110 protein-coding genes, 1 tRNA gene and 2 pseudogenes (2 of these 113 running past the window's edge) are annotated in these 115,343 nt (G+C 48.7%); 50 read left to right on the forward strand and 63 right to left on the reverse strand.

Annotated elements, in window-relative coordinates; translation table 11 throughout:
* From rsxD to gstA, 7 genes are all read left to right on the forward strand, one after another.
* Positions 1–386: the 3' end of an electron transport complex subunit RsxD gene (gene rsxD / locus ACX9GV_RS08760; RefSeq protein ID WP_473197767.1), read on the forward strand. 697 nt of this gene lie to the left of the window's left edge; the window shows 386 of its 1,083 coding nt (coding positions 698–1,083); its start codon lies off the left edge, out of view; the stop codon is at positions 384–386.
* A 9-nt stretch (positions 387–395) separates the two neighbouring features.
* Positions 396–1,025, forward strand: a complete 630-nt coding sequence (rsxG, locus tag ACX9GV_RS08765; RefSeq protein ID WP_473197768.1) for an electron transport complex subunit RsxG — start codon at positions 396–398, stop codon at positions 1,023–1,025.
* Complete coding sequence (locus ACX9GV_RS08770) at positions 1,022–1,681, forward strand: electron transport complex subunit E (protein WP_023490189.1); 660 nt, start codon at positions 1,022–1,024, stop codon at positions 1,679–1,681. The genes rsxG and ACX9GV_RS08770 overlap by 4 nt, the downstream gene beginning before the upstream one ends.
* Positions 1,678–2,319 carry an endonuclease III gene (nth, locus tag ACX9GV_RS08775; protein WP_473197769.1) on the forward strand — a complete coding sequence of 214 codons (642 nt, stop codon included), beginning with the start codon at positions 1,678–1,680 and terminating at the stop codon, positions 2,317–2,319. The genes ACX9GV_RS08770 and nth overlap by 4 nt, the downstream gene beginning before the upstream one ends.
* Positions 2,320–3,014: 695 nt before the next feature.
* Entirely contained in the window at positions 3,015–4,526 is a 1,512-nt protein-coding gene (gene dtpA, locus ACX9GV_RS08780) for a dipeptide/tripeptide permease DtpA (protein WP_473197770.1), read from the forward strand.
* Between the two features lie 234 nt (positions 4,527–4,760).
* On the forward strand, positions 4,761–5,024 hold the full coding sequence (locus ACX9GV_RS08785) for a YjbD family protein (RefSeq protein ID WP_037386039.1): 264 nt from the start codon (positions 4,761–4,763) through the stop codon (positions 5,022–5,024).
* A 156-nt stretch (positions 5,025–5,180) separates the two neighbouring features.
* Complete coding sequence (gene gstA, locus ACX9GV_RS08790; protein WP_023490184.1) at positions 5,181–5,786, forward strand: glutathione transferase GstA; 606 nt, start codon at positions 5,181–5,183, stop codon at positions 5,784–5,786.
* 37 nt (positions 5,787–5,823) lie between these two features.
* On the opposite strand, the gene pdxY is transcribed toward gstA, so the two are convergent.
* The 4 genes and pseudogenes from pdxY to ACX9GV_RS08810 form a co-directional block, all read right to left on the reverse strand.
* The gene (pdxY, locus tag ACX9GV_RS08795) at positions 5,824–6,684 is read right to left on the reverse strand and encodes a pyridoxal kinase PdxY (RefSeq protein ID WP_473197771.1); all 861 of its coding nucleotides are present in this window, start codon (positions 6,682–6,684) and stop codon (positions 5,824–5,826) included.
* A 92-nt stretch (positions 6,685–6,776) separates the two neighbouring features.
* Complete coding sequence (tyrS, locus tag ACX9GV_RS08800; RefSeq protein ID WP_473197772.1) at positions 6,777–8,051, reverse strand: tyrosine--tRNA ligase; 1,275 nt, start codon at positions 8,049–8,051, stop codon at positions 6,777–6,779.
* 140 nt (positions 8,052–8,191) lie between these two features.
* Positions 8,192–8,845: a pyridoxamine 5'-phosphate oxidase gene (gene pdxH, locus ACX9GV_RS08805; RefSeq protein WP_473197773.1), complete on the reverse strand. Its 654-nt coding sequence runs from the start codon at positions 8,843–8,845 to the stop codon at positions 8,192–8,194.
* A gap of 33 nt (positions 8,846–8,878) precedes the next feature.
* Positions 8,879–8,980, reverse strand: a pseudogene (locus tag ACX9GV_RS08810) (anhydro-N-acetylmuramic acid kinase); the annotation flags it as partial.
* A 485-nt stretch (positions 8,981–9,465) separates the two neighbouring features.
* On the opposite strand from ACX9GV_RS08810, the gene ACX9GV_RS08815 reads away from it, so the two are divergent.
* Complete coding sequence (locus ACX9GV_RS08815; protein WP_473197774.1) at positions 9,466–9,930, forward strand: outer membrane lipoprotein; 465 nt, start codon at positions 9,466–9,468, stop codon at positions 9,928–9,930.
* Positions 9,931–10,129: 199 nt separating this feature from the next.
* Here the strand turns inward: ACX9GV_RS08815 and slyA are convergent, their stop codons facing one another.
* From slyA to ACX9GV_RS08830, 3 genes are all read right to left on the reverse strand, one after another.
* On the reverse strand, positions 10,130–10,564 hold the full coding sequence (slyA, locus tag ACX9GV_RS08820; RefSeq protein ID WP_023490178.1) for a transcriptional regulator SlyA: 435 nt from the start codon (positions 10,562–10,564) through the stop codon (positions 10,130–10,132).
* 567 nt (positions 10,565–11,131) lie between these two features.
* On the reverse strand, positions 11,132–12,028 hold the full coding sequence (locus ACX9GV_RS08825; protein ID WP_473197775.1) for an aldo/keto reductase: 897 nt from the start codon (positions 12,026–12,028) through the stop codon (positions 11,132–11,134).
* Positions 12,029–12,205: 177 nt separating this feature from the next.
* Positions 12,206–12,445 (reverse strand): DUF1289 domain-containing protein, encoded by a 240-nt coding sequence (locus ACX9GV_RS08830; RefSeq protein ID WP_023490176.1) that lies wholly within the window; start codon positions 12,443–12,445, stop codon positions 12,206–12,208.
* Positions 12,446–12,568: 123 nt separating this feature from the next.
* Here ACX9GV_RS08830 and nemA point away from each other — a divergent pair, with 123 nt between their 5' ends.
* The 3 genes from nemA to rnt all read left to right on the forward strand — a co-directional run bounded on the left by nemA (position 12,569) and on the right by rnt (position 15,195).
* The gene (gene nemA / locus ACX9GV_RS08835; RefSeq protein ID WP_473197776.1) at positions 12,569–13,666 is read left to right on the forward strand and encodes an N-ethylmaleimide reductase; all 1,098 of its coding nucleotides are present in this window, start codon (positions 12,569–12,571) and stop codon (positions 13,664–13,666) included.
* Between the two features lie 183 nt (positions 13,667–13,849).
* On the forward strand, positions 13,850–14,254 hold the full coding sequence (gene gloA, locus ACX9GV_RS08840; protein WP_473197777.1) for a lactoylglutathione lyase: 405 nt from the start codon (positions 13,850–13,852) through the stop codon (positions 14,252–14,254).
* A gap of 254 nt (positions 14,255–14,508) precedes the next feature.
* Complete coding sequence (rnt, locus tag ACX9GV_RS08845) at positions 14,509–15,195, forward strand: ribonuclease T (RefSeq protein WP_023490173.1); 687 nt, start codon at positions 14,509–14,511, stop codon at positions 15,193–15,195.
* A 71-nt stretch (positions 15,196–15,266) separates the two neighbouring features.
* On the opposite strand, the gene ACX9GV_RS08850 is transcribed toward rnt, so the two are convergent.
* Positions 15,267–15,614, reverse strand: coding sequence for a Grx4 family monothiol glutaredoxin (locus ACX9GV_RS08850; RefSeq protein ID WP_473198010.1), 348 nt, complete (start codon positions 15,612–15,614; stop codon positions 15,267–15,269).
* 459 nt (positions 15,615–16,073) lie between these two features.
* On the opposite strand from ACX9GV_RS08850, the gene ACX9GV_RS08855 reads away from it, so the two are divergent.
* On the forward strand, positions 16,074–16,889 hold the full coding sequence (locus ACX9GV_RS08855; protein ID WP_473197778.1) for a C40 family peptidase: 816 nt from the start codon (positions 16,074–16,076) through the stop codon (positions 16,887–16,889).
* Between the two features lie 217 nt (positions 16,890–17,106).
* On the forward strand, positions 17,107–17,685 hold the full coding sequence (gene sodB / locus ACX9GV_RS08860; protein WP_023490170.1) for a superoxide dismutase [Fe]: 579 nt from the start codon (positions 17,107–17,109) through the stop codon (positions 17,683–17,685).
* A gap of 276 nt (positions 17,686–17,961) precedes the next feature.
* Here the strand turns inward: sodB and cydH are convergent, their stop codons facing one another.
* A complete protein-coding gene (gene cydH / locus ACX9GV_RS08865) occupies positions 17,962–18,051 on the reverse strand; it encodes a cytochrome bd-I oxidase subunit CydH (protein ID WP_473197779.1) in 90 nt (29 codons plus the stop codon).
* A gap of 688 nt (positions 18,052–18,739) precedes the next feature.
* Between cydH and purR the strand changes: the two genes are divergently transcribed.
* Entirely contained in the window at positions 18,740–19,765 is a 1,026-nt protein-coding gene (gene purR, locus ACX9GV_RS08870) for an HTH-type transcriptional repressor PurR (protein ID WP_473197780.1), read from the forward strand.
* Here purR and punR read toward each other — a convergent pair.
* Positions 19,762–20,706 carry a DNA-binding transcriptional activator PunR gene (gene punR / locus ACX9GV_RS08875; RefSeq protein ID WP_473197781.1) on the reverse strand — a complete coding sequence of 315 codons (945 nt, stop codon included), beginning with the start codon at positions 20,704–20,706 and terminating at the stop codon, positions 19,762–19,764. The genes purR and punR overlap by 4 nt on opposite strands.
* Before the next feature lie 129 nt (positions 20,707–20,835).
* Here punR and punC point away from each other — a divergent pair, with 129 nt between their 5' ends.
* Positions 20,836–22,041: a purine nucleoside transporter PunC gene (punC, locus tag ACX9GV_RS08880; protein WP_473197782.1), complete on the forward strand. Its 1,206-nt coding sequence runs from the start codon at positions 20,836–20,838 to the stop codon at positions 22,039–22,041.
* A 128-nt stretch (positions 22,042–22,169) separates the two neighbouring features.
* On the opposite strand, the gene ACX9GV_RS08885 is transcribed toward punC, so the two are convergent.
* The 5 genes from ACX9GV_RS08885 to ACX9GV_RS08905 all read right to left on the reverse strand — a co-directional run bounded on the left by ACX9GV_RS08885 (position 22,170) and on the right by ACX9GV_RS08905 (position 27,888).
* Entirely contained in the window at positions 22,170–22,817 is a 648-nt protein-coding gene (locus ACX9GV_RS08885) for a riboflavin synthase subunit alpha (RefSeq protein WP_473197783.1), read from the reverse strand.
* 183 nt (positions 22,818–23,000) lie between these two features.
* Positions 23,001–24,926: a DNA topoisomerase III gene (locus ACX9GV_RS08890; RefSeq protein WP_473197784.1), complete on the reverse strand. Its 1,926-nt coding sequence runs from the start codon at positions 24,924–24,926 to the stop codon at positions 23,001–23,003.
* Positions 24,926–26,044: a tRNA 2-selenouridine(34) synthase MnmH gene (gene mnmH, locus ACX9GV_RS08895; RefSeq protein ID WP_473197785.1), complete on the reverse strand. Its 1,119-nt coding sequence runs from the start codon at positions 26,042–26,044 to the stop codon at positions 24,926–24,928. Before mnmH ends, ACX9GV_RS08890 begins: the two co-directional genes overlap by 1 nt.
* On the reverse strand, positions 26,038–27,087 hold the full coding sequence (gene selD / locus ACX9GV_RS08900; protein ID WP_473197786.1) for a selenide, water dikinase SelD: 1,050 nt from the start codon (positions 27,085–27,087) through the stop codon (positions 26,038–26,040). Before selD ends, mnmH begins: the two co-directional genes overlap by 7 nt.
* Positions 27,088–27,336: 249 nt before the next feature.
* Positions 27,337–27,888 (reverse strand): NAD(P)H nitroreductase, encoded by a 552-nt coding sequence (locus ACX9GV_RS08905; protein WP_473197787.1) that lies wholly within the window; start codon positions 27,886–27,888, stop codon positions 27,337–27,339.
* 167 nt (positions 27,889–28,055) lie between these two features.
* Here ACX9GV_RS08905 and sppA point away from each other — a divergent pair, with 167 nt between their 5' ends.
* From sppA to pncA, 3 genes are all read left to right on the forward strand, one after another.
* Positions 28,056–29,909 carry a signal peptide peptidase SppA gene (sppA, locus tag ACX9GV_RS08910; protein ID WP_473197788.1) on the forward strand — a complete coding sequence of 618 codons (1,854 nt, stop codon included), beginning with the start codon at positions 28,056–28,058 and terminating at the stop codon, positions 29,907–29,909.
* A gap of 120 nt (positions 29,910–30,029) precedes the next feature.
* Positions 30,030–31,046: an asparaginase gene (gene ansA, locus ACX9GV_RS08915; protein WP_473197789.1), complete on the forward strand. Its 1,017-nt coding sequence runs from the start codon at positions 30,030–30,032 to the stop codon at positions 31,044–31,046.
* A gap of 17 nt (positions 31,047–31,063) precedes the next feature.
* Complete coding sequence (gene pncA, locus ACX9GV_RS08920) at positions 31,064–31,696, forward strand: bifunctional nicotinamidase/pyrazinamidase (protein ID WP_023490158.1); 633 nt, start codon at positions 31,064–31,066, stop codon at positions 31,694–31,696.
* Positions 31,697–31,784: 88 nt separating this feature from the next.
* Here pncA and ACX9GV_RS08925 read toward each other — a convergent pair whose 3' ends face one another.
* Together ACX9GV_RS08925 and msrB are read right to left on the reverse strand one after the other, a co-directional pair.
* Positions 31,785–32,057, reverse strand: coding sequence for a YeaC family protein (locus ACX9GV_RS08925; protein WP_473197790.1), 273 nt, complete (start codon positions 32,055–32,057; stop codon positions 31,785–31,787).
* Positions 32,058–32,185: 128 nt separating this feature from the next.
* On the reverse strand, positions 32,186–32,587 hold the full coding sequence (gene msrB / locus ACX9GV_RS08930) for a peptide-methionine (R)-S-oxide reductase MsrB (protein ID WP_473197791.1): 402 nt from the start codon (positions 32,585–32,587) through the stop codon (positions 32,186–32,188).
* A gap of 346 nt (positions 32,588–32,933) precedes the next feature.
* On the opposite strand from msrB, the gene gapA reads away from it, so the two are divergent.
* Positions 32,934–33,929 carry a glyceraldehyde-3-phosphate dehydrogenase gene (gapA, locus tag ACX9GV_RS08935; protein WP_023490155.1) on the forward strand — a complete coding sequence of 332 codons (996 nt, stop codon included), beginning with the start codon at positions 32,934–32,936 and terminating at the stop codon, positions 33,927–33,929.
* A 207-nt stretch (positions 33,930–34,136) separates the two neighbouring features.
* Positions 34,137–35,012 carry a D-hexose-6-phosphate mutarotase gene (locus ACX9GV_RS08940; protein ID WP_473197792.1) on the forward strand — a complete coding sequence of 292 codons (876 nt, stop codon included), beginning with the start codon at positions 34,137–34,139 and terminating at the stop codon, positions 35,010–35,012.
* A 167-nt stretch (positions 35,013–35,179) separates the two neighbouring features.
* On the opposite strand, the gene ACX9GV_RS08945 is transcribed toward ACX9GV_RS08940, so the two are convergent.
* Positions 35,180–35,929, reverse strand: coding sequence for a MipA/OmpV family protein (locus ACX9GV_RS08945; RefSeq protein ID WP_473197793.1), 750 nt, complete (start codon positions 35,927–35,929; stop codon positions 35,180–35,182).
* A gap of 447 nt (positions 35,930–36,376) precedes the next feature.
* Here ACX9GV_RS08945 and yeaG point away from each other — a divergent pair, with 447 nt between their 5' ends.
* The 3 genes from yeaG to ACX9GV_RS08960 all read left to right on the forward strand — a co-directional run bounded on the left by yeaG (position 36,377) and on the right by ACX9GV_RS08960 (position 40,435).
* Positions 36,377–38,311, forward strand: a complete 1,935-nt coding sequence (gene yeaG / locus ACX9GV_RS08950) for a protein kinase YeaG (RefSeq protein ID WP_473197794.1) — start codon at positions 36,377–36,379, stop codon at positions 38,309–38,311.
* A 139-nt stretch (positions 38,312–38,450) separates the two neighbouring features.
* The gene (locus ACX9GV_RS08955; protein WP_473197795.1) at positions 38,451–39,722 is read left to right on the forward strand and encodes a YeaH/YhbH family protein; all 1,272 of its coding nucleotides are present in this window, start codon (positions 38,451–38,453) and stop codon (positions 39,720–39,722) included.
* Positions 39,723–39,877: 155 nt separating this feature from the next.
* Positions 39,878–40,435 carry a 3'-5' exonuclease gene (locus ACX9GV_RS08960; RefSeq protein WP_473197796.1) on the forward strand — a complete coding sequence of 186 codons (558 nt, stop codon included), beginning with the start codon at positions 39,878–39,880 and terminating at the stop codon, positions 40,433–40,435.
* A gap of 36 nt (positions 40,436–40,471) precedes the next feature.
* Here the strand turns inward: ACX9GV_RS08960 and ACX9GV_RS08965 are convergent, their stop codons facing one another.
* On the reverse strand, positions 40,472–41,731 hold the full coding sequence (locus ACX9GV_RS08965; RefSeq protein WP_473197797.1) for a D-amino acid dehydrogenase: 1,260 nt from the start codon (positions 41,729–41,731) through the stop codon (positions 40,472–40,474).
* 285 nt (positions 41,732–42,016) lie between these two features.
* On the opposite strand from ACX9GV_RS08965, the gene ACX9GV_RS08970 reads away from it, so the two are divergent.
* Positions 42,017–43,552, forward strand: coding sequence for a SpoVR family protein (locus ACX9GV_RS08970; RefSeq protein WP_473197798.1), 1,536 nt, complete (start codon positions 42,017–42,019; stop codon positions 43,550–43,552).
* Positions 43,553–43,615: 63 nt separating this feature from the next.
* Here ACX9GV_RS08970 and fadR read toward each other — a convergent pair whose 3' ends face one another.
* Positions 43,616–44,338, reverse strand: a complete 723-nt coding sequence (gene fadR / locus ACX9GV_RS08975; RefSeq protein ID WP_023490147.1) for a fatty acid metabolism transcriptional regulator FadR — start codon at positions 44,336–44,338, stop codon at positions 43,616–43,618.
* A 256-nt stretch (positions 44,339–44,594) separates the two neighbouring features.
* Between fadR and nhaB the strand changes: the two genes are divergently transcribed.
* Both nhaB and dsbB read left to right on the forward strand, forming a co-directional pair.
* Positions 44,595–46,178 carry a sodium/proton antiporter NhaB gene (gene nhaB / locus ACX9GV_RS08980; RefSeq protein WP_473197799.1) on the forward strand — a complete coding sequence of 528 codons (1,584 nt, stop codon included), beginning with the start codon at positions 44,595–44,597 and terminating at the stop codon, positions 46,176–46,178.
* 188 nt (positions 46,179–46,366) lie between these two features.
* The gene (gene dsbB, locus ACX9GV_RS08985; RefSeq protein WP_037386030.1) at positions 46,367–46,903 is read left to right on the forward strand and encodes a disulfide bond formation protein DsbB; all 537 of its coding nucleotides are present in this window, start codon (positions 46,367–46,369) and stop codon (positions 46,901–46,903) included.
* A gap of 131 nt (positions 46,904–47,034) precedes the next feature.
* Here the strand turns inward: dsbB and ACX9GV_RS08990 are convergent, their stop codons facing one another.
* From ACX9GV_RS08990 to ACX9GV_RS09000, 3 genes are all read right to left on the reverse strand, one after another.
* Complete coding sequence (locus ACX9GV_RS08990; protein ID WP_473197800.1) at positions 47,035–47,481, reverse strand: YcgN family cysteine cluster protein; 447 nt, start codon at positions 47,479–47,481, stop codon at positions 47,035–47,037.
* A 166-nt stretch (positions 47,482–47,647) separates the two neighbouring features.
* Positions 47,648–48,304: a fumarylacetoacetate hydrolase family protein gene (locus ACX9GV_RS08995; protein ID WP_473197801.1), complete on the reverse strand. Its 657-nt coding sequence runs from the start codon at positions 48,302–48,304 to the stop codon at positions 47,648–47,650.
* A gap of 99 nt (positions 48,305–48,403) precedes the next feature.
* Positions 48,404–48,676, reverse strand: coding sequence for a YcgL domain-containing protein (locus ACX9GV_RS09000; RefSeq protein WP_023490833.1), 273 nt, complete (start codon positions 48,674–48,676; stop codon positions 48,404–48,406).
* Between the two features lie 136 nt (positions 48,677–48,812).
* On the opposite strand from ACX9GV_RS09000, the gene minC reads away from it, so the two are divergent.
* Genes minC through minE form a run of 3 tightly spaced genes read left to right on the forward strand, consistent with a single transcriptional unit; the run spans position 48,813 to position 50,616 of the window.
* Entirely contained in the window at positions 48,813–49,505 is a 693-nt protein-coding gene (minC, locus tag ACX9GV_RS09005; RefSeq protein WP_473197802.1) for a septum site-determining protein MinC, read from the forward strand.
* A 25-nt stretch (positions 49,506–49,530) separates the two neighbouring features.
* Entirely contained in the window at positions 49,531–50,343 is an 813-nt protein-coding gene (minD, locus tag ACX9GV_RS09010) for a septum site-determining protein MinD (RefSeq protein WP_023490831.1), read from the forward strand.
* A 3-nt stretch (positions 50,344–50,346) separates the two neighbouring features.
* Positions 50,347–50,616 (forward strand): cell division topological specificity factor MinE, encoded by a 270-nt coding sequence (minE, locus tag ACX9GV_RS09015; RefSeq protein ID WP_023490830.1) that lies wholly within the window; start codon positions 50,347–50,349, stop codon positions 50,614–50,616.
* A gap of 109 nt (positions 50,617–50,725) precedes the next feature.
* Here the strand turns inward: minE and rnd are convergent, their stop codons facing one another.
* The 5 genes from rnd to ACX9GV_RS09040 all read right to left on the reverse strand — a co-directional run bounded on the left by rnd (position 50,726) and on the right by ACX9GV_RS09040 (position 57,135).
* A complete protein-coding gene (gene rnd / locus ACX9GV_RS09020) occupies positions 50,726–51,847 on the reverse strand; it encodes a ribonuclease D (protein ID WP_473197803.1) in 1,122 nt (373 codons plus the stop codon).
* A gap of 87 nt (positions 51,848–51,934) precedes the next feature.
* Complete coding sequence (gene fadD, locus ACX9GV_RS09025; protein ID WP_473197804.1) at positions 51,935–53,623, reverse strand: long-chain-fatty-acid--CoA ligase FadD; 1,689 nt, start codon at positions 53,621–53,623, stop codon at positions 51,935–51,937.
* Between the two features lie 143 nt (positions 53,624–53,766).
* Complete coding sequence (locus ACX9GV_RS09030) at positions 53,767–54,345, reverse strand: Slp family lipoprotein (RefSeq protein WP_473197805.1); 579 nt, start codon at positions 54,343–54,345, stop codon at positions 53,767–53,769.
* 105 nt (positions 54,346–54,450) lie between these two features.
* The gene (tsaB, locus tag ACX9GV_RS09035; protein WP_473197806.1) at positions 54,451–55,149 is read right to left on the reverse strand and encodes a tRNA (adenosine(37)-N6)-threonylcarbamoyltransferase complex dimerization subunit type 1 TsaB; all 699 of its coding nucleotides are present in this window, start codon (positions 55,147–55,149) and stop codon (positions 54,451–54,453) included.
* An 81-nt stretch (positions 55,150–55,230) separates the two neighbouring features.
* Complete coding sequence (locus ACX9GV_RS09040) at positions 55,231–57,135, reverse strand: ATP-dependent DNA helicase (protein ID WP_473197807.1); 1,905 nt, start codon at positions 57,133–57,135, stop codon at positions 55,231–55,233.
* Positions 57,136–57,269: 134 nt separating this feature from the next.
* On the opposite strand from ACX9GV_RS09040, the gene ACX9GV_RS09045 reads away from it, so the two are divergent.
* Complete coding sequence (locus tag ACX9GV_RS09045) at positions 57,270–57,614, forward strand: RidA family protein (protein ID WP_023490824.1); 345 nt, start codon at positions 57,270–57,272, stop codon at positions 57,612–57,614.
* A 40-nt stretch (positions 57,615–57,654) separates the two neighbouring features.
* On the opposite strand, the gene mdtI is transcribed toward ACX9GV_RS09045, so the two are convergent.
* The 4 genes from mdtI to zwf all read right to left on the reverse strand — a co-directional run bounded on the left by mdtI (position 57,655) and on the right by zwf (position 61,197).
* Positions 57,655–57,984 (reverse strand): multidrug/spermidine efflux SMR transporter subunit MdtI, encoded by a 330-nt coding sequence (mdtI, locus tag ACX9GV_RS09050; protein WP_023490823.1) that lies wholly within the window; start codon positions 57,982–57,984, stop codon positions 57,655–57,657.
* Positions 57,971–58,339, reverse strand: a complete 369-nt coding sequence (mdtJ, locus tag ACX9GV_RS09055) for a multidrug/spermidine efflux SMR transporter subunit MdtJ (protein WP_023490822.1) — start codon at positions 58,337–58,339, stop codon at positions 57,971–57,973. The genes mdtI and mdtJ overlap by 14 nt, the downstream gene beginning before the upstream one ends.
* A gap of 571 nt (positions 58,340–58,910) precedes the next feature.
* Positions 58,911–59,552 (reverse strand): bifunctional 4-hydroxy-2-oxoglutarate aldolase/2-dehydro-3-deoxy-phosphogluconate aldolase, encoded by a 642-nt coding sequence (locus ACX9GV_RS09060; protein WP_023490821.1) that lies wholly within the window; start codon positions 59,550–59,552, stop codon positions 58,911–58,913.
* Between the two features lie 169 nt (positions 59,553–59,721).
* Positions 59,722–61,197 carry a glucose-6-phosphate dehydrogenase gene (gene zwf, locus ACX9GV_RS09065; RefSeq protein WP_023490820.1) on the reverse strand — a complete coding sequence of 492 codons (1,476 nt, stop codon included), beginning with the start codon at positions 61,195–61,197 and terminating at the stop codon, positions 59,722–59,724.
* A 469-nt stretch (positions 61,198–61,666) separates the two neighbouring features.
* Between zwf and ACX9GV_RS09070 the strand changes: the two genes are divergently transcribed.
* On the forward strand, positions 61,667–62,539 hold the full coding sequence (locus ACX9GV_RS09070) for a MurR/RpiR family transcriptional regulator (protein ID WP_473197808.1): 873 nt from the start codon (positions 61,667–61,669) through the stop codon (positions 62,537–62,539).
* Between the two features lie 182 nt (positions 62,540–62,721).
* Positions 62,722–64,164: a pyruvate kinase gene (gene pyk, locus ACX9GV_RS09075; protein ID WP_023490818.1), complete on the forward strand. Its 1,443-nt coding sequence runs from the start codon at positions 62,722–62,724 to the stop codon at positions 64,162–64,164.
* Positions 64,165–64,315: 151 nt separating this feature from the next.
* Here the strand turns inward: pyk and lpxM are convergent, their stop codons facing one another.
* The 3 genes from lpxM to znuA form a co-directional block, all read right to left on the reverse strand.
* Positions 64,316–65,284 carry a lauroyl-Kdo(2)-lipid IV(A) myristoyltransferase gene (lpxM, locus tag ACX9GV_RS09080; RefSeq protein WP_037386045.1) on the reverse strand — a complete coding sequence of 323 codons (969 nt, stop codon included), beginning with the start codon at positions 65,282–65,284 and terminating at the stop codon, positions 64,316–64,318.
* A 67-nt stretch (positions 65,285–65,351) separates the two neighbouring features.
* A complete protein-coding gene (mepM, locus tag ACX9GV_RS09085) occupies positions 65,352–66,686 on the reverse strand; it encodes a murein DD-endopeptidase MepM (RefSeq protein ID WP_023490816.1) in 1,335 nt (444 codons plus the stop codon).
* 21 nt (positions 66,687–66,707) lie between these two features.
* Positions 66,708–67,703, reverse strand: coding sequence for a zinc ABC transporter substrate-binding protein ZnuA (gene znuA, locus ACX9GV_RS09090; protein ID WP_473197809.1), 996 nt, complete (start codon positions 67,701–67,703; stop codon positions 66,708–66,710).
* A 77-nt stretch (positions 67,704–67,780) separates the two neighbouring features.
* Between znuA and znuC the strand changes: the two genes are divergently transcribed.
* Entirely contained in the window at positions 67,781–68,530 is a 750-nt protein-coding gene (gene znuC / locus ACX9GV_RS09095) for a zinc ABC transporter ATP-binding protein ZnuC (RefSeq protein ID WP_023490814.1), read from the forward strand.
* Between the two features lie 3 nt (positions 68,531–68,533).
* The gene (gene znuB / locus ACX9GV_RS09100; protein ID WP_473197810.1) at positions 68,534–69,319 is read left to right on the forward strand and encodes a zinc ABC transporter permease subunit ZnuB; all 786 of its coding nucleotides are present in this window, start codon (positions 68,534–68,536) and stop codon (positions 69,317–69,319) included.
* A gap of 49 nt (positions 69,320–69,368) precedes the next feature.
* On the opposite strand, the gene ruvB is transcribed toward znuB, so the two are convergent.
* From ruvB to aspS, 6 genes are all read right to left on the reverse strand, one after another.
* Positions 69,369–70,376, reverse strand: coding sequence for a Holliday junction branch migration DNA helicase RuvB (gene ruvB / locus ACX9GV_RS09105; protein WP_473197811.1), 1,008 nt, complete (start codon positions 70,374–70,376; stop codon positions 69,369–69,371).
* 18 nt (positions 70,377–70,394) lie between these two features.
* On the reverse strand, positions 70,395–71,009 hold the full coding sequence (ruvA, locus tag ACX9GV_RS09110) for a Holliday junction branch migration protein RuvA (RefSeq protein WP_473197812.1): 615 nt from the start codon (positions 71,007–71,009) through the stop codon (positions 70,395–70,397).
* Positions 71,010–71,154: 145 nt separating this feature from the next.
* On the reverse strand, positions 71,155–71,676 hold the full coding sequence (gene ruvC / locus ACX9GV_RS09115; protein ID WP_473197813.1) for a crossover junction endodeoxyribonuclease RuvC: 522 nt from the start codon (positions 71,674–71,676) through the stop codon (positions 71,155–71,157).
* Between the two features lie 73 nt (positions 71,677–71,749).
* On the reverse strand, positions 71,750–72,493 hold the full coding sequence (locus tag ACX9GV_RS09120) for a YebC/PmpR family DNA-binding transcriptional regulator (protein WP_023490809.1): 744 nt from the start codon (positions 72,491–72,493) through the stop codon (positions 71,750–71,752).
* Between the two features lie 20 nt (positions 72,494–72,513).
* A complete protein-coding gene (gene nudB, locus ACX9GV_RS09125; RefSeq protein WP_023490808.1) occupies positions 72,514–72,960 on the reverse strand; it encodes a dihydroneopterin triphosphate diphosphatase in 447 nt (148 codons plus the stop codon).
* On the reverse strand, positions 72,960–74,744 hold the full coding sequence (gene aspS / locus ACX9GV_RS09130; RefSeq protein ID WP_023490807.1) for an aspartate--tRNA ligase: 1,785 nt from the start codon (positions 74,742–74,744) through the stop codon (positions 72,960–72,962). Before aspS ends, nudB begins: the two co-directional genes overlap by 1 nt.
* A gap of 580 nt (positions 74,745–75,324) precedes the next feature.
* Between aspS and ACX9GV_RS09135 the strand changes: the two genes are divergently transcribed.
* The 4 genes from ACX9GV_RS09135 to cmoB all read left to right on the forward strand — a co-directional run bounded on the left by ACX9GV_RS09135 (position 75,325) and on the right by cmoB (position 78,296).
* The gene (locus tag ACX9GV_RS09135; RefSeq protein WP_473197814.1) at positions 75,325–75,897 is read left to right on the forward strand and encodes a hydrolase; all 573 of its coding nucleotides are present in this window, start codon (positions 75,325–75,327) and stop codon (positions 75,895–75,897) included.
* 194 nt (positions 75,898–76,091) lie between these two features.
* Positions 76,092–76,487 carry an MAPEG family protein gene (locus ACX9GV_RS09140; RefSeq protein WP_023490805.1) on the forward strand — a complete coding sequence of 132 codons (396 nt, stop codon included), beginning with the start codon at positions 76,092–76,094 and terminating at the stop codon, positions 76,485–76,487.
* 97 nt (positions 76,488–76,584) lie between these two features.
* Positions 76,585–77,328 (forward strand): carboxy-S-adenosyl-L-methionine synthase CmoA, encoded by a 744-nt coding sequence (gene cmoA, locus ACX9GV_RS09145; protein ID WP_473197815.1) that lies wholly within the window; start codon positions 76,585–76,587, stop codon positions 77,326–77,328.
* Positions 77,325–78,296 (forward strand): tRNA 5-methoxyuridine(34)/uridine 5-oxyacetic acid(34) synthase CmoB, encoded by a 972-nt coding sequence (gene cmoB / locus ACX9GV_RS09150; protein ID WP_473197816.1) that lies wholly within the window; start codon positions 77,325–77,327, stop codon positions 78,294–78,296. Before cmoA ends, cmoB begins: the two co-directional genes overlap by 4 nt.
* A 236-nt stretch (positions 78,297–78,532) precedes the next feature.
* On the opposite strand, the gene cutC is transcribed toward cmoB, so the two are convergent.
* Together cutC and ACX9GV_RS09160 are read right to left on the reverse strand one after the other, a co-directional pair.
* Entirely contained in the window at positions 78,533–79,291 is a 759-nt protein-coding gene (cutC, locus tag ACX9GV_RS09155; RefSeq protein ID WP_473197817.1) for a copper homeostasis protein CutC, read from the reverse strand.
* A 211-nt stretch (positions 79,292–79,502) separates the two neighbouring features.
* A complete protein-coding gene (locus ACX9GV_RS09160; RefSeq protein ID WP_473197818.1) occupies positions 79,503–80,066 on the reverse strand; it encodes a VOC family protein in 564 nt (187 codons plus the stop codon).
* A 161-nt stretch (positions 80,067–80,227) separates the two neighbouring features.
* On the opposite strand from ACX9GV_RS09160, the gene argS reads away from it, so the two are divergent.
* Positions 80,228–81,958: an arginine--tRNA ligase gene (gene argS / locus ACX9GV_RS09165; protein ID WP_473197819.1), complete on the forward strand. Its 1,731-nt coding sequence runs from the start codon at positions 80,228–80,230 to the stop codon at positions 81,956–81,958.
* A gap of 70 nt (positions 81,959–82,028) precedes the next feature.
* On the opposite strand, the gene ACX9GV_RS09170 is transcribed toward argS, so the two are convergent.
* Together ACX9GV_RS09170 and ACX9GV_RS09175 are read right to left on the reverse strand one after the other, a co-directional pair.
* The gene (locus ACX9GV_RS09170) at positions 82,029–83,690 is read right to left on the reverse strand and encodes an FAD-dependent oxidoreductase (protein ID WP_473197820.1); all 1,662 of its coding nucleotides are present in this window, start codon (positions 83,688–83,690) and stop codon (positions 82,029–82,031) included.
* 41 nt (positions 83,691–83,731) lie between these two features.
* Entirely contained in the window at positions 83,732–84,592 is an 861-nt protein-coding gene (locus ACX9GV_RS09175) for an MBL fold metallo-hydrolase (RefSeq protein WP_473197821.1), read from the reverse strand.
* A gap of 114 nt (positions 84,593–84,706) precedes the next feature.
* Between ACX9GV_RS09175 and ACX9GV_RS09180 the strand changes: the two genes are divergently transcribed.
* Genes ACX9GV_RS09180 through ACX9GV_RS09195 form a run of 4 tightly spaced genes read left to right on the forward strand, consistent with a single transcriptional unit; the run spans position 84,707 to position 86,775 of the window.
* Positions 84,707–85,048, forward strand: a complete 342-nt coding sequence (locus ACX9GV_RS09180) for an ArsR/SmtB family transcription factor (RefSeq protein ID WP_023490799.1) — start codon at positions 84,707–84,709, stop codon at positions 85,046–85,048.
* Positions 85,038–85,466 (forward strand): YeeE/YedE family protein, encoded by a 429-nt coding sequence (locus ACX9GV_RS09185; protein ID WP_023490798.1) that lies wholly within the window; start codon positions 85,038–85,040, stop codon positions 85,464–85,466. Before ACX9GV_RS09180 ends, ACX9GV_RS09185 begins: the two co-directional genes overlap by 11 nt.
* Before the next feature lie 38 nt (positions 85,467–85,504).
* Entirely contained in the window at positions 85,505–85,936 is a 432-nt protein-coding gene (locus ACX9GV_RS09190; RefSeq protein WP_473197822.1) for a DUF6691 family protein, read from the forward strand.
* Positions 85,937–85,977: 41 nt separating this feature from the next.
* Positions 85,978–86,775, forward strand: a complete 798-nt coding sequence (locus tag ACX9GV_RS09195; RefSeq protein ID WP_473197823.1) for a sulfite exporter TauE/SafE family protein — start codon at positions 85,978–85,980, stop codon at positions 86,773–86,775.
* Between the two features lie 109 nt (positions 86,776–86,884).
* Here the strand turns inward: ACX9GV_RS09195 and murJ are convergent, their stop codons facing one another.
* The 4 genes from murJ to rimJ all read right to left on the reverse strand — a co-directional run bounded on the left by murJ (position 86,885) and on the right by rimJ (position 90,704).
* The gene (murJ, locus tag ACX9GV_RS09200; protein ID WP_473197824.1) at positions 86,885–88,423 is read right to left on the reverse strand and encodes a murein biosynthesis integral membrane protein MurJ; all 1,539 of its coding nucleotides are present in this window, start codon (positions 88,421–88,423) and stop codon (positions 86,885–86,887) included.
* Between the two features lie 133 nt (positions 88,424–88,556).
* On the reverse strand, positions 88,557–89,474 hold the full coding sequence (locus ACX9GV_RS09205) for a Gfo/Idh/MocA family protein (RefSeq protein ID WP_473197825.1): 918 nt from the start codon (positions 89,472–89,474) through the stop codon (positions 88,557–88,559).
* Positions 89,467–90,111 carry a YceH family protein gene (locus ACX9GV_RS09210; protein ID WP_473197826.1) on the reverse strand — a complete coding sequence of 215 codons (645 nt, stop codon included), beginning with the start codon at positions 90,109–90,111 and terminating at the stop codon, positions 89,467–89,469. Before ACX9GV_RS09210 ends, ACX9GV_RS09205 begins: the two co-directional genes overlap by 8 nt.
* Positions 90,112–90,119: 8 nt before the next feature.
* Positions 90,120–90,704, reverse strand: coding sequence for a ribosomal protein S5-alanine N-acetyltransferase (gene rimJ, locus ACX9GV_RS09215; protein WP_473198011.1), 585 nt, complete (start codon positions 90,702–90,704; stop codon positions 90,120–90,122).
* Positions 90,705–90,862: 158 nt separating this feature from the next.
* Between rimJ and mdtH the strand changes: the two genes are divergently transcribed.
* From mdtH to ACX9GV_RS09230, 3 genes are all read left to right on the forward strand, one after another.
* On the forward strand, positions 90,863–92,068 hold the full coding sequence (gene mdtH, locus ACX9GV_RS09220; RefSeq protein ID WP_473197827.1) for a multidrug efflux MFS transporter MdtH: 1,206 nt from the start codon (positions 90,863–90,865) through the stop codon (positions 92,066–92,068).
* Positions 92,069–92,220: 152 nt separating this feature from the next.
* A complete protein-coding gene (gene grxB, locus ACX9GV_RS09225) occupies positions 92,221–92,868 on the forward strand; it encodes a glutaredoxin 2 (RefSeq protein WP_473197828.1) in 648 nt (215 codons plus the stop codon).
* A 61-nt stretch (positions 92,869–92,929) separates the two neighbouring features.
* Positions 92,930–93,493 (forward strand): lipoprotein, encoded by a 564-nt coding sequence (locus ACX9GV_RS09230; protein ID WP_473197829.1) that lies wholly within the window; start codon positions 92,930–92,932, stop codon positions 93,491–93,493.
* A 111-nt stretch (positions 93,494–93,604) separates the two neighbouring features.
* Here the strand turns inward: ACX9GV_RS09230 and ACX9GV_RS09235 are convergent, their stop codons facing one another.
* Positions 93,605–94,633 (reverse strand): DUF4431 domain-containing protein, encoded by a 1,029-nt coding sequence (locus ACX9GV_RS09235; protein ID WP_473197830.1) that lies wholly within the window; start codon positions 94,631–94,633, stop codon positions 93,605–93,607.
* Between the two features lie 138 nt (positions 94,634–94,771).
* Here ACX9GV_RS09235 and ACX9GV_RS09240 point away from each other — a divergent pair, with 138 nt between their 5' ends.
* Positions 94,772–95,755, forward strand: coding sequence for a DUF4424 family protein (locus tag ACX9GV_RS09240; protein WP_473197831.1), 984 nt, complete (start codon positions 94,772–94,774; stop codon positions 95,753–95,755).
* A gap of 99 nt (positions 95,756–95,854) precedes the next feature.
* Here ACX9GV_RS09240 and ACX9GV_RS09245 read toward each other — a convergent pair whose 3' ends face one another.
* From ACX9GV_RS09245 to ACX9GV_RS09255, 3 genes are all read right to left on the reverse strand, one after another.
* Positions 95,855–96,442: a TorD/DmsD family molecular chaperone gene (locus ACX9GV_RS09245; protein WP_023490786.1), complete on the reverse strand. Its 588-nt coding sequence runs from the start codon at positions 96,440–96,442 to the stop codon at positions 95,855–95,857.
* Between the two features lie 42 nt (positions 96,443–96,484).
* Entirely contained in the window at positions 96,485–97,222 is a 738-nt protein-coding gene (locus tag ACX9GV_RS09250; RefSeq protein ID WP_473197832.1) for a PHP domain-containing protein, read from the reverse strand.
* 652 nt (positions 97,223–97,874) lie between these two features.
* Complete coding sequence (locus ACX9GV_RS09255) at positions 97,875–99,035, reverse strand: glycosyltransferase family 9 protein (RefSeq protein WP_473197833.1); 1,161 nt, start codon at positions 99,033–99,035, stop codon at positions 97,875–97,877.
* A gap of 181 nt (positions 99,036–99,216) precedes the next feature.
* On the opposite strand from ACX9GV_RS09255, the gene ACX9GV_RS09260 reads away from it, so the two are divergent.
* Entirely contained in the window at positions 99,217–99,402 is a 186-nt protein-coding gene (locus tag ACX9GV_RS09260; RefSeq protein ID WP_072011631.1) for a SymE family type I addiction module toxin, read from the forward strand.
* A 62-nt stretch (positions 99,403–99,464) separates the two neighbouring features.
* Here the strand turns inward: ACX9GV_RS09260 and allS are convergent, their stop codons facing one another.
* The 8 genes and pseudogenes from allS to ACX9GV_RS09300 form a co-directional block, all read right to left on the reverse strand.
* Positions 99,465–100,427 carry an HTH-type transcriptional activator AllS gene (allS, locus tag ACX9GV_RS09265; protein ID WP_473197834.1) on the reverse strand — a complete coding sequence of 321 codons (963 nt, stop codon included), beginning with the start codon at positions 100,425–100,427 and terminating at the stop codon, positions 99,465–99,467.
* A gap of 206 nt (positions 100,428–100,633) precedes the next feature.
* Complete coding sequence (locus ACX9GV_RS09270; protein ID WP_473197835.1) at positions 100,634–101,956, reverse strand: MFS transporter; 1,323 nt, start codon at positions 101,954–101,956, stop codon at positions 100,634–100,636.
* 270 nt (positions 101,957–102,226) lie between these two features.
* On the reverse strand, positions 102,227–102,904 hold the full coding sequence (locus ACX9GV_RS09275) for a hypothetical protein (RefSeq protein ID WP_023489925.1): 678 nt from the start codon (positions 102,902–102,904) through the stop codon (positions 102,227–102,229).
* Positions 102,905–103,037: 133 nt separating this feature from the next.
* Positions 103,038–103,736, reverse strand: a complete 699-nt coding sequence (locus ACX9GV_RS09280; protein ID WP_023489924.1) for a DUF5058 family protein — start codon at positions 103,734–103,736, stop codon at positions 103,038–103,040.
* A gap of 75 nt (positions 103,737–103,811) precedes the next feature.
* A pseudogene (locus ACX9GV_RS09285) lies at positions 103,812–105,220 on the reverse strand (YlbE family protein).
* A complete protein-coding gene (gene fdrA / locus ACX9GV_RS09290; RefSeq protein WP_473197836.1) occupies positions 105,220–106,764 on the reverse strand; it encodes an acyl-CoA synthetase FdrA in 1,545 nt (514 codons plus the stop codon). The pseudogene ACX9GV_RS09285 and the gene fdrA overlap by 1 nt, the downstream one beginning before the upstream one ends.
* A gap of 617 nt (positions 106,765–107,381) precedes the next feature.
* Positions 107,382–108,443: an SEL1-like repeat protein gene (locus tag ACX9GV_RS09295; protein ID WP_473197837.1), complete on the reverse strand. Its 1,062-nt coding sequence runs from the start codon at positions 108,441–108,443 to the stop codon at positions 107,382–107,384.
* A gap of 228 nt (positions 108,444–108,671) precedes the next feature.
* Positions 108,672–108,812, reverse strand: coding sequence for a hypothetical protein (locus ACX9GV_RS09300; RefSeq protein WP_473197838.1), 141 nt, complete (start codon positions 108,810–108,812; stop codon positions 108,672–108,674).
* Between the two features lie 90 nt (positions 108,813–108,902).
* On the opposite strand from ACX9GV_RS09300, the gene ACX9GV_RS09305 reads away from it, so the two are divergent.
* Positions 108,903–108,992: transfer RNA gene (locus ACX9GV_RS09305), tRNA-Ser, on the forward strand.
* A gap of 317 nt (positions 108,993–109,309) precedes the next feature.
* On the opposite strand, the gene katG is transcribed toward ACX9GV_RS09305, so the two are convergent.
* The gene (gene katG, locus ACX9GV_RS09310; protein WP_473197839.1) at positions 109,310–111,496 is read right to left on the reverse strand and encodes a catalase/peroxidase HPI; all 2,187 of its coding nucleotides are present in this window, start codon (positions 111,494–111,496) and stop codon (positions 109,310–109,312) included.
* 1,172 nt (positions 111,497–112,668) lie between these two features.
* On the opposite strand from katG, the gene dauA reads away from it, so the two are divergent.
* A complete protein-coding gene (dauA, locus tag ACX9GV_RS09315) occupies positions 112,669–114,360 on the forward strand; it encodes a C4-dicarboxylic acid transporter DauA (protein ID WP_023492101.1) in 1,692 nt (563 codons plus the stop codon).
* Between the two features lie 237 nt (positions 114,361–114,597).
* Here dauA and kdsA read toward each other — a convergent pair whose 3' ends face one another.
* Positions 114,598–115,343 carry the 3' portion of a 3-deoxy-8-phosphooctulonate synthase gene (gene kdsA / locus ACX9GV_RS09320; RefSeq protein WP_473197840.1) on the reverse strand. The gene runs 109 nt beyond the window's last position, so the window shows 746 of its 855 coding nt (coding positions 110–855); the start codon falls outside the window, past its right edge; the stop codon is at positions 114,598–114,600.

Raw genomic sequence — 115,343 nt, forward strand, 5'->3', positions numbered from 1 at the left:
TTAATTTGGGCTTTCTGCTTGGTGGCCTATTTTTATTGGCACGTCGGATAATCCACTGGCAAATCCCCGCCAGTATGCTGGTTTCCATCATGCTGTGTTCCGGGCTAGCCTGGATGCTCGACCCTAGCCACCAGGGCACCCCGCTATTTCATCTCTTCTCCGGTGCCACCATGTTAGGCGCTTTCTTTATTGCCACGGACCCGGTGACCGCTGCCGCCACCCGCAACGGCCGGTTAATTTATGGCGCACTTATCGGCCTGCTGGTCTGGCTTATACGGGTGTATGGCGGCTACCCAGACGGTGTGGCCTTTGCTGTGCTATTGGCCAATATGACTGTGCCATTGCTCGATCATTACACGCAGCCTCGTGTCTATGGCCACCGCTAAGGAACCGATATGCTGAATTCAATGCGTAAACATGGCATCACCTTGGCGCTCTTTGCCGCCGTGACCACCGGCCTGACTGCTTTGGTCTATCAATTGACCAAAAGCACCATTGCTCATCAGGCGGCACTTCAGCAACAAGCCTTGCTCGATCAGGTCATCCCCGCTGAAGTTTATGATAATGAGTTACAAAAAGAATGTTTTCTGGTGAGCGACCCGGCGTTAGGCAGCGCTGCCCCTCGCCGCCTCTATCTGGCGCGTAAACAGGGCCAGCCGGTTGGTGCTGTACTTGAAACCACCGCCCCAGATGGCTACTCAGGTGCCATTCAGCTCTTAGTGGCTGCCGACTTCAATGGTACGGTGTTTGGCAGCCGGGTGGTGGAGCATCATGAAACCCCAGGGCTTGGTGATAAAATTGAGTTACGCATCTCCAACTGGATTACCTATTTTAGTGGCAAAACCATTGATGGCCCGGATGATAAACGTTGGGCAGTTAAAAAAGACGGCGGCATGTTTGATCAGTTCACCGGGGCAACCATTACCCCACGAGCAGTGGTGAACGCAATTGCTCGCACCGCGCTCTTTATCAAAACCTTGCCAACTAAACTGGATACCTTGCCAACCTGTGGAGGCACTGAATGAGTGAAGTCAAACAGTTAATCGTTCAAGGATTATGGAAAAACAACTCAGCATTGGTGCAATTATTAGGCCTGTGCCCATTGTTGGCCGTCACCTCCACCGCGACCAGTGCTCTTGGTTTGGGGTTAGCCACAACGTTGGTCCTGGCCATCACCAATAGCGCTATTTCGATCTTTCGCCACTGGATCCCAAGCGAGGTGCGTATTCCCATTTATGTGATGATCATTGCTGCAGCAGTGAGTGTCGTACAAATGTTAATCAATGCCTATGCCTTTGGCTTGTATCAATCTTTGGGGATCTTTATTCCATTAATCGTCACCAACTGTATTGTGGTGGGGCGAGCGGAAGCGATTGCCGTCAGAAAACCACTGGGGTTAGCACTGATTGATGGTCTGTCCATTGGCTTTGGTGCAACCGCTGCCATGCTGGTTCTCGGTTCCCTGCGTGAATTGCTGGGTAACGGTACGCTGTTTGATGGTGCGGATTTGTTACTGGGTAACTGGGCCAAAGTGTTGCGTGTTGAAGTAATACATTTTGATAGTGCCTTTCTGTTAGCCATGCTGCCACCGGGTGCCTTTATCGGCTTGGGATTGCTATTGGCTGCTAAATATGTGATTGATGAAAAAACCAAACAAAAACAGTCCGAGAAAGCGCCATGAATAAAGAGAAACGCCTGGAGATCCTCACCCGCCTGAGGGATAACAACCCACACCCCACTACCGAACTGATGTATAGCTCGCCTTTTGAGCTATTAATTGCGGTATTGCTTTCCGCCCAAGCCACCGATGTCAGCGTTAACAAAGCAACGGCCAAATTGTACCCGGTTGCCAATACGCCCGCGGCGATGCTGGCGCTGGGTGTCGAGGGTATCAAGGGTTACATCAAAACCATTGGTCTGTTCAATAGCAAAGCCGAGAATGTGATTAAAACCTGCCGTCTATTGCTGGAAAAACATGGCGGCGAAGTGCCTGAAGACCGTGCCGCGCTGGAAGCGTTACCAGGTGTGGGCCGTAAAACCGCCAATGTGGTGCTCAATACCGCCTTTGGTTGGCCAACCATTGCCGTTGATACCCATATTTTCCGGGTCTGTAACCGCACCCGTTTCGCACCAGGCAGCAATGTTGATCAAGTGGAGGAAAAATTACTCAAGGTGGTACCCAGCGAATTTAAAGTTGACTGCCATCACTGGCTGATCCTGCATGGGCGTTATACCTGCATCGCACGCAAACCACGTTGCGGTTCCTGCATTATCGAAGATTTATGCGAATTTAAAGATAAAATTTACCCAGCAGAGTAAGCCTCTCCAGCCCTACTTTTTTCTACTGCCCAGCTATCGCCGGTTCGGGGACTGCATACACAATGCAGTTCTTGTTGGTTTTTTATGCTGCTTCAATCTCCACTGTAGGGATACACGGCTATCTTTGCATTATTTTTAAGCAGAAAAAGTGTCTTTTTTTTCACTTACGCCACTGATCTACTTTCACATTTTATTCACAATCACTTGGTTTGATAACTTGCCCTTCCCCCTGCAATATAGCCACCTGCTTCAGATATATAATCCTTATTGGTGATATTTTATAGAATATAGATTTGCAATTATTCAATAAAATGGGGTATTAATCTTATTGGGCCGTTATTATTTCATTTTGAAATAAAAATTTGCCAATCATGAAAATATCAAACGTTAATTCTGCATATGTTTTTTAACATAGTTACTTAGCGTTGTAATGATTATATGTAACAGAACATGTCAAAATGCTTGCCTCATTGACAAAGATAGTGAACATTAGCCGCCGTTATTCCATCCTAAAACATCGAATACTCATCATTTTTCACGTTGCGTTTTTGTCTCGGCCCACAGCCGGCCTGCTGCCAACATGATCTATTTAGAGTTTTAAGTATAAAAGGGTGCAGCCCTGCACCACTTTTGCCGTTTCCCGTATTGATCAACGGACAGTGATCGTGCGGACAGTAAAAAAACTAGAGGTACCCGTGTCAACTGCAAACAACAAATCATCCGAAAGCGTTAGCCTTAACGCATTCAAACAGCCTAAAGCGTTCTATCTGATCTTCTCCATTGAGCTCTGGGAACGTTTTGGCTATTACGGCCTACAAGGCATTATGGCTGTCTATCTGGTCAAAATGCTGGGCCTGAGTGAAGTCGACTCCATTACCCTGTTCTCTTCCTTTAGTGCGCTGGTTTATGGCTTTGTCGCCGTCGGTGGCTGGCTCGGCGATAAAGTGTTGGGTTCAAAGCGGGTCATTGTATTAGGTGCCATCATTCTGGCTTGTGGCTACGCCATGGTTGCCTATTCAGGTCACGAAGTTTTCTGGGTCTACCTGGGGATGGCGACCATTGCCGTGGGTAGTGCGCTGTTCAAAGCCAACCCCTCTTCTTTGCTGTCTACCTGCTATGAGAAAGATGACCCACGTTTGGACGGTGCATTTACCATGTACTATATGTCCATCAATATCGGTTCATTTTTCTCCATGCTGGCTACCCCATGGTTGGCCGCTAAATATGGCTGGAGTGTCGCCTTCTCACTGAGTGTGGTGGGGATGCTGATTACACTGGTCAACTTTATGATGTGCCGCAGTTGGGTTAAGCAATACGGCTCCAAACCCGACTTTCAACCGTTGCAGATACAGAAACTGCTGATGGTTCTGGTGGGGGTTGTGGTACTGATCGCAGTGTCCAGTTGGTTGCTGCATAACCAGACCATTGCACGCTGGGCGCTGGCAGTGATCTCTGTAGGGATCATTGTGATCTTTGCCAAGCAAACCTTTATGTTAGAGGGTGCGGCACGCCGCAAGATGATCGTCGCCTTTCTGCTGATGTTGGAAGCCGTGGTGTTTTTTGTGCTGTACAGCCAGATGCCAACCTCACTGAACTTCTTCGCTATCCATAATGTTGAACACAGTATTCTGGGGATTACCTTTGAACCAGAGCAATTCCAGGCATTGAACCCATTCTGGATCATGCTGGCCAGCCCACTCTTGGCGGCACTGTATAACAAGATGGGTGATCGCCTGCCGATGCCACACAAGTTTGCCTTTGGGATGTTCCTCTGTTCCGGTGCCTTCCTGGTGCTGCCATGGGGCGCCACCTTCGCCAACGAACAAGGCATTGTATCGGTTAATTGGCTGATTCTGTGCTATGCCCTGCAAAGTATTGGTGAACTGATGATCTCTGGGCTGGGCCTGGCAATGGTCGCACAACTGGTTCCTCAGCGGCTGATGGGCTTTATCATGGGTTCCTGGTTCCTGACCACCGCAGCGGCAGCATTGATTGCCGGCAAGGTGGCAGGGCTGACTGCTGTCCCTGCTGATATCAACGATGCCCATGCCTCACTGGCAATTTACAGCCACGTATTTATGCAGATCGGCATTGTTACTGCGGTTATTGCCGTAATTATGGCGTTGACCGCACCGAAACTGTATCGCATGACGCTTGATACAGAGGAAGATACGGAAAATAAAGCACAAGTCGTGACAGCTAACTAAGTCTAACGCCCACCGCTGCAACTTGAATTATAACCAGTATTAACTCTGAATAATTTGAGTTGCAGCCTCCCGGAAGCTGTTAAATCACTCTCAGTGTAAACTGAAAATGGCCAGCAACCACCGAGGGCAACACCCGTCCTGACGATATCTTGCAAAAAAATGGCGATAAACAACAAATTTTCGGTTATAAAACCAGTACAGTGGCAGTTCAACTTCACAACATAGGGTGTCATGATGAAAAAGTTAACGCTGAAAGAGATGACAGAAAGTGAACAACGTGAAGTAAAAACGGAGTTGGATAGAGCGCGCAAAAACCTTGAACGCCCGTTAACCAACTCTGAACAGAATAAGATTAAAGAGCAAGCCATTGACCGCATTATGGCGGCACGAGAAAAAATAGCCAAAGTGGCGCGGGCAGAACGCAAAGCCAACCGTGCCAAACCGACTGACAGCACCTTCAACTGGACAGCCTCCATCAGTACCCGGCCCCACCGTTAATCATTTGCTATTTCAGCCCGGTTGCCAAAATAGGTGGCCGCGTTGATGTCGTTAAAAGGTAAAAAAATTGTTGGCAAAAACGCTGTAATTTTGCCGCCAGAGCACTAGGATGTGTAGTTGAACTTGTCTGTCCTTCATCTTATCAAGGAGTTTTCGATGAAATTGTTCTATAAAGCTGGCGCTTGTTCCCTGTCACCACATATTGTCTTGCGTGAAGCTGGACTCGATTTTACTGCGGAGAAAGTCGATTTAGCGCAAAAGATAACAGAAAGTGGCGCCAACTATCTGACAATCAACCCTAAAGGGCAAGTCCCGGCATTAGTGCTTGATGATGGTAGTCTATTAACCGAAGGTGTAGCGATTGTGCAATATCTGGCAGACCGCGTACCGGATCGTAATTTGCTCCCAGCAGCAGGAACCCTTGCCCGCTACCACGCGATCGAATGGTTGAACTATGTGGCCACTGAGATGCATAAAGGTTTTAGTCCGCTGTTTAACCCCAAGACACCTGATGAATATAAAGTCATTGTGCGTGAAAAGTTAGCGTCTCAATTCAGCTATCTGGATTCAGTGCTAGAGAAACAGGATTATCTGTTAGGTCAGCGTTTCAGCGTAGCCGATGCTTACCTGTTCAACGTGTTATGTTGGGCGCCGCATATGCAGTTTGATCTCAAAAAATACCCTCATCTGCAGGCTTACGTTGAGCGCGTAGCAGCGCGCCCTGCGGTAGAAGCGGCGTTAAAAGCAGAAGGTTTGAAGTAAATTGATGACCCCGGCTACCAGTGAGCCGGGGATCTCTTTAACATTTTACTGCGCGGAACTGACATTCCGGCTCAACAATACGGTCTTGTGCTGCCACTACCTGCAACTCGTACTCCCCCATCGCCTGGGTGGTTAACATCACTTCATATACCGCCGCCGTAACATGTTCCAGTGCTTTAGCCAGCCCCTCACCCTTAAGCAAGTTCACCAGTAGCAGGCCACTCGTCAAATCCCCCACCCCAACGGGATGGTGTGAGCCGAAATCCACCAGAGGACGGCTGATATGCCAGGCTTCGTCGGCGGTGACTAACAGCATCTCAAAACAATCCAAATCATAACCAGCTCGGCTGAGGTGTTTTATCAATACCACTTTCGGCCCTTTGGCGATCAACTCCCGCGCCGCAGCAATCGCCTGCTCAACATTATGAACATCATGCCCCGCCAACTTTTCCAGCTCCAACAGGTTCGGGGCCACAATATCGCAGCAAGGCAAAGCTTGTTGGCAGAAGAACTCTGCGACACCCGGTGCCACAATGCAGCCCTTTTCAGGGTGACCCATCACCGGATCACAGAAATACCAGGCATTGGGATTAGCCTGTTTGACTTGGCGCACAATCTCCAGAATATGGCTGCCCTGCTCGGGTGAACCGATATAACCACTTAACACCGCATCGCAGGTTTTCAGTTTATCGATATTTGCAATGCCTTGGGTTATTTCTGTCAAGTGACTGGCAGGCATGACACAACCGGTCCACTGCCCGTACTGCGTATGATTAGAAAATTGCACGGTATTCAGTGGCCAAACATTAACCCCCATTCGGCGCATGGGAAACTCTGCTGCACTGTTACCCGCGTGCCCGAAGACCACATGAGATTGTATGGAAAGAATATTTTTCATGAAAACAAACCTGGTTAAACATAAAAAAGAGGATCATCACCTGACAACCCAAAAAAACAAAGGGGCCAAATGGCCCCTGAGTGCAAAGCTGATTATTCCCAATCAACCAGGCAGTAATGTTTTTTACCACGACGTAGTAGTGTGTAACGGCCAAACAGGCGGTCACTCTCCGTAAACTGATATTCGGGATTAGATTGTTTTTCGCCGTTGATAGTCACTGCATTGGAGCTGATCATGGTCCGCGCCTGCCCCCGGGAAGGCACCAGCTCGGCATTGACCAACGCCTGCTGCAGGTCGGCATCACGCTCCAGCTTGATGGTTGGCATACCATCTTGCGCCAATTGGGCAAAGTCTGCTGGAGTCATTTCATGCAAGGCACCGGAGAACAAGCTTTGGGTAATACGCTTCGCGGCAGCCAGCCCTTCAGCACCATGTACCATCCCTGTCACTTCTTCTGCCAGTACATATTGAGCACGTGGCGCTTTACCGCTATTTTTATCCTCTTCTTCCAGGGCATTAATCTCTTCAAGGCTTAAGAAGGTAAAGAATTTGAGGAAGCGATAAACATCGGCATCCGCGGTATTGATCCAGAACTGGTAGAATTTGTATGGGCTGGTTTTTTCTGGTGCCAGCCAGACCGCGCCCCCTTCTGTCTTACCAAATTTGGTGCCGTCCGCTTTGGTGATCAACGGTACCGTCAGGCCAAATACCTGCTTTTGATGCATACGACGGGTCAGATCGATACCTGAAGTAATGTTACCCCATTGGTCCGACCCACCGATTTGCAACTCCACCTGATGACGATTATAAAGTTCTGAAAAGTCAAAACCTTGCAGCAGATTGTACGAGAACTCGGTAAAAGAGATACCGGAATCATCACGGTTCAAACGCTGTTTTACCGCTTCTTTATTGATCATCTGGTTGACAGAAAAGTGCTTGCCGATATCCCGCAAGAAAGTCAGCACATTCATGCCACCAAACCAATCATAGTTGTTGGCTGCAATGGCACTGTTGCTGCCACAATCAAAATCAAGGAACGGAGAAACCTGCTTGCGAATTTTCTCGACCCATTCGTTAACCGTTTCTGTGGTGTTCAGCTTACGCTCAGCCGCTTTAAAGCTGGGATCACCAATCAGACCGGTGGCACCGCCAACCAACGCCACTGGCTGATGACCCGCCAGTTGGAAACGTTTCAGGCACAACAACGGCACCAGATGGCCCAAATGCAAGCTGTCTGCGGTCGGATCAAAGCCGCAATACAGCGCGATTGGCCCTTGCGCCAGTCGTTCTGCTAACGCGTCCTCATCCGTTACCTGGGCCACCAGGCCCCGCTCTTGCAATTGTTTAATCAGGTTGCTGCTAGCCATCAATTTCTCCATCTTTAAACGAATGTACCTTTGCCGGTACACAACCTTCACCCATTGGCGAAATAATAAAATTCGAGATAGCGCATAGAATAAAGCGCCAGCGATATCTGTGCCAGCGCTTAAAAGAGATTTTCTTGCTATTAGGGGGCTAGGCGGTCAATTTTCCAGTCATTTTCTACCCGTTGGTATAGGAAACGGTCATGTAACCGGTGCTCCCCTCCCTGCCAAAACTCAACAGAGTCAAATTTAACCCGAAAACCACCCCAGAAGCTGGGCACCGGTATTTCACCCTGTTGGAATTTTTGCTTCAACTCAAGAAACTTGCTTTCCAAGATGCCTCTGGTGGAAATACGTGTTGATTGTTGTGAAACCCAGGCACCAATCTGGCTATCTTTGGGGCGACTACTGAAATACTTCATCACCTCCAAAACAGATAAGCGTTCAGCCTGACCAAGGAAAGCCACCTGACGATCCAGCATATGCCAAGGGAATAGCAGACTAATACGTGGATTATTCGCTAACTGCTGTGCCTTACGGCTACCGAGGTTAGTGTAAAAAACCAAGCCTTGATCGTCATAATGTTTAAGCAAGACAATACGCTGGAAAGGTTGACCCTGCTCATCAACCGTAGCGACACACATCGCGGTGGGATCAGCCAGGCGCGCTTCACACGCCTGCTTTAACCAACGTTCGAACAAATCGAGCGGATTAGCCGTCAAATCGTGACGACGCAGCCCTCCTTTGATATATTCACGTCGCAAATCTGCCACATCAAATTCATTTTTATCAGTCATTTAGATTACCAACCAACAGTAAATTTATCAGATAGCCTGTTGGGCCACCGTATGTTCATCGATCGCAGCAAGGACTACATCAACCCCATCCAGACTGGTGCCAGACATAACACCGATATAGCGACCTGATCTCATAGCAATACCTTAGATTCTATTTCGAGTGACAATCGTTTTGGCCCCGTTATACTCATCACTATTCAACCTGACAACGTATTGCTGCAGCTTGAAGACGATAGGTGTCTGCCCAAAATAATTCGAGTTGCTTGCAGGCAGTAAGTTCTAGAGTCCCCAGCAGCATAGCCCGCTATGTGACTGGGGCGATAGATGTTGCCAACATACTACCGACTTGAATTATGTATGAAGGGTATAATGCAATCTGAAGTATGATGAGTATACATGTGACTCAAAATATTTAGAGTATACTTGCTGAACATTTTTTATAAGCCTGATTTGAATATGCCCAAAATTATTCGAGTTGCTTGTAGCGGCAAATGAACGCTGGCGGCCCCGTAAGGGCGAGTCTCATTAATGAGGCGAGTAACCGCCGTCAACACCCAAGCAGCCTGAATGATGACGAGTATCGATGGTCAAATCAGGATGATTAACTGCAGGAGTTTTATATGATTAAGCGTATTCTCGTTGTTGCTCTGACCGGGGTCATGTTGGCTGGATGTGCAGACCCAACAACATCCGGTGATGTCTATTCAGCCTCCCAGGCAAAGCGTGTACAGACTGTCACCTTTGGTACCGTAGTCTCTGTTCGCCCGGTACAAATTCAAGGTAGCGAAAGCGCAAATACCATTGGTGCTATCGGTGGTGCCGTACTGGGTGGGTTGCTAGGGAATACCATTGGTGGTGGTAGTGGCCGTAATATTGCAACCGCCGCAGGTGCAGTGGCCGGTGGCGTGGTGGGTAACAGTGTAGGTAGTGTTGCCGGCCGCAGCAGTGGTGTCGAACTGGAAATCAAAACCGACAATAAAGAAAATATTGTCGTGGTACAACGTGCCAGTGCAACCCAGTTCAACCCTGGCCAGCGTGTTCGTATGGCGCAAAATGGTGATACTGTGACGGTTTCCCCACTGTAATATTTCCAGCCTAATGCGGTAGCAGCCAAATGATTGGCAAGTGAGGCTCATGGATGAGCCGGCCCATGCCTTCTGCGCATATCTTAAAATGAATAGCGCTGTATTAAAGAGTGCCTTTCGCTATTTTTTATCAAATAGAAACCGAAACCTAACAGAATATCAGGCTTCTATTTGATGCTATGCCGAAAAATCACCTGCTCTACGCTTGTTCTTGCAGCTTGATAATGTTTCGTTCAAGTTTGCTAATCAAACCGGTTAATAGTTTCAATTCTTCCGGCGAAATGCCATCAAGAATTTCCCCTCTGACCATAGTGATAGTTCGGTTCATTTCCTGAATAATCGGCTCAGCAGCCTCCGTGAGTTTAATCAGTTTGGCACGCCGGTCATTAGTACAAACATGACGAGTAATCAGCCCTCTGGCTTCCAGTTGATCCAGTGTCCGTACCAGTGACGGTTGCTCGATGCCAATCGCTTTTGCTAATTGGTTTTGTGATTGTTCTGGCGGCAACCGATTAATGGTGTACAGAGTCAACCAATGAGTTTGTGTCAGCTCCAATGGCTTGAGCCGATAATCAATGAGCGCACGCCAAACACGAACCAATCGCGCTAAATCTGGACCCAATGTAGATTCCACTTATTCATCCTCATAATTAGCATGCTAATATTGATTTCCCGAAACCTGTTTTTAAGTTTATGCAAATTGCAAAACATCAGCAACTCGCATCAGGTAATAAGGTTATATTAAAAATACAAATGTATATGATTCATACTTTTGAATAATATCATGGTTCTACCAGTTATTGATTATCATTTACACTTTTTGAATTACTTCAACATGCAGACACCGGATACGGTGAGTGGATATCACCACGATAGTCACGTGTCGCTTTAGCATACAAAGCCCACATGAATTGATTAGCCATATTAATAGTAAGGCTATTGTAACCATGCCTGTTCAGCACTGACCAAAGCATCATCACCGAGAAAGACATTCAGCATCGGACATTAGACGCCGCGTTACAGGCGTTTCAACCGATGAGCGACTCTCGGAACCCGCAGTTGCTGATTTAGCATGGCTGGTGATTTAGTACGGGTTAATTTGGCGGCTTTATTGCTCATTACAGCAATTACAGCAAACAACAATTGCGGAGCAACCTGTCTCTCGCTGATGCAGGTTGCTACCAATCAACGGAGGCCTGTCTTAAGGCACATCATAACCTAACGCCGCTTTACGAATCCGGAACCACTGCTGGCGGCTGAGCTCAAGTGAGGATGCCTTCAATGCTGACCGTACTCGGTCGATTTTACCCGTTCCGATAATCGGCAACGGTTGAGAGGGCAAGCGCATCACCCAAGCGTAAACCACTTGCTCAATGGTTTCAGCCCCTATCTCCTTGGCCACCGCATTCAGTTCATCACGTAATGGCTGGAATTGAGCATCACTGAATAGCCGCCCCCCACCAAGGCATGACCAAGCCATCGGTTTTATCCGCAGTTGTTGACACTGATCCAATGTACCATCAAGAATGGCGGGCTGGTGCAGCGGTGAAATTTCTACCTGGTTAGTGACCAATGCAAATGGCAAACGTGACTGTAACAGGGAAAACTGCGCAGGAGTAAAATTGGATACGCCAAAATAGCGTACTTTGCCGCTTTTATGCAGAGCAACAAAGGCTTCTGCAACTTCATCGGCATCCATTAGCGGGTCCGGCCGATGGATCAACAGCAGGTCGAGATAATCAGTATGCAGATTAGACAGTGACTGCTCAGCACTGCGCACAATATGCTCGTGGGTGGTGATATAATGACCGATGGTATTGCCTGGCTTGTCCAGGGTCGCGATACCACATTTTGACACCATCTCCATTTTTTGACGCAATGAAGGTTTCAGTTTGATTGCCTGACCAAAAGCTTGTTCACAGGCATAACCACCATAAATATCCGCGTGATCGGTTGTCGTCACGCCTAATTCAAGATGCTGTTCAATAAACGCCAGCAACTGTTGTGCTGACATGCCCCACTCCATCAACCGCCAGTAACCACAAATCATGCTCGAAAACTCGGGCCCCTGCGGTGATAGCTTAATACGATCCAGCATAATTAACCTCGTGACACTATTTAACTTAGCGCCAGCATACACAAGCGAACTATAACTGGGAATCTCAAAATAACCCTATTGAAATAGGTGCTTCATCTATTACGAATCGGCTAATGAATCGCCGACTCAAAATGAATTGCTGGCTCAAAATGAATTCCTGTCTCAAAACAAGCTGTCTCAAAATAAGGAAGGCTGCTCGGGTGGGATTTCATCCGGCTGCTTTTGCGCACGTTGCAAGCGCAGATAACGCTGGCGGCATAGACGCAGCACTTCGCGTTTCTGTGTATCGTTCATTTTCATCCAGCCAAAACGTTCCTCGCGGCTACGCAAGCAGCCACGACAATAACCGCGCTCATCCGCCTGGCAAATGCCACGGCACGGGCTAGGGATGTCAAAAAACTCAAGTTGCTGTGCCACGCATCCTCCGGCGTTGTATCCTTAAGTTTTTCACCTTACCTCAAGACTGTAATTTGAAACAACTTAGGTATATAACGATAGTATTAACTTAAGCGCATGGGTTGGTCTATATAAGGATATATTATGAAGCTCGAAAAGCTATTCTCTCCGATTAAAGTGGGTCATCTCACATTACCTAACCGCATATTTATGGCACCGTTGACGCGTCTACGCAGCATTGAACCTGGTGACATTCCTACCTCCTTGATGGCGGAACATTATGCGCAGCGTGCCAGTTCGGGGCTATTGATCAGCGAAGCGACCCAAATCTCTTACCAGGGAAAGGGTTATGCCGGTGCACCTGGCATACACACGCCAGAACAAATCGCTGCATGGCGTAAAATCACCCAAGCCGTTCATGAAAAACAGGGCCATATTGCCGTACAGTTATGGCATGTGGGGCGTATTTCCCATAATAGCTTGCAGCCCAACCACCAAGCCCCTGTGGCCCCTTCGGCGATTAATGCTGAAACCCGCACTACGGTTCGTGATGAAACCGGTGCCTTGACACGTATACCGACTTCGACTCCACGGGCGCTAGAACCGTCTGAAATCCCACAGATAGTCAATGAGTTTCGTCAGGCAGCGGCCAATGCGCTTGACGCCGGTTTTGACTATATTGAGCTGCATGCGGCACACGGTTATTTATTACATCAGTTTATGTCCCCCGAGGCTAACCAGCGCACGGACCAATATGGCGGCACGATTGAAAATCGTACCCGCCTGACGCTGGCAGTGCTTGATGCCACCATCGCAGAGATCGGTGCTGACCATGTCGGTATTCGCATTTCACCACTGGGCCCATTCAACGGTCTGGATAATGGGGACGATCAAGAAGAAGCCGCGCTCTATCTAATTGAAGAGTTGAACAAGCGTCGCATTGCCTACCTGCATATTTCCGAGCCTGATTGGGCGGGTGGCAAACCCTTCTCGGTTGCTTTCCGTGATGCCATCCGTGCCCGTTTCAGTGGGGTGATTATCGGATCGGGTGGTTACACGGCAGAAAAAGCTGAAGTAATGATTGAGCAAGGTTTGGTCGATGCTGTCGCTTTTGGCCGCAGCTATATCTCAAACCCGGATCTAGTGGAACGTTTTAAGCAACGAGCCCCACTGAACGAACCGCAACCTGCTACCTTTTATGGCGGTGGTGCCGAAGGTTATACCGATTACCCAGTCCTATGACTCGGGGCCAGGGAAATTGACCGTCATAGCAATAAGTAAGCCAGCAGCAATTTCTTTTTTGTGACACCGTAACACTGATTATTGCTGTGGTCGTCTCGTTGAGTTGTCTTATAGGACAACGCTATACTGTTCTCCGCTTCAATACATTGCCGTTCACTACGGCCTATCTACTCAGAGGGAATTATGCGCCTACTTCATACCATGATACGCGTTGGTGATCTGCAACGCTCTATTGATTTTTATACCAAAGTATTGGGCATGCGTTTGCTGCGCACCAGCGAAAATGCCGAATATAAATACTCACTGGCGTTTGTTGGCTATACCGATGAAAAGGATGGCTCAGTAATCGAGCTCACTTATAACTGGGGAGTCGATAGCTATGACATGGGTTCCGCCTTTGGTCATCTGGCACTGGGCGTTGATGATGTGGCTGCTACCTGCGACATTATTCGCCAATCGGGAGGTAAAATCACTCGTGAAGCGGGCCCAGTAAAAGGGGGCACCACGGTGATTGCCTTCGTTGAAGATCCCGACGGTTACAAAATTGAACTGATCGAAAAAAAGTATGTGGGTCATGGTCTAGGCTAATCGACGTTTAGGGCGCTTTAGCGCGCCCTTGTTTATACCCGTCACCAATGAAACTGCAGGGTGTTGACTACACGCGTTCGCCCTAGTCACATAGTTATCTATGTTCCCAGGGAGTTATGAGCCTCATCCATGAGGTTCACCCTGCGGGCCAGCGCAAGCGCTGTTCAAAACGCACTGCGTTTTGTCCTGCAACACCATTGAACTTGGGTATATATCTGCTCTCTGCGCTGCATTAAGGGCATAAATTTGGCATAATGCGCGCTGTATTCGATCAAGATAAGAAACCGATGACCGAAAAAAATGATCTTAATGCCCTCAGTGGCCGTTTTCGTGGATTTTATCCCGTTGTTATTGATGTAGAAACTGCCGGATTTAACGCCAAGAGCGATGCGCTGCTGGAGATTGCCGCCGTCACCTTGAAAATGGATGAGCACGGTTGGTTACAACAAGATGAAGCGCTACATTTTCATATAGAACCGTTTGAAGGTGCCAACCTGCAACCGGAGGCGCTGGCTTTTAATGGCATTGACCCACATAACCCGCTGCGTGGGGCAGTGAGCGAATATGATGCGTTACACGCGATTTTTAAAGCGGTACGTAAAGGCATTAAAGACCAAGGGTGTAATCGCGCAATTATCGTCGCCCATAATGCCAACTTTGATCACAGCTTTCTGATGGCGGCAGCGGAACGTGCCAGCCTGAAACGTAACCCATTCCACCCGTTTGCCACCTTTGATACCGCCGCATTAAGTGGGTTGGTATTAGGGCAAACGGTTCTCGCTAAAGCCTGTATTACTGCGGGTATCGCGTTTGATAGCAGTCAGGCACACTCGGCGTTGTATGATACCGAGCAAACCGCCCTGCTATTCTGCGAATTGGTTAACCGCTGGAAACGCCTGGGCGGCTGGCCAATTACCGGGGACCTGACGGAAAAATCTTAAGCTCAGAGCAGGTTTGTTCCCTGCCTTTACACTCAGGCAGGGAATGATTACCACTTAATATCTGCTCACTGTTACGGCTGTATCTCTTGCTGATCTTTGTATTTTTCAGCCGTTTGTTTGATTAATGGTTGCAGTTCACCACGCTGATACATCTCAACAATGATATCGCAACCACCAATCAATTCACCGTCTACCCATAATTGTGGGAATGTTGGCCAGTTAGCATACTTAGGCAACTCTGCACGAATATCCGGGTTTTGCAGAATATCCACATAGGCAAAGCGTTCACCACAAGCGGAAAGTGCCTGCACAGCCTGAGCAGAAAAACCACAACTGGGTAATTTCGGCGAGCCTTTCATATACAATAGAATGGGATTAGTGGAGATTTGCTGCTGAATTTTTTCAATCGTGCTCATTATTGCTTCCTCAAGCTATACCATGGCGACAAATACATCATACGGATATTGTAGCGGTAGCAACAGACCAAGAAAACACTATCTTTTGCATGGGTATGCTCCCTCCTCCGCCCTATACTTAAGTGATTTGATTGATTTGACACAGTGCGATGAAGGTTAAATAGCATTTATGCCCGCCCTAATGTTAAGCCAAGGCGGTGAGACTTATCCCTATGGTAAATATTTTTTGACGATCTGTGATTAATGAATAATAATTTTCAATGCTACTGCTGAACGCAGTTTGTTCTTTCAATGTGCTATTTTTTGACCTGATAAAAAGTCATTAATGTTTTCTCACAAAATAAATCATTATTTATGAGATCAATAGCACGTTATATGGTTAACTTCGGGATTATTGTACTCGGATTTAGCAAGTACATTATTTATACATTTTCTGTTTGAGCCAAGGTTGGTAATATAGACATGCGGTTAATTACAACATTTTTAATGCTGCTATTCACACAACTGTTCTTTAACCTCGCCCATGCTGCGCCGCGGGCTGATGTTTCTGCTGAGCAACGCAAAAACCACGTTAAGCAAGCTCAGCCAAATGTTGGTAAGAAAAAGAAAGCCGATAAAACCAGCAAAAAAGCAAAGCTCTCCTCTCCACCAAAAGCAGTAAAAGCGTCATCCTCTGCAGTGAAGACCAGCAAGAAAACCAGCAGCCTGAAGTCAAAAACTAGCACCCGGAAAATCGCCGGTACTAAAGTGACCCCCAGCAAAAAAGGAAAAACAAAGGGATATGGCCGTCATCGTGAAGCCGGTAAGGCTACGGCAAAATTGCTGACACAGGAAAAAACACTAAAACTTAGCCCTGAGCACAAAAAACGTTTTCAGCGTGCCAAGCAAACCGCCGTCAGTAAGCTGATGGGACAAATGGGTAAACCTTATAAGTGGGGAGGCTCATCACCAGGTACAGGGTTCGATTGCAGTGGTTTGATCTATTACGCCTACAAAGACGTCGTCAAGATCAAAATGCCGCGGACTGCTAACGAAATGTTCCACTTACGTGATGCCGCCCCTGTCAAACGTAGTGAATTGGAAACAGGTGATCTGGTGTTTTTCCGTATCAATAATCGCGGCACTGCGGATCATGTTGGCGTCTATATCGGTAACGGTAAGTTTATCCAGTCGCCACGCACGGGTGAAGAGATCCAAATCACTCAGTTGAATAATGACTACTGGCAAAACCACTATATTGGTGCTCGCCGGGTGGTTACACCTAAAAACATCCGCTAATCCACCTTCGCTGGCTGAGTAGTTAAACTCAGCCTCTCCTTTTTTTCTCTTGTTATTTAGTTAGTTACTCAATTAGTACACATTGGATCTTTTATTCACTCGGAAAGTTGATAAGATTAACAACTATGAAATATCTATAACAATTCTGTGTTTCCTCTCTCCGCGGCTCTGACTGGCGCTAACGAGAGAGAACTCTGTATATAAAAAGGAGAAAGCAATGCCGTTTCAATTACCTGCACTACCGTATGAAAAAAATGCGCTTGAGCCTCATATTTCCGCTGAAACTCTGGAATACCACTATGGTAAACACCATAACACCTATGTGGTTAACCTGAATAACTTAGTGAAAGGTACCGAGTTCGAAGACAAAACCCTGGAAGAGATCGTCAAAACTTCCACCGCTGGTATCTTCAACAACGCCGCACAGGTATGGAACCACACCTTCTATTGGCACTGCCTGTCACCACAAGGCGGCAATGAGCCAACGGGTGCTGTTGCTGAAGCCATCAACAAATCTTTCGGTTCTTTCGCTGCATTTAAAGATCAATTCACCGATGCCGCAATAAAGAACTTCGGCTCCGGCTGGACCTGGCTGGTGAAAAAAGCTGATGGTTCACTGGCAATCGTCAGTACTTCCAATGCAGCAACCCCACTGACTGGCGCTGACAAGCCGTTATTGACGGTTGACGTTTGGGAACATGCTTATTATATCGACTATCGTAATGCACGCCCTAAATACCTGGAAAACTTCTGGGCATTGGTCAACTGGGCATTTGTAGCAGAAAACCTGGCTTAATCGCCGGCAATTGCTCAGAGAACAGTGACCTATCGAGCTGTTACTCATAAAGCTGTTACCAATAAATTAAGGCGCGGAATTTTTCCGCGCCTTAATTTATTGTACTCGTCATTAACATTGCGGTTGCTGACCGCCCAGCAACCTGAATATACCCGTCGCCAATCAAACTGCTGCGGTGTTGGCTACGCGCACTCACCCTAGTCACATAGTGGCCTATGCTCCTAGGGATTCACTTGCTTGCCGCCTAGCGGCATCTTGATTGAACTTGGGTATAAACTAATTCAATGCGGCAATAAGGCCGAACGCCACAATCATTACCAATGCACAACAGGTAGTAAACAATGACATCTTCAAATTGGTATCCATAAACGTCTCCCTCTCTATGATCTTCGTCGTACTGTAAGTGGTATGGTTCCTGGTTGCCCTGTCGTGACGTAGCTGCCTCAGTAACCGGGGGGTGCTTACTGATTTGCCCCGTTATGACTATTTATTGTTACTGCTCATTGCGACTACTCATTGCAACCGGAATAAACTCAGGTATGTGGTTACTCAAGCATAAGCGACGCAGCCAATACAGCAAATCATTTTTCCCACAGTTCGTGACTTATCTCTTGTTATCCCAGTAGTCTATGCCCCCATTACAATCTAAATGACGGCGTATCCGTTATGGCTCGAATAAACTTGATGTTAAATACATGATTAGCTCTTCCACTTTGCTGCAATATACGACAAAATCGCCCATTCATAACCGCATACCGGTGTAATGCCCTCCTGTTTAAGCGACTGACGAATTCAGTACTAAAAACTCAGTTTTCGCTTATCTAAATAGCTATGCCTCCAGGTGGGTATGATGCAGGTTAGCTGAGCGTTGAGCGCATGGATGCGCGATACGAGCCCCCACGGACGGGTTCACGGCGTGTCAGCGTTCCGCATCGTGCCCACAAGCCAGATGCTTAACGTGAAGCGACATCAGGTACGGTTATCTAGACAGGTAGGCAAACGATTAACATCATACCTGCATAATGGACATGTAGGTTTAGGAGTCATTTTTTACATGGCAACGATTAAAGATGTAGCCAAGCGCGCGGGCGTTTCCACAACGACCGTTTCACACGTTATTAATAAAACGCGTTTCGTCGCCGAAGAGACTAAGGTAGCCGTTTGGGCTGCGATTAAGGAGCTACATTATTCGCCCAGTGCAGTGGCCCGCAGTCTGAAGGTTAATCATACCAAATCGGTGGGTTTGCTGGCGACCTCCAGCGAGTCGCCCTACTTTGCCGAAGTGATCGAGGCAGTAGAAAACAGTTGCTATAGCCAAGGCTATACCTTGATCTTATGCAACTCTCACAACGATTTGGATAAGCAACGAGCCTATCTGTCGATGCTGGCGCAAAAACGCGTTGATGGCCTGCTAGTAATGTGCTCCGAATATCCAGAGCCTTTACTGGAAATGCTGGAAGATTACCGCAATATCCCTATGGTGGTTATGGATTGGGGCAGCGCACGCAAGGATTTTACTGATACCATTATTGATAATGCTTTTGCGGGCGGTTACCTGGCTGGCCGTTATCTTATCGAACGTGGGCACCGGGATATCGGCGCGATTCCTGGCCAACTTTCGCGTAATACCGGCGGTGGACGTCATCAGGGATTCCTCAAAGCGCTGCAGGAAGCACATATCGACATCCGTGAAGAGTGGATCGTTCAAGGTGATTTCGAGCCGGACTCTGGTTACCAAGCCATGCATGAGATCCTGTCGCAAAAGCAACACCCAACCGCCGTTTTCTGTGGCGGTGATATTATGGCGATGGGTGCCATCTGTGCTGCTGATGAACTGGGGTTGCGCGTACCACAAGATATTTCGGTGATCGGGTATGACAATGTGCGTAATGCTCGCTACTTTACCCCGGCACTGACCACTATCCATCAACCTAAAGAACGCTTGGGTGAAATGGCCTTCACCATCTTGCTGGACCGTATTACCAGCAAACGTGAACAATCCAAAGTAATCGAAATTCACCCAACCCTGATCGAACGCCGTTCTGTCGCCGATGGTCCTTTTATCGATTACCGTCGTTAATCGCTCACGCCGGGAAGCAGCAGACTTTCCGGCGACTTCTCGCTCAGCCATTCCTGATTAAGCGTTTCACTGTCACCCAGATAGTTGAGTAACCAAGACATGGCGGGTGACTGCGCTTTTTGCTGCCAGGTAAGGCAACAAGCACTCGGGGGAAAGGGTTCACGCAGTTGTAACTCCACCAACTCTCCGCTTTGTACCAACGGTAATACCCGGTGGGCTGGCGCCATCCCCACACACAAGCCACTACAAAGGCAATCTACCGCAGAAACCCAATCAGGCACCATTAAGCGCCGTTGGTTATCCAGCGACCAAGTTACCCGTTTGGGTAAATTACGTGATGTATCCTCTAACACCAGCGAAGGGTAAGCGCGTAATTGCTCATCACTGAGGGGGCCTTTCATCGCCGCCAAAGGATGACTGGCGCTGACCACACAAAGCCAATTGATAAAGCCCATATCACGGAATGCATAACCCCCCCCTACGGGCACAGCGCGTGTCGCACCGATAGCCATATCCACACGGCCATCAACCAAGGCATCCCATACTCCATTAAACACCTCTGGCTGCAGCACCAATTCCATATCAGGAAAATGGTGATAAAAATCCAGTAATAGCTGGCGGCTACGCTGTGGCTTTACAATCAAATCAACCGCAATTCTTAACTGACCACGCCAACCATTAGCAACCTGCTGGCACTGTCGACGCGCATCAAGCATTTTTTTGATAACAACTCGCGCCTCTTTAATAAACAGTGAGCCCGCAGGTGTTAATTCCACATTACGGTGATGGCGCACAAAGAGAGGGACCGCCAACCATTGTTCCAGTTGCCGCACGGTATAGCTCACCGCCGAAGGAACACGATGTAATTCCTGTGCTGCTGCGCTGAAACTCCCGGTACGTGCTACCGCATCAACGACATCTAACGAGTATTCAGACCACATAGTGATATTCTGCCTTCAAATTTTTTAATAGCACCTTGCAAATAATACCGTTTCACAACTAGAGATCCAGCCGTATACACTTGCCGCCGCTAAAAAAATCTGCGTAACATAATTTTAACGAGAAATACCATGCGAAATTTTGGATTTATGTTTTATCTTGCTGGCCTAAGCATGTTGGGGTACCTGGCTACCGACATGTATCTGCCGGCATTTGGTGCTATGCAACAGGAGTTGCAGATTTCCCCTGGGGCCATCAGTGCCAGTTTGAGTATTTTCCTGGCCGGGTTTGCCTTTGCTCAACTGCTGTGGGGGCCCTTGTCAGATCGCCTGGGGCGTAAACCGGTGCTCTTGGTTGGCCTAGTGCTATTCGCCTTCGGTTGCCTGGGTATGTTATGGGTGGAAAACGCAGTCCAACTGTGGTCACTGCGCTTTCTTCAAGCCATTGGGGTCTGTTCTGCAGCAGTCACCTGGCAAGCCATCGTGGTGGATCGCTACCGCGACGGTAAGGTCAACCGTGTTTTTGCCGCTATCATGCCGCTGGTCGCCCTCTCCCCTGCATTAGCACCACTCTGCGGTGCCTGGTTACTTAATCATATGGGCTGGCGCGCCATCTTTATTGTATTACTTTCCATCACATTATTATTGCTTATTCCTACCCTATTACTGAACGATCACAGCCGGTTGGTACCCTCTACTGACAAACAACCCGGCAGCAGTTTCTATCAGATTTTAAAATCCCCGCGATTTAGCGGCAACGTGATGATTTTTGCTGCCTGTTCCGCCAGCTTTTTTGCTTGGCTGACTGGCTCACCATTTATTCTTGGTGATATGGGGTATAGCCCAAATGATATTGGCCTGAGCTATGTTCCACAGACTCTGGCTTTTTTGCTGGGTGGATACAGTTGCCGCAGTGCCTTGAGTCGTATTTCCGGTAATCTCTTGTTGCCTTGGCTGCTGCTCGCCTATGGCTTCAGTATCTTGGCTTTATATTTACTGGCAACATTAACGGAACCGACGTTAACCACTCTGCTGATCCCATTCTGCTTTATGGCCTTAGTTAACGGTGCCAGCTACCCTATTCTGGTCAGTAATGCGCTCATGCCGTTCCCTGAAAGCAGTGGTAAAGCCGCCGCATTGCAAAATACCATCCAATTGGGGCTATGTTTTGTTTCCAGTTTGCTGGTCTCGGCATTTATTAGCCAACCGTTGGTAGCAACCGTCACCATCATGCTCACTACGGTATTTTTGGTCGCTTTGGGCTATGCGATCCAACTTTATGGCGTCAATGAAAAACAGCGGCGTTTACAACAAGAAAGTGCAGACTCAGTCTCATGATGATATGACTTTTGCCGAGCGCGATAAGCTATGGCGGCAAGTGTTTAGTGTCAAAGGCACCAAACACTTTGTAGGTCGAATAGTCGCAGCCCGGCCAAACCAGGGCTGCTTTAATCACTCTTAGGCTTTTACTGGGCTACTGTATTCGCTGCTACAGCCATAGCGGCTTCGCGGCTGGCAAGTACCCGCTCAACGGTATCAACCACGGCCTGGGTCTGCGGGTCGATCTCGATATTCACTTTATCGCCAAGGCGTCGCTTGCCCAACGTGGTACGCTCAAGGGTTTCCGGGATTAAGTGTACGCAAAAGCGGTTATTAACCACCTCACCAATGGTCAGGCTAATACCATCAATGCCGATATAGCCTTTATGCAGCACATATTTCATCAAATCATGTGTTGGCATCCGTAACCATACTTGACGGTTATTTTCCGAGGTGAAAATCTTGGCAACTTCAGCGGTGCAAATAATATGCCCGGACATTAGGTGACCACCAATCTCATCATTGAATTTGGCCGCCCTTTCGACGTTAACCTTAACGCCAAGTTTGAGATCACCAAGATTGGTCAAGCGTAACGTTTCTTTGATCAAATCAAACGTCACTTGGTTACCGTTAATGGCGGTTACCGTCAAGCAACAACCATTATGCGCCACCGAAGCGCCTAGCTCGAGCCCTGGCAACAGTTCAGCGGGCATTTCAATTGTATGGGTGCGAAAATTAGGTTTTTCATCAATGGCAACCAGCGCTGCGGTGCCCTGTACGATACCGGTAAACATGTTGGCCTCTTTTCTGAACTCAATGTGCTGTAAGCAGTTTGCCCCAGTTAGCAGTGAAAACCAAACTACTGAAGCAAAAAAATCCTGTTTCTAGCGCCTGTTCAATCAAGCGATAGAGTATGGCGGCATCTGAATAAATCGGAGATGCACACCATCAAATCAGTAGCGCTATTCGCTGGCGATTTACTCCGCTTTTTTTGCCACTTTGCGGGGGCTTTTTTTCTGTTTTTTACCCTCTGTCGGTGGCGAGCTCGGCAAGCCACGAAACGCGACACTGGCGCGGCTCTGCTTGGCCTGATAGATCAATTCCTGCAAGGTGGCTTCCAGCGGTTGCATAAAATCCTGATAACGGCAGGATTTTTCACTGATTTGGGTGAGTGTTGCTTCCCATTGGGCCGTCATATCAGGACGCGCTGCCATATCCGGTAATGAGTGGATCAAGGCACGCCCGGTGGGGCTTGAATGAATATAGCGCCCTTTCTTGTAAAGAAACGCACGCTTAAATAACAGCTCGATGATCCCTGCCCGCGTTGCCTCGGTGCCCAAGCCATCGGTCTCTCGCAATATTTTTTTCAGCGCTTTATCTTGCACAAAACGAGCAATCCCCGTCATGGCAGAAAGCAAACTGGCATCAGTGAACGGTCTGGGGGGTTGCGTCTGCCGTTCAACCACTTCACCGCGTTCACACAGCAACTCATCCCCTTTAGCCACCACTGGCAATGGTGCCCCTTCATTTTCCTCATCACGCTCTTTGCTACCCAATAGGGTTCGCCAGCCCGCTTCCGCCAGAAAACGTGCCTTGGCAATAAATTTGCCACCCGCAATATCCAACTCAATAACGCACTTGCGGAACAAGGCATCCGGGCAAAACTGCATCAAATATTGCCGGGCTATTAGCGTATAAACATTCAGTTCGTCTTGGCTCAGGTTAACTTTACCACCCCGTGCCGTGGGAATGATGGCGTGATGCGCATCGACCTTTTTATCATCCCAGCAGCGGTTACGGCGTTCGCTGTCAATCACCGGCTGCGGGTAAAGGTCAGGTTGATGGGCACTGATGGCATTCAATACCGCATGCCGCCCGACAAAATGCTCCTCCGGTAAATAACGGCAATCAGAACGGGGATAGGTAATCAGTTTATGCGTTTCATACAACCGTTGGCAGATATCCAATACTTGCTGAGCACTGAGGTTATAACGTTTGGCAGCCTCTATTTGTAACGTAGACAGGGAAAAGGGCAATGGCGCAGTATCCGATTCACGCTTGTCATTATATGAAGTGACTTGGGCAGGCTGGCCTTCAATACGTTTGACCACATGCTCTGCCAAAGGCCGGTGCAGTAAACGGCCCTCTTCATCCTGATAAGGTTCACAAGACTCGCTGGGCTGCCATAAAGCAACAAATCGCTCCTCTTTTGGCGTCACTATGTGCGCTTTCACTTCGAAGAAATCTTTCGACACAAAGTCTTCAATTTCTTCGTCACGGCGCACTACCAATCCCAATACTGGTGTTTGCACCCGCCCCACGGATAACACGCCATCATAGCCGGCATTACGCCCCAGCAAGGTATAAGCACGCGTCATATTGATACCATACAGCCAATCAGCACGCGCACGGGCTAACGCAGAAACACACAAGGGAATAAAATCACGGTTATCGCGAAGGCGTTCAACCGCCCGTTCGACCGCTTGAGGGTTAAGATCGTTAATCAGACAACGGCGCACGTTCTGCCGCTTTTCCACCGGCAGTGCCAAGTAATCCAACACTTCATCCACCAGCAGTTGCCCCTCTCTGTCAGGGTCACCGGCATGGATCACTTCATCGGCCTCGCCCAGTAGACGCTGGATGGCATTCAGTTGCTTGCTCACCGAGGGGCGCGGCTGTAACAACCATTTTTGCGGGATAATTGGCAAGTCAGCCAATGACCAACGGGCATAACGATTATCGTAAACATCGGGTTGAGCCTGTTCCAGCAAGTGCCCGACACACCAAGTCACCACGTCATGACTGCCACAGGCAATGAACCCATCCCCACGGCGATGGGGCTTCGGCAATATATCAGCAATGGCACGGGCCAAACTCGGTTTCTCGGCTATAAACAGTCGCATTACTCACCGTTATTCTGGCTATAGGCCATTAAAAATTCTTTCACCTGCGCATAGTTTCCACGGAAAATCACGCGCTGGTTTTTCTTTTCCAATTGATAGCAATACATCGGATCATAGTAGTGTTGTAACAATGGCACCAACCACTGCTGGTGAGCATCACTGTTATCGGTGGCCCGTTGTAATTGCAGCGCTTCTTCCAACCTTTGTGTTAACTGCTGGAAGAGTTCCAACCCCAAACGGCGTCGAATGGCAAACAAGCCGTGATGCAAATACTCATCATATTGCTGCCAACCCTCCTGTTCACCGTAGGTCTGTTCGAAATCGGCTCGCATCCGGTCAATATACTCTTCCTGCAGCCTTGCCACGCGCACGTCAAATGGATCATCAATCACCACCACCGGTGCTTGCTGCATGGCATTGAATAAACTCAACGGCAGGCTATCAGAACCAATCGTCCGGCTTTCATCTTCCACTATCCACTTGCGACAGCCACCATGCTGTTTTTTCAGCATCTGCACCGCCAATTGATTTTCAAAATCAATCTGGCTAGGTTGTTTGGTCAAGGTTCGGCCAAAAGATGAACCACGGTGATGGGCTAGATTTTCCAGGTCAATACCGGCCGCCATTTCATTAATCAGCAGCGTTTTACCACAACCGGTATTGCCGCCAACGATCACCATCGGCAAGGTCATCGCCGATTCGAGTGTCTCCAGTAGAAAATGGCGCAGCGCTTTGTAACCACCAATAATCCGCGGATAATCGACCCCGGCCTCATGTAGCCACTGCTGTACCAGTTGAGAGCGCAATCCACCACGGAAACAGTAGAGATAACCGCTTGGCTGTTGTGCGACCTGTTCAATCCAGGCACGAGTCCGCTGCGCCCGTAACTCACCATTGACCAGGCTGTGCCCTAAAGCAATCGCCGCCTGTTGCCCCTGTTGTTTATAACAGGTCCCCACTATTTGGCGTTCGCGGTCATCCATCAGTGGCAAGTTGACTGTCAACGGGAATGCACCTTGCCGAAACTCGATGGGTGCACGTACATCAATAAGCGGAACATCCTCTAAGAAAATGCGCTGATAATCTTTCGTGTCACCCCGTAACTGCTGCGTTAGCACTCGATAACCTCAATCAATGGTTTACCAGGGCGTGCGGCATGCAATTCACCTATGGCGTTGATGGCAATACCATGGCGTGCCGCAATCGCCTGCACGTCAGCCTCCGCTTGCGGCAGTACCGCCAGTAACAACCCGCCAGAGGTTTGTGGGTCACACAACAATTGGCGTTGCAGCTCAGTCATGGTACCAATCAGATGGCCGTAGCTTTCATAATTGCGTTGCGTCCCACCCGGTACGCAACCTTGTTTAATATAGGATTCTACCTCGGGTAGCCGGGGTACCTGATCGAACCACAGTGTCGCTTGCAAGCCTGAGCCTTGACACATCTCACTTAAGTGCCCAAGCAAACCAAAACCGGTCACGTCAGTCATTGCCGTGACACCGGCAACGTCAGCAAATTCAGCCCCAGGCTTATTTAATTGGCACATCACTTGGGTGGCCAACCCTTCATGCTCTGGGCGCAATTTGCTTTTCTTCTCTGCGGTGGTCAACACACCGATACCCAACGGTTTGGTTAAGAACAGCTTAGCTCCCGCTTGTGCTGCGCTATTTTTCTTTACCCGTTCGGTACTGACAATACCCGTAACAGCCAGGCCAAAAATGGGCTCGGGTGCATCAATCGAGTGCCCCCCAGCCAACGCGATACCGGCCTGCTGGCAAGCGTATCGCCCACCATCAATTACCTGTTGCGCCACCTCTGCGGGTAATGTGGCAATCGGCCAGCCTAGAATGGCAATCGCCATCAAGGGTTTCCCCCCCATCGCGTAGACATCACTAATGGCATTGGCCGCGGCAATGCGACCAAAATCAAACGGATCATCGACAATAGGCATAAAAAAATCAGTGGTGCTGATAATGCCGACACCATTACCAATGTCATAAACGGCCGCATCATCACGGGTTTCATTCCCCACCAATAAATTAGGGTCAACAAACTTTTCCTGTTCGCTGTGCAATATCGTCTCAAGTACTTTCGGTGAGATTTTGCAGCCACAGCCAGCACCATGGCTGTACTGGGTTAAACGAATCGCTGGCAATGTCATAATCCACTCCCTCTGAGTAATGCGCGTCAGGATATCATAACGGGTTATTCCCATCGTCATTCAAACTGCAGAGGTGGGTACAGAAAGGTCCGAAAGGTAGATACCCTGTAGCTTGAATCAATGCGCTATAGGGTAGCGCTTGGCGAAGGGATTGATAAGCGGTGGTTGGCATAATGCGTGCGAATGCTCATAAATAGTGCAAAGCGACACCATGATGGGCCACTTTGCACCTGCTTGATCACAGATGGTTCAGAAGTAACTGACAAAAGTCGTGCTATCCGGCGCGACTACTTTTGCCGGGGCCTTCAACTGTGGTGTACCCAAATAAAGGAAGCCAACAATTTCATCCTGCTCACGGCAGGCGAAGGCTTCACGCACCAACGCATTTGCCGTCCAGACGCCAGTACGCCAGATGCCATTGAAGCCCTGTGCCAATGCCGCCATCTGCATCGCCTGCACCGCACAACCTGCTGACACCACCTGTTCCCAGTGGGGGACCTTCGGGTTATCGCTGCAATGGGCAATCACCGTAATGATCAACGGTGCACGGGAAGGGATCTGCTTGGCTTTCTCGACCGCACTTTCACCCAGTTGGTCCTGTTGGGCCGCGCGCTGCAATAGTTCACTGAAACGCACTAATCCCTGGTTCTCAATCAGCACAAAACGCCAGGGTTGCAGTGCACCATGGTCTGGAGCCCGTAAGCCTGCATTGATGATATTCTGACGCACTTCACCTTCAGGTGCAGGTGCTACCAGGCGCGATGCCGAACGGCGGTTGAGTAACAGTTCCAGTGCGTCCATGATTCATTCCTAATAACAATTTTTATTTCACGCACGTTAGCATAGCCCAACAAAGAGTGACAGTTTCTGCAATACTCTCTTTAACCAGCGAATTAAAAAGTTAAAGCTGACATTTGTTTAACCACTCATTACGATAGCGGCGTATACCACCCTATTTTGGAGAGCACATGCGCACATTGTGGCGATTTATTGCCGGTATTTTCAGATGGACCTGGCATCTAATCAATTTTGTCAGGGAGTTGATCCTCAACTTGTTCCTGATTTTTCTGATCCTGATTGGCGTGGGTATTTATCTCACCTTTCAGAATAATGTCTCAATGGAAATCCCCCGCGGGGCACTATTGGTTGATCTGAAAGGCACTGTGGTTGATAGCCCAGCCGTCAATAACCGCTTCCGTCTATTAGGGCGTGAACTACTGGGTACATCCAGTAATCGTCAGCAAGAAAACTCGCTGTTTGATTTGGTGGATACCCTTCGCAAAGCGAAGGACGATAAGAACATCACCGGAATGGTGTTGCAATTAAATGACTTTGTCGGTGCCGACCAACCCTCGTTGCAATATATCGGCAAAGCCCTGCGCGAATTCCGCGATAGCGGTAAACCGATCTATGCCATAGGTGATAGCTACAACCAGACACAATATTACCTCGCCAGCTACGCCAGCAAGATTTATCTATCACCACTTGGTGCCGTAGACCTGCATGGCTTTGCCACCAATAACCTGTATTACAAAGCGTTATTGGAAAAAGTGAAGGTTACCACCAACATTTTCCGCGTGGGGACCTATAAATCTGCCGTAGAACCGCTGATTCGTAACGATATGTCGCCAGAGGCTCGTGAGGCAGATAGCCGCTGGATTGGCGGATTATGGCAAAACTACCTGGATACGGTAGCGGCCAATCGTCAACTGACCCCAGACCAACTGTTCCCTGGTGCTGCCGATATCATCAACGGCCTCAAAGCCGCAGGGGGAGATACTGCACAGTTTGCCTTGAACAGCAAACTGGTGGATGAGCTCGCTTCCCGCCCCGTCATTGAAAATCAATTGGTGAAAACCTTTGGTTGGAATAAAACCAATAATAACTTCAATTCCGTCAGTATCTACGATTACCAACCTCAATCCCCCGCTGAACTGGGGGAAGAGATCGCCGTGGTTTTTGTTAATGGCCCAATCATGGATGGCCCACAAACGGCGGGTAATGTTGGTAGCGATACCACCGCAGAACAATTACGCCAAGCCCGTCTCGATCCCAACATCAAAGCCGTGATACTGCGCGTCAATAGCCCAGGTGGCAGCGTCAGTGCTTCAGAAGTGATTCGTTCAGAATTGGTGGCCATTCGCGCTATTGGCAAGCCGGTGGTGGTTTCTATGGGTGGAATGGCGGCTTCTGGGGGGTATTGGGTCTCCGCACCCGCAGATTATATTATTGCTAGCCCGAGCACTCTCACTGGTTCTATCGGCATTTTTGGCGTGATCAATACCTTTGAGAACACCCTCGATAGTATCGGTGTCAATACTGATGGCGTGGCGACGTCTCCATTGGCGGATATCGCCGTCACCAAGGCACTACCCGCTGAGTTCTCGCAAATGATGCAACAGAACATCGAGAATGGTTACAAGAAGTTCATCACGCTGGTGGCTGACTCTCGCAAGATGACCCCAGAACAGGTCGATCAAGTTGCTCAGGGCCACGTCTGGCTGGGTAGTGATGCCAGGAAAAATGGCCTGGTGGACCAACTGGGTGACTTTGATGATGCAGTGAAAAAAGCGGCGGAGTTAGCTAAACTGACCCACTGGCAACTCAGTTGGTTTGTTGATAACCCAAGTCTGGCGGATATCCTGCTTAGCCAGTTTAATGTCTCTATTCACGCCATGCTGCCAACCATGATTCAATCAATGCTGCCAGCACCATTGAACTCGCTGGCAAAAGCTGCGGCGGAGCAGCCTGGCCTATTCAACAACCTTAATGACCCGCAACATCGTTATGCTATCTGCCTGACCTGCGGTGAAGTTCGCTAGCTGTTATCCCTAGGCTTATTCAGCATGGCGATAAATCTCTAGCCCGACAAAGTCGTCGGGCTTTTTTTTGTTACCATCTCCCTATAATTTGCTCTATTAGCAGGTCATATGAGCCTTACCATGCAAAAAAAATCCATCTACGTCGCCTACACAGGCGGCACTATCGGTATGCAGCGCTCGACGCAGGGTTATATTCCAGTATCCGGGCATCTACAGCACCAACTGTCACTGATGCCAGAATTCCATCGGCCAGAGATGCCAAACTTCACCATTCATGAATATGTGCCATTGATTGACTCTTCCGATATGACGCCAGAAGATTGGCAGCACATCGCTGACGATATTAAAAAGAATTATGATCAATACGATGGCTTTGTGATCCTGCATGGCACTGACACCATGGCCTATACCGCCTCTGCGCTCTCTTTTATGTTGGAGAATCTGGCCAAACCGGTGATTGTGACAGGGTCACAAATCCCTTTGGCTGAATTGCGTTCTGATGGTCAAACCAACCTATTGAATTCGCTCTACTTGGCGGCCAATTATCCAGTCAATGAAGTAAGTTTGTTTTTCAATAATAAGTTGTTTCGCGGCAACCGTACCACCAAGGCCCATGCCGATGGTTTTGATGCCTTTGCCTCACCTAATCTGCCCCCGTTACTGGAAGCCGGGATCCACATCCGCCGTCAGACAGGCATCCCATCCCCGGTTTGCCGTGGGGAACTGGTGGTACATAACATCACGCCACAGCCGATCGGCGTAGTCACTATCTATCCGGGTATTTCTGCTGCGGTGGTACGTAATTTTCTGCTACAACCGGTAAAAGCACTAATTCTGCGCTGCTATGGTGTGGGCAATGCCCCACAAAAAGCCGAATTGTTGGATGAACTACGCGATGCCTCAGCACGTGGCACTGTGGTAGTGAATCTGACCCAATGTATTTCAGGTAGAGTCAATATGGGGGGATATGCTACCGGTAATGCGCTGGCCCATGCAGGCGTTGTTAGCGGGTTTGATATGACCGTGGAGGCAGCATTAACCAAGCTGCATTACCTGCTGAGCCAACCCTTGACACCCGAGGAGATCCGCAAACTGATGCAGCAGGATCTACGTGGTGAACTGAGCGTGGCAGATTAACCCCTATTGGAGCTGAGATGAAGTCCGCCTTGTTATTAATCGATTTACAAAATGACTTTTGCCCTGGTGGCGCGTTAGCGGTAGCCGAAGGTGATGCCACCATTGCCATCGCCAATCAGGCGATTGACGCTTGTGGTGCGCGCAACGAACCGGTTATTGCCAGCCAGGACTGGCATCCGGCTAATCATCGCAGCTTTGCCATTCACGCTAACGCACCCGTGGGCACCTTGGGTGAACTTGAAGGTTTGCCACAGGTCTGGTGGCCAGTGCACTGCGTCCAGCATAGCTCGGGGGCCGCACTGCACCCTCAGCTTCAGCGCCAACAAATCGCAGCGGTGTTTCGTAAAGGGGAAGATCCCAACATTGATAGCTACAGTGCTTTCTTTGATAACGGCCACCGCACCTCAACCCTTTTGGATAGTTGGTTGAAAACACACGGTGTTACCCAACTTGCAGTGATGGGATTGGCCACTGATTACTGCGTAAAATTCAGCGTATTAGATGCATTGAGCCTGGGTTATCAAACTCAGGTGATTATTGATGGCTGCCGTGGTGTCAATTTGCAGCCCGAAGATAGCCAACGTGCTTTAGCGGAAATGCAGCAAGCGGGGGCAAAATTGGTGACGCTGTCACAATTTATCAACCGCTAATATCCCCTGCACTATTTCCTGCACTATCCCCTTCACTCTCCCCGGTGGGTTGCCCGCTAGCACTAACAACCTCGGGGAGGTTCGCTTGCTACTGTGGTTTCAATTTTACCAGCGGCTCTGCCATAAACTGCTGCTTCAGTTCCTGTTTACTTTTCATCACAATCTGCCCATCAGTGCCAATACTCATATGTTGTGCTTCAACATTGTGCATTGATTGCCAGAGCATCACCGCTTGCAGACTGTTTTCTTTCTGTTCTGCTGTCAGCGCGACCCCATCGGGCCATTTACCCAGTTCTACCGCCTGGCGCAAACGCTGATAAATTTCCGGCGTCATGCAAGCAATCAAGTCTTTTACTTCCATCAGTCAGTTTTCCTTTAGATGATAATAACCGATAGTTAGCTGAATCGATTTTGTTAATTCTTAATACATAGAGACCCGCTTGCCACCTATTCCCGCCGTCTACTCGAATTATGACGGAGAATCACCTGTTAACCCAGCGTCTGCTCGCCACTGTTGTCATCAGTGAAACTCAGTGAGGCAGAGTTGACACAGTAGCGTTCCCCCGTTGGCTGTGGACCATCCGGGAAAACATGTCCCAAATGAGCATCGCAGCTGGCACAGCGGATCTCTACACGTTGCATATTGTGTGAATTATCATCAAGATAACGAATGGCATCATCAGAAACGGGCTGATAAAAGCTTGGCCAACCGCAGCCTGGATCATACTTGCTGGCGGAGTAAAACAGCGGCGCGTGACAGCACAAACAGTGATACATGCCCTCACGCTGGTTATGCAACAATTTGCCCGAAAAAGGCGCTTCAGTCCCCTGTTGCTGCGTCACGTAGTGTTGAATGTCATTCAACTCTGTGCGCAATTGATTTTTAGTCATTTGTGCGATTTCCGCCCTTTACCATCACCAACCAAAACAAAACTCAATAATAACAAAAAAACAACAACACCAAGAGGGTTTTTAACCTAGACTGTAGCGGATGTGATGTGTGTAGCGACAAGACGTGATCTTTATCACACATATTGTATTTACTATCTTTATACTTAATAATTTATCCCCATATCAAGCGGAGACCAAGCGCAAATTGTGTGTGCAAATAGCGAACAAAACAGGCACTAGGTTTTGATTTGCAGCAACAATTGACACGATTCCGCTTGACGCTTGGCAAGGTTTTGGTAATTCTACAACCAACCTTTTATTCACTAACAAATAGCTGGTGGAATATATGACTATCAAAGTAGGTATCAACGGTTTTGGCCGTATCGGTCGCATTGTTTTCCGTGCTGCTCAAGAGCGTTCTGACATTGAGATCGTTGCAATCAACGATCTGTTAGATGCAGAATACATGGCTTACATGCTGAAGTATGACTCTACCCATGGCCGTTTCAACGGTACAGTAGAAGTTAAAGACGGCCATCTGGTTGTTAACGGTAAAACCATCCGTTGTACCTCAGAAAGAGATCCGGCTAACCTGAAGTGGAACGAAGTCAATGTTGACGTCGTTGCTGAAGCAACTGGCCTGTTCCTGACTGACGAAACTGCACGTAAGCACATCGCTGCCGGCGCTAAAAAAGTGGTTCTGACTGGGCCATCTAAAGATGATACCCCAATGTTCGTTATGGGCGTAAACCATAAGGCTTACGCGGGTCAGGAAATCGTTTCTAACGCATCTTGCACCACCAACTGCCTGGCCCCTCTGGCTAAAGTGATCAACGACAAGTTTGGCATCGTTGAAGCACTGATGACTACTGTTCACGCAACAACTGCAACTCAGAAAACTGTTGATGGTCCGTCTCATAAAGACTGGCGCGGCGGCCGTGGTGCGGCTCAGAACATCATCCCTTCTTCTACCGGTGCAGCTAAAGCGGTTGGTAAAGTTATCCCAGAATTGAACGGCAAGTTGACAGGTATGGCGTTCCGCGTTCCTACTCCTAACGTGTCTGTGGTTGACCTGACTGCTCGCCTGGCAAAACCAGCTTCTTACAAAGAAATCTGTGCTGCTATCAAAGCCGCTTCTGAAGGCGAACTGAAAGGCGTTCTGGGCTATACCGAAGACGAAGTGGTCTCTACTGACTTTAATGGTGAGAAACTGACTTCTGTATTCGATGCTAAAGCCGGTATCGCTCTGAGCGACACTTTTGTGAAGCTGGTTTCTTGGTACGATAACGAAACCGGTTACTCAAACAAAGTACTGGATCTGATCGCTCACATCTCCAAGTAATCGTAGATGTGGTGTTGATTATAAGGGCGACATTCGTGTCGCCCTTTTTGTACCTGTCCTCTTACCAACCACAGTGTCGTCAACTGTACAGCCCGATCTGACCATTTATCTAAGTTGCGTCTTGTAAATGAGTGGGCAATCTGGCAACAGTTTGCAGCAGTTTAGGCGACAGATATCTCTGTTTTTGCGCCGAATAGAGGCCTTAGCATGAACGAAAAAATTTTCACCCTGCCCGTTACCGAGCAATTATCCCCTTCTATTAGCCTGCGCCAATTGGATGAATTACCCGTCGTAGTGGTTTCTCATCCTAAAACTCGGGCCGCCATCACCTTACAAGGCGCACATTTACTGGCTTGGCAACCCGATGGAGATCAGCCCGTCATCTGGTTAAGTAACAATACCCCCTTCAAAGCTGGGGTCGCTATCCGTGGCGGTGTACCCATCTGTTGGCCATGGTTTGGCCCAGTCAATAACCCGGCCCACGGATTTGCCCGTAATGTCCCTTGGCAATTAGTCGCCCATGATGAAGATCAAGAAAATGTCAGCCTGACCTTCAAATTGCAGGATAATGCAGAAACCCGAAAACTGTGGCCACATGCCTTTAGCCTGACGGCTCACTTTAAGTTCGGTACCGAATGCGATATCGCGCTAGAGTCGCAAGGTGACTATCAGGCTACCGCCGCACTCCATTCCTATTTCCAAATCGGAAATATTGACAAGATTAAAGTTGCCGGTTTAGGTGAACACTTTATTGATAAAGTGGCAGAAGGTATTGAAGCGCATCAGGTGGGTGAACTGGAATTTACCGGTCGGACAGACCGTATCTATACCCAGCCAGCTGCCACTAGTCTGATTAAAGACCCCGTATTACAGCGCACAATTGAAGTGAATCACCAGCATATCAGTGATGTTGTCGCTTGGAACCCAGGGGTTGAACTCTCTTGCAGCATGGCCGATATGCCGAATGACGGTTATAAAACCATGGTCTGCGTAGAAACGGCTCGTGTCACCAAGCCCTTGCTAGTTACCCACGAACACCCTGCCCGTTTGGCAGTTAAAATCCGCAGCATCAAAAATCGTTGAGTTAATAAACCGAGGTGAAAGCTATCCATTGCTTTCGCCTTGCTGGTTTTCTATGGGGATGGCAAAACACGCAGTACAGTAACCTGCATCTCAGTGGTAGCCAAGCAGCCTACTTGTTTAACGCCCTTTTTTAGTGCAAGAGCGCACTAAAAAAGAGCACAGCACCATTAAAAACTATAGGAAATCCCCGTCATTAGCGAACCGGAATAGGATTTATCCACCATTGGGCTGTCTTTAATTTCACTGGCCAAACTGGTGTAACGCCCAGTGAAGAAGCCAGTCCAGTTGGTGTTGATTTTATATTGGGTGGTCAGTTCAAGATAAGGTGACACACTACTGCTCGGTGTATAGGTATTGAAACCACTACGGCGTGACTCATTACCATTAACGCCAAAATAATATTTATTCTGGTTTGAGCTATTCATGGTCATCCCCAGCGCAGGGATAATACGCCAGTCACCTGTCTGGAAGCGGTATAGATAAGCCACATCGCCTATCAGGCCATTGCTGTTATTCAACACATCACCGACCAAGGTGCTGCGGATTGTTCCCCAATCAGCATTATATGAATAAGCCATACCGCCCATTAGGGTACTGCGGCGCTTATCCAACTGCTTCATGCGATCGTCATCACTATCATCGGGGTCAAAATTCAGCGGCGAATAGAGTACGATAACACTTAACTGGTTTTGCTGGTCGCGCCACAGGTTATAACCCGCCATCAATGAACGGAAGTGAAAGTTTTCCCCTTCGTAATTGATAATAGGAACGGGATAGACGCGGTCCTGATAACCACGATAAGGGCCAGGTGTGAGCAATGCTGAAGCACCCAGTGACCAAGTTCCTGCCTGAGCATTGTGTGCACAAGTGACCGCGGCAACAATAATCGCTAATGATTTTAATGAAGGTATTTTCACGATGTTTTCCCATACATAAAAAAGGTAAATGTCATAACGTAAATAGTTTATGTGAAAATATGTTTCCGTGTGTGATATTTACAATAAAAAACAGTTATAAGTCAATAAATGAGCAGATAACGCTCATTTATTCTGCTGAATTAGCCCCTACTTCATGTCTATTCTACGCCGCCCTTCCAGTCTCTCCGCAGTAACAGCAAGTGAGTCATTGATATGGCTTAAAAAAAATTTTATTGATGCAGGAAATTTTCCAGTATGCAACTAGACTTATATCGGAAGGTGGATTTATCCTGAGGTCGGTTGAATAAAGCGCAACTCGCGATAATAAATCTATCATGTTGGCATACGAGTTGCTGTACTCAGTTATGCTTCCCACTTTCAGGAGCCACAATATAAACACCAGCTCCTTTTTTAACCTGTGCTAATAACGAAAGGACGGGCATCGCCATGAACATATTTGACCACTATCGTCAGCGCTACGAAGCAGCCAAGGACGAAGAGTTCACACTGCAGGAATTTCTTACCATTTGCCGGCAAGATCGCAGTGCATATGCCAATGCAGCAGAACGGCTGTTGATGGCTATCGGTGAACCAGTCATGGTGGATACCGCGCTTGAATCGCGCATGTCACGCCTGTTTTCCAACCGGGTCATCGCACGTTATCCTGCATTCGAGGAATTCTACGGCATGGAGGAAGCTATCGAGCAGATAGTTTCTTACTTGAAACACGCCGCGCAAGGACTCGAAGAGAAGAAACAGATCCTTTATCTGTTGGGCCCAGTAGGTGGTGGTAAATCATCCCTTGCTGAACGGCTAAAAGACTTGATGCAACGTGTCCCTATTTACACGCTGAGTGCTAATGGTGAACGTAGCCCGGTAAACGATCACCCATTATGCCTGTTCAACCCACAGGAAGACGCCACTATTCTGGAGCAGGAATACAATATTCCCCGGCGTTATCTTGGCAGCATTATGTCGCCATGGGCAGCCAAACGTCTGCATGAATTCGGTGGTGACATCACTAAATTCAAAGTAGTGAAGGTTCGTCCATCCATTCTGGAACAGATAGCTATCGCCAAAACTGAACCCGGTGATGAGAATAACCAGGATATCTCTGCCTTGGTAGGTAAAGTAGATATCCGCAAGTTGGAGAACTATGCCCAGAACGATCCAGATGCCTACGGCTATTCCGGTGCCTTGTGTCGTGCCAACCAAGGTATTATGGAATTTGTCGAGATGTTCAAGGCACCGATCAAAGTGCTGCACCCTCTGCTGACCGCCACTCAGGAAGGTAACTACAACGGTACTGAGGGGATCTCTGCCCTGCCATTCAGCGGCATTATTCTGGCGCACTCTAACGAGTCAGAATGGGTCACTTTCCGCAACAACAAAAACAATGAGGCCTTCCTTGACCGGGTTTATATCGTCAAGGTGCCTTACTGCCTGCGGGTGTCCGAAGAGATCAAAATCTACGACAAACTGTTGGACCACAGTGAGCTAACCCATGCCCCTTGTGCCCCTGGTACGTTAGAGACACTGGCACGCTTTACCGTATTGTCACGTCTTAAAGAGCCAGAAAACTCCAGTATTCACTCAAAGATGCGTGTCTACGACGGTGAAAGCCTGAAAGACACCGACCCCAAAGCCAAGTCATATCAAGAGTATCGTGACTATGCTGGGGTTGATGAGGGCATGAATGGTCTTTCAACCCGTTTTGCCTTCAAGATACTGTCTCGGGTCTTCAACTTTGATCATGCCGAGGTGGCTGCAAACCCGGTACATTTGTTCTACGTGCTTGAGCGACAAATAGAACGTGAACAATTCCCGCAAGAACAGGCAGAAAAATATCTGGAGCACCTGAAAGGCTACCTGATACCGAAGTATGCCGAGTTTATCGGTAAAGAGATCCAGACAGCTTATCTGGAATCCTACTCGGAATATGGTCAAAACATTTTTGATCGCTACGTGACCTATGCCGATTTCTGGATCCAGGATCAGGAATACCGTGATCCCGATACCGGTCAACTGTTTGATCGCGAGTCTTTAAACGCCGAACTGGAGAAAATTGAAAAACCAGCCGGTATCAGTAATCCAAAAGATTTCCGCAACGAAATCGTTAATTTTGTCCTGCGGGCTCGTGCCAATAACAGCGGCCGCAATCCTAATTGGACCAGTTACGAGAAGTTGCGCACCGTCATCGAGAAAAAAATGTTCTCGAATACGGAGGAGTTACTGCCCGTTATTTCCTTCAATGCCAAAACCTCAACGGATGAGCAGAAAAAACATGATGATTTTGTCGACCGTATGATGGAGAAAGGCTACACCCGTAAACAGGTTCGCCTGCTGTGCGAATGGTATCTGCGGGTCAGAAAATCTTCATGATGTAAGCTACATGACGTCATATACCTCGGTGGTTTCAAGTGACCGCGTGCGCCCAAGGAGGGGCGAGTCATTACGCCAAGCTTGAATGATCGTGGGTATATGCTTTATGGCTTGCCGGGCAACGTTGTTTGGGGGATGTATGGCCTATTTCATTGATCGACGGTTAAATGGCAAAAACAAGAGCATGGTGAACCGCCAGCGCTTCTTGCGTCGCTATAAGTCGCAAATCAAACAGTCGATAGCTGAAGCCATCAATAAACGTTCGGTCACCGACGTAGACAGTGGGGAATCCGTGTCGATTCCTAGCGGCGATATCAGCGAACCCATGTTTCATCAAGGCTCTGGCGGTAAACGTCAGCGTGTTCATCCAGGCAACGACCATTTTGTGCAAAATGACCGTATCGAGCGCTCCCAAGGTGGCGGTGGCGGCGGTGGAAGTGGCCAAGGGGATGCCAGTCAGAATGGTGAAGGCCAGGATGAATTTGTGTTCCAAATCTCCAAAGATGAATATCTCGATTTACTGTTTGAAGACTTGGCGTTGCCTAATCTGAAGAAGAATCAGTATAAGCAGCTTACCGAGTTCAAAACCCATCGGGCCGGTTACACAGCAAACGGCGTGCCTGCCAATATCAGTGTGGTGCGCTCGTTGCAAAACTCATTGGCACGGCGTACTGCTATGACGGCAGGTAAACGGCGTACTCTGCATGAACTGGAAAATAGTCTCAGCCTTTTGGAAAACAGCGAACCTGCTCAATTACTGGAAGAGGAACGCCTGCGTAAGGAGATTGCTGAGCTACGTAAAAAAATTGAAAGTGTGCCATTTATTGATACTTTTGACCTACGCTATAAAAACTATGAGCGCCGCCCTGAACCTTCCAGTCAGGCGGTGATGTTCTGCCTGATGGATGTCTCTGGTTCAATGGATCAGCCAACCAAAGATATGGCCAAACGTTTTTATATTCTGCTGTATCTCTTCCTCAGCAGAACCTATAAAAATGTCGAGGTGGTATACATTCGCCACCATACGCAGGCCAAAGAAGTGGACGAGCAAGAGTTCTTCTATTCTCAGGAAACTGGCGGCACTATCGTTTCCAGTGCACTGAAGTTAATGAACGAGGTGATAGAAGAGCGCTACGACCCTGCTCAATGGAATATTTATGCCGCTCAAGCTTCAGATGGCGATAACTGGGCTGATGATTCGCCTCTGTGTTACGAGTTGTTGGCAAAAAATACGTTGCCGATGGTGCGTTACTATTGTTATATCGAAATCACCCGTCGTGCTCATCAGACCCTGTGGCGGGAGTATGAACATTTACAAGCAACCTTTAAAAACTTCGCCATGCAGCCAATTCGTGAGCCGGAGGATATTTACCCTGTATTCAGGGAGCTGTTCCAGAAGCAAACCGTATAGTGTTATGACGACCAACACAGCCAGTCAACTGACTGGCTGTGTGCCCTTTTTTATTAAACGGCAAGCTATACACGCCCGAGCTCCGAGCAACTCTCCCCTGCCTGTTTATTGATAATGGTGTACCATCAGCACAATACCACGCCGAGGAAACCCGCATGCACCACCTGATGTTAGATATTGAAACCCTGGATATCACCCCCAGCGCAGTGATCCTGGCGGTTGCCGCCGTGTTCTTTGACCCCAAAACTGGCGAACTAGGCGCAGAATTTGATGTTGCGGTCAACTGTCAGCAAGAGCAACCCGAGCGAACCATCAGTCTGGAAATCGTCGCTTGGTGGGCAAAACAATCAGATGAGGCACGCAAATTAGCTTTTGGCGGCACAGAAAGCCTGAAACGCGTATTAACCGGCCTGAGTCGCTTTATTCATATAAACAGTACGGATACCGTGAAAGTGTGGGGCAACGGTAAAGAGTTTGATTGCGTTATTTTGGAACATGCTTTCAAACAACTGGGCATGCCCTGCCCGTGGAAATTCTGGGATACACAAGATGTCCGCACCATTATAACCTTAGCCGAGTTAAATGGCTTCAACCCCAAAAAACAGCGAGCCTTTGAAGGCACGCCGCACCGGGCGTTGGATGATGCCAAACATCAGGCACGTTATGTGGCTGATGCCATCTCCGCACTTTATTATCGCAAGACCGTATTGTAGAAAACGGACCGGTCTTAGATAAGCGCATTATCCCGCTTAAACAGCGCTAGTATAGCGCCCTACCGCCAAATCGTCAGAGGCTATCGCGGGTGTAATACCAGAAACCAGATCCGCCAGCAGTTGCCCGGAACCACAAGCCATGGTCCAGCCCAAGGTACCATGCCCGGTATTCAGATAGAGATTTTTCAGGGGCGTTTTGCCAACGATCGGCGTGCCATCAGGGGTCATCGGCCGCAAACCTGTCCAGAACGAGGCTTGCTCAATTCGCCCCCCATGAGGATAAAGGTCACGCACCACCATCTCCAACGTTGCTCGTCGTTTCTGTTCTAACTGGGTATTAAAACCGACAATCTCCGCCATGCCTCCCACACGAATACGTTGGTCAAACCGCGTAATGGCAATTTTATAGGTTTCATCCAGTACGGTTGAGCTGGGTGCAGCCATTTCATCTGCAATCGGAATGGTCAACGAATAGCCCTTCAGAGGATAGACCGGTATCGGAAACCAATCACCCAGCAATGTCGTCGAATAAGCCCCTAACGCCATGACATAGCTATCTGCTTTTATCAGCTCACGACCACATTGCACCCCGATGACTTTATCTCCCTCGACGCATAAGCGATCAATTGTTTGATTGAAAAGGAAATTAACCCCCGCCAATTTTGCCATTTCTGCCAATCGCTGGGTAAACAGCTGGCAATCTCCCGTTTCATCATTGGGCAACTGTAAGCCGCCCACTAATTTGTGAGCCACCTGCGCCAATGCCGGTTCAACGGTGGACAATTGATTGGCAGACAATAACTGGTAAGGAACACCAGCCTCTTCCAACACCGCGATATCTTTGCTGGCGTTATCGAACTGCTGTTGAGAGCGGAACAGTTGTAATGTGCCTTTTTGACGACCTTCATACTGGATCCCGGTCTCCTGACGCAGCAGTTTAAGGCAATCACGGCTATATTCCGCCAACCGCACCATGCGGCTTTTATTGGTCTTATAGTGGCTGATGTCGCAATTTTTCAACATCTGCCACATCCAATGCAGTTGAAAACGACTACCATCAAGATGAATAGCCAACGGAGCATGCCGCTGGAACATCCATTTAATCGCCTTTAATGGCACACCCGGTGCGGCCCAGGGAGCTGCATAGCCAGGGGAAATCTGCCCGGCATTAGCCGCACTGGTCTCAAGTGCTGGCCCAGGTTGACGATCGATCACCGTCACTTGATGACCGGCTTTTGCCAAGTACCAAGCGCTACTCACCCCCACCACACCACTGCCTAAAATTAGCACTCGCATCTCTCACCCCTGCATGGTTTTCACCCAGCATGATCTAGCCATAGTGAAAAATTAATTCAGTAATAACCAGCTCAGTAAAATGAGTCATCGAGATTGATAATACTCACAATAAGTGGTTTCAGTCCCTCTTTAAGTGACAGCAGCAGCAACTTGGATAAGTCTAATACCTAAATCACCTCATTTTTATCAATCGCAGATGATTTCAAACGATTTATTGTAACTTAGACTATCATTGTAAAAGGGTCTGCCAAATGAGCGGGATCTGTTAATAACGAGGGTGCGCTGATGACTACTTCGACACATAAAAAAGTGAAGGCAGATAAACGTCTGAGCGATGGACCGGACTGGACGTTCGACCTGCTGCGAGTTTATCTGGAACAGATTGATCGTGTCGCCAAGCATTACCGGCTCGACACCTATCCACACCAGATCGAGGTTATTACCTCCGAACAGATGATGGATGCCTATTCCAGCGTCGGGATGCCGATTAACTATACGCACTGGTCATTCGGCAAAAAATTCATTGAAACTGAGCAGCGTTATAAGCATGGCCAGCAAGGCCTGGCCTACGAGATCGTTATCAATTCCAACCCTTGTATCGCTTATCTGATGGAAGAAAACACCATCACCATGCAAGCTCTGGTGATGGCGCATGCTTGCTATGGGCATAACTCGTTTTTCAAAAATAATTATCTGTTCCGCAGTTGGACGGATGCCAGTTCGATTGTCGATTATCTGTTGTTTGCACGCCATTACATCAGTCAGTGTGAGGAGCGTTATGGTGTGGAAGAAGTGGAAAAACTGCTCGATTCCTGCCATGCCTTGATGAACTACGGTGTTGATCGCTATAAACGACCACAAAAAATCTCACTGGTGGAAGAAAAAGCACGCCAGAAAGTGCGTGAAGAGTATCTGCAGAGCCAGGTAAATTCTCTGTGGAAAACCTTGCCACGTATCGCGCGTGAAGAATCGCCGGGGCAAGCATTGCGTTTCCCCCGTGAACCACAGGAAAATATTCTCTATTTTATGGAGAAAAATGCGCCGTTACTGGAGCCATGGCAACGGGAAATTTTGCGCATTGTGCGTAAAGTAAGCCAATACTTCTATCCACAAAAACAGACTCAGGTCATGAATGAAGGTTGGGCAACCTTTTGGCACTACACCATCCTGAACCATCTCTACGATGAAGGGCGGGTAACGGATCGCTTTATGCTGGAGTTTTTACACAGCCATACTAACGTGGTCTATCAACCGCCCTACAATAGCCCCTATTATAATGGGATTAATCCTTATGCATTAGGCTTTGCCATGTATCAGGACATTAAGCGTATCTGCCAATCACCAACGGAAGAGGATCGCTACTGGTTCCCGGATATTGCCGGCAAAGACTGGCTGGATACCTTACATTTCGCCATGCGTGACTTTAAGGATGAGAGTTTTATCAGCCAGTTCCTGTCACCCAAGCTGATGCGCGACTTCCGCCTATTTAGCGTATTGGATGACGATCACAACAATTATCTGGAAATTTCGGCGATCCACAACGAGGAAGGCTACCGTGCGATTCGCCAAGCGCTGTCAGCACAATATAACCTCAGTAATCACGAGCCAAATATCCAAGTCTGGAATGTTGACCTGCGCGGTGATCGCTCTTTGACATTACGTCATATTCCGCAAGACAGAGCACCATTAGACAAAAGCCGCAAAGATGTGATGAAACACCTGCACCGATTGTGGGGATTCGATATTATCCTGGAACAACAAAATGAAGATGGCAGTATAGAGTTGCTTGACCGTTGCCCACCAAGGCCAACGCAATTATAGCCTCAATCCGCTTCAGTTCATTCAAGCTGCAGGGCTCCTCTGCAGCTTGAATCTCATGGAGACCTATCTACGATGTGCTTCGGCCAGATCACTTGGCATGGTACCTTGCATACTCTGCCAGATAGCCCCACTCTCTTTACCGTAATTACGGACACAATCCATCACTTGGTCGTACATTTTCTCATGGCACAGGCTCGACAATTTATTGTAAAAGCTGAGTGCCAACTGACGTGCTTCTGGATTTGAAAAATAATAGCGCCCAACCCGGATATAGAGCCCTTTCAAGCCGTTAATGATCAAGCCATAAATCGGATTACCTGAGGCGAACGCCAGGCCACGAAATACTTCATAATCAAGCTGATCGAAGGCATCAGTCTGCTCATCAGCCTGTGTGGCTTTAGCTAATATTTCTAGCGCCTGCTCCGGATGGTTGCGCACAGCGGCGCGGATAAAAATAGACGCGATATTGGTACGTACCGCCAGCAAATTATCAATCAACTGTGGCACGCTATTATGATCAAGACGTGCCAGCGTCTCTAAGATATTAAGACCTGAAGTTTCCCAAAAATTGTTCACTTTGGTGGGCTTACCATGTTGAATGGTCAACCAGCCATCGCGGGCCAATCGCTGTAATACCTCACGTAAAGTGGTGCGCGTAACGCCAATCAATTCTGAAAGCTCACGCTCTGCAGGCAAGATAGAGCCGGGCGGGAAACGATTATTCCAAATACTTTCAATAAGATATTCTTCCGCAAAACCGGCAGGGCTCTGGGCCTTTATAACCATGTGTAATGTCCGTGGCGATGATCATCAATAATTGTAATCGTCTGATCATACCAGATCACTATGCCATCACATAGTATGAGCAAAAGGCAATAAACGAAAGTGTGCATAATCCGACAAAAAACCACTTCTATTCGATGCTGTGCAAGCAGACGAAAGGCAAGATACGTTAAATGGTGACGGGTATATATTTACCTGAAACACTGAGTTAGGTAAGCTCAACCTCGTGCGCACTCATTTTAAGGCTTCTCAAAATAACATGACTATAACAATTCGTTCCGCATTGATGAAAAATTTTCTCGGGGATTCTCCCGACTGGTATAAATGGGTGATCATCAGTTTTCTGCTGCTCAATCCGCTGGTCTTTTTTCTGGTCAGTCCCTTCGTGGCAGGTTGGTTGCTGGTGGTGCAGTTTATCTTCACCTTAGCGATGGCATTAAAATGCTACCCACTACAACCCGGTGGATTATTGGCTATTGAGGCCACCTTGATCGGCATGACTAGCCCGGCACATATCGGCGAGGAAATTGCCAATAATCTTGAAGTGCTGCTGCTGCTGATATTCATGGTCGCTGGCATCTATTTTATGAAGCAATTGCTGCTATTTCTTTTTACCAAGCTATTGCTTAGTATCCGCTCAAAAATGCTGCTTTCTCTCGCCTTCTGTGGTGCTGCTGCCTTCCTTTCCGCCTTTCTGGATGCTCTGACGGTGATAGCCGTGGTTATCAGTGTCGGTACCGGTTTTTATGCTATCTATTACAATGTGGTGGCTAAACAAGCAGATAATAATTCGCAAATTGCTGATGACAGCCTCATTGATAATCCTGAACATCAGCAAATCATGGAACAATTCCGCAGTTTCTTGCGCAGCCTGCTGATGCATGCTGGCATAGGGACCGCACTCGGCGGCGTAATGACCATGGTCGGGGAGCCGCAAAACCTGATCATCGCCAAAAATGCAGGCTGGGGATTTATCGAATTCTTTCTACACATGACCCCCGTAACGCTGCCAGTCTTCGTTTGTGGGCTACTGGTTTGTCTTTTGGTTGAGCGTTTTCGGTTGTTTAATTACGGAACCAAACTACCAGAACCGGTGCGTGAAGTACTCAAAGAGTTCGATCGTAAAGCAAGCGCCAAGCGTAACCGTCAAGAAAAAGTCAAACTAGTGATACAGGCATTGGTTGGCGTATGGTTGGTAGTGGCTCTCGCTTTCCACTTAGCCGAGGTTGGTTTGATTGGCCTGTCGGTTATTATTCTGGTCACTTCATTCTGTGGCGTCACCGATGAACATGACATTGGCAAAGCGTTTCAAGAAGCCTTGCCTTTCACCGCCCTGCTGACGGTCTTTTTCACTGTCGTGGCTATCATTATCGAGCAACAACTGTTTAGTCCGGTGATCCAGTTTGTCCTTCAGGCCCCACCAAGCACGCAGATTTCCCTGTTCTATCTGTTCAACGGCCTGCTCTCTTCCGTTTCAGATAACGTTTTTGTAGGAACGGTGTATATCAATGAAGCTAGAGCCGCACTAGAACAGGGGCTTATTTCCCTCAAACAGTTCGAAATGTTGGCCGTCGCCATTAACACCGGTACCAATCTGCCTTCTGTTGCCACACCTAATGGCCAAGCTGCCTTTCTGTTTTTGTTAACCTCATCGCTGGCACCACTGCTACGTATCTCTTATGGGCGTATGGTCTGGATGGCGTTACCTTATACGCTGGTACTGACACTGGTTGGCTTATTATGTGTGCACTATGCCTTAGCGCCCGTGACCGAAACTCTAACTCAATGGAACTGGATATCCCCGCCGTCACTTAACGTCATCTCCTCAGTAACGGCACATTAGGTTATAGTATCCACAATATTAGTCATGATTAAATGACGACGCCTCAATTGCATACTAAACCAGCAAACGAGGCGCCATTAATCCTTTACTGGCTAAAATTTTTCATTGAATCAGTGGCTGGTGGCTGGCAGCGGGGGAAAATTGGTTTACACTCCCTGTTCAATAGCTTACTGCATGGAAGAGTATATATGTTGCAATTCTTTAACCGCTGCTCCAAAGGGCGCGGTGCTTGGATCTTGATGGCTCTCACTGCACTGGCACTGGAGTTAACCGCACTCTATTTCCAACACGTTATGTTGCTGCAACCTTGTGTCATGTGCATCTACGAACGCGTTGCTCTGTTTGGCATCCTGGCCGCGTCACTGATTGGCGCAATAGCACCGAAAAGCGCCTTACGCTATCTTGCTATCCTATTGTGGCTCTATAGCGCCGGGGAAGGTCTACGGTTGGCGTGGAAACATACCATGATCCAACTACACCCATCGCCCTTCAATACCTGTGACTTTTTTGTCAATTTCCCTAGCTGGCTCCCCTTGGATAAATGGGCTCCTGCCATATTCCACGCATCGGGTGACTGTTCGTTACTTCAATGGCAATTTCTGTCATTGGAGATGCCGCAATGGTTAATCGGCATCTTTGCCGCCTACCTGTTGGTGGGTATTCTGGTACTGATCAGCCAATTTGTACGCCCGCGTAAGCGTGATCTGTTCGGACGTTCCTATTAAATTTTCGAGATGGGGTTTTCGGGATGGGGTTGATTTCAAGGATGAAAAATGAGTGGACTTTGGTGATGGAAAGAACGCCATCACCATTTAAACGCTAACTCGAAGCAACCTGGCTAACGCCTGTCAGCAAATTACTTCGCCCAACCAGGTTTGTTTAAAATGTGATCCTGCCAGTCCACCACTTCACTCTCGCGCACCGCAATATGGCGCACAGAGATGCGTTCGCCATGCATCGCTGCTTTTGAACCACTGATTAACGGGTGCCAAGTTGGTAAAGTGTGACCTTCACCAATCAGGCGGTAGGCACAGGTGGGGGGCAACCACTCGAAACTTTTGAGGTTCTCACGCGTCAACTTGATGCAATCTTCCTCCAGTTCAAAGCGCTGTTCATAGTTACGGCACTGGCAGGATTTTATATTAAGCTGATCACAGGCCACATTGGTGAAATAAATCTCATCGGTATCTTCGTCGATCAATTTATTCAAGCAACATTGCCCACAGCCATCACACAGTGACTCCCACTCTGCTTCAGACATTTCATCCAGCGTTTTCTGTTGCCAAAAAGGAGGTTGTGACATATTGGTGGTTTCCGAAGATAGAGAAATAACGGCCAGCAGGCTTCAATGGGCACTATATAGCATACCCACACGCCTGCACGCTACCAGATATCTCCCGCTTGAGAAACCAATGGGCGGCCTGCTTGGGTAAAATAGTGTTGGCAAGCCGCAAGACGCTGGTGTGAAATTAGATAACCCGCGTAGTGAGTGATTTGCCATTAAGCGATATTTTCAACGTATCACCAGCGCTCATCGGACCTACACCCTGCGGGGTACCCGTCAAAATGATATCGCCAGGGCGCAACGTGAAGAAACGGCTCATATAGGCAATCAACGGTATAATCGGCGTGATCATATCGCGGGTGTTTCCTTGCTGACGCAATTGATCATTAAGCGTCAAGGTCAGTTCCGCATTTTGCGGATCACCAAATTCAGCCACTGGAATAAACCCTGAAATGGGGCAAGAACCATCAAACCCTTTCGCTTTCTCCCAAGGTTGCCCCGCCTTTTTGAACCCAGCTTGTAATTCGCGCAACGTTAAGTCGAGAGCGACACCGTACCCTGCTATAGCCCGAAACACACGATCTTCATTGGCCTGCTTCAGCGGCGAACCGATCAGCACCGCTAACTCAACCTCATGATGCACTTCCCCAAACTCTTTAGGGATCGCTATCGGCTGACGGATATCGCACAAGGCAGTTTCAGGTTTAATAAATAATACCGGCTCAGCGGATACCTTATTGCCCATCTCCTTGATGTGGTCAGCATAATTGCTTCCGACGCACACCACCTTACTTACCGGAAAATCGAGCAACGCACCTTGCCAGTCTCTATGTTGATACATTCCGTTTCTCCCAACCACAATGCCAAAATTATATACTCTTCGCCATTCACGCTGTAGTCAACTGCAACATCATTGAATAGTGATGTGCTGAACAGTGGATTATTTCTTGCCGGATGAACAATGCTGATTCATTAAATTTTCTACCGGCGGCGGGACTTGCAGATAAAACCCTTGCTCTTTTAGTGCCTCTTTCACTTTTTCGATATCCGCCGAGGCCAATTTTTTACGCTCATTCAATGAAAGCATCATCGATAACTGCGGTATACCAAAACTTTTCAGCAGTTCTTCGGGCACACGAGAAAAATCGTCTTTTTTTTCAACATAAAGGTAAGTTTGATCACGTTTAGGGCTTCTATAGATCACACAATGCATTTTTAAAACTCTATTTAATTGAGACTGCGGCTTGCCTGGATATAACTCTGACTATAACATGTTTATGATACGTCGGAATATCGTACCCCGAGTGGTATTCAGGGGATTTAACGTTGCTGAAACTGAGTCAGGATAGATGTCACAATCGCCAATTGAGCTAAAAGGCAGCAGTTTTACCCTATCGGTTGTTCATTTGCATCATTCGGACCCCGAGGTAATTCGTCAGGCACTGCAAGAGAAAGTAAACCAGGCGCCCGCTTTTCTCAAAAATGCCCCTGTTGTCATCAATGTTGCTGCACTGGACAGTGACGCAAACTGGAAACAGCTGCAGCAGGCTTTCACTTCTGCGGGGTTGCGTGTGGTTGGCATCAGCGGATGCAAAGATGAGCAGCAAAAACGCGCTTTTGCCCGCGCAGGTTTACCCATGCTCAACGAGGGGAAAGCACAGAAAGCCGCTCCACCCGCCCCAGCCGCTCCTGTTATACCGGATAATGCCCCTGCTAAAACGCGCATCATCAATACGCCAGTGCGTTCAGGCCAACAAATTTATGCACGTAACAGCGATTTAATCATCACCAACAATGTCAGTGCTGGCGCTGAATTGATCGCCGATGGCAATATTCATATCTATGGCTCGCTACGCGGGCGGGCATTGGCTGGTGCCTCTGGCGATCCACAATGTCAGATTTTTTGCACCTCCCTGAGTGCTGAGCTAGTCTCTATTGCAGGGCAATATTGGGTGAGCGACCAGATACCGGTTGATTTTTTCGGCCAGGCGGTACGCCTCAGCCTATTGAATAATACATTAACCATACAACCTTTAAATTAAGCCCTTTTGACAAGGAATACTTTTCATGGCACGCGTTATTGTTGTTACCTCGGGTAAAGGGGGCGTTGGCAAGACCACATCAAGTGCAGCCATTGCTACCGGCTTAGCCCAAAAAGGCAAGAAGACTGTCGTGATCGATTTTGATATCGGCCTGCGTAACCTTGACCTCATCATGGGATGTGAACGCCGGGTAGTTTATGATTTTGTTAACGTTATTCAGGGTGATGCCACACTGAACCAGGCGTTAATCAAAGACAAACGTACCGAAAATCTGCATATTCTGCCCGCTTCGCAGACGCGTGATAAAGACGCGCTTACTTACGAAGGTGTTGAGAAGGTACTCAATGATCTCGACGAGATGGGTTTTGAATTTATCGTCTGTGACTCTCCTGCAGGGATCGAAACTGGCGCATTAATGGCGCTCTATTTCGCTGATGAAGCCATTATTACCACTAACCCTGAGGTCTCTTCCGTTCGTGACTCTGACCGCATTCTAGGCATTTTAGCCTCAAAGTCACGCCGTGCCGAAAAAGGCGAAGAGCCTATCAAGGAACATCTGCTGTTGACTCGCTACAATGCAGGGCGTGTTAACCGTGGCGATATGTTGAGCATGGAAGATGTGCTGGAAATTCTGCGTATTCCGCTGGTCGGTGTGATCCCGGAAGATCAATCCGTATTGCGCGCGTCCAACCAAGGGGAACCTGTTATTCTGGATAAAGAGTCGGATGCCGGTAAGGCCTATGACGATACTGTTTATCGCCTGTTAGGCGAAGAGCGTCCATTCCGCTTCATCGAAGAAGAGAAAAAGGGCTTCCTGAAACGCCTTTTTGGGGGATAAATCATGGCTTTGTTAGACTTCTTTCTGTCCCGCAAAAAATCGACAGCCAGCGTAGCCAAGGAGCGGTTGCAGATTATCGTCGCAGAACGTCGTCGCGGAGATAGTGAACCACGCTATCTACCTGATTTGAAACGCGATATCTTGGCTGTAATTTGTAAATATGTTCAAATTGACCCTGAAATGTTACATGTACAATTCGAACATAAAGGCGACGATATTTCAGTGCTTGAACTTAATGTGACACTGCCGGAATCGGAAGAGTCCACTAAATGATCGCTCTCTATTAGCCCCCTGAATCTTCTATCAGGGGGCAATCATGGTCAGAACCAATTTAGGTCAACTAGCCGAGACTCAAATAGCCAATTGCCCCCACAAGTCAGCGCTAGCTACCCTGCAAAATAGCTTGTAGTGGTGCTGTCAATAAGGCTCCACGCCAACCACTGATTAACTCTGGTTGTGTATCATTCTCTTTTAATTTCCAATGCCAGTTCAGCAATTGATTGATCTGCCGCCGTGAAGCTAGCAATTCTGCACTTAAACCACTCTGTTCACTGACTGCCGTAATCACCGCTTTTATTTCTTTAAACACTCGCTTATAGCCTGGTTGATCAATCAGGTTAAGCAAGGGTTCAGGCAAGTCAGACTCATCAAGGGCATTAGCCTGCGCCACCAAGGCCAGTAAGGTGTTACCATGGTAGCGGATCTCTTGCCCACTCAGGCCTAACGCATCAAGTTCACCCAATGAGCCAGGCATATAACGCGCCACTGCCCACAGATTCTCTTCACGCACCACGAAATTCACAGCCAGATCACGCTCACGTGCCTGCTGTAGCCGCCAGGCAGCTAATAGCTGCAAACAGCCTAATTGACGTGGAGTTAACTGCCAGGCATTAGTAATTTCACGATACGCCAGTTCAGGGCGTAACGTTTCACTACGACGCTGGCAAAGTAACAGACACTCATCGGCGGCGGCGGCAGTCCACCCTGCGGTTTCAGTTTCCTGCACCAATTGTTTCGCCATGGGCAGCAAGTAAAGCACATCCGCCGCAGCATAACTGCACTGGCGCTCAGTCAATGGTCGTGCTATCCAGTCGGTACGAGATTCGCTCTTATCTAGCTCAACATGCATATATTCCGCGACGAGTTTGGCAAAACCACATGAAAGTGTATGGCCACCGAATGCCGCCAGGATCTGCGTATCCACCATCGGGCTCGGTAGTGTCTTGAATGCGTTCAAAAAAACCTCAAGATCTTCACTACCTGCATGTAAAAATTTCACTACCGCACAATCTGTCAGTAAATCAATAAATGGTTGCCACTGCGTGATTGGCAGTGGATCGATCAAAGAAAGTTGCTCACCATCATATAATTGAATCAAGCCTAACTGTGGATAATAGGTGCGTGTGCGGACAAACTCCGTATCGAGTGCCACCTGAGCATAATTTCTTGCCTGCTCGCAGATCTGCTGCAAGCCAGCATCGGTAGTGATCAACTGATAATTCAAAACATCATTCTCTTGGTCATTTTAAGGTTCAAACGCAACAAAGCCGGTATTCACCGGCCTGGTTGATAACTTGCGATAACAATTCGCCTAGGCAGCATCTTCCGTATTCAGCTTTTTCTGTTCATCTCGTAATTCTCGCCGCAAAATTTTACCCACGTTTGATTTCGGCAATTCGTCGCGAAATTCAACAATTTTGGGCACTTTATAGCCGGTAAGGTGGCGGCGACAATGGATCAATAACTCCTCTTTAGTGAGTGTCTGGTCTTTCTTCACCACACAAACCTTGACCTGCTCACCTGATACGCCATTTGGAACACCAATCGCTGCACACTCCAACACTTTCGGATGCTGACTGACAACCTCTTCAATTTCATTCGGATAAACGTTAAATCCCGATACCAGGATCATATCCTTCTTACGATCAATAATACGGATAAAACCTTCACCATCCACGGTAACAATATCACCGGTTGCTAACCAACCATCGCGTAATACTTCTGCGGTAGCTTCTGGCCGCTGCCAATAACCTAACATAACTTGTGGCCCTTTAATCCAAAGCTCACCCGGTTCACCAGGCGCCACCTCATGACCTTGATCATCCACCAGGCGAATCTCCGTTGAAGGAACCGGCAGGCCAATACTGCCACTGTAGTGCGTTAAATCATGTGGATTACCTGATACCAGAGGGGAACACTCCGTCAATCCGTACCCTTCCAACAGATGCTTACCCGTCAGTTTCTCCCATCTATCCGCCACCGCTTTCTGCACCGCCATACCACCGCCGACAGAAAGCCTTAACGAAGAGAAATCCAATTTTTGGAAATCCTCATTGTTAAGCAGTGCATTAAACAGTGTATTGACCCCGGCTATGGCACTAAATGGATATTTTCCCAACTCTTTTACCAAGCCAGGAATATCACGCGGGTTAGTGATCAACAGGCTTCTACCACCCAGTTCGATAAACAGCAGGCAGTTTATGGTCAGCGCAAAAATGTGATAAAGAGGCAACGCCGTCACCACCAACTCTTGCCCTTCATGTAGCACCGGGGCATAGGCCCCCTTCGCCTGTGCCAGGTTGGCCTGCATATTGCGATGAGTCAGCATGGCACCTTTAGCAACCCCGGTGGTGCCACCGGTATATTGCAGGAAAGCCAAATCACTATTGATAACATCTGGCTTCACATATTGCATGCGGCGGCCTTGTTGCAAAACGCGACGAAATGAAATCGCATCAGGCAAGTCGTATTTTGGAACCAACCGTTTGATATATTTGATAATAAAGTTAACCAATGTTCCTTTCGCACCAGAAAGCTGATCCCCCATGCGCGTCAGAATCACATGTTTTACCTGCGTGTTGAACACCACCCGTTCTAGGGTATGAGCAAAGTTAGAGGCAACAACAATCGCTCTGGCACCACTGTCATTTAACTGGTGTTCCAATTCGCGTGGTGTATAGAGTGGGTTAACATTGACCACTACCATCCCGGCACGCAAGATACCGAACATGGCAATCGGATATTGCAGCAAATTAGGCATCATCAACGCAACACGGTCACCTTTTTGCAGCTTTAACTCATTTTGCAGATAGGCGGCAAACGCCCGACTACGCTCTTCCAACTTGCGGAAGGTCATCACCTCCCCCATGTTGATAAATGCAGGTTGATCCGCAAAGCGCGAGGCTGAATTTTCGAACAATTCGATCAATGATGTGTACTGGTCAGCATCAATTTCTGCCGGAACATCTGCTGGGTAGCGTTTTAGCCAGACTTTTTCCAAGGGTCACCTCTAAAATCATTACAAGCTGTTATCGTGGCCACAAAAAACGCCACAAACATTAACGATATTTTAACTCAGCCCACTGACTCACGTTTCAAACAATATACAGGTTGCGATATATATCACTAATTACTGGCAACGCCTTACTCTGTCACCACAGTCTGAACCTGAGCTGGGCCTGGAGAGTACCAACCATTGCCAGGTCCCCACGGACGATGATGCCAACCCCATGGATCCATCGGTTGTGGTGGCATGACAATTTGCTGGGTAACATGCCAACGCTTGAAACCGCTCGCATTCATGGTCACAAAGCGGTATGGCGTCATGCCAATTTTCCCCTCCAGCACACCGGTGATGGGCCCAACCACCGTCACGAGTTGCCCCTTGAAATCCACAGGTTCAAGGAAACCGTTAATGGCGGCCAATACCCGACCTTGAGAGGGTTCACCTAGCACTGGACGAGCCCCTGCATCTAACGGCACTGTGGCTATTTCCAGCACGGTACGCCCAGGTTCATTCGCTACCCCGACCACCGTACCACCAAAGCGGGCTTCAGCACCGGTGAACTGTTTCGGCGCATTTTGCACCACAATCAGTCTTTCAACCGGCGTTGGTGAGGTTCCTTTAATCGCATCAGGAATAGTGACACATCCAGAAAGCAGCAACAGGCTGCTAGAGATGACCAGCATGACGCCTTTTTTATTTAAAATAGGTGTTAACATCCCATAGCCTCCTGTTATACCCGCCACCATTCAAACGGCTGTGACATGGGTTACTGCTATCCCAATGCTCATCTATCCCAACGCTTATACAGTAATCATAGGCGATTAACGGCCAGGTAGTTTCTTCCAGGTCACTTCATTACGCAGATAAGTGGGCTCGCTCTGTTCTACCGGAACCGCCAACCCCTGCTGCCAAGCCATTAGTGCCAAAGGCAGCATATCCTCAGCCTGCGGTAACAGCGTCTTACCATCAGAAAGAGTCAGTAATGTGCCAGCAACCAGATCAGGATAAGCTTCCCAGCCAGTTCCTGCATGAGACCAAGCTCCCTGTAAACGTTGCGCACGTTCTAACACTTGTGGAGGGGAAAGGACTGCCTCCCCTTCACTTTCCAACCAGCCACCCTCTTGCTGACGTTCAAACGCTCCCCAATACACTTCGCCCATACGCGCGTCAATGGCAGCTAAAACACGTTGCGACCCCGTCATCCGCCAAGCCCCTTGCGCCAGCGTTTGCAATGTGGAGATGCCTAGCATCGGCAGATCAGCTCCCAGCGCCAACCCTTGGGCAATACCAATACCGATACGTACCCCGGTGAAGCTCCCCGGGCCACGGCCAAAAGCGAGTGCATCGAGTTGAGAAAGTGTTAATCCGCAGCTAGCCAGTAGTTGTTGGACCATGGGCAAAATACGCTGGGTATGTTCCCGCGCACAGAGTTCAAACAAGGCGTGAGTTTCGCCATGATCCCAGATAGCAACAGAACATGCTTCCGTCGCCGTATCGATCGCTAAAATTCGCGTAGACATGCCAGACCCCAGGCAGGAAAAATCAGTAATTTCATCTATAAGGCGCGCATTGTAACACGTCCCCGTGGTCGAGCCTATCCGCTAACGTCCGGCACGAAGAAAGGCAATAGCCTCGGATAAATCACGGGTACGGGGTGCAGGCGGTAAGCTCTTGAGGAAGACTTCCCCATACGGTCGCATCACCAGTCGATTATCGCAAATCACCAATACCCCGCGATCATCGCTATCACGGATTAAACGGCCAACCCCCTGTTTCAGGGTAATGACAGCGTCAGGCAGTTGAACGTCGTTGAAAGGGTCGCCACCACGCAAGCGGCAATCTTCAATACGCGCTTTCAGCAAGGGGTCATCTGGTGAGGTAAAGGGCAACTTATCGATAATCACGCAAGAGAGGGTGTCGCCACGCACATCCACCCCTTCCCAGAAACTACTGGTTGCTACCAGCAAGGCATTCCCCGCCTCAACAAACTGTGCCAACAATTGGCCTTTGCTGGTTTCTCCTTGCAGTAGTACCGGCAACGTCAGCGTGGCACGGAACTCTTCAGCCAGTTCACGCATCATCTGATGGGAAGTACAGAGGAAAAAACAACGCCCTTGGTTTGCTTCGATCATCGGCCGCAACATACGTGCTAATTGCCGTGCCGCCCCCGGCTGATTCGGTGCCGGCAGGAAGCGCGGTACGCACAAAATCGCCTGGTTGGCATAATCAAATGGGCTGGGCAATAACAGTGTTTTCGCCTTATTCAGCCCCAAGCGTTCAGTAAAGTGCCCCATTTGTTCATTAACCGACAGCGTCGCCGAAGTAAAAATCCAACTCCCCGGTTTATCATTTAGCATTTCACGAAACCGCTCAGCCACTGTTAATGGCGTCAACGCCAATACAAAATGGCGTGAGTTGCACTCATACCAATAGCTGAAACCCGGTTCATTGACTTCTTTCAAGCGCTTGAGGCGCGTGCGATATTGCGCTGCCCGTTCAAACGCCGCATCCAGTAAGGCTGAACGGCCTAGAGAAAGTTTGACCACGTCATAACACAACTCCAATGCATCATCGAGTAACAGCAAGGCCCGTTGCACATTGGGCTGGGCCAAAACTTCACGCAAATTACCACGGAACCCCGGTTCACCTAATGCCAAGCGGAAATCCTGGGTGCTTTGGCTGAGGCGATCAGCGCTTTTTTGCAACTGTGCGGTATCACGGACTTCGGTACGATAGGCAATCGTAATATCTTTTGCCAAATCGAGTAATTGGCGACTGGTCAGTTGCTTGCCAAAGTATTGGCTGGCGATATCGGGTATCTGGTGAGCTTCGTCAAAGATCATCACATCAGCTTCTGGGATCAGTTCAGCAAAACCGCCCTCTTTGACCACCATATCGGCCAGGAATAGATGATGATTGACCACCACCACATCAGCTTCCATCGCCCGGCGGCGCGCCTTAACGACAAAACAGTCCTTATACTGCGGGCAGTCCCCCCCCAGACAATTATCATTAGTGCTGGTCACCAGTGGCCAAACAAAGCTGTCTTCCGCCACATCTCGGCATAAGCTGATGTCCCCTTCTTCAGTCTGCGATGACCAACTACGCAGACGCACCAGGTCGATTAGCGTTTGCCCCGCCAACTCACCGCCAGCCATCGATTGTTGCTCCAGGCGCTCCAGACATAAATAGTTGGAACGTCCCTTTAGCAACGCTAATCGACCTTGGTATTTTAATGCATTGGCTACCGTGGGGAGATCACGCGCATAGAGTTGATCCTGTAATGCTTTAGAGCCGGTGGAAATAATCACCTTACGCTTTGAACGCAATGCCGGGGCCAAATAGGCATAGGTTTTACCGGTACCGGTTCCTGCTTCGACCACCAGCTCCTGTTTAAAGTTAATCGCTTCTGTCACCGCATTGGCCATCAGCCTTTGTGGTTCACGGGGTTTAAAGCCTTTGATGGCCTGCGCTAATGCGCCTTCGGGTGCAAAATCGTCTATCACGCTATCTCTCTGGCCGAATCATCCAGCGGTGATTATGCCAAGGCTGCTGCTCCGCTACCACCGACTTGATCGATACACACTTCTTATTGCCATTGTGATAATCTTGCCAATATTAAAAACCGGGAGATAACTGAATGAATATTGAGCGAATTGATCCAGCGCAGCGTTGGTCCGAAGCCGTGATCCATAATGACACTATCTATTACACCAGCGTGCCCGAAAACCTGGATGAAGATGCCACAGCGCAAACCACTAATGCACTTGCCGCCATTGATACCCTGCTGGCCCGCGTTGGGTCCGATAAAAGCCGGATTTTAGACGCCACCATTTTTTTGGCAAACGGTGATGATTTTGCCGCCATGAATACCGCTTGGGATGCCTGGGTCGTGGCCGGTAGTGCACCGGTGCGTTGTACGGTAGAAGCGCGCTTGATGAACCCGAAATTTAAAGTGGAAATCAAAATTATCGCCGCGATGTAACAGAAACCGCAGGTCCCCGCCTGCGGCCTCTATTTTGTTTTTATGCCAACTTGATAATAACCATGCCAGTCAGCAGCAACAGTAACCCAAGCCAGCCTTTGGTGTTCAAGCGTTGGCCGAACAAGATCCAGCCTGCCGCAATAGTCGCGGCAATGCCGAATCCCCCCCACAGCGCATAAGCAACCGACAAATCGATCCCTTTAACCGCCTGCGCCAATGCACTAAACGCCGCCAACACTGAGAGTAGTGAAAGCAACCCCAGCCAGATTTTGCGAAAACCATCTGACATTTTCAGAAAAATATTCGCCACGATCTCCAGCACGATGGCTAATGCCAGAAAGCCAATGTGGTATAACTCAAGCTGTTGCATGGTTGTCTCCACCTGGCTTTTTCTGTATTGGTGCTTTGTCAGTGCCGGATTTCACGAGCAAAATGCCGATAAGCAACGCGATCAATCCCAACACTTTTAGTGAAGAAATCGGTTCATCAAACAACATGACGCTAAATAGCGTAATAAACAGAATACCAATCCCTTCCCACAGTGCATACGCCACCCCCAACGCAACCCGTTTCACCGCCAATGACAACATGATGTAAGAACCAGTAATCATTACATACATCATTATATGCCCGGCCATACCGCCACTAACGCTGGCGTATTTCATCGCCAAGGTACCAATAATTTCAGCAACGATAGCAACCGCTAAAAATATCCAATAAATCATTATGCTTCTCCCGAACTACAGATAATGCACGCCAAGGCGTGTTATTTCTGGTCTCTCCCCGTCGGTACCCAAGCAGGTATAGTGCTCATTGCAACTTAGATGAATCTGAGGAAAAACTATTTATCCGGCTATACCAAAACACCGGTTAGAGGGAGAAAAAGCTATAGTTCGCTGCACCAGTGATACTCACTGGCAAGGATGGCAGAAAGGAAAAGTTGGCAAGTAGAGGTTCTGAGGGTAATACCATTTATTGTCATCATAATTATTCTATATTTACAGCAACTAGCAGTGTGGTTCTCTTAATATCCTCATAAATGTAAAATTATTAACTATGATGGTTGTATCATAGTAAAAATAATAAAGCAAAGTGCCTTGCTAACTGATAGAGCAAAAAAAGCTTGAAAATAAGCGTGTTAACTTTTTGACTGAGCGAGTTGTGCCAGTAGCATCGTGGGGATTAAATAATGATAAAGATAAAAAAGGCCCAGGTTGCTTACCTGAGCCTGATAAAAATAAACCGAGTAAATTCGCTCGCTGCATCCCTATGAGGGAGTCTAAGCCTTGTGCAGGTTTAGGCGGTTGCGCCTTTAACGGCTTCACGAGCCAGCTCGGTGATACGAGCATAATCGCCTTTTTCCAACGCATCTGCCGGTACCAGCCATGAACCACCAATACACAATACGCTTTTCAGCGCCAGGTAATCACGGTAATTGTTCGGGGTGATCCCGCCAGTCGGGCAGAAACGAATTTGTGGGAAAGGCCCGGCGATCGCTTGCAAGGCTTTAACACCACCGTTAGCTTCCGCAGGGAAGAATTTGAATTCACGCAAACCATAATCCATCCCTAACATCAACTCGGAAACCGTGCTAATACCCGGGATTAACGGGATTTTACCTGCAGTGGCGGCTTTCAACAGCTCAGGTGTCAGCCCTGGGCTGATCACAAACTGCGCCCCGGCCTCCGTCACTTCATGCAATTGTTGTGTATTGATGACGGTACCCGCACCAATAATCGCTTCAGGTACTTCTTTGGCGATGGCACGAACCGCATCCATCGCACAAGCAGTACGTAGTGTCACTTCCAGTACACGCACACCACCCGCGACCAGTGCTTTAGCCAGCGGTACCGCATGTTCCAGCTTATTAATTACAATTACCGGAACCACTGGGCCTGCCGTCAGGATCTGCTCTGCACTGGTTTTCCAATTATTCATTGTCATTATCTCCACTACTTGCGATTGATATATATGGCAAACCCTGCCACAGGGCACCGCATTACTGCGGTTTCCGATCGTCTCTTTACTCTTTCCGACACCATAAAAGCGCTATCCCCAGTGAATCTACCAGGGTAGCGTGGTTCAAACTGGCATCAAACTAAAATAATTACTCAAACTCATTCCAGGAACGGCCATCACGCGTAATCATTGCCACAGATGCAATCGGCCCCCAAGTCCCCGACTGATAGGGCTTGGGTGCTTCGTTATCCGCTTTCCAGGCATCCATGATCGAATCAACCCATTTCCAAGCCTCTTCCACTTCGTCCCGGCGCACAAACAGAGCTTGTATACCGCGCATCGCCTCTAATAACAGCCGCTCGTAAGCATCCGCGATATGTTCCTGGTTAAAGGTTTCTGAAAAGCTCAAATCCAGCTTGGTGGTTTGCAAGCGATGCTTATGATCCAGACCGGGCACTTTATTCAATACTTGAATTTCAATCCCTTCGTCTGGCTGCAGGCGAATCGTCAATTTGTTTTGTGGAAGCTGCTGGTAAGAGTCACGGAACAGATTCAGTGGCGGGTTTTTAAAGTACACCACCACTTCTGAACATTTAGTCGGCAGGCGTTTACCCGTACGCAGATAGAATGGCACGCCTGCCCATTGCCAGTTATCGATATCCACACGAATGGAAACAAAGGTTTCAGTATTGCTGCGCTTATTCGCGCCCTCTTCTTCCAGATAGCCCGGAACCTTATTGCCTTGTACAAAGCCCGCCGTGTACTGGCCACGTACCGTGGTTTCCCGCACATTAGTCTGATCAATGCGGCGTAGCGAACGTAATACTTTTACTTTTTCATCGCGGATACGATCAGTGGTCAAGTCTGCCGGTGGCGACATGGCAATCATGGTCAGGATCTGTAGCAGGTGGTTCTGGACCATATCACGCATCTGTCCTGCCTGATCAAAATAGCCCCAGCGACCTTCAATCCCCACCTCTTCCGCTACCGTGATCTGTACATGGTCAATGGTGCGATTATCCCAGTTGGAGGCGAACAGTGAGTTAGCAAAGCGCAATGCCAATAGATTGAGTACCGTCTCTTTACCCAAATAGTGGTCAATACGGTAAACTTGGCATTCGCTAAAATACTCAGCAACCTGATCATTAATCTCCCGTGACGACGCCAGATCAGTACCCAGCGGTTTTTCCATCACCACCCGCGCGGGTTCTTTATTCAGCTTGGCCTCCCCCAACCCCCTGCAAACTGCGCCAAAGGTACTGGGTGGCATTGCAAAATAATTGATCGTGGTACGATGTTTCTGATCCAGCATCTTGCCGAGATTGATAAAATTCTTGCTGTTATTGACATCCAGATTACAGAAATCCAGACGAGCACTTAACGTTGCCCACAACTGCTCGTCGAGGGGTTCTTTCATAAAGGTGGTAAGCGCTTCCTTAACCACGTTGCAATAGGCTGCCTTATCCCACTCGGCACGACCCACACCGATGATTCGGGTATCGGGATGGATATGGCCTGCTTTCTCCAATTGATATAGAGAAGGCAGCAATTTACGACGCGCCAAATCGCCTTTTGCGCCGAAAATAACCAGGTCACATGCCTGGGCTGTAGAGGTTACCGCCATACTCATCTCCTCACTGCAAGATATTTGTAATTTTCTTACGTCACTAATGTACTCTTTTTGACTACGGTCCGTAAACCCAGTTTACCGCCGTTGTCATACCAGCAGTCAGTGTGACGACATAAACAACATAATGATTTTATTAATTTTACAGCAATAAAAATAGTGATCAAAAAGAAGAAAAAAATAACAAAAAATGCATTACACTCTCTCTTTAGTTATCTTAACAGCAAGTAAAGCTGTAATTTTCTATCTTTTTTGACGCCTTTTTACCATTGTGAAAGTTAGACACAGGTCATAATCTGGTGAAATAAACCCATTTTTCCTTTGTCCATACTGCCCATGGTTTACCACAGGGAGTATATTTCCCTAAACTGACATTAATTTCACCTTTGATTGAAATCGCTATATCCTATAAATTCAAGTTTCAGCTTGAATGGCGGCGGGTATAAACCATGAGCACACTCGTTATATGAATATGCTGGAAAAAATCCAGAGTTACCTGGAACTATTGAGCAAATCTGAAAGGAAAGTCGCTGAAGTCATCCTTTCCTCACCTCAAACCGCCATTCACTCCAGCATCGCCCGACTGGCAACCATGGCCGATGTCAGTGAACCTACCGTCAATCGGTTTTGCCGCCGTCTTGATACTAAAGGGTTTCCCGACTTCAAATTACATTTGGCACAAAGTCTGGCCAACGGTACACCTTATGTAAACCGTAATGTAGAAGAAGATGACAGCGTGAGTGCCTACACCGATAAAATTTTTGAATCGGTCATGGCCTGCCTGGATATCGCCAAGGCAAATCTCGACATCGCAGCCATTAATCGTGCGGTTGATCTGCTGACACAAGCGAAGAAAATCTCTTTCTTCGGTTTAGGCGCTTCGGCTGCGGTAGCGCATGATGCCATGAACAAATTTTTCCGTTTCAATATCCCTGTGGTCTATTTTGATGACATCGTTATGCAACGTATGGGGTGTATGAATTCAACAGAAGGTGATGTAGTGGTGTTTATTTCGCACACCGGGCGCACTAAAAATCTGGTGGAAATGGCGCATCTGGCGCGTGAGAACGATGCCACCGTCATTGCTATTACCTCCCGTGATACCCCTTTGGCAAAAGAAGCCACTCTTGCCCTGCTATTAGATGTACCAGAAGATACAGATGTCTATATGCCAATGGTGTCACGCATTGCTCAATTAACGCTCATCGACGTACTGGCAACCGGATTTACTTTACGTCGCGGCGCTAAATTCAGAGATAACTTGAAGCGGGTCAAGGAAGCGTTGAAGGAATCGCGCTTTGATAAGGCAGGTGTCATGCCTGACAATATTGACACTTGAACGATTAAAAAACGCCATTCTGAGCTAATGCTAAGAATGGCGGAGTTTAACCCTGCGCGTCGCAGGTTCGTGCGGATAATCTGGCTGAAACAGTGACCCACTGAAAGTGGTTGTTTTGTCCGTTTTGGTTATCCTCTTTCATTGTAATACCATTTTTGCTTCACCAGTCAACGGAGTAATACATGTCCAGACGACTCAGAAGGACCAAGATCGTTACCACACTAGGCCCAGCTACTGACCGCGACAATAATCTGGAAAAGGTCATTGCCGCCGGAGCCAACGTAGTGCGCCTTAACTTTTCTCATGGCACAGCGGAAGATCAGTTGGCCAGAGCAGATAAAGTTCGTGAAATTGCGGCCAGATTAGGCCGCCATGTCGCTATTTTAGGCGACCTCCAAGGACCCAAAATCCGCGTTTCCACATTTAAGGAAGGTAAAATTTTCCTTAATATTGGTGATAAATTCCTGCTCGATGCCAATTTGTCTGTGGGTGAAGGCGACAAAGAAAAAGTGGGCATCGATTATAAAGGCCTGCCTGCCGATGTGGTCCCAGGTGATATTCTGTTGCTGGATGATGGCCGGGTACAACTGAAAGTGCTCGAAGTCCAGGGAATGAAAGTGTTTACCGAAGTGACCGTTGGTGGCCCCCTGTCGAATAATAAAGGCATCAACAAACTCGGTGGAGGCCTCTCTGCTGATGCGCTGACTGAAAAAGATAAGGCCGATATCATTACCGCTGCCAAAATTGGCGTCGACTATCTGGCGGTTTCCTTCCCTCGTACCGGTGAAGATCTAAACTACGCACGTCGTCTGGCTCGTGATGCTGGCTGTAATGCCAAAATTGTCTCAAAAGTAGAGCGTGCAGAGGCAGTACAAAGCGATGAAGCCATGGATGACATCATTCTGGCTTCTGACGTGGTGATGGTTGCACGTGGCGATTTAGGGGTGGAAATTGGTGACCCGGAACTGGTTGGTATCCAGAAAAAACTGATCCGTCGTGCCCGGAAGCTTAATCGCGCGGTGATCACCGCGACTCAAATGATGGAGTCGATGATCACTAACCCAATGCCAACCCGTGCTGAAGTGATGGATGTGGCCAACGCTGTCTTGGACGGTACCGATGCGGTCATGTTATCTGCTGAAACTGCGGCGGGACAATACCCAGCAGAAACGGTAGCTGCCATGGCGCGCGTTTGCCTGGGAGCAGAGAAAATCCCCAGTATCAACGTTTCCAAGCATCGTCTGGACGTACAATTCGACAATATTGAAGAAGCGATTGCCATGTCCACCATGTATGCGGCCAATCACCTGAAAGGGGTTACCGCGATCATCGCCATGACCGAGTCTGGTCGTACCGCATTGATGATGTCTCGTATCAGTTCCGGCCTGCCCATCTTCGCCATGTCACGCCATGAACATACCCTGAACCTGACTGCACTCTACCGTGGTGTGACGCCAGTGTACTTCGGCAGCCACAGCGATGGGGTGGTTGCCGCTAATGATGCGGTGAGCCGCCTGCGTGATAAAGGCTATCTGGTCTCTGGCGACTTGGTGCTGGTCACCCAAGGTGATGAGATGGGTACCGTTGGCACCACCAATACCTGCCGCATCCTGCGCGTCGAGTAATGACGAAATCGGTGCTTTGGTATTTTGGTCTTAAAGCTTATTTGGCATTTTGGTCTTAAAGCTTAAAAGCATAAAAGCCAGTCCGCAACCGGACTGGCTTTTTAGTGATATCCTTGAGCATAGAAGGCATCTTAAACCCGCTAAGCAAAGCTTAGCGGTATAGATCATCCCGCGAATAGGGTTCGGTTTCACCCTCTTTGCGCGTTTTCAGCAATTTCAGTATCCAGGTATACTGCTCTGGATTTGGGCCTACCAGATTTTCAACTTCTTCATTCATCCGCCGTGCAATTCGATGATCGTCAGCATCAGCCAGATCATCCATCGGTTCACGGATATAAATATCCAACATACTGGTTTTTCCGTCATAGACGGGGAACAGTGGCACAATTGCCGCTTTGCAGACTTTCATCAGGCGGCCAACAGCGGGCAAGGTGGCTTTATAAGTCGCAAAGAAATCAACAAACTGGCTGTGTTCAGCACCATGATCCTGATCAGGTAAGTAGTAACCCCAATAACCTTGACGTACCGAACTGATAAAAGGCTTAATACCATCATTACGTGCATGCATGCGCCCACCAAATTTACGACGCACGGTATTCCATAAATAATCCACCAAGGGATTACTCTGGTTGTGGAACATCGCCGCCATAGGTTGACCACGCGCCGCCATCAGCATCGCCGGCACATCCACCGCCCAGCCATGTGGCACCAGAAAGATCACATTACGACCTTCCTGGCGAATTTTGTCCAACACCGCCTCACCGTGCCAGCGCACACGTTTCAATACTTTTTCAGGTTGGGTACAGGCCAGTTCAGCCATCAGAACCATCGACTGTGGTGCACTGGCGAACATCTCATCGATGATATGTTCACGCTCGGCCTCAGATAAATCTGGCAGGCAATACAATAGATTGATGCGAGCCCGACGGCGAGCCCCTTTGGCAACCTTTCCTGTCAGCTTGCCAAGCTTGCCAAGTAACGGGTCTCGTACCTTGGCAGGTATCAAAGCAATACCCGCCATCAACCCAACACCTAACCAAACTCCCCAATAGCGCGGATGGTAGAAAGTTTTCTGGAATTGAGGAATAAACTCCAGATTGGATTTTTTTTCTTCTTGTATCAACTTGCTCTTGCCTCTAAGCATGCTCGCAAAAATCATCACCCTGCACTACAGGTCTCAGCGGTAATTAATTCAGTTGCAACTGTGGCGCTACCTCTTTCACTAGTGCCAGATAATCAGTGCGATCTTTGCCAGTCAAACCTTCAGAACGAGGCAGTTTAGCCGTCATAGGGTTCACCGCCTGCTTATTGTTCCACAACTCAAAGTGCAAATGTGGGCCTGTGGAACGGCCGGTGTTACCAGAAAGCGCGATGCGATCACCACGTTTCACTTTCTGCCCTGGTTTAACCAACAATTTTTTCAGGTGCATATAGTGAGTGGTATATTGGCGCCCGTGGCGAATGGCCACATAGTTCCCGGCTGCACCACTGTGCTTGGCAATCACCACCTCGCCATCACCTACCGCCACCACTGGCGTGCCGACAGGCATGGAGAAGTCAACGCCCTTATGAGGCGCAACACGCCCCGTCACTGGGTTAACGCGGCGTGGACTGAAACCAGAAGTAATACGGAACTGTTTCATGGTTGGGAAACGCATAAAGCCACGGGCCAACCCAGAGCCCTCACGATCATAGAATTTGCCATCTTCAGCACGGATAGCATAGTAATCTTTACCACCGCTGTTCATCCGTACCCCTAACAATTGGCTCTGTTCGCTCTTACCATCAAACTCTTCGCGCGACATCAGCACCGCAAACTGATCTCCTTTACGCAATTTACTCAAATCGAGCTGCCACTGTAATGCCTTCACCACGGCACTAATTTCTGCACGTGACAGGCCTACAGCCGCAGCGCTGTTAACAAAGCTGCCATTGAGCTGGCCATTAACTACCGTGTTGCGCCATTCACCCTTCTGCGTCTCAACGGTTTCTTTGAACGTATTACCTATGCGCTCATAAATTCGCGTTTCACGACGGGAGACCTCCCAAGTCAAACTTTGCATATCCCCTGCCTCATTGAGGGTCCAGGAAAGTTGTTGGCCGATCTTCAGATTACGTAATTCCCGATTCTGTGATGCCAGCATCGAAACATCAGACATTTCGATACCGTACTCAGTCAGAATACTACCTAAGGTGTCCCCCGTAGAAACCACATACTCATTCTGCCCAGCGGTCTTTTGGTCCAGCTCATCTTGAGGAATATTGTCATCGGGAGTGGGTTGATCCGCATCGATAGGTTCACTGGCTTCAGGCAATAAGCTTCTTACCTGACTAGGTTCTAGCTCGACGCTTTTCACTTCTGGTCCAGCAGCTGTAACAGCCGGAGCATGTTCTGGGTGATAAACTGTGGGCCGCCAGATGGCAACGGCTAGCGTAACAACGGTCAACGACCCCAACATCACGCGGTGGGGCCGAGGCAGGTTGCTATACGCCAGGGTGATAGTTTTTACTACCTTCTGCACTCAATACTATCCTTCTTGTCTTTACTTCAGACAGCTCAGGTACTGGTTAGACAACGCTTGCAGGAAATTCCCGTAGCTCTCTTTTCCCAGTGCAATGCCGCTGCCCAACGGGTCCAGCGTTCCAGAACGCACTTGTGTCCCTTTGGCAACGGCATTAATAACGGCCGGTCTGAATTGTGGCTCAGCAAAAACGCAAACTGCTTTCTGCTCAACCAACTGTGTTCGAATTTGATGTAAACGCTGCGCGCCAGGCTGAATTTCAGGGTTAACGGTAAAATGCCCCAATGGACTCAAGCCGAAGTGTTTTTCAAAGTAGCCATAAGCATCATGAAAAACAAAATATCCCTTACTTTGCACTGGCGTCAGTATTCTAACAAGATTTTTGTCAGTTTGCGCTAGCTGATCCTCGAACTGGCGCAGGTTTGCATCTAATTTGTCCTTATTTTGCGGCATAAGTTCCAACAACCTGTCATGAATCGCGATCGCCGTCACTTTTGCTATCTCTGGTGACAGCCACATGTGTTGATTGTATTCGCCATGGTTATGTTCATTTTCTGCTGCCGTAGCGCTATCTGTCGCATGCTTATGGTCATGATCATGGTCATGCTTCTGGTTATGGTCATGCTCATTCTTATGGTCATGCTCATTCTTATGGTCATGCTCATCATCCCCTTTAATCAGCAAAGGTTGCACTGCTGGCAGTTCACTGATGGCCAATTGTTTATTGGCTGGGATCTGCTTCAAGGATTTACTTAAAAACGCCTCCATATCTGGCCCCACCCATAGCACCAAATCGGCACTCTGTAAGCGTTTGATATCCGATGGACGCAAAGCAAAATCATGGGGTGATGCGCCATCTGGCAATAAAACTTCTGTTGGCATTACCCCATCAGCAATGGCTGAGGCGATAAAGCCTAAAGGGCGAATCGATGTCACAACCGCAGCTGTCGCACTGCCTGCCATCATCAGTGAACCGGCAATTAACGTATATTGCAGCCATTTATTTTTGTGTACCATGTGGGTCATCCTGTCGTTTTCAATCATGTGATGTGATATTATAACATTCGGTTTGTTCCGCAAAGTTAATTACAACTATGTCAACACTGGTAACATTAAAAAACATCTCCGTTGCATTTGGCAGCCGTAACGTTCTGAGCCATATTTCACTCAACCTTCAGGCTGGGCGTATTCTCACGCTGCTTGGGCCTAATGGTGCAGGTAAATCAACCCTGGTTCGCGTTGTGCTTGGGCTGGTGCCCCCCACAGAGGGCCGGATTCAATGCCAACCCGGGCTACGTATTGGCTATGTGCCACAGAAGCTGCATCTTGATGCCACCCTCCCCTTAACGGTCGGCCGTTTTATGCGCCTTAAGCCCGGGGTGAAACAAGCGGATATTTTACCCGCACTCAAGCGGGTGCAGGCCGCCCATTTACTCGAACAGCCGATGCAAAAACTGTCCGGGGGTGAAAACCAGCGGGTACTGCTGGCCCGAGCCTTATTAAATCAGCCACAGCTTTTGGTTCTGGATGAACCCACTCAAGGGGTAGACGTTAGCGGCCAGTTGGCGTTGTATAATTTGATCGACCAACTACGTAAAGAGTTGGACTGCGCAGTGCTCATGGTGTCTCATGACCTGCACCTGGTAATGGCAAAAACCGATGAAGTACTCTGCTTAAATCAACATATCTGTTGTTCTGGCACCCCGGAAGTGGTCTCCATGCACCCTGAATTTATCGCCATGTTTGGTCAACGCGGGGCAGAACAACTGGCCATTTACCGTCATCATCATAATCACCGGCACGATTTACACGGCAAAATCGTGCTGAAAAGCCAAGGGCAGTAAACGATGATTGAACTGTTATTTCCCGGCTGGCTCGCCGGTGTGTTGTTAGCTGCCGCTGCAGGTCCACTGGGTTCTTTCGTGGTGTGGCGTCGCATGTCTTACTTTGGCGATACCCTGGCGCATGCGTCATTACTGGGTGTCGCTTTCGGTTTATTATTGGGTGTTAACCCATTCTATGCCGTCATTGCGGCCACGTTGCTACTGGCGTTATTGCTGGTTTGGCTGGAACATCGTCCACAACTGGCTATTGATACCTTGCTGGGTATCCTGGCTCACAGTGCCCTGTCACTGGGTTTGGTGGTGGTGGCGCTGATGTCTAATGTCCGTGTCGATTTGATGGCGTATCTGTTTGGTGATTTGCTGTCCGTCACCCTCAGTGATATTTGGCTGATCGCCAGTGGCGTGGTAGTGGTACTGCTGTTGTTATGGTGGCAATGGCGGCCACTGTTATCCATGACCATCAGCCCTGAAATGGCGCATGTGGATGGTGTGAATATCTCCCGCAGCCGGACCATTTTAATGCTAGTCACCGCTTTAACCATCGGCTTGGCAATGAAATTTGTCGGCGCTCTGATTATTACCTCATTACTGATCATTCCCGCGGCGGCAGCACGCCGTTTTGCCCGTACACCAGAGCAAATGGCAGGTTATGCGGTCATAATAGGGATGATTGCGGTGACAGGTGGGCTCGCATTTTCAGCCTGTTACGATACACCGGCGGGCCCTTCCGTGGTGCTCTGTGCCGCGGTGTTGTTTGTGCTGAGTCTGTCTAAAAAGCAGTTGGCTTAGTGTGATGCTTAGGGGCGGTCAAGCCGCCCCTTAAACAGCATGTCACACATTAATCCGCTGGGCGTTCAATACCAAAATGCTTATAGGCATGGTTGGTCGCCATTCGGCCTCTGGGGGTGCGTTGAATAAATCCCTGTTGGATCAGAAAAGGTTCGATCACATCTTCTATGGTTTCACGTTCCTCACCAATTGCCGCAGCCAAGTTATCCAGCCCGACCGGCCCACCGGTAAATTTGTCAATAATCGCCAATAATAATTTGCGATCCATATAGTCGAAACCTTCCGCATCTACATTGAGCAGATCCAAGGCCTGCATCGCCACTTCGCCATTAATCTCCCCATTGGCCCGTACTTCGGCAAAATCACGTACCCGGCGCAACAAGCGGTTGGCGATACGGGGCGTACCACGGGCCCGCCTGGCTACCTCATGGGCACCATCAGCGGAAAGCGTCAAGCCCAGGCAATTGGCACTGCGTGTAACGATATGCTCGAGATCAGCCACCTGATAAAACTCCAGGCGCTGCACAATCCCAAAACGGTCACGTAACGGAGAGGTTAACGAACCCGCGCGCGTGGTTGCGCCAACCAGCGTAAACGGGGGGAGATCGAGCTTGATTGAACGCGCTGCCGGACCTTCGCCGATCATAATATCCAGTTGGTAATCTTCCATCGCCGGATACAACACTTCTTCTACTACCGGTGACAGGCGATGTATTTCATCGATAAACAGAACGTCGTGCGGCTCTAAATTGGTGAGCATCGCCGCCAGATCGCCGGCTTTCTCAAGTACCGGGCCCGAGGTGGTCCGTAAATTCACCCCCATCTCATTGGCTACAATGTTGGCCAGCGTGGTTTTCCCCAAACCTGGGGGGCCAAAAATCAACAGATGATCAAGGGCATCACCACGCTGCCTAGCTGCCTGAATAAAGATTTCCATCTGTTCCCGCACATGAGGCTGCCCCACATATTCCGTTAGCAACTTAGGGCGGATAGCACGGTCCAACACGTCTTCTTCATTCAGCGGTTCGGCAGAAATCAAGCGGTCGGCTTCAATCATTTTCTACCCCTTGCAACCTTAGAGAGCGGCACGTAAGGCATCGCGGATTAAGGTTTCGCAATCTGCCCCCGGTTTAGCAATTTTGCTGATCATACGGCTGGCTTCTTGGGGTTTATAGCCCAGAGACACCAATGCCGATACCGCTTCTGCTTCATTATCCCTTTCAGCCATTTTGGCCGCACTGACAGGTAAAGGGATCTCACTACTGCTATTAAACAGATCACCATTTAACCCTTTGAAGCGGTCTTTCATTTCTACGACCAGACGTTCTGCGGTCTTTTTCCCTACCCCGGGTAACTTGATCAGAGCAGTGATCTCCTCACGCTCCACCGCGCTGACAAACTGCTGCGCAGACATACCCGAGAGAATAGCCAGAGCCAGCTTGGGCCCCACCCCATTAACCTTGATCAACTCGCGAAACAGTGCCCGCTCCTGTTTATCATTGAAGCCATACAGGAGTTGAGCATCTTCGCGCACCACAAATTGGGTAAATACGATAGCTTCTTGCCCCAGTTCTGGTAGCTCATAGAAGCAGGTCATTGGCATATGCACTTCATAGCCAACACCGTTGGCTTCCAATAGCACCAGCGGTGGCTGCTTTTCCAGAATAACCCCTCTGAGACGACCTATCATTACCCCTCCTGAATAAACACTGCCTGTGGCGTAGGTGACACATTAATGATAAAGCTTATACCATAAAAAAGGCTGGATGAATATCCAGCCCATAGCGACTCAACACTTTTTTAGTGGCAACGATAATGGTGGCAATGTCACCCCATTATCGTACGCGACCCCGCGCCAGATTGAGCCGCCCTTCGTTCATACGCAACAGATTCTGGCTGAGATGACAATGAGTAATAGCAATCGCCAAGGCATCGGCGGCGTCCGCCTGCGGATTGGCAGAAAGTTTCAACAATGAGCGAACCATATGCTGAACTTGCGCTTTTTCTGCCGCACCGGTACCGACCACCGTCTGTTTTACCTGGCGTGCTGCATACTCAAACACTTCCAACTGTTGATTAACCGCTGCGACAATCGCTACCCCTCTCGCCTGCCCTAATTTAAGTGCCGAGTCCGGATTTTTAGCCATAAAGACTTGTTCGATGGCAAAAAAATCGGGTCTAAACTGAGTGATAATTTCACTCACCCCAGCATAAATCAGTTTAAGCCGCGTTGGCATATCATCTGTCGAGGTACGGATACAGCCGCTGGCAATATAAATTAATTGGCGGCCTTGCTGACGGATAAGACCATAACCGGTGACGCGTGAGCCGGGATCGATACCCAGTATGATCGCCATTGCTACCACCACCTTGTATTAAGCATTGATTTTACCCGGCGTTGCCAACCGGCAACGCCACTGGTCAGCCACATTACAGCGTCGCGGCGATCTCATCAGAGATTTCACCATTGTGGTAAACCTCCTGAACATCATCGCAATCTTCCAGCATATCGATCAGCCGCAGTAATTTTGGTGCGGTTTCTTCATCCATATCGGCTTTCGTCGATGGGATCATCGATACTTCTGCCGCTTCAGCTTCAAACCCGGTAGCCGTCAATGCATCTTTGACTTCACCCAGATTTTCCCAAGCAGTGAAAACATCAATGGCGCCATCGTCATAAGCCACAATATCTTCCGCACCCGCCTCAAGCGCCGCTTCCATCACCGAGTCTTCATCCAGACCTGGTGCATAGGTGATCACGCCTTTTTTGGTGAACAGATAGGCTACCGAGCCATCGGTGCCGAGGTTACCACCACATTTACTGAAAGCATGGCGAACTTCTGCCACGGTACGGTTACGGTTGTCACTCAGGCACTCAATCATCACTGCCGTACCGCCAGGGCCATAACCTTCATAGATGATGGTTTCCATATTGGAATCATCATCACCGCCGACACCACGAGCAATGGCACGGTTTAGCGTGTCACGCGTCATGTTATTAGACAGTGCCTTATCAATAGCGGCGCGCAAACGTGGGTTGGACCCAGGATCGCCCCCGCCTAGTTTGGCGGCAGTCACCAACTCGCGGATAATTTTAGTGAAAATCTTACCGCGTTTAGAGTCTTGTGCTGCTTTGCGGTGTTTTGTGTTGGCCCATTTACTATGACCTGCCATAAAAATATCTCCAAAAAAAACTACTGGACAGAGTGAATCACAAACTCTTCAATCGCCTGCTGATTGCTCCAGGATTTAGTCAGTTTGACCGCCTCGCTAGCTGCAAGCCATTGATATGCATGATGCTCGGTAAGTACCGGAGCACGCTCTTCAGGCAACGCCAGGCAGAACCAGTGCTCTTTATTATGTAAAGTTCCTGGCGCATAGCGATGCCGCAAGTGAGCAAAAAGTTCAAATTCCACACAGCGCTGGCAATCAAGCAACGGCAGATTTTCTGCCGCAATATCAATGCCAACCTCTTCCATGACTTCGCGCTGTGCAGCATGCTGCGGCAATTCATCGGCTTCCAGGCTGCCAGTCACTGACTGCCAGAACGCCATATCATCTCGCCGCTGCAACATCAGCACCCGACCACTGGCGGGTGAGTAAATCACCACCAGAATCGACTCGGGCCGCTTATAATTCATCACTCGCTCTCTTGTTCTGAGGCGGTTTTCTTCACCACGCTAATCGCTAACTCTTGCAAAGATGCCGGGTTGGCAAAGCTTGGTGCATCAGTCATCAGACAGGCTGCCGCGGTGGTTTTCGGGAAGGCAATAACGTCACGAATGTTTTCGGTACCCGTCAATAACATCACCAGACGATCAAGACCAAAAGCCAAACCTGCATGAGGTGGTGTGCCATATTTCAAGGCATCCAGCAAGAAGCCAAACTTCTCACGCTGTTCTTGTTGGTTGATACCCAGGATGCCAAATACCGTTTGCTGCATTTCACTGCGGTGAATACGTACTGAGCCGCCCCCCACTTCATAACCGTTCAGTACCATGTCATAAGCATTGGCTATGGCAGATAGTGGATCTTGCTGTAACGCCTCTGGGCTCATATCGCGAGGTGCCGTGAATGGGTGGTGCATCGCGGACAGGCCACCCTCGCCATCCTCTTCAAACATGGGGAAGTCAACCACCCACAGTGGTGCCCAGCTATCTAATTTGGTCAGGGACAAATCACGGCCTAACTTCAAGCGCAACGCACCCATCGCATCAGTCACAATTTTAACGTTGTCGGCACCAAAGAACAGGATATCACCGCTTTGCGCATCACAACGGGCCAAAATCGCTTCCAACACCTCAGGGCTCAAAAATTTGGCAACCGGGCTCTGAACACCCTCCAGACCTGCGCCACGATCATTGACCTTCAGCCACGCCAACCCTTTGGCACCGTAAATATTGACAAATGCCGTATATTCGTCGATCTGCTTGCGGGTCAACTGAGCCCCACCTGGTACGCGAATAACCGCTACGCGCCCTTTGGCATCGTTAGCCGGGCCAGAAAACACCTTGAATTCAACCTGTTTCACCAAGTCAGCCACATCCACCAGCTCGAGCGGATTACGCAGATCAGGCTTATCAGAACCAAAACGGCGCATCGCTTCGGCAAAGGTCATCACTGGGAATTTACCCAGATCCACCCCTTTTACCTCCTGCCATAAGTCTCGCGCCAGTTTCTCCATGATTTCACGCACCTGTGGTGCGGTCATAAACGAGGTTTCCACATCAATCTGAGTAAACTCAGGCTGACGATCCGCGCGCAAGTCTTCGTCACGGAAGCATTTGACTATCTGATAGTAACGGTCAAAGCCAGACATCATCAGCAACTGTTTGAACAATTGCGGAGACTGCGGCAACGCATAGAATTTGCCTTTATGTACGCGACTAGGGACCAGATAATCACGGGCCCCTTCTGGCGTAGCTTTGGTTAGCATCGGGGTTTCAATATCGAGAAAACCATGGCTATCCATAAAACGACGCACAAAGCTGGTGATCTTGGCACGGGTTTTCAGGCGTTCTGCCATTTCCGGGCGGCGTAGATCCAGGTAGCGATACTTTAGACGCGCTTCTTCAGTATTGATCTGATTGGCATCCAGCGGCATTGGTTCAGAGCGGTTGATAATCTCCAACCCATGGGCAAACACTTCCACTTCACCCGTGCTCATCTCTTTATTGCTCTGGTTCTCCGGGCGCGCACGCACGGTACCAACAACTTGAATGCAAAACTCGTTACGCAGTTCAAAGGCTTTATCGAAAGCTACTTTTTGGTCAGGATCGAAGAAAACCTGCACAATGCCTTCGCGATCACGCATATCAATAAAGATCAGACCGCCTAAATCACGACGACGGTTGACCCAACCACACAAAGTGACTTCTTTGCCAACGTGGGTCAGATTCAACTGCCCGCAATATTCAGTACGCATACGCTATCCTTTTGACTTAAACAGATCCCGCCGGAAATGAGGCATTATTGCTGCTGTCCGCACGGCTGCTATCTGATGAATGTTTACTTGCCCGTAGTAAAATCTGTAGCGCCCAAGCGCCCTCTGTCACTGCCAGAACGCAAAGCCGCCAACACGGGCTACAACACGGCGAGTCATCTCTCAACCCTGTAGCTGAAAATTTTTGCCGTTTCTATCACAACTTGAATGAACCGGATAGACCAACAGGCATCGCTCATTGGAATGAAGATCGGTAAAAAAGGCGGACATTATAAAGGAAATTCATGCGCCAGATAAGTGCGAAGCGCGCATTGTTGCCATGCAAATAGCTATCCGAGATCAGAGTTAAATCACTTTATGCCCGTTATCGCTAACACACCGCCAACTGGCGTAACACATTAAGTAACCACTTTTCCATTATCTCCGAACTCATTTCACCTAGTCTCTCCGCCCTGGCTGACGGTTCCGCTACGTTTTATCGGCCAAACATTCAAGTTATCGTTACTGCTGTGGCTTGAATGACCTAGAATAGACTATTACCCATTCCATAAGGAGATGTCCCATGTTGAAGCTTGATGCCCAAACCACCGCCCTGGTACTGATAGACCTGCAAAAAGGTATTCTGCCCTTTGCTGCTGGCCCTCACAGTGCCACTCAGGTGGTCAACCATGCAGCCCATCTGGCAGGTCGTTTCCGTGCACTGAATGCGCCGGTGTTTCTAGTGCGTGTCGGTTGGTCTGACTCTTTTGCCGAAGCGCTGAAACAACCAGTGGACAAGCCATCCCCCGCGCCAATTGGCGGGCTGCCTGACTTCTGGTGGGATTACCCGGAAGAGCTCGGGGTGCAAGAAAGCGACATATCCATCATTAAGCGCCAATGGGGTGCGTTCTACGGTACCGATCTTGATCTGCAACTACGCCGCCGTGGTATTAAAACTATCGTGCTGGGCGGTATCGCCACCAATATCGGGGTAGAGTCTACTGCGCGTAATGCCTGGGAACATGGCTATGAATTGGTGATTGCCGAAGATATGTGCAGTACCTACAGCAGCGAAATGCATCAGTTCGCCTGCGACAATATCTTCCCGCGTATCGCTCGTGTTCGCAGTACCAGTGAGATCCTCAACGCATTGTAACGCCCTACATATCTAAAACCAGGGAGGGCAGCGTCATGCCCCCTGGTTATTATGTAAACAACCAACGTGTATTGCGATAATAAACCGGTAAAAACTGACCTTATAACGGAGATAACATCGTTTTTTCCGCGACAGCCACATTAATGACAGCTATCATATTTACTGCCTGATTTGGTTAGGGAATGGAGTTAAAAATGGTAAGCGCGCTCTATGTAGTGCTTGGCGCATTGTTATTGCTCAAACTCTCTTTTGACGTAGTCAGACTAAGAATGCAATACCAGGTTGCCTTCGGTGACGGTGGTTTTTATGAGCTGCAAACCGCCATCCGTGTACATGGCAATGCCGTGGAATACATCCCTATCGCCATGATAATGCTCCTGATCATGGAGATGAATGGTGCTCAAGTCTGGATGGTACATCTTTGCGGGCTGCTATTAATGATTGGCAGATTGGTTCACTATTACGGTCTGCACCACCGCGATGTTAGCTGGCGCCGTTCAGGTATGGCTGCTACCTATGTTTCGTTGATACTGATGGTGATCGCCAATCTCTTTTACCTGCCATGGGATATGATTTTCAGCCTGCAATAGCGGTATCTGATTTCAGGTGGCCATTCGCCGCCTGCTTCTGCCGCAACTGATTTTCTGCTAGCATGCTCCCTTTCCTATTCTGACCTGATTTGCCGCTATGCCAAACCGCGATACTCTTTTTTCCGCCCCGATTGCCAAACTGGGTGACTGGACCTTTGACGAACGTGTCGCTGAAGTTTTTCCAGACATGATCCAGCGTTCAGTTCCTGGTTATTCCAACATAATCTCGATGATTGGTATGTTGGCTGAACGTTTTGTACAGCCAAACAGCCAGGTTTATGACATGGGTTGTTCGCTGGGCGCCGCTACGCTATCAATGCGCAGGAATATCAAAGTGCCGGGTTGCAACATCATTGCCATTGATAACTCTCCCGCCATGGTTGAACGTTGCCGCCGCCATCTTGATGCATTCCGTGCCGAAACACCGGTTGAGGTGATCGAAGCGGATATCCTCGACATCAATATTGAGAACGCCTCTCTGGTGGTGCTGAACTTTACTCTGCAATTTCTTGAACCAGCTGACCGCTTGCGTCTGCTCACCCAGGTTTATGCCGGGTTGCGGCCTGGTGGCGCGTTGGTGCTGTCAGAAAAATTCAACTTTGAAGACACTAAGGTGGATGAACTGCTATTTAATATGCACCACGACTTCAAACGCGCCAACGGTTACAGCGAACTGGAAATCAGTCAAAAACGCAGTATGTTGGAAAATGTCATGCTGACAGACTCCGTCGCCACACATAAAACCAGGCTGCAACAAGCCGGGTTTGAACATGCTGAAGTGTGGTTTCAATGCTTCAATTTTGGTTCGTTGATTGCCCTGAAATCAGGAGCCAGCGCATGATTGAGTTTGGAGATTTTTATCAGCGCATCGCCAAAAGCCCGCTAAGCCATTGGCTGGATACGCTACCAGCGCAAATCAGCGCTTGGCAACGGGAATCGCTGCACGGCAAATTTAAGCAGTGGTTCAACTCGGTGGAATATCTGCCCTCACTGATGCCCACCCAGCTCGACTTGCTGCATGGGGTACAGGCCAGTATCGATCCGCCGCTTTCACCCGGTCAGTTGGAAGGGATCGAAAAAATGCTGCGCTCCATGATGCCATGGCGCAAAGGGCCCTTTTCGCTGTATGGCATTGATATCGATACCGAATGGCACTCTGACTGGAAGTGGGATCGCGTATTGCCGCATATTTCGCCCTTAGCTGGCCGCACCATTCTTGATGTGGGTTGTGGCAGTGGCTACCACCTTTGGCGCATGATTGGGGCTGGGGCGCATTTAGCCGTCGGCATTGACCCGATGCAACTATTCTTGTGTCAGTTTGAAGCAGTCCGCAAACTGTTAGGCGGCGATCAGCGCGCCCATGTATTACCGCTAGGCATTGAACAATTACCGAATCTAGCAGCCTTCGATACCGTATTTTCTATGGGGGTGCTCTATCATCGCCGCTCACCATTGGACCATCTCTATCAGTTAAAAAATCAACTGGTTTCAGAAGGTGAACTGGTGCTAGAAACCTTGGTTGTGGCGGGTGATCAACATCAAGTGTTAGTGCCGGGTGATCGTTATGCTCAAATGCGTAACGTCTATTTTATCCCCTCTGCCGAGGCACTGAAATACTGGCTGGAAAAGTGTGGTTTTGTGGATGTGAAAATTGCTGATATCTGCCCCACAACGACCGCAGAACAGCGCCGTACCGATTGGATGACCAGCGAATCATTGGCTGAGTTTCTTGATCCTGACGACCACAGCAAAACGGTAGAAGGTTATCCAGCCCCCGTCCGTGCGGTACTCATTGCCAAAAAACCTTAAATTTCAATGCCAATAGCAGAATAGGACTCACCATTGTCTATTCTGCTATCTGGCAGAATGGCTTTTACTTCAAATTTACATTTTGAAAACATTTAAACACTGTGCATTTATCAATTATTAACTAAATTTAAAGTGTTGGTATTTCACCAACACCAGTGAAATCTTAGCCCTGAACACCTCTACCCTGTTCAGGGCTTTTTTTATTTCCGTCACGCTGTCATAGAGAAAGATGCGCATCAGCCCCGGGTTGCCGCTGGTGCTAACATCGCCAATGAATTTTTCATCGCCTCAACCATCTCACCATCAACACAATAATGACTGAATTCATCAAATTCATTGTCGGAACACATGGTAACTCCCGCCTTACGGTAACGCATGGTAGAAGGTACTGTATGACCGGCCGAGCTATGGAGCTCCTGAATTCCAATATCGACAAACTTATGTAAATTGCTCAAGCGTACCCCGGCGCCAGCCATTACCACCGGGCCTTTACTGGCACGTAGCAGATCACGCAACAACGGTAGCCCCAACTCAGCATTTTGTTGCTGACCAGAGGTAAGAATACGCGCCACCCCCAACTGGGTCAGTTGTTCTAACGCCATCATCGGGTTTTGGCACATATCGAATGCACGGTGGAAAGTTACCGCCATATTGCCACACAAGGCCATGACTTCCTGCATGCGAGACATATCAATATGCCCCTCACCATCCAGCATCCCCACCACGACGCCAGCAAACCCCATATCACGCAGTTGAGCGATATCCCGCTTGATGATGTCAAACTCAACGTCGCTATAACAAAAATCCCCTCCCCGTGGGCGTACTATCGGATGAACGGGTATCGTTATGCGTTCCTGTGCTAACTGCAACGCACCAAAACTCGGTGTTAATCCCCCTTCACTTTGGCTGGCACATAACTCGATTCGATCAGCTCCCGCCTGCTCAGCAGTGATGGCACAATCTACGCCATAACAACAAACTTCCAACTTAATCATTCACGCCTCCAGATAACGGCTAAAAATACTTCCATTGCTTGATGGCCCATCCTCTTGACGTCATCTCCCTTTATCAACTTGGCTATCAACAAATCAGTGCGAGGCGACAACTATGCCACTCAGTTTTCAATAATGCCTAGAGCAGGGTCACAGCAAGAAGGTTAAATCAGCCATATCGTCCCCCATACAACTTACGACCCGTCACTTTCACTCAGGCACGCCCGTTAGTGACAACGTCACGGATGGAGTAAGGGTGAAATTTAATAGTGACCTGACCATCACTCACCGCCAAGGTCGGATTCGCCAAGGACTCATCTTCAGATTTTGGCCAACTCTGTTTCAAGCTAATTCCGGGCTGCAGCAGTGCTTCATCCGCCAGTTGTTCCAATGCGCGGGTATATAAGGTCGCGGGATCACCGGCCAGGACTAATTCCACATGTTCCCAGCCTTCATGGGGATAACGTTTCTTCCCTGGATACGGCAGTTCTATACAGTCGATCTGCCATGGCCCCACCTGCAACGGCACCGTTAAGTCAAACAGACAGATGACTCGCCCATTGATGATGTTTTCAGAAAGCAGAACACCGCACTGCAGCACCCCCTGCCGCCAACGTTCAGCAGTGCTATCTTGATGGCAACGCAGCGAAATATGGTCGGCGTGATACTGTGATAACTCAAGGTGTAACTTTTGCGCAAATTCGCTCAATGCTTGTTCAAAGCGGGGTAAATCCAGCGCCAGATCGTTAAGTTCGTTAATTGATAAAAGGTCAGTCATGATGTTAATCATCTCTTACTCGTTACATCGGCTAATAATCTCATAGTTTACCGGAACAATCTCGCCGCTGATGCCATGGACAAATGCAGCCAATTACTGACGTAGCGCCGCGAATCGGTTACAATTACAGGCTGTTTTATGTTTGTCATTAAGGTAACCCGGTGAATATTCAGGCTCTTCTATCAGATAAAGTCAGCCAGGCGCTGATTGCCGCAGGTGCGCCAGCGGATTGTGAAGCTCAGGTTCGTCAATCGGCCAAAGCACAGTTTGGTGATTATCAGGCTAACGGTGTGATGTCCGTTGCTAAAAAACTGGGGATGCCACCGCGACAACTGGCAGAGAAAGTCGTCCAGTTGCTGGAACTAGGCGATATTGCCAATAAAGTAGAAATTGCCGGCCCGGGGTTTATCAATATCTTTCTCAACAGTGACTGGGTAGCCCACCAGGCTGATGCCATTCTGTTCGCCCCCAAACTCGGTATTGCCCCGGTTAAGCCGCAGACCATCGTCATTGATTACTCTGCCCCCAACGTGGCCAAAGAGATGCATGTCGGCAACCTGCGCTCCACCATCATTGGTGATGCCGCTGCCCGTACTCAAGAATTTCTCGGCCATAAAGTGATCCGTGCCAACCATGTGGGTGACTGGGGTACCCAGTTCGGCATGTTGATTGCTTATCTGGAAAAGATGCAAAACGAAAACGCCAGCGATATGGAACTGGCGGATTTGGAACAGTTTTACCGCGAAGCCAAGAAAAATTACGATGAAGATGAAGCCTTTGCCCTACGTGCCCGTGGTTATGTGGTGAAGTTGCAAGGGGGCGATGAATACTGTTTGAAGATGTGGCGCAAACTGGTGGATATCACCATGGCGCAGAACCAACTCTCCTACGACCGCTTAAATGTCACCCTGACCAACGATGATGTGATGGGTGAAAGCCTCTACAACACCATGTTGCCCGCTATCGTCGCTGATCTGAAAGCCAAGGGGTTGGCGGTAGAAAGTGAAGGTGCCACCGTGGTCTTTCTGGACGAATACAAAAATAAAGATGGCGACCCGATGGGGGTCATTATCCAGAAAAAAGATGGCGGTTACCTGTACACCACTACCGATATTGCCTGTGCAAAATACCGTTTTGAAACTTTGGGTGCTGACCGCATTCTTTATTACATCGACTCACGCCAACATCAGCACCTGATGCAAGCCTGGGCTATCGTGCGCAAAGCAGGCTACGTGCCGGACTCGGTAACCCTGGAGCACCATATGTTCGGCATGATGCTGGGTAAAGATGGTAAACCGTTCAAGACCCGCACAGGTGGCACGGTGAAACTGTCTGAACTGTTAGATGAGGCCATCGAGCGTGCTAACAAGCTGATTGCTGATAAAAATCCGCAGATGCCTGGGGATGAAATACAAGCTATTGCCAATGTAGTGGGTATTGGTGCAATAAAATACGCGGATTTGTCAAAAAATCGTACTACCGACTATATGTTCGATTGGGACAACATGTTGGCCTTTGAGGGCAATACCGCCCCCTATATGCAATATGCATATAGCCGTGTTGCGTCGGTGTTCAAACGTGCTGATGTGGCTGAAAGCGACCTGACCTTACCGTTGGTAATAACCGAAGAACGCGAACAGCTGTTGGCTACCTGCCTGCTACAGTTCGAAGAAACCCTCACGGTAGTGGCCCGCGAAGGTACACCTCATGTGATGTGTGCTTACCTGTACGATTTGGCTGGGCTGTTCTCCGCTTTCTACGAGCATTGCCAGATCCTCAATGCCGAAAGCGAACAAACCCGCCAGAGTCGCCTGAAGTTGGCGCTGCTGACCGCCAAAACGCTAAAAACCGGCCTGGATACACTGGGGATCGCTACCGTCGAGCGCATGTAATAGCCACGATAGCGTTAAAAAAGGTCGCTGCGGCGACCTTTTTACTTACTACTGATTGCTCTGCCAATATTTAAGCAAGCGACCACTGATAGACTTTATAGCCCCCGGTAAGATTTCTTGCCCTAAAACCCGATTGCATCAGCAATCGATAGGCAACATGACCACGCAGGCCCGATTGGCAGCCAATCAGAATCTCTTTTTCTTGCGGTAACTCGCTCAGACGAGAACGTAATTCATCTAAAGGAATATGTAGCGCCGCAGGATATTGCCCTAATGTTTTCAACTCATCGGCGGTTCTTATATCCAGCAAACATTGCTGTGCAGGGTCAAGATTAAGAATATCGCTTACATGGCAAATGCGAGTATCACCATTGATAACGTTACTTGCCAACATCCCAACTTGGTTAACGATATCACGCGCACTATTGAACGGTGGTGCGTAACACAATTCAAAGTCTTCCAGATCCTGCACTTTCAGGTTGGCTCGCTGCGCTACCGCAAGCACATCAATACATTTGTCGATCCCCGCTTTACCCACCGCTTGTGCCCCCAGGATATCGCCACTACCGGGGGCAAACAGTAATTTTAACGAAACTGGCGAACTCCCGGGGTAATAGCTGGCATGGTTAGCGGCATGGACATACACTTTTTCGTAGTCGATATTCATGCGGCGCAGCACTTTCTCATTTAACCCGACGCTGGCTATCGCATGGTCAAACACTTTACAGATGGCCGTCGCCTGGCTACCTTTATAGCGTTTAGCCCCACCGAGCATGTTCTCTGCCGCGATACGGCCTTGGCGGTTGGCAGGCCCCGCCAGTGGCACCAGCATCGCATCACCGGTGACCCATTCCGCTGTTTCGACCACATCACCCACCGCATAGATACTTGGGTCTGAGGTCCGCATAAACTCATCAACCAGGATCCCGCCATGTGGCCCCAGCACCAATTCAGCACTCTTGGCGAGTTGTATGTCGGGTTTTACCCCTATAGCCATCAACACCATGCCTGTTGCCAGCTTTTCACCATTATTGAGACTAAGCATCAAACCTTGCGGGGCATCAGTCTGTTCAATGGCCGCCAATCCGCATTGCAAACGCAAATCGACACCCTTTTGCCGTAGCACCTGGTGTAATGTGGCAGCCATTTCAGCATCAACCGGGGCCATCACTTGTGACCCTAATTCCAGCAATGTAACCGAGATCCCCAGGTTAACCAGCGCTTCCACCATTTCCAGGCCAATAAATCCCCCGCCAACCACCGTGGCATGGGTTAACTGATGGTGATGGAGATGCGCCAGAATTTTATCCATATCCGGCAGCGTGCGTAGCGTGAACACGCCTGGGAGGTCAATGCCAGGCATCGCAGGGCGAATAGGGTTACCCCCGGTACTTAACAGAAGTTGGTCATAGCTCTCATGATAAACCTCGCCAGTCTGTTCATTTCTAATGTGAAGTCGTTTGTTATTGGCATCAATCTGCAATACCTGATGTTCAATACGGACATCAATATTGAAGCGTTGAATAAAATCCTGTGGCGTTTTCAGTAGCAATTGCTGACGGTCGGGGATCTCCCCCCCAATGTGATAAGGCAGGCCGCAATTAGCAAAAGAGACATAGGCTCCACGCTCTAACAGAATAATCTGCGCCGTTTCAGACAAACGCCTGGCCCTCACCGCAGCCGAGGCACCACCGGCCACACCACCGACAATCACTATTTTGGTCTTACTCATGGTCAATACCTTCCTGTTTCAGGCAACAATAACCTGCACAATTACAGATGATTTAAAGGAATTTTGATGTAATGGATACCGTTATCCTCTGCGGGTGGGAATTCACCCGCGCGGATATTGATCTGGATGGACGGCAACAGAAGCACAGGGACGGCCAGCGTTTTATCCCGCGCCTGCCGCAGCGCCACAAACGTAGCCTGAGTGTTACCATCATGGACATGAACATTACTCTTTCGCTGTTCTGCGACTGTCGTTTGCCATTGGGCTTCTCGGCTTGAAGGAGGATAGTCATGGCAAACATATAGGCGTGTTTCAGCAGGAAAACTGAGGATCTTGCGGATGGAGTGATAGAGCTGCTGCGCATCCCCGCCGGGAAAATCACAACGCGCGGTTCCTACATCCGGCATAAACAGAGTATCGCCAAGGAAAATGGCATCACCCACCTTAAATGCCATATCGGCTGGCGTATGACCAGGAACATGCAAAACCTGCACGTCCAATGACCCTAGCGCAAGAATTTCCCCGTCTGTCAGCAGATGGTCAAACTGTGAACCATCCAGAGCAAAGGTCTGTTCAAGGTTAAAAATGGTCTTGAATATCCGTTGAACTTCAACGATTTTTTTGCTGATGGCGATTTTACCGCCTACCTTCTTACGTAAATAGTGGGCTGCCGAAAGATGGTCAGCATGAGCATGCGTCTCCAACAACCAAGTTATGGTCAGTTGCTGCTGCTTCACATAATCAATCAACCGATCAGCTGACGCCGTCCAAGTCCGACCAGATTTCGGATCATAGTCCAGAACAGGGTCAATAATGGCCGCTTGCCCTCCAATCTTCTCAGCTAACACATAACTGATGGTACCCGTAGTCGGCTCGTAAAAACCTTCGATAAGTGGGGCCATGACAAACTCCTTATCTGTACCTTAGATAGCTTGTTTTTAACCGATGTTGCTTTAATTATACAATAAGATATTATATAAATATATATAGTATTATCATAACGTGAAAGAGGACCAATGAATAACGCGTTAATTGATCAACAAAAAATGCGCGATGCTGCCAGTACAGCGGCTGGCGTATTGCGCACCTTGGCTAATGAAGACCGCCTGTTGCTACTGTGCCACCTCAGTCAAGGGGAAGCCTCGGTGGGGCAAATGGAAAGTGCACTGGGGATTGGTCAGCCAACATTGTCACAACAGTTGGGGGTGATGCGCCGCCAGCAACTCGTCGCCACACGCCGTGAAGGAAAACAGATTTTCTACCGTATCGATGACCCCAATGTATTGATATTACTGAGTACGCTATACCAACTTTACTGTCCAAAAGATCAAACAGGAGGTGTTAACCATGACCATTAATCTGGTGCAATTTACCCCACTTATGAGTTTCTTCGGTGGGATCCTGATCGGAGCTGCAGCCTGGATATTGATATTCTTCTGCGGGCGCATCGCCGGCATCAGCGGTATTATCGGCGGGTTACTCTCCTCAAACACCACAGATCGTGGTTGGCGCCTGGCTTTTCTGATTGGCATTATTGCCTCACCGCTGCTGTATGGTCTTTTCCACCCTCTTCCAGCTAGCGAAATTTCAGCCTCATGGCCCATCGTGATTATTGCTGGGCTGCTGGTTGGTGTCGGTACTCGTTATGGGTCTGGGTGTACCAGTGGCCACGGCGTCTGTGGATTGTCACGTTTATCCCCCCGTTCACTAGTGGCTACGCTGACGTTTATGGGAGTGGCATTTATCACTGTTTGGCTGATGGGCTTACTGGGTTAGAAGTCTGTGCTCACTCGTTAACTTTTTTAGGGGGATATATGAATCTGTTTTTTTCACTACTGGCAGGACTCGTATTTGGTATTGGATTACTGGTTAGCGGCATGGCGAATCCCGCCAAGGTAATTGGCTTTTTAGATATTACCCGCGTCTGGGATCCTTCACTGACTTTTGTCATGGGGGGAGCTATTAGTGTGGGTTTCTTCGCCTTTCGTTCGGTGAAGCGCCGCACCCAATCTGTTTGTGGTGGCAATATCAACCTGCCAACCAGCAAACAGATTGATAAGCGTTTAATCGGGGGGGCTATCCTGTTTGGTATTGGCTGGGGGTTGGCGGGTATTTGCCCCGGTCCTGGATTGGTCCTGCTTGGTGCTGGAATCACTAAAGGTATTGGTTTTGTGGTTGCCATGCTCACTGGCATGCTGCTTTTCGAACAAATTGAGAAAGCCAGAGCGAAACGTCAGGCGAAGTAATATTGACCGATGCACGATAAGTCACACAACAGGAATGAACCATGACCCTCTCGTTACTCTTAGCGCTATGCGTGGGGATGGTGCTCGGCATCACGGGTGCCGGTGGCGGAATTTTTGCTATTCCCGCACTGATGATGGGCATGGCATGGGCTCCGCAACAGGCAGCTCCGGTGGCCCTGGTGGCCGTTGCCGGAAGTGCTGCCTTGGGAGCAATCGAAGGCTGGCGCAAAGGATTGGTTCGTTACCGTGCCGCCATCGTGATGACGCTGGCGGGGATCCCCATGACAGGTGTTGGGTTATCCGTTGCCCAACGCACTTCTCCCACATTACTGACCCTACTGTTTGCAGCTGTGTTGCTGACCATCGCGTGGAAATTAATGCGGACGCCGATGATAGCAGTCACCCATACTTACCCTGTTGTACTGGATGAACAAACCGGGCGATTTATCTGGGTGTTAAATACCTGGCTGCTGTTTCTCGCTTTTGGGGCGATAACCGGTTTTATGACCGGGCTATTGGCGGTGGGGGGCGGTTTTATTATTGTCCCTTTACTACGCCAATTTTCTCCCTTGTCGATTCACCATTGTATTGCCACTTCATTGCTGGTGGTGGCCATGGTCAGTCTCGGCGGGATTGTGACGGCAATGATGCAGGGGGCCACCCTGCCGTTACCATTCACGCTGTGGTTTATGATTAGTATGGTAACAGGCATGTTTATTGGCCGCAGGGTAAGTCATTATTTACCTGAGCCTATGGTGCAAAAAGGATTCGCCGGGCTACTGATCATCGTCGCCCTTGGGATGGTATTTAATGCCGTGATAACAAAGCCCATCGGCTAACAACCGTCAATGGGCAATAAAAGACACTGGCAAGCCAAAGAAAGTAGCGCTGGAAGCCGCGTTTAAACTGGGGTGACGGCAAAACCTGGGCTTCCGGCGTAGAACCCCATTACTGTGCTACCCGGCGCGAAAAATCTCTTGGTCGGAAACCTAACAGGCCCAAAGTTGCAAAGTAGGCAACAATACCCGCCACCACCACCAGCGATAAACGTAACAAGCGTATTGGCATTTGCCCCTGAGACCAGTCAGGCATCAGCCACATTACCCCTAGCAGCACCGCCGACATCACCAATACTGCGATGATCAGTTTAACGAGAAATATTCCCCACCCGGGTTGCGGCTGAAAGATCTGCTGCTTACGCAACTGCCAGTAAAGCAGTGACGCATTCAAACAGGCCGCCAGACCAATCGACAATGAAAGCCCAGCATGCTTTAACGGCCCAATAAACATCAGGTTCATCACCTGGGTCATAATCAAGGTAATAATGGCAATCTTCACCGGGGTTTTAATGTCTTGCCTTGAGTAAAACCCTGGAGCCAACACTTTAACCACAATCAACCCCATCAACCCCACCGAATAGGCCACCAAGGCACGTTGAGTCATCAGCGTATCAAAATCGGTAAATTTGCCATATTGGAACAGAGAGGCGATCAGCGGTTTAGCCAGAATACCCAGAGCAATGGCACTTGGCAGCGCCAGTACAAAACATAAACGCAAACCCCAATCCATCAGGCGGTTATATTCTTCATGATTGCCACTGGAAAAGCTTTTGGCCAATGACGGCAGCAAAATCGTGCCTAGCGCTACCCCCAGCACCCCAGAGGGGAACTCCATCAGGCGGTCCGCATAATACATCCAGGATACCGAACCCGAAACCAGGAACGAGGCAAAGATAGTATTGATAATTAAAGAAATCTGGCTGGCGGAGACGCCGAGGATCGCCGGCCCCATCAGGCGCATCACCCGCCATACCCCCGCATCATTCAACTTCAACCGTGGCAGCACCAACATGCCGATTTTTTTCAAATGCGGTAATTGGTAGCCCAGTTGCAGTATGCCCCCCACCACCACCGCCCAAGCCAGCGCCATCACCGGCGGGTGAAAATAGGGTGCGGCAAACAGGGCAAAACCGATCATGCTGACATTTAACAGCGTGGGGGCAAAAGCCGGAATCGAAAACCGGTTCCAGGTATTAAGAATAGCCCCTACCAAAGAAGCCAGCGAAATCAAGAGAATATAAGGAAAGGTGATGCGCAGCAGGGACGATGTCAACGCAAATTTATCTGGCGTATCGGTAAACCCCGGGGCGGTAATATAAATCACCCAAGGGGCCGCCAACATACCAAGCAAGGTCACCAGCGCCAACACCAAAGTCAACAAACCAGCCACATAGGCCACAAAGGTACGGGTGGCCTCTTCCCCTTGTTGACTCTTGTATTCGGCCAAAATAGGAACAAACGCTTGAGAGAATGCCCCCTCGGCAAAAATACGGCGTAACAGATTAGGCAATTTGAATGCCACAAAAAATGCATCCGTGGCCATCCCTGCGCCAAAAATACGTGCCACAATGGCGTCACGTATAAAACCTAGCACCCGCGAAAACATCGTCATCGAGCTAACGGCTGCCAGTGATTTAAGTAGATTCATGCGGTTTTTCTAATTGAGTCTGACGGATAAATGTCAACGCCTGCATTGGCAGGCGTCAGTGGAATAACAGTAGTCTACGGGGGGAACAAGGTAATAGCTACTACCATCTATCACGGTAAATATCACGGCAAAGTTACCTCACATCACCAAGCATTTTTTCGATCACCTGTTGCGCGTAAATGGCCTGTTCACCGCTGGTTTCCGGCGCGGTCTGGTTACTCACTGCCTGAATAAAGTGCTGCACCGCCCCTTCAAAGCCGCGCTGGGCCAAAAGGGTTTGCCAGCCAGGTACCGGTTGCTCAACAATGCCTTGTCGGTCTTCACGCGACCATTGGCGCATCTCATCCACTTGATAGACTGCGCCTTCCGTCACCGCTTGCACCCTCTCACGCTGACTTCCCGCCTTACGGTGCATACTGGTGGTGATTAGGGTTTCACCAGCAGAAAAGTGGTGCTCGGCATAGCACATTTGCCCGGCATCATTAGCCCGCAAGCAACCACTGAGCAAATTGGCTGAACCACCGGCTAGCCAGATTGCCGTATCCACCACATGCAAATAATCGTCTAATAGTGTGAAACAGAGATCCTTTGGCCCGACACTATCTGCCCGGTGCTTATCCATACGAATTGACGCTGGATGCTGCATTTGCTGTTTTAATTGGCGATACAAGGGGGCAAAACGGCGATTAAAACCGACCATCAACGCCTTGCCCTGTTTGTTTGCCAGCTCGATCAGTTGCTCACTTTGCGCCAAGGTTTCAGCCAACGGTTTATCAACATAAACATGGACCCCGGATTTAAGTAATTCCCCTACAACCTGAAAATGGCTGGCGGTGCTGCTATGTACAAAGACCGCATCACACTGTTGCGCCAAGCTATCAAGCCGTGGAAAACAGTGCATACGGTAACTATCGCAAACTTGCTGTGCTCTCTGCTGGTTGGGTGAGAAACCGCCCACCAGTTGCCACTCTGCAGCCCGGCTAAGCAAGGGCAGATAGGCTTTTTGCGCAATCCCCCCCAACCCAACCACGCCGATGCGTAATTTACTCATGCTCCCCCCGGGTCAGGAGTTGCTGCAATTGTTGCTTTAATTCCGCCACGTTGGCTTCCAACACCGCCACCCGTTCTGCCAGCGAGCCATTAATCGGCGTGGTTTCTTCTGCTGGGGCTGCCTCGATCTCCCCGCTGAAAAGATGCATAAATCGGCTTTCCCGTTTACCCGGTTCACGGGGTAAACGTACCACAAACGGACCATCGTCACGGGCAGTCAATTGCTGCAAAACCGCTTCCACCTCACTCACATCACCGAACTCATACATGCGGTTGGTACGGGTACGTAATTCACCGGGCGTCTGTGCGCCACGCAGTAGTAAAGTGGTGATCACGGCCAATTCCGCCGGTGATAACTTCAGTTGACCAAACTCTGAATTGCAAAAACGCTGCTCATATTTGACCACCCGGTTACCGAAGCCACTCAACGTACGCAGGAAATGTTTTCTCAGCAGTAAATCGAGAATTTGCTGTACCTCGTTTTCCGCCAACTCCATCACCGGCTCGCGGTTAGTTTTCTGGTTACAGGCCAGGGTAATGGCATTTAAGGAAAGCGGATACTGTTCGGGCGTGGTCACCTGCTTCTCCAGTAGGCAACCAATGACTCTGGCTTCTTTACCATTTAATTCATATTTCATTTACGGCCTCAGCTTGGTGATAACCACTCTTTATGGGTCAACGCGGTCAGGACATGATCTTGCCACTGTCCGTCAATTAATAGGTAGTCCTTGGCATAACCCTCACGCTCAAAACCTAACCGAGCCAACAAGGCACCGCTGCGTTGATTGTGGGGCATATAGTTCGCCATAATGCGATGCATCCGCTGCTGCCGTTGCATATAGCGAATAGCAGACTGCAACGCTTCATACATCAACCCTTGCCCCTGCCATTTTGCGCCCAGAGAATAACCCAGAAAACAGGCATGAAATGAACCACGCAGGACATTGCTGAAATTAGCCACGCCATAGACTTCATGTTCATCAGGGTCGAGCAAAATAAAATAGTAAGCCGCACCCTGTTTTTGCATCTCAGTGATCATCTCCAGCCGAACCTGCCAACCGGAGGGATAGCAATGACTCTCATCCCGTGTCGGTTCCCACGGTTTGAGGAATGCACGGTTTTCGGCATAATACTCTGCCAGGCGGTGGGCATCTCTTTCGTAAACTAAACGAACTACCAGCCGATCGGTGGTTAAGCGCACTTTCGGTGATGCTGAACGATAGCCAAACATCATATCCCCTGCAGTCAAAACAGTTTTTTTAGAGTATATAATTATTATTGATAAAAAAATATTTTCCCTGCCCTCTAGCGGTCTTCTCCCATTAAGTAGAGTATAAACGGCAGGTCTTTATTCCCTTCTTTTCACTTATTATATTGCCGTGGTGAAGCATGTCCCTGGTATCACAAGCTCGGAGCTTTGGTAAGTATTTCTTACTGTTAAATAATCTGTTAGTGGTTTTAGGCGTTTTTGTGGTCTTCCCGCTGATTTCCATTCGTTTTGTCGACCAACTCGGCTGGGCTGCGGTGGTGGTTGGGGCGGCGCTGGGTCTGCGCCAGTTGATCCAGCAAGGCTTGGGCATCTTTGGTGGGGCCATTGCTGACCGTTTTGGAGCCAAACCGATGATTGTCACCGGCATGTTGCTCCGCGCGGCGGGCTTTGCCACCATGGCCATGGCGGATCAACCATGGATATTGTGGTTGTCCTGCGCCCTTTCCGCGCTTGGTGGCACTCTGTTCGATCCCCCCCGTACCGCGCTGGTCGTCAAGCTCACTCGGCCACATGAACGTAGTCGTTTCTATTCACTTCTGATGATGCAAGATAGTGCCGGTGCAGTCGTCGGCGCGTTAATCGGTAGTTGGCTTTTACAATATGACTTCCATTTTGTCTGCTGGACCGGTGCCGGTATTTTCATGCTGACTGCCGGTTGGAATGCTTGGTTACTGCCCGCCTATCGTATTTCCAGCATCCGCGCGCCGATGAAAGAAGGCATGATGCGGGTAGTGCGTGATCGCCGTTTCGTTATCTATGTGCTGACACTCACCGGCTATTATATTCTGGGCGTTCAAGTGATGCTGATGTTACCGATTATTGTGAATGAGGTGGCTGGTTCAGCCTCTGCGGTTAAATGGATGTATGCCATTGAAGCGGTGCTATCTCTCTCATTGCTTTACCCATTGGCACGCTGGAGCGAAAAACGTTTCCGTTTGGAACAGCGTCTGATGGCAGGTTTGCTGATAATGACCGTCAGCCTGTTACCTATCGGTTTTGTGAATAGCCTACAGGTGCTTTTTACCTTGATTTGCTGTTTTTATTTAGGAACCATCATTTCAGAACCGGCCCGGGAAACATTAAATGCCGCATTGGCTGATCACCGAGCGCGCGGCAGTTATATGGGCTTTAGTCGCTTAGGGCTGGCCTTGGGTGGGGCATTAGGTTATACCGGTGGTGGCTGGATATACGATACAGGTCACGCCTTGGGTAGGCCGGAATTACCTTGGTTCCTGTTAGGACTAGTAGGCTTTATCACCTTATTTGCCCTATACTGGCAGTTTAATCCCCGCACGGCGGCGCCTGCGGTACTACGTGGTGGCTGATGCCCCAAAAAGATTAAACCAGCAATAGAGATTATACCCGCGCTCATGCGAATTTTAGCGAGACGACAACAGAGTAACGCTCACCACTGAGCCCCTCTGCAATTCCAATGATAACGGGGATATCACCCTCAAGCCTGATTATGGGAGCTAATATGAAACTGTTTATCTACGATCACTGCCCATTCTGCGTTAAAGCACGCATGATTTTTGGCCTGAAAAATCTGCCAGTGCGGCTGGTCACCTTACTTAATGATGATGAACATACACCAATCAGCATGATCGGCCAAAAAATGGTACCGATCCTGCAAAAAGACGATGGCAGTTATATGCCAGAAAGCATGGATATCGTTCATTATGTCGATAATCTGGATGGCAAACCGCTTCTGACCGGAGAAACCAACCCTGCAATCAGTGAATGGTTAAAACAGACAAGCAGTTTTAGCGGTAAGTTACTCTTCCCCCGCATTGCCAATGCTGATTTTGAAGAGTTTGCTACTGACAGCGCTCGCCACTACTTTACCGAAAAGAAACAGGCTTTTGCAGGGGATTTTACTACGCTACTGGCTGATAGCGCCGATTATATTGTGCAACTGGAAGAGGCACTGCAACAGCTTTCGCCACTGATCCACTCCCCAGATGCGGTGAATGGCACACTTTCAGCAGACGATATCCATCTCTTCCCACTGCTACGCTCACTGTCGATTGTGGCCGGTGTCACCCTGCCCAATAACGTCGAAGCCTACCGTAACCGTATGGCACAACGTAGTGACATCCCACTGTTATTTGATATGGAGCAATAGACTTCTAGGCTATCACTCTCTTAACCCAGAGCAATTCTGTTAACCGCTTTATGAGGCATGAATGAAAAAGATCCTGATGGGTGTCGTTGCCCTGATATTTACCGGTGTCCTTGCCGGTTGTACTCCCCTGACTCAATACACTGTCAGTGAACAGGAAGTGAATGATTACCTGCAGAAACACAATAATTATCAAAAACAGATCGGCATCCCCGGTGTCGTCGACGCCAATATTGTTCTTACGCAATTACAAAGCCAAATTGGCCGCACTGAACCGGGTAAAGTCACCCTGACCGGCAATGCCAAGGTCGACATTAGTTCGATTCTTGGGCCACAGACCGCTGAGTTGCAACTGACATTAAAAGCACAACCGGTTTATGACCGTGAGAAAGGCGCCATTTTTCTTAAAGAGTTGGAGTTAGTGGATTACAAAGTTCAGCCAGAAAAAATCGATACCGTGGTAAAAGCGTTGATACCCTACTTGAATCAATCGCTGAAAGCTTATTTCGATCTGCAACCGGTGTTTGTGCTGAACACGCAGGACAGCAAAGTCCAAGAATTAGCACGTAAATTTGCCAAGGGGTTGGAAGTGAAGTCAGGTCAGTTGGTGATCCCGTTAACTGATTAAAATGCGTAGCAGCCCCCGGGTTATGCGGTTAGAAATTGGCTGATTTGCCAGTAATTCACCCATTTGACCTCCTTGCCAGGAGGTCAAATGGACTGTACAGAACGCTCTGATCTACTGTGCAGTGATACGGAAAATGTTGTTCAGCACTAACGGCGTATGATGAGCGGAACTCAGTGCTAATGAAATATCGCCGCCAACCACCACTTTCTTGCCAAGCAACGCAGTGAATGCTGCTCGTTCCTCTGCGCTAAGCATCAACTGCATCTGCGTATTCCAGTCAGGCTGGGCAACATCGGCATCACGAACACAAGCCAGTGGGTGGTCCAAGGCAATCACCCAGTAGGCATCACCGCCGGTGCCTTGTTTACGCAACAGACCACTCAACCTGAGCGTATCCCCTGCCTGCACACAACGTTGCCTTAAGTTGTTAGCGGTATCTGCCAATATTTCCGCTGAAATCCAGTTGTAATACTGCGGCCAATTAACTGTCGATTGCTGCGTCCAGACTACATTTTCTGGTACGGTACGCCAGGTTCCTTTATCTGTTTTTTGCAAAATAACGTCAATCTCACCTCTACCAGCACGATAGGGGCTGGGAGTATCTCCGTTCGCTTTACCAACGAAACGCGCGTAATTTTCGCTGGCACAGAGTTCGGTCACCACAAATTTCACTGCTGGGGACGAAGTATTGAGCGTTAAAGTATTGACGTCACCAATATAGCTGTCACGTAAACCATCCAAAATCTGAGTCCGTAATGGATCGTCTTTATTAACTGGCTGGCATATGTTCTTGCGCCCCTGCGCTTCCACCTTGTTCTGCACCGTCTGCCGTTGCAACACAGTACCGTTATCATAGAAACAGTGCGCCTGTTCTGGTGTTGCCACATCACTATCCAAGTTAACCGCACTCATCCAACCCTTGTCTGTACGGATCAGAATGCGATCATAAACATGATATTGGTTATTTTTGCCCGCCAGAAATTGATTACTTGGGTCCTTTAACAGCCCGCAAAAATAGGCAACATTGCCCTTATTTGAAATCTGCTTAATATAAAACAGGGTATCAGCCAAATTAAGTTCTTTACGCAGATCCTGAGCGATGTTCTGACGAATAAAGCTATCTTTCTTCAGCGGTTCCATATCTCCCACGCCCGCATAACTATGAGCGCAGAGTAGTAATAACAAAACTAAGCAATAACGCATCCCTTACCCCCCTCGAAGAACAGCTGTTTTCTCGCTATGATAAATGCCCTGCTACTTAACTGGAATCATTTTTATATGCAAGCAAGGCAAGGTTTTCTTTTCCTGTTGCTACTCTTATGCAGCTTCGCCCAGGCCAATGATAGTGCATGGGGTGATGTTAACGGTTCAATTAAGCTGATGAAACAAAGTGATATCAGCATGGCGAAAGAACGGCTCACTATCAGTCCGAATCGCATCAACGTCGATTATCTATTCGTTAACCACGGCCAACAGGATGTTGTAGTACCCATGACATTCCCTATGCCAGAAATCACCCAAAATCGGGGGGAAGATCGCGCCGCTGGTATCAGTAACTTTAAGCTCAGTGTAAATGGTAAATCGGTGGAAACGGAATCCCGTTGGGTGGTTACACTGCATGATAAACAGACCGGGCAAACTGAAGATATTACCGAGAAAATGCTACAGACAGGCTGGACAATTCCAAAATTACGCCAGACATTACGCTATGATGATGGTTTTATTTACAGAGATGACGAGAAGCTGCCGCAACTCCCCGCTGAATGGTTTGACCATGACTACCCTCGTTTTACTCTGCAGCAATTATTCCTTTGGCAGCAAGCCTTCCCCGCAGGGAAAGAGGTTATTATTCAGCACAGTTACACCCCCAGTGTGTCCACAGGCGTACCAACAAGTTACAAGTGGATTCTAGGTGATGGCACCAAAGACAATGAAGGGAATAAGTGCTTAAGCCGCACAAACCTTGAGCAGTTAAAAAAACTTACCGCGACCATTCCCAAACAAAATAGCGATAGTGATTATATCGATGTGGACTGGGAGCAACTGGACTATATCCTGACAACCGGTGCTAACTGGCGAAATGGGGTTATTGAGGACTTTACCCTGCGCATCCATAAAAATGCGCCTGATGATGTGGTCGTCACCTGTTTTAAACACCCACTGACACAGGTTGACCCACTCACGCTGGAGTTTAAGCAACAGAACTTCAAACCGGAAAACGACCTGAGTATCACCTTCTATTCAAACCCGTGGGGTAAATAAAAGCGCCGCTAATCGCGCTGATACAAGATGCAGGATAAAACACCGGCTTTTATCCTGCACTTAGAAATATGGGGTCTCTGCCCCCCCTAATACATCGACTCACTCTGTTTCGTCAGGCTCGCTGTCTTGTTGCTCTTGTTGCTCATACTCCGCCAACTCATCACGCATTGCAGTGATAGCATCGCGAGTCATTAGCGCCAGCGTGCGATAAAAACCGCTGGTGGCATGGGCTTCAACCTTGCCAAGAAAACGACCACACCATGGCAACAGAAACTGATCAAACAGGGTAATTTGTGCCTGTACTTCATCTTCCTGCGATTGATCTTCCAGCCAGGAAGCGGCCAACAGCAGCAAACCAAAGTGATCAGCAGGGGCATCACCTAATGGCATCCCACGCTGTTGCAGGAACTGGCGGACCTCCATTTCACTGGCATCGGCAACATAAGCCGAGCGGAATGGGGAAACGGCACATTCACTACCAACAAACAGGGCATTAAAATCCGCAGTTAGTAGAGGATCATTGGCATGCTGTTGTAAACGAGCTAATAACTCATCCTGTTCCAGCGGCCAATTCTGTTGCAACTTTCCTTCTGTTATCAGGGTAAACAGTGGTTGCAACAAGGGGTCTTGCGGCTGACGATAAAACAGCGAGCCCAACACCCGGCAAACAACGGAAAACTCATTCATCGGCAAATCCTATTCTCAGACCAAAATTTTTACGTGACAACGTCACAGACTACTTAATTCTGCTATTACTGGTTTTCCGCGTTGTTCCAGAAAATTCAACAGACGGCGCGGGGACACATTGAGTATTCGCTCCTGCGGGAAATTGACAGCATCAATGATACGTTCGCAATGCTCAAAATCCCCAAGGGTAAACGCCACATGGGAATCAGACCCTAACGCTAGCCAGCCGCCTGCATCACGCACTGCCGCCGCAATAGCCCGGCAATTATCTTCACTCCCCTTACGGGAATGGCTAAACGACGAGTTATTCAACTCAAGTGCCACCTGATATTTTGCCGCTGCGGCTGCAACCAAAGGAATATCAATGGCGTATTTGGGGTTACCCGGATGGCTAATAATATGTACGTTCCCCTGAGCCATGGCAGCAATCAGCGCCTCAGTGTTAGCGGCTTTATCTTGTGGGGGAAATACCGGCTCATGAAATCCGGCAATAATCAGATCAACCTCATCCAGCATCGGGCCAGTACAATCAATATCCCCGGCCAAATTTTTAATATTGGCCTCGATACCACGTAAAATACCAACACCATCCACCAGGCGCGGCCATACTCGCATATTCATAAAATGCCAATAATGCGGGGCATCAGCCATATCAGGCCCATGGTCTGTAATAGCAAACAGCTTGATACCTTTGCGTTTTGCCTCAGTAATATAGTCACTCAGGGTGCTGTAGGCATGGGTACTGGCAACAGTATGCATATGTAAATCAACGGGGTACATTATTTCTCCTTCTTTGCTACCGGTAGGGTGTCCAACCGCGGCAACGTGCATGGCGACGGGGCTATCATACCAGTTAACGTTGGCAACCACAGTGCAACAATGCGTCTAAGCAACAATAATCTTATTTGAACAGCCGTTCTTGTAAGCACCGTATCTGGTAGCTCTATTGACGGTGGCTGAAGATTTTTCTGCATTAGCCCATCAGCACTAGCAACCTTTGCTGTTAACTATCCGGTGAGGTGTCTGAGTAGCTGAATGATCACGCCTGGAAAGTGTGTATACACGCAAGTGTATCGGGGTTCGACAAAATGGCCTGCCATTTGGGACGGCCGCAAGCCGCCCGAAGAGTGAGCCCCGTGAATCAAGCCCTCTCTCAGCGCTATATTACAGCCCCAGTATTTTGATAACGTCGGTTTCTCGGTATGCCATTAAATTTTGCCTTCTGTTGTTTTGTCTTGTCCTGTGTGGTCATACAGCCAACGAATCCCCTACCATACTTTCAACTTACCTTAATATTTTCAGTAGGCGAGATCCTGTTTCTAAATAAGCGCCTTTCCGCTTATTTAGCTTGCAAGCCAGGCATTAGTCTCTATTTATATGATTCAATGCGACACGGCATAAATATAAATTACAACTGAGTCGCATATCTGATTTACGCTCTAACCCCCCCGAGAAAACCTCTTCGGTTTATCTCGTGCAATATAAGGTTAGGAACCTCATCCACATTAGATATTTTTCTATTATGAACAATTATCTGACTTGCATTTTCATAACCTGGCGCCCACAAGTCATTATTATCGACAACATCTTTGTAAACGGAAATTAGTGGTTTTCCCCACGCGGCTGATATATGTACAATGGATGTGTCTGGAGATATGATAAAATCAGCTTCACTAATTAAAGCCATGACATGATGTAATGACATAAAAGGGTTTGTTATAACATTGTCAGGAAGTGATATAGTGAGTTCCTTCCGATGATCAAGAATAATAATATTGATATTACTTGATTTTTTGTTAAGCATATCAATGATATTTGATAGCTGCTCTTGGGAGAAATTTCTCTCTGAACTTCCCGTAAAAGCATTAATAATAATCTTCACTCTATCATCCCAAACGTTAAGGTAACTCTTTACTTCGTTAACAATAGCGTCAGGGATGTGTAAATCATAGGCTTGACTGCTTGTAAATTTAATCCCCATGTGATTAGCAACTAGAGAAATTGCTTGTGTCACATGTTCTTTACCATTTTCAAATGCAATGGAATAACTGTAGTGATTAATACAACTCCATTTGTTAAACCCAAGGACAAACTTTGCATTTACATCCCGAAAAAGCATCATCCGATGTACTGGCGTATCGAATAAACACAGATCAATAATAAGATCATAATTATTTTTATTCAATTTATTAATTGTCGAATCAGCAACGGTATGCTTAAAGCTTTTTAGAAAAACCGCATTATTACAATCATCTGCCTCGTAGACATCTCTAACATAGGGGTTGTGTTTTATCGCTACACTACTTGATTTAGTAAGTAATAAATCAACCGTATAACCAGCCTCATAAAGACCCTTTACAAGTGGAGTAGAAATCACCACATCACCAATTGTTCCTTCATTGCGCAGGAGTAGTATCGTTTTGACAGACTTGATATCAAACACCTCTTTTCTACGCTTATCCCAGAGAATCTTAGCAAAATATATCTTAATATTAAGCCTTACCTCTTTCAGATAATAATTCTTTTTCCTATTCCACTCCCTTAATTTTCTGAATCGACCCGTTGAAATAGAAATCTCCAAATTCTTACTCACAACACACTCCATTTTCCTTGAAAAAGACGTTCATCTATAAGTTGAGATAAATGTTTAACTAACTCACTACTTATCGATATAGGTGATCATGACAATGCTGCATATGTATATCTTACCGAATGGTAATCCGATATATTGACATAATAAATCAAAATCCCACAGATCCCAAGCCCGTAAGAGTATTGTAGGCTACCGCCCCAACGGTGGCAGGCCGACCCCGTTACCGCAACTGACCATCAAGGGCCGATGGCTGGAAGCGCTGGGGTTTAACAAGGGTCAACCCGTGAGCATTATTGCGGAACAGGGCCAACTGATTATCCGCACAACCACCACCACGGAGGGGCCCCTGAGCCGATCCCCGAATTAACGTTGTCCGAGCAGTGTTATCTGCAGTGTAACAACAGCAGATTTGCTGAAATATCCATGTCCTCAATCACCAGAGGGGTCTGAATTATCAAGCAAACGCATGAAAGGGGTGACCAAGGGATCCTTTGCGTCAAAAAGTTGCAACAGATATTCGGTGATTTTCCCTGCACTACTGGTGCGCCACACCAATGAAAGAGGGGAAGGTTTACGGCCTACCCACGCCAGATTAAGCTCTGCCAGCCGCCCTTTGGCAATCTCTTCATGCGCAATAACCGCAGGCAGAAAACCGATACCGAGCCCGATCTCATGGCAGGTGATCTTGGTTGCCATGTCTGGCACCAAAAGTTCCTGCTGGCCGGCCAGTCGCCAAGGGGCTCGTTTCTGTAACCGATTGGAACTGTCTTCTATGTTTACCACCGGATAGTGCCGCAATTCTTGTTGGGTAATGGGTTCCGCAGCTGCAAGCAGCCGGTGATCCGGCGCGGCTACGCAGAGCCAATTGATAACGCCCATCGCCCTACTCTGAAAATCATCACTCATCGCATGAAAACCTGGTGCCCCTATCGCCAGCTGGCCATCGTTGTACTGCATCTGATCCCATACCCCCATAAAAACGGCCATCTCTAACTTGAAGACAGTAAAGGGAAAACGTTGGTTTAAATGCGCTAGGAGGTAGCTGGCGGCGTTGGAATCATAAATAAGGTTGTTGAAGACCAACTTGAAGTTCGGTTCAATACCGTCATTAACCTGTTTAAGGGAGTCCGGCATGGTCTGTAACCATTCCAGTATCTGGGTGGCTTTCTCAAACAGCATCTCACCTGAGGGCGTGAGCTTTAATTTACGCGTGGTGCGTTCTATAAGCACCGTGTCCATATTGGCTTCTATCGTCTTGATTCGGTAGCTGATAGCGGCAGTCGATCGATGCAGAACCTCAGCGGCTGCCGAAAAACTTTTTAGCTGAGCTACCGTCACAAAGGTACGTAGCTCTTCGAGGTCAATATTAGATTTCTGTTTGAGATCGAACATGGTTAAGTCCACCGATCCAGGACGGCCCGACACAAAGGAAATTCTAGCATGATTATCAACGCATTAGTTTAATCTTTATAGGCAGATCTTAGTACGATGATGCAATGGTGCTACGCATGACCCAGGTGATAAATACGTATCTTTCTCTGCAACTTGCTTATTCACCCCCGATTGATCGGGTCATATTGAGTAACTGAATAATTTAATTATGATTCCTTACCTGTAGATTCGGTTACGTCAGTCATTGCAGGTTTTGTCATCACCACACACACAAACGCTAATGCCAGTGCAGCGCCAAGGTAAATAGAAACGGGCAAACTGCTGTGGTATTGATGGATGAGATAGAGGCAGATTGAAGGGGCCAGTGCGCCGCCAAAAATACCCGCAGTCTGAAACCCGAGACCTGCCCCGGTGAAACGCACGTGGACCGGGAACATAGCGGGCATGTGTGCCGCAAGTGGTGCCCACATTGCAGCCAGTAAAAAGAGGGCGACAAAGGCGGTAAGCACGATGATAGTCGGATCCCGCATATCAACCAGCATGAAAAAGATAAATCCCCAAGCAATATTGGCTAAGGCTCCACAAGAGATAACAGCGCGGGTAGTGAATTTATCCGCCAGATAACCGAATACCGGGATACCGATGGCCTGGCCGATAGAGGCTGCGATACTGGCATTGAGAGCAATCTGCTTATCCATGCCGATAAATGGCAGATAAACCAGCAAGAAGAGCGCAAAGACATAAAAAGCAATGTCACTGCCGATACGTGAGCCGATTGCCAGTAATAATGTTCGCCAATGATTCCTGCAGATATCAATAATGGGAATGCTCTTGCGCTGTTGCAAAACTTGCTTGTTCGCCACAAATTCCGGTGATTCATCGATGGATCGGCGAACATAAAAGCCGATAGCCACCAGCAGGCCGCTAGCAAGAAAAGGAATACGCCAGCCCCAAGCGATAAAATCCTCGGGCGGTAAAACTGCATTGATAACGGCGAATACACCGCTGGCAATCAAAAAACCAATGGGCGAAGCAAGTTGTACCATGCTACCTAAAAAGGCGCGCACCTTACTCCCTGCTGCAAACTCATTCACCATCAGCGCCGCGCCCCCCCACTCGCCGCCAAGAGCCAAACCCTGTAACAAGCGTAACAGGCAAAGGCCGACAGCCCCCCATATCCCTGCCGTTCCATAGTCAGGAAGGCAGCCGATCAGAAAGGTTGCCCCTCCCATCAGTAATAGCGCCAACACCAGCATGTTCTTTCGGCTAAAACGATCGCCAAAATGACCAAAGATAACCGCGCCTAAAGGTCTGGTCACAAAGGCGATGCCATAAGTTACCAGCGACATCAGCAGCGCGAGTTCTGTCGATACCTGGGAAAAAAAGACCGCTGGAAAAACCAAGGCGGCGGCCGTGCCATAAATGAAATGGTCATAAAATTCGAGTGTCGTTCCAGCAAGGCTCGCCAAAGTCACCCGCAGAAGTGAAGATTGCTTTTTAGACTCACCGCTATTTTTAGCCTCTGCCATCTCACTATCCTTTCATGTGAAATAAATGTCACTCATGAGTAATGTTTAATTTTTTATAAAATTCTCACAGCGCATCGTTAAGCCAAATTATACAATTACTCACTACTGTACCGCTTTATTGTCATCTCAATTTATTTAACCGGGTTTTAAATATGAGTATTTATTGCCAAGATATTTAACCGCTCTCCAGTTTTAACCGTTTTGGTTAATGATTTTAATGAGAACACCCAGATTTAAATCGGAGCGTATCTCATCAAAAAATAATCGCTATCAGGTTGGTTGCTTTATATCGCTACGATAGAGAACAAAAGCTGCTGCTACCGTTGCCACTATCGCAAAAATAATATGCCAGTAGCCCGGGATCACATTTGCAGCAAATAATTTAAGCAGCAAAGGCACACCGATGGCAACCGGGATCACTTTCGGATACTTAATAGCGAAAGTGACCATCAAGGCACCGAAAACCGCCGGAACCGTGTAAGACTTGAGCGCATCTACCGCCGGGCCAGGCAATACAGACAACAGGAAAGAGCCGCATATTACGCCGACACAGATAAATGCCGTCGTCGTGGTTGTCGCGCCGATAATCGCGAGTGTCGACACCACTTCTGCCTCGCGAGAGCCTGGCTCAACCTTGGCCAAATCCTGGGCAATGGCGGCAGCGGGTAACTTGGTTGTGCCTATATTGCCGGTCAAAAAGGCGAGATATGTGCCCGACAGACCCAGTGCGGGGTAAAAACTGATGGGTTCGATCAGCCAGATAAAGCCGAAGGACGCCACAATCAGCAACACATCATTCCACAACCAGTCCACGGGTGGGAAAATACCGTGAACCAGGTAGAGATAGAGTATCGGAAAAGTGGTCGTCACACAGGCCGTTAGCAGAGTAACCCGGCCAATTTTGTGGACCGGATTGACCCACTGTTGAACGTAATTTGTGTTGTCCATAATTTTGCATCCTGATCAATCTATTCGCTAATCGGTTAACTCATGCCGATCATCGAGGGTTGATATGTTATGTCGAGCCATAAATCATCGATTCTATTGGCTCCAATACGATTAAATCTTCCTGGTAGCCAGGTTATCCGACAATGGATTGGACAATAGCCCCAGCAATGGTACCGACTAGCATGGCTATCCCCAGGCTATATTCCTTCAACTTCTCCACCCGTTGGGAAATCACATAGAGCACATAGGTGGCAATACCCGCAACCAACCAGGCACCGACGTTGCCACCGCCATGAATAATAGTGCCAGAGCTCAGGTTACCGTAGATGGCACACATCGCGGCACCGCTGACCAACGCCAGGATCTTGGGGTTTTTGTTGACCACCTTGGTGCGAATCTTCTCCAGATGACCGGCGAAGAAAACGGCGGATAACATCGAACCCATACCATTCAGAGCCATACCAAACCAGGCGACAAACAGCACCACAACGGTGAAATCAACCCCTCCGAAAGTGACACCTGCGGCGTCCGCACCAAACTTGGCGGCAGCCATCTCATTGGTGGCCGAAACGATAATAGATAGACGCATCCAGGTTATCGGCCCCCCCAGTACCGCCATCATGCCCACCAGTACGATCAGGATACCCAGTGCCGGGCCAACGGCAGTGACCATCCCTACCTTGAAGGACTTGGCACAAATTTCATCTGACATTCCGAGCAGCTTGGCATTCTTGCGTGCCAGCTTGTAGTAGGCATAGCCCTGTCCTACAACGACCATAATAGTGATACTACAGAGCAGCCATAGCAGCGGGCTGTTAATGATTTCATTCATTTGACACTTCCTTATAACTGATCATTTTGTCGCGGACCGTTATGCGGGCCGCAGACAAAATGGAATAAGTTGAAATCAGAACACTTCTGCACAACGCAGCAGCGCCTTCTCGAAGCAATCGATAGGTGGATTAGTGATACCCGCCCCGATCTGCCCCTCTCCAGCCTTCTTGTGTACGCTACCGGTGGTGATGATCGGCAGAATGCCTGTCTCTACGACCTTGCGAATGTCGATACCGGTGGGCGAACCACGAAAATCGAGCACGGGTTGAGAGAAGTTCATATTCTCGAACAGCGTAATTTCATACATTTTCTTAGAGATTTCGATGCCATCAGCGGCAGTTCCCCCCACCAGTTGGACAATAGCGGGGGCACCGCTTAAGGCAAACCCCCCAATGCCAGCGGTCTCAGTGATCGCAGAATCCCCCATATCTGGGTTGGCATCATCGTCGCCATACCCGGGGAAGTAGAGCGCCTTGACCATCTGAGCCGGCCCCGTGAACCACTCATCCTTGAGGCCGGAAACACGGATACCGAAATCCACGCCGTTACGGGCCAGGGCGGTCACCATGGTACTTTTCTCGACGCCGTGAGCGACATCCAGACACACCTTGGAGGAAGGCATACTGATACTCAGGAAGTAGCCATCATTGCCGTTAATAAAATCGACCACCGGTTGCAAACGCTCGTGAGGCAGCCCCGTTTTCAACAGCAAGGGAAACAGTGCCCGTAAAAACAGACTGGTACCGGCCTTGTTACGGTTATGCCCTTCATCCCCCATGTGCAGTGCCTGGAATTGCAGTGACTTAGTGTCGATGCCTTCGCTCTGGGAGAGCGCCAGGTGCATGACTTCACGGAATTCAGAACGCATCCACTTCAAGCGCTCGATCACCTCAGGGCCGAAGGCACCATAGCGCATCACCTTGCCGCCCATGCCTTCTGGTACTGGGCAATAAGCGTAGTTGCCGTGGGTCTTGTTCTTGAAGACTTGCACCACCATGGAGTAGGAAATGACCCCGGCCATCGCGCCAACGGCGTTATGCTCATGGCAAGGTGCAAACTTGATTTTGCCGGAAGCGGCAAGCGCTTCAGCTTGCTGTTGATCAGCCGCCAGACCTTCGAGGATCAGCGCACCAATCACTGCGCCCTGCATCGGGCCGCACATGCGTTGCCAAGTAATAGGTGGCCCTGCGTGCAGTATGGTGTAAGGCGTCATACCGGGGATGACATCCTTGGCTTGCTGATAATCCACCAGGAAGGGAGCCGCTTCCATAAAGAGGTCAATGGCCTTCTGGTTTGCTTGGGTGATCTCTTCACTATCGAGCTTGGTCAAGGCTGCCAACAATACCTTGTTCCCCCCGCTGGCGGCCGCCACTCAACCTGAACACTGTCGACGCTCTGGGAGAGCAACTCATTGTTGAAATTCTCGGCACCGAAATTGATAGTTTTTAACTCGCTATTGAAAAGGGAATTAATTTTACTCATTACTGAATTCCTCTGATGATTTCGGCGGCGATACGTGCGGCATGAGCGTTGTTCTTACCTAGAATCACCCCAGCGGACTCAAGCTTTTGCATTTGCAGTTTCATGATTTGCGGATCCTTGTCTGTTCCCAGCACATAGCCGACGAAAATCACTTCTCGTCCCTGCTGCTGAGCCACCTTCTTGGCCGCCTCGATGCCTTCCAGCGTGACGCCAGCCGGATCTTCGTTTGAACCAAAGCCCAGCACTACATCGAACAGTATGACTGCGGTTTGCGGGTCAGCAGCTTCCTGGACAAGCCGCAGATTACGCAGGGTAGGATCGATCATCGGATGAGGCTTACCAACGGTGAAGGCATCATCCCCCATATCCACAAAGCTGTTTTTCACGCTCTCATGCGGATTGGCCAGCTTCTCTTGCTGTTTCTTGGCAACGTTGCTGTAGCAAGGTAAGCCAGGGCACTGATTCTTGAAGATGATACGAGCTTCATCGGTGAGTGTGCCGCCACAGAAGACTCCACGCAGATATTTCTGGTTGGCATCTAACCGTTTGCTCAGTTCTGCAGCCAACGCTGTATCCACTGCTACCGGTTCAACCCTGCCGCTAGCATTCAACAAAGCAACTGCCTTCTGTGCGCCCTCTTCCAACGTATTAGCAAAATGCAGGTTGGCATCAGCGGCACGGCTTACACCTTCGTTCAGGAAGCAGACCACGACCGGTTTACCGACCTGTTTGGCTAGATTACTCACCTTCTCGGCCACAGAAACTTCAGGTGGCTTGGAGACCAGCACGATGAGGTCAGTCTCTGGATCTTGCGCTAATGCTTGCAGCGCATCGCACATCATAACGGCATTGATGCTCTTGGAGAGATCACGCCCGCCAGTGCCGATAACCTGACTAATGCCATAGCCGTACTGGTCCAGCAACACGGTGATTTCCTGTGTACCGGTACCGGATGCGCCAATCACCCCAACACGCCCCTGATTGACCACATTAGCAAAGCAGAGTGCCTTCTGGTTGATGATGGCGGTGCCACAGTCGGGGCCCATCATCAGCAGACCCTTTTCATGGGCCAGGGATTTCAGCATCAATTCATCTTCAATACTGACGTTATCACTGAACATCATCACGTGCAGGTCGTGTTGCAACGCCTTCTTCGCTTCCAGCACCGCATACTCACCAGGCAGGGAGATGACCACCATGTTTGCGTCTGGGGATGCATTCAAGGCAGATTTGATACCAACGGGTTTACTCTTACTGGCAACACCGTTGCTGCGCTTCACCAACCCTTTTTCAATAGATTCAAATGCCTGGGTGGCGTTATCTTCATTTTCCAGGCTAAATGAAATGATAAGATCATTTGGCGTTGCTGCCTCAGCCTCTGGCGTGCTCATTCCGCTGTCCCGTAGCAGAGCCTTGTTGAGATCACACCCCATACTGACAGAGAGATTCAGCACACCTTCCAGGCTAGCCAGACGCTTAGTTATTCCCATCAGGGTGACAGAGTCAAAATAGGTGTTCTTTTTTATTAAACAGAATATCTTCAACTTAATTTCTCCTAATGAACACACAAACCGTAACGCGTTGATAATATTTCCGATAAGTTATATATAAATTATCGTTATCTGCATAAATAAATAATCAAATACATGCCAAGCAAGGCTTACCTATTACTCAATGCGTCTATTATCATAAGTTAGCAATTAAAATGGCATGGTTATACCTTATGTCATTTAATGGCTTTAGTTTAAACAATAAGTTTAACTCACCAATTAACTGATGGTTTATATACCGTTGCAGTACTGCAGATTAAAATTAACCATATGGTGTATATTAAACTCACAGCAATTCACATTCAATCGACGCATGAGTTAATCTAAAATACTATTAGAAAAAACTTAATAATGATCTACATCAATAAATAATAGTGATCTGAATCAAACTTTAATTTATATTTAAGTCCTTACGGATAATTAAAGTTCAATTTATTATATTTAATAGTTGATAAATTAGACCTAGATCACTTACAAAATAAGAATAGCCTTTTGGGGAATTCTCTAAATTATTCGAGTGGCTTGTAGGCGGTAAATCCTGACCGGCGGTGAGGGAGTCTATGAATCAAGCCCTCCCTCACCGCCACATTCTGGTTCAACAGAAATGACTGTTATTGAGCGAGCATCTCAAGCTTGCGTTTAGCTTCTACCTGGCCTTGTTCTGCGGCCTTACGATACAATATATCTGCTCGTGCTTTATCTTGTTCGACTCCCAAGCCCTGTTCATACATGAGGCCTAGTGCGTATTGCGCGCCCGCATCACCTTGTTCTACCGCTTTGCGAAACCATTCAATAGACACCGCAATATCTTGAGCTACTCCTTCGCCTTTGTTATACATCACGCCGAGATTGTATTGAGAACGCGCATCACCTTGCTCTGCTGCTTTGCGGTACCATTGCACCGCTTGCTGTTCATCTTGTTTAACCCCAATGCCGTGGGCATACATGACACCCAAGTTATATTGTGCACCAGCAGCCCCTTGTTCGGCTGCCTTACGATACCATTTCACTGCTTGCGACAGATTTTTTTCGACACCTTGACCTTGTTCATACATGGCGCCAAGGTTGTTCTGGGCATCAATGTTCCCCTTTTCCGCCGCCTTACGATACCAAGCGACAGCCTGTTTATCATCTTTTGCTACGCCTTGCCCTGTTGCGTATAAAAGGCCTAAATGAAATTGTGCCCCGGCATTTCCCTGCTGGGCCGCTTTTTCAAACCAAACAGCCGCCTGTTCAGTATTTTTTGTCACCCCTAGACCACGAAAATAGCAAAGACCCAGCAGATACTGTGCATCACTCACCCCTTGTTCTGCTGACTTACCAAACCACATCACGGCCTGGGCACTATCTTTCTCTACCCCTTTTCCATTCAAGTAGAGTGCGCCAAGTACCACCTGAGCTTTGGCATTATTCTGTTCTGCCGCTTTGCGAAACCAATATACCGCTTGTTTTTCATCTTTTTCTGTCCCTTCTCCATTGGCATACATGGTGCCAACCAAAAATTGCACTTTGGCATCCCCACGTTGGGCCAGCGGTAACCATTGATTTAAGGCTTCCGAATAATCTTTTTTTTTGAAGGCGGTCATACCACGATCAAAATCCGCCATTGCCGATGAAATAAATAAAACGCACAGCATTCCTGCTGCTACAACTCGACGCAAAACAGTAAGCATAAACTCCCCTTCAAGGTGAACCGTTATCATGTATGAAAAACTGGCAGGTTATTGAGTGATCTCCGCAAATGACGAAGGACAAAGCCGCTATCCACAAACTATTATCCTATCCATGATACGGCTCGCCCCTTGGCTTTCGCAATATCATTTAATTAACCGTGGTCTATATAGCAAAAAACTCCCTACCAGCGAATCGTGGTAGAGGAGTTTAGGGTCGGGCTAAACCTGTTAGAAGTTGTACTTGGCCCCCCACATCACGCCAGTATCACTGTAATCGTTGAAGTAGCTCAGGTTATTGGCCACACTTTTACCCAGCTTGAAGGTGAAACATTGACTGACTTTGCAGCAAAGCGACCACAGCTTAGCCATCTGAGCTAAAACTATAAAAATATTCTTGACCGCTTAGCCGAGTCTCCCTATAGTACCGCCCCGTTGCACACAGTGTTGTGCAACAAAAACGGTGAGGTGTCTGAGTGGCTGAAGGAGCACGCCTGGAAAGTGTGTATACGCGAAAGTGTATCGAGGGTTCGAACCCCTCTCTCACCGCCAAATTAAGAGAGAAAGCCTGAATTCACGTTCAGGCTTTTTTGCTTTTATATTCCCCCACACTGAGAGGCTTTTGCCTTCAGTTACTTTTCCTTGTCCCATGTTGGACTCGTGCCTAATAAACACACCTGCTGATACTGCCAACGAATCCCCTACAGTACTGGTTCTTCAACCTGCCTTGGTGCTAGCTACTTGTCGGCAGCGGCATGATCCAAGAGCAGTAAAAAAAGAAGCTGCAACGTTATCCGCTGCAGCCTCTTCAAAAGCTTAACTGACAAGTATTAAGCTTAATGCTGGTGCTTTTTCAAGTGCTGACTTATCTATTTCAGGTCAAAGCGATCATTGTTCATCACTTTGTTCCAAGCTTTAACGAAGTCACGGATAAATTTCTCTTTGCCATCTTGTTGAGCATAGACCTCGGCGTAAGCGCGCAACACCGAGTTTGAACCAAACACCAGATCGACACGGGTTGCAGTCCACTTTATAGCTCCACTCTGACGATCCACGATCTGGTAAGCATTGCGACCGATCGGTTTCCAGCTGTAATTCATATCGGTCAGGTTGATAAAGAAGTCGTTACTCAGTACCCCGACCTTGTCGGTGAAGACACCGTGTGAGGAGCCCCCATGGTTGGCGCCAAGGACCCGTATGCCGCCGACGAGGACGGTCATTTCACGTGCTGTGAGCCCTAACAACTGGGCCCGATCGAGCAGCATTTCTTCCGGTTGTACTTTGTAGTGATCTTTCTGCCAATTGCGAAAACCATCGTGCAATGGTTCAAGGAAGGCAATCGACTCGGAGTCTGTCTGCTCGGCGCTTGCATCGCCTCGCCCTGGTGAAAAGGGAACGACGATCTCGACACCAGCTAGCCGAGCTGCCTGTTCCACTGCTGCACTACCACCAAGGACTATCAGGTCAGCCAAGCTGATAGGCTTGGCCAGTGTGGACTGCAAAGCGTTCAAGGCATTGAGCACTTTTTCAAGACGGGCCGGTTCGTTCCCTTCCCAATTCTTCATCGGTGCGAGACGAATACGCGCACCATTGGCCCCACCGCGGAAATCGGAGGCTCGGAAGGTACGGGCGCTGTCCCATGCTGTTGCGATCAGATCAGCAGGAGCGATACCGCAAGCCAGCAGCTTACCTTTGAGCTCCTCGATCTCCTCGGAGGAGAGTTGATAATTTACAGTTGGAACCGGATCTTGCCATACCAGTACTTCACTCGGCACTTCTGGGCCGAGATAGCGGCTGCGTGGCCCCATGTCCCTGTGAGTCAGTTTGAACCAGGCGCGGGCAAAAGCATCAGAAAAGAGCGCCTGATCGGCGGCGAAACGCTCTGAGATTTCCCGGTATATGGGGTCAAAGCGTAAGGCCATGTCTGCGTCGGTCATGATAGGGTTGCAGCGGATGGATGGGTCCTCCACATCCACCGGGCGATCCTCTTCTTTGATCGTAACCGGCTCCCATTGCCAAGCACCGGCCGGACTCTTCTTGAGCCACCAATCATGGCCAAGTAACATCTTGAAGTAACCATTATCCCAACTGGTTGGGTGGCTGGTCCACGCTCCCTCGATACCACTCGTCACCGTATCGCGACCGATACCGCGGGTTTCATTGTTTATCCAGCCAAGCCCTTGCTCGTGTACATCGGCCCCCTCGGGGGCTGGTCCAAGACGAGCGGCACTGCCGTTACCATGGGCTTTACCGACAGTGTGTCCACCGGCGGTCAGGGCGACGGTCTCTTCATCGTTCATACCCATGCGGGCAAAAGTAACACGCATGTCGTGCGCAGTTTTGATAGGGTCTGGGGTGCCATCGACGCCTTCAGGGTTCACATAGATGAGACCCATCATCACCGCCGCCAGCGGATTCTCAAGGTCTCTTTCACCGCTATAACGGCTACCTTCGCTACCGCTCGGTGCTAACCACTCTTTTTCTGCTCCCCAGTAAATATCCTTCTCAGGATGCCAGATATCCTCACGGCCACCAGCAAAGCCGAAAGTTTTAAGCCCCATAGACTCGTAGGCTACGTTACCTGCCAGAATCATCAGGTCAGCCCAGGAGATCTTGTTGCCGTATTTCTGTTTGATGGGCCACAGTAAGCGGCGAGCCTTGTCCAGGTTACCGTTATCAGGCCAACTATTGAGGGGAGCGAAACGCTGGTTGCCAGTGTTAGCTCCACCGCGGCCGTCAGTAGCACGGTAAGTGCCCGCAGAGTGCCATGCCATGCGGATCATCAGACCACCATAGTGACCCCAGTCTGCTGGCCACCAAGGTTGGCTGTCGGTCATCAGAGCATGGAGGTCGGCTTTGAGAGCACTGTAGTCAAGACTGTTGAAGGCTTCAGCATAATCGAAAGACTCATCCATGGGATTGGTCTTGCTGTCATGTTGGTGGAGGATGTCAAGATTGAGGGCGTTGGGCCACCAGACTTGATGCTCTTGGCTGGCGGAAGTATTGGCGCCAGTTGTAAAGGGACATTGACCGACCCCGCTAGATATTTTTTCCATTTGTGATCCTTTTCATTTTTATAACAGCATTGAGATGTTTTGCTGCGATAGTATTTTCAGTGAGCTAACAGGCATTATTTATTGCAAACAGTGATGAAAAAGCAAAATAAGCAAACTATCCGTCGAGATTTCGGCTCTTACATCCCACAAGTTTAGTTCTTCTTCTCGTGAAGCGCCGCCCTTGGTTTATCACATTGTGCAGTAGCATCAGTGTGGCTTGCTTACTGAGATGCTGCTGCATTAAAAGCAATGCTTACGTACAATGTTTATGGCACGGGTGGCTTGATGCTAGGTCCCTGTATGCGGGGTTCAACTTTTTGACAAGGTAAATAGCGTTTTGATTTTAAGTCGCACAAATTGCTGCCCCCAGCACTCTGCTCTATCCCCTGACATGCTTATATACTCGTCATACTTAAAGTTGCATGTGTGTTGGCTTTCCTCGCTCACCCCAGTCACTTACCAGTGTAAGCTCCTGGGGATTCTCTGCGTTGCCGCCTTCCTGCAACTCGAATTATTTAGTGTATAAATGTCTTTGTTTCGAGTCATGTAGCTTTGCCTATGTCCGCAGTGTCGTGTGCGTCAGCAACCTATTTGTATGTTGTGAAAAAGTAAAAGAAAACGACTATTGGCCCTTCATTGCTCAGAAACGTGCTCAGAAACGGACACCATTCGCTTAAAAGCTAAAAAGCCGCTATCGAGTTGGGTGATATAGGCTATTTGTCTGAAACAAGAGCATTCTACGTGGCATTACACTTATTTGTAATTTAACAATTACTATCGAATTAATAGACAAAACAGATTACTCGGTGAGCAATAGTCGGTTTGGTATCCGCCACACTAGAGGGCAGCTTTAGATAAAGCCACAACTGCTACGACCTAACTAGCCTGCCATTTAAACGGTCACAGCCGCCCGCAGGGTAAGCGCAGAGAATGAAGCCCTATCTCACCGCCAAATTAAACAAAAAAGCCTGAATGCGAATTCAGGCTTTTTTGTTATCTTTAAAACCCTATTCATATTCTGGCTGCAAATACTCCACACTCTCTTGATGCAAGACATACACTTTTTTACATAAAGGTGTATGGTAGCTGGCAACAATTCGAGACGGGATACACTATGCCCAGCCATATGCCCCGCCATTTGTTCTCTTTTCGAGATTTGGTTTACTAGCCCGATGAAAACCCAAAGAATTAACCAAATACGTCCCTTCAGTGCATTAATCGACGCCTGTTGGCGAGAACCTTATTCCCTGCAACGTTTATTAAAAGACGCCATCGCCGGCGTGACAGTTGGCATTATTGCCATCCCGTTGGCAATGGCGCTGGCCATTGCCAGTGGTGTCCCCCCACAATATGGGCTCTATACTGCCGCCATTGCCGGTATAGTTATCGCGGTCAGCGGCGGTTCACGCTACAGCGTTTCTGGCCCGACAGCGGCATTTGTGGTGATCCTGTTCCCAGTTTCACAGCAATTTGGGCTTTCTGGCTTATTGATTGCCACCCTGCTTTCAGGCATATTCCTGCTGATTATGGGGCTGGCTCGCTTCGGGCGTTTAATTGAATACATCCCGCTCTCTGTGACCCTCGGTTTTACCTCTGGCATCGCCATTACCATCGCCACTATGCAGGTGAAAGATTTTTTTGGTCTGCAGTTAAGCGAAATGCCAGAAAACTATATCGGCAAGGTCTATGCCCTGCTGCACGCGCTACCTACCCTGAATTTTGCTGATACCTTGATAGGTGTAGTCACTTTACTGGTATTGCTGATATGGCCAAAACTTGGCTGGCGTATTCCTGGCCACTTGCCCGCTTTACTGGCTGGAACGATGGTAATGGCCATTCTGGCGTATTTTGACTTCCAGGTCGCCACCATCGGCTCCCGTTTCAGTTTCCAACTTGCTGATGGCAGCCAAGGCCAGGGGATCCCCCCTATCCTGCCACAATGGGTATTACCGTGGGAATTACCCGCTGCCAATGGCAAAACCACCGCGTTAAGTTGGCATCTGTTTTCAGCTTTGCTGCCTGCTGCATTTTCCATGGCGATGCTCGGTGCTATTGAATCGCTGTTATGCGCTGTGGTACTCGATGGGATGACCGGCAAAAAACACCATTCCAATGGTGAATTGATCGGTCAGGGCATGGGTAATATTATCGCCCCATTCTTTGGTGGGATCACCGCCACCGCTGCCATTGCGCGGTCAGCAGCCAATGTGCGTGCCGGGGCAACATCACCGATATCCGCAATTATTCACTCACTGATGGTGCTGCTGGCGTTACTGCTACTGGCTCCCTGGCTCTCCTATTTGCCGCTGGCGGCGATGGCATCCCTGTTGTTATTGGTGGCCTGGAATATGAGTGAAGCGCATAAAGTGGTTTATTTACTGCGGCGCGCGCCCAAGGATGACATTCTCGTCATGCTACTCTGCCTGTCGCTCACGGTGTTATTTGATATGGTGATCGCCATTACCGTAGGTATTGTACTGGCTTCACTGCTCTTTATGCGGCGTATCGCCCGGATGACCAAGTTAAGTGAGCTGAGTGCGGCAGATGACCGCCTGATAATGCGCGTTAATGGCCCACTGTTTTTCGCCGCTGCTGAACGTATTTTCAACGAACTGACGTTACGTGGTGAAGGCTATCGCACCATTATCTTGCAATGGGATGCCGTGCCAGTGCTGGACGCCGGGGGGTTAAATGCACTGCAGCGCTATATTGATGCCTTACCGCCAGGTAAGGAGTTGGTGATCACCGATATGCCTTTCCAGCCGTTGAAAACCCTGGCCCGAGCCCGAATGCAACCCATCGACGGGAAATTATATTTCTACCCTACGTTGCCTGATGCTCTAAAGGCGCTGGACGCTCAATAACAACATGGGTCATAACTATAGTGGTCATAATAACACTGGCCCATAACTAGACTGGCCCATAACTAGACGGGTCATAACTACACTGTCTCAATAGCTACGTTGTCTCAATAACAGCATTGATTGTCTCAATAACAGCATTGATTGTCTCAATAGCTACGTTGTCTCAATAACTACATTGTTTCAATAACTACACTGGCCCGGCTACTTACGCCAGGCCAGTTGCTTACCGCCAACAGCTTAATTACTGGTATCCAGCTCCGGGAAGCTTTTCACCAAATCATCAATCGCTTTCATCTGCTTCAAGAAAGGCTCCAGCTTATCTAACGGCAATGCTGATGGGCCATCACACTGGGCATTCTTCGGATCGGGATGCGCTTCAATAAACAAGCCAGCCAGCCCCACCGCCATGCCCGCCCGGGCCAGTTCGCTGACCTGTGCACGGCGGCCACCAGATGCGCTGCCAAAAGGATCGCGGGTTTGCAGGGCGTGGGTGACATCAAAAATCACCGGATGACCACCAGTGACATTTTTCATCACGTTAATGCCCAACATATCTACCACCAGATTGTCATAGCCAAAGTTGCTGCCACGATCACACAAGATAACCTGATCGTTGCCACCTTCTTTAAACTTCTCGACAATATTGCCCATCTGCCCGGGGCTAACAAACTGTGGCTTCTTAACGTTGATCACCGCACCCGTTTTAGCCATAGCTTCAACCAGATCGGTCTGGCGCGCCAAAAAGGCGGGTAACTGAATCACATCCACCACTTCGGCCACCGGTTGTGCCTGAGCAACCTCATGCACATCGGTGATCACCTTAACGCCAAAGGTATTTTTCAGTTCCTGAAAAATCTTCATCCCTTCTTCCAGGCCCGGCCCACGGTAAGAGTGGATAGAAGAACGGTTGGCTTTATCAAAAGAGGCTTTGAAAACATAGGGAATACCCAACTTCTGGGTTACGTTCACATAGTGTTCGCAAA

The sequence above is a fragment of the Serratia sp. 25CWL12 genome (assembly GCF_055790885.1).

Coding starts and splice junctions, on each gene's coding strand:
- minC (WP_473197802.1), top strand. CDS start 48,813: ATGTCACAATCGCCAATTGAGCTAAAAGGCAGCAGTTTTACCCTATCG.
- ACX9GV_RS09030 (WP_473197805.1), bottom strand. CDS start 54,345: ATGTTAACACCTATTTTAAATAAAAAAGGCGTCATGCTGGTCATCTCT.
- ACX9GV_RS09180 (WP_023490799.1), top strand. CDS start 84,707: ATGAATAACGCGTTAATTGATCAACAAAAAATGCGCGATGCTGCCAGT.
- fadR (WP_023490147.1), bottom strand. CDS start 44,338: ATGGTTATAAAGGCCCAGAGCCCTGCCGGTTTTGCGGAAGAATATCTT.
- ACX9GV_RS08990 (WP_473197800.1), bottom strand. CDS start 47,481: ATGTCACAACCTCCTTTTTGGCAACAGAAAACGCTGGATGAAATGTCT.
- minD (WP_023490831.1), top strand. CDS start 49,531: ATGGCACGCGTTATTGTTGTTACCTCGGGTAAAGGGGGCGTTGGCAAG.
- ACX9GV_RS09295 (WP_473197837.1), bottom strand. CDS start 108,443: ATGCTTACTGTTTTGCGTCGAGTTGTAGCAGCAGGAATGCTGTGCGTT.
- ruvB (WP_473197811.1), bottom strand. CDS start 70,376: ATGATTGAAGCCGACCGCTTGATTTCTGCCGAACCGCTGAATGAAGAA.
- pdxY (WP_473197771.1), bottom strand. CDS start 6,684: ATGAAAAATATTCTTTCCATACAATCTCATGTGGTCTTCGGGCACGCG.
- ACX9GV_RS08825 (WP_473197775.1), bottom strand. CDS start 12,028: ATGCTGGATCGTATTAAGCTATCACCGCAGGGGCCCGAGTTTTCGAGC.
- ACX9GV_RS08855 (WP_473197778.1), top strand. CDS start 16,074: ATGCGGTTAATTACAACATTTTTAATGCTGCTATTCACACAACTGTTC.
- ACX9GV_RS09140 (WP_023490805.1), top strand. CDS start 76,092: ATGGTAAGCGCGCTCTATGTAGTGCTTGGCGCATTGTTATTGCTCAAA.
- ACX9GV_RS08785 (WP_037386039.1), top strand. CDS start 4,761: ATGAAAAAGTTAACGCTGAAAGAGATGACAGAAAGTGAACAACGTGAA.
- pdxH (WP_473197773.1), bottom strand. CDS start 8,845: ATGACTGATAAAAATGAATTTGATGTGGCAGATTTGCGACGTGAATAT.
- msrB (WP_473197791.1), bottom strand. CDS start 32,587: ATGACTAAAAATCAATTGCGCACAGAGTTGAATGACATTCAACACTAC.
- gstA (WP_023490184.1), top strand. CDS start 5,181: ATGAAATTGTTCTATAAAGCTGGCGCTTGTTCCCTGTCACCACATATT.
- ACX9GV_RS08925 (WP_473197790.1), bottom strand. CDS start 32,057: ATGGAAGTAAAAGACTTGATTGCTTGCATGACGCCGGAAATTTATCAG.
- cydH (WP_473197779.1), bottom strand. CDS start 18,051: ATGGATACCAATTTGAAGATGTCATTGTTTACTACCTGTTGTGCATTG.
- nemA (WP_473197776.1), top strand. CDS start 12,569: ATGAAGCTCGAAAAGCTATTCTCTCCGATTAAAGTGGGTCATCTCACA.
- dauA (WP_023492101.1), top strand. CDS start 112,669: ATGAAAACCCAAAGAATTAACCAAATACGTCCCTTCAGTGCATTAATC.
- ACX9GV_RS09235 (WP_473197830.1), bottom strand. CDS start 94,633: ATGGAACCGCTGAAGAAAGATAGCTTTATTCGTCAGAACATCGCTCAG.
- cmoB (WP_473197816.1), top strand. CDS start 77,325: ATGATTGAGTTTGGAGATTTTTATCAGCGCATCGCCAAAAGCCCGCTA.
- rnt (WP_023490173.1), top strand. CDS start 14,509: ATGCGCGCTGTATTCGATCAAGATAAGAAACCGATGACCGAAAAAAAT.
- pyk (WP_023490818.1), top strand. CDS start 62,722: ATGTCCAGACGACTCAGAAGGACCAAGATCGTTACCACACTAGGCCCA.
- ACX9GV_RS08905 (WP_473197787.1), bottom strand. CDS start 27,888: ATGGACGCACTGGAACTGTTACTCAACCGCCGTTCGGCATCGCGCCTG.
- znuA (WP_473197809.1), bottom strand. CDS start 67,703: ATGGTACACAAAAATAAATGGCTGCAATATACGTTAATTGCCGGTTCA.
- tsaB (WP_473197806.1), bottom strand. CDS start 55,149: ATGTCTACGCGAATTTTAGCGATCGATACGGCGACGGAAGCATGTTCT.
- yeaG (WP_473197794.1), top strand. CDS start 36,377: ATGAACATATTTGACCACTATCGTCAGCGCTACGAAGCAGCCAAGGAC.
- ACX9GV_RS09270 (WP_473197835.1), bottom strand. CDS start 101,956: ATGGCAGAGGCTAAAAATAGCGGTGAGTCTAAAAAGCAATCTTCACTT.
- ACX9GV_RS09045 (WP_023490824.1), top strand. CDS start 57,270: ATGAATATTGAGCGAATTGATCCAGCGCAGCGTTGGTCCGAAGCCGTG.
- znuB (WP_473197810.1), top strand. CDS start 68,534: ATGATTGAACTGTTATTTCCCGGCTGGCTCGCCGGTGTGTTGTTAGCT.
- ACX9GV_RS08965 (WP_473197797.1), bottom strand. CDS start 41,731: ATGCGAGTGCTAATTTTAGGCAGTGGTGTGGTGGGGGTGAGTAGCGCT.
- nudB (WP_023490808.1), bottom strand. CDS start 72,960: ATGAATTATAAGCGGCCCGAGTCGATTCTGGTGGTGATTTACTCACCC.
- murJ (WP_473197824.1), bottom strand. CDS start 88,423: ATGAATCTACTTAAATCACTGGCAGCCGTTAGCTCGATGACGATGTTT.
- sppA (WP_473197788.1), top strand. CDS start 28,056: ATGCGCACATTGTGGCGATTTATTGCCGGTATTTTCAGATGGACCTGG.
- cutC (WP_473197817.1), bottom strand. CDS start 79,291: ATGATTAAGTTGGAAGTTTGTTGTTATGGCGTAGATTGTGCCATCACT.
- ACX9GV_RS09245 (WP_023490786.1), bottom strand. CDS start 96,442: ATGAATGAGTTTTCCGTTGTTTGCCGGGTGTTGGGCTCGCTGTTTTAT.
- znuC (WP_023490814.1), top strand. CDS start 67,781: ATGTCAACACTGGTAACATTAAAAAACATCTCCGTTGCATTTGGCAGC.
- ACX9GV_RS08970 (WP_473197798.1), top strand. CDS start 42,017: ATGACTACTTCGACACATAAAAAAGTGAAGGCAGATAAACGTCTGAGC.
- rsxG (WP_473197768.1), top strand. CDS start 396: ATGCTGAATTCAATGCGTAAACATGGCATCACCTTGGCGCTCTTTGCC.
- grxB (WP_473197828.1), top strand. CDS start 92,221: ATGAAACTGTTTATCTACGATCACTGCCCATTCTGCGTTAAAGCACGC.
- pncA (WP_023490158.1), top strand. CDS start 31,064: ATGAAGTCCGCCTTGTTATTAATCGATTTACAAAATGACTTTTGCCCT.
- ACX9GV_RS08770 (WP_023490189.1), top strand. CDS start 1,022: ATGAGTGAAGTCAAACAGTTAATCGTTCAAGGATTATGGAAAAACAAC.
- ACX9GV_RS09195 (WP_473197823.1), top strand. CDS start 85,978: ATGACCCTCTCGTTACTCTTAGCGCTATGCGTGGGGATGGTGCTCGGC.
- allS (WP_473197834.1), bottom strand. CDS start 100,427: ATGTTCGATCTCAAACAGAAATCTAATATTGACCTCGAAGAGCTACGT.
- ACX9GV_RS09135 (WP_473197814.1), top strand. CDS start 75,325: ATGTTGAAGCTTGATGCCCAAACCACCGCCCTGGTACTGATAGACCTG.
- ACX9GV_RS09160 (WP_473197818.1), bottom strand. CDS start 80,066: ATGACTGACCTTTTATCAATTAACGAACTTAACGATCTGGCGCTGGAT.
- ACX9GV_RS09060 (WP_023490821.1), bottom strand. CDS start 59,552: ATGAATAATTGGAAAACCAGTGCAGAGCAGATCCTGACGGCAGGCCCA.
- aspS (WP_023490807.1), bottom strand. CDS start 74,744: ATGCGTACTGAATATTGCGGGCAGTTGAATCTGACCCACGTTGGCAAA.
- sodB (WP_023490170.1), top strand. CDS start 17,107: ATGCCGTTTCAATTACCTGCACTACCGTATGAAAAAAATGCGCTTGAG.
- ACX9GV_RS09205 (WP_473197825.1), bottom strand. CDS start 89,474: ATGAGTAAATTACGCATCGGCGTGGTTGGGTTGGGGGGGATTGCGCAA.
- ACX9GV_RS09070 (WP_473197808.1), top strand. CDS start 61,667: ATGAATATGCTGGAAAAAATCCAGAGTTACCTGGAACTATTGAGCAAA.
- gloA (WP_473197777.1), top strand. CDS start 13,850: ATGCGCCTACTTCATACCATGATACGCGTTGGTGATCTGCAACGCTCT.
- ruvC (WP_473197813.1), bottom strand. CDS start 71,676: ATGGCGATCATACTGGGTATCGATCCCGGCTCACGCGTCACCGGTTAT.
- gapA (WP_023490155.1), top strand. CDS start 32,934: ATGACTATCAAAGTAGGTATCAACGGTTTTGGCCGTATCGGTCGCATT.
- ACX9GV_RS09300 (WP_473197838.1), bottom strand. CDS start 108,812: ATGGCTAAGCTGTGGTCGCTTTGCTGCAAAGTCAGTCAATGTTTCACC.
- mdtI (WP_023490823.1), bottom strand. CDS start 57,984: ATGCAACAGCTTGAGTTATACCACATTGGCTTTCTGGCATTAGCCATC.
- dsbB (WP_037386030.1), top strand. CDS start 46,367: ATGTTGCAATTCTTTAACCGCTGCTCCAAAGGGCGCGGTGCTTGGATC.
- punR (WP_473197781.1), bottom strand. CDS start 20,706: ATGTGGTCTGAATACTCGTTAGATGTCGTTGATGCGGTAGCACGTACC.
- ACX9GV_RS09170 (WP_473197820.1), bottom strand. CDS start 83,690: ATGAGTAAGACCAAAATAGTGATTGTCGGTGGTGTGGCCGGTGGTGCC.
- ACX9GV_RS08940 (WP_473197792.1), top strand. CDS start 34,137: ATGAACGAAAAAATTTTCACCCTGCCCGTTACCGAGCAATTATCCCCT.
- selD (WP_473197786.1), bottom strand. CDS start 27,087: ATGACATTGCCAGCGATTCGTTTAACCCAGTACAGCCATGGTGCTGGC.
- ACX9GV_RS08960 (WP_473197796.1), top strand. CDS start 39,878: ATGCACCACCTGATGTTAGATATTGAAACCCTGGATATCACCCCCAGC.
- mdtH (WP_473197827.1), top strand. CDS start 90,863: ATGTCCCTGGTATCACAAGCTCGGAGCTTTGGTAAGTATTTCTTACTG.
- ACX9GV_RS08955 (WP_473197795.1), top strand. CDS start 38,451: ATGGCCTATTTCATTGATCGACGGTTAAATGGCAAAAACAAGAGCATG.
- ruvA (WP_473197812.1), bottom strand. CDS start 71,009: ATGATAGGTCGTCTCAGAGGGGTTATTCTGGAAAAGCAGCCACCGCTG.
- nhaB (WP_473197799.1), top strand. CDS start 44,595: ATGACTATAACAATTCGTTCCGCATTGATGAAAAATTTTCTCGGGGAT.
- zwf (WP_023490820.1), bottom strand. CDS start 61,197: ATGGCGGTAACCTCTACAGCCCAGGCATGTGACCTGGTTATTTTCGGC.
- ACX9GV_RS08815 (WP_473197774.1), top strand. CDS start 9,466: ATGATTAAGCGTATTCTCGTTGTTGCTCTGACCGGGGTCATGTTGGCT.
- ACX9GV_RS09175 (WP_473197821.1), bottom strand. CDS start 84,592: ATGGCCCCACTTATCGAAGGTTTTTACGAGCCGACTACGGGTACCATC.
- ACX9GV_RS09280 (WP_023489924.1), bottom strand. CDS start 103,736: ATGAATGAAATCATTAACAGCCCGCTGCTATGGCTGCTCTGTAGTATC.
- ACX9GV_RS09210 (WP_473197826.1), bottom strand. CDS start 90,111: ATGAAATATGAATTAAATGGTAAAGAAGCCAGAGTCATTGGTTGCCTA.
- ACX9GV_RS09190 (WP_473197822.1), top strand. CDS start 85,505: ATGAATCTGTTTTTTTCACTACTGGCAGGACTCGTATTTGGTATTGGA.
- ACX9GV_RS09120 (WP_023490809.1), bottom strand. CDS start 72,493: ATGGCAGGTCATAGTAAATGGGCCAACACAAAACACCGCAAAGCAGCA.
- ACX9GV_RS08890 (WP_473197784.1), bottom strand. CDS start 24,926: ATGCGACTGTTTATAGCCGAGAAACCGAGTTTGGCCCGTGCCATTGCT.
- tyrS (WP_473197772.1), bottom strand. CDS start 8,051: ATGGCTAGCAGCAACCTGATTAAACAATTGCAAGAGCGGGGCCTGGTG.
- cmoA (WP_473197815.1), top strand. CDS start 76,585: ATGCCAAACCGCGATACTCTTTTTTCCGCCCCGATTGCCAAACTGGGT.
- ACX9GV_RS09275 (WP_023489925.1), bottom strand. CDS start 102,904: ATGGACAACACAAATTACGTTCAACAGTGGGTCAATCCGGTCCACAAA.
- rimJ (WP_473198011.1), bottom strand. CDS start 90,704: ATGTTTGGCTATCGTTCAGCATCACCGAAAGTGCGCTTAACCACCGAT.
- purR (WP_473197780.1), top strand. CDS start 18,740: ATGGCAACGATTAAAGATGTAGCCAAGCGCGCGGGCGTTTCCACAACG.
- ACX9GV_RS09250 (WP_473197832.1), bottom strand. CDS start 97,222: ATGTACCCCGTTGATTTACATATGCATACTGTTGCCAGTACCCATGCC.
- mdtJ (WP_023490822.1), bottom strand. CDS start 58,339: ATGATTTATTGGATATTTTTAGCGGTTGCTATCGTTGCTGAAATTATT.
- punC (WP_473197782.1), top strand. CDS start 20,836: ATGCGAAATTTTGGATTTATGTTTTATCTTGCTGGCCTAAGCATGTTG.
- ACX9GV_RS08885 (WP_473197783.1), bottom strand. CDS start 22,817: ATGTTTACCGGTATCGTACAGGGCACCGCAGCGCTGGTTGCCATTGAT.
- ACX9GV_RS09230 (WP_473197829.1), top strand. CDS start 92,930: ATGAAAAAGATCCTGATGGGTGTCGTTGCCCTGATATTTACCGGTGTC.
- katG (WP_473197839.1), bottom strand. CDS start 111,496: ATGGAAAAAATATCTAGCGGGGTCGGTCAATGTCCCTTTACAACTGGC.
- ACX9GV_RS09240 (WP_473197831.1), top strand. CDS start 94,772: ATGCAAGCAAGGCAAGGTTTTCTTTTCCTGTTGCTACTCTTATGCAGC.
- nth (WP_473197769.1), top strand. CDS start 1,678: ATGAATAAAGAGAAACGCCTGGAGATCCTCACCCGCCTGAGGGATAAC.
- ansA (WP_473197789.1), top strand. CDS start 30,030: ATGCAAAAAAAATCCATCTACGTCGCCTACACAGGCGGCACTATCGGT.
- minE (WP_023490830.1), top strand. CDS start 50,347: ATGGCTTTGTTAGACTTCTTTCTGTCCCGCAAAAAATCGACAGCCAGC.
- ACX9GV_RS09185 (WP_023490798.1), top strand. CDS start 85,038: ATGACCATTAATCTGGTGCAATTTACCCCACTTATGAGTTTCTTCGGT.
- ACX9GV_RS09000 (WP_023490833.1), bottom strand. CDS start 48,676: ATGCATTGTGTGATCTATAGAAGCCCTAAACGTGATCAAACTTACCTT.
- ACX9GV_RS08995 (WP_473197801.1), bottom strand. CDS start 48,304: ATGTATCAACATAGAGACTGGCAAGGTGCGTTGCTCGATTTTCCGGTA.